Genomic DNA, 114,796 nt, shown 5'->3' on the forward strand with positions numbered 1-114,796 from the left:
GCTACCGATCAGGGTTAAGATCATTTGTCATATCTAACGACCATCATCTAGAATTTTCCATCATACTCTTTTTTAACCTTTTTACAAAGATAAGCTTACACTCTAACCATTTTTCGCGGCAATGGGTTGGCTACGGGGCTGTTCCGGCAAAGCGGGCGAACCCGCTCGAATAATCGCCTTTCGAATATCTCGATGACTCGAAAACAGCAAACCAACGATTCAAGCAAGACCGCTCCATACAAATGGTCGGCCAAAGTCACGCGCGAAAGCAATGCCCTTAGCCTGGAACAGGGCGTCTTTACCTGGAAAGATCCGCAGCGGATTGCCGAATCGCTGAGGAACTCGGCCGAAGCAAGCACGCGCCGCAAGGCCGAACCGTTCCGCTCGGCAATGTCGATGCTGGTATTTTACATCAACCGCGCCGGCAAGAATCTGGCGCCCGAACAGAAGCAAATCCTTGAGCAGGCCAAACGGGCGCTGCGCGATTTGTATGGAAAAAAATGAGAGAGACCCGTTACCCCAAAACGCACCTTACTGGTTTTCTTGCCGATGCCGCTCGGAAAACAGGTTGAAAAATTGTTTCGCCGTCCTGCCGCTTTTCACAGCCCGCTTTTGCGCAAACTCCAATGCCTCCCGGTGTAATCGATCCCGATCGCCGCTATAGGCGGGAAAATAACTGTCGACGATGTTCAGGTAAGTCTGGGTCGAATGCGGATAGAACGCCAGCCATAAGCCGAAACGGTCCGATAGCGAAATCTGTTCTTCGACCGCATCGGAATAATGCACCTCGCCATCCACCAGACGAGTGTCGAGATTATCGCTCATCCGTTCCGGAAGCAAATGCCGGCGATTCGACGTCGCATACACCAGTACGTTCTCGGGCGGCAGCTCGATCGAGCCTTCGAGCACACTTTTCAGCGACTTGTAACGGCGGTCGTGCGCTTCAAACGAGAGATCATCGCAGTAAACGATGAAGCGTTGCGGCAGTTCGCGGATTTCGTCGACAATCTCGGGCAAGTAAACCAGATCCTGTTTATCTACTTCAATGATCCTGAGCCCCTCCTCTCGGAATTCGTTCAAAAGTGCCTTGATCAGCGATGACTTGCCGGTGCCCCGGGCTCCCCAGAGCAAGGCATTATTGGCCGGCATTCCGGATAGGAAACGTGCGGTATTATCGAGCAATTGCCGTTTCTGTTCGTCGATGCCGACCAGATCCTTTAGCCGAATCGTATCCAGACGGGCGACAGGGCGTAAACACTCTTTATGCTGGCGCCAAATGGCGGCATGCGTAGTATGCCAATCGTTGGGCTTCACACTTTGATCCTAAGATTTAAAGACAATGGAAACTTGCAAAAATCACCTGCTCAAGAAACAGTAAAGTATCGGGAAAATACGCTTAAAGCAAGGAGTCAATCTGATGTGCTTTCAAACCCCAGCTGAAAAGATTGGCGACCCGTTTATTACTCTGCCTGAGATAGGGCAGTAACATTTGCATCCAGTGGAACAGAAGATGAAACCCAATTTCGGGATTCCGTTCGAGGAATTGTTTAAGTTTTGGCGCCTTGATGATTGCCATTTGGCAGGGAGTGATGGTCTTGACCGTGGCGCTATACGGTTCGTCGTCGAAAAAACAGAAATGCGCAAACTCATGACCTTCAAGTAATTCGCAAAGTCCCGACAACATTTGCCGGTCTTCCGAAATTTTTACGTTCGTACATACCGAGACTTTTCCCTCAAGTATCACGTAGATATCATTCCCTTTTTCGCCTTCGACAATGACCAGTTGATCTGCGTCGTAGCTTTTGCGATTCCAAAACTGCCCTTCTACAAATTCGGGGTGCGCAAGCAGCGATTTTAATGAATAGGGCTGAAGCATTTCGAGCATAAACAACTCAGTCTACGGAATATATGGCAAAAGCTACTTAAAAAATTAAAATCCCACGCCCTTGTTTCATCCTCGGGGCAAATGGCCGCGAGAAATTGATCCTTATTAAAATCGATTGGCGAATTTTCGCCCTAATTCCGGCTTAGTACATTGGCAGGGCATAGGTCGAGCACTCTTTAGCCTCAGTCCCGGCCGGTATTTGGAACATCGTGGATTATCAGCCTTCCAAATGGTATTTCACAATCCGCTCGACCTCGTTTTTCGAGCCCAGGATCACCGGCACACGCTGATGCAGGCTCTGCGGCTTCACGTCGAGCATCCGTTCGCGGCCGGTCGTGCAGGCGCCGCCGGCTTGTTCGACGATGAAAGCGACGGGGTTGGCTTCATACAGCAGGCGAAGCTTATACGGCTTTTTCGGATCGCGACTGTCGTAGGGATACAGAAAAACGCCGCCGCGGGTCAGAATCCGGTACACCTCGGCGACCAGCGAGGCGATCCAGCGCATGTTGAAATTCTTGCCGCGCGGACCGTCCGTGCCCTGCACGCATTCGTCAATATAGCGGCGAACCGGCTCTTCCCAAAAACGCTGATTGGACATATTGATCGCAAATTCGCCGGTATCTTCAGGAATCGTCATGTTGCGGTGGGTCAGGATGAATTCGCCGATGTCCTGATCCAGCGTAAAGCCGTTTACGCCATGGCCCGTGGTCAGCACCATCATCGTCGAAGGTCCGTACAGGACAAAGCCGGCGCAGACCTGTTCCGCGCCTTTGCGAAGGAAATCTTCGGGCTCGGCATCCACACCTTCGCGGCAGCGCAGAATCGAAAAGATCGTGCCGACGGTCAGGTTGATGTCGATATTCGACGAGCCGTCCAACGGGTCGAACAAGACCAGATATTTGCCTTTCGGATATTGCGGGGGAATCTTGATCGGCTCGTCGACTTCTTCGGACAGCATGCCGGCCAGATGCCCCGTCCAGTCCAGCGCCTCGACCATGATTTCGTTGGTAATGATATCGAGTTTCTTCTGCACCTCGCCCTGCACGTTTTCGGATTCGGCACTGCCGAGCACGCCGATCAGATTGCCGCGATTGACCTTGTGCGAAATCTGTTTACAGGCGGTAACGATGTCATTCAACAGCATCGTAAACGTTCCCGATGTACCGGGATGCTCGCGCTGCTGTTCGATCAGGAATTGGGTCATCGTGACTTTGTTGGCCATGGATTGTCGGATCTCCGTTGTAGTTCGTTTCTTACCTGCCAATTATACCCGCTTGGTCCGCATCGAGGTGCCCAAATTCCTGAACCGTAGCGGCTGACCGGCAAATTGTCGCGCCGGTTTCACAAATGCGGATTTTATGTTATATTTACTATAAATGAGAATGATTATTGATAACTGAGTCAATTCAGTAAACGATTCAATTTGAAGGCTATTTTATGTTGATTGACTTGAAAAAACTTGCCGTCGGCGATCTGGCGAAAATCGTCGGCTTCGACAAAGCGGGCAAAGCCTACCGCAAGCGTCTCTTGGCTATGGGACTGACGCCGGGCACCGAATTCAGCGTGACCCGCTTCGCGCCGATGGGCGATCCCGTCGAGATCCGCCTGCGCGGTTTTTCTCTCACCTTGCGTAAAGACGAAGCCGCGGTCCTGCAAATCGAGAAGCTCTGATGGCCGCCGATTTCACGGTCGGCGTGGTCGGCAATCCCAATTGCGGCAAGACCACTCTTTTCAATGCGCTGACCGGCGCCAAACAGCACGTCGGCAACTGGCCCGGCGTCACGGTTGAAAAAAAGACCGGCGAGTATTCCTTTGAAGGCAAAACGGTCGCACTGGTCGACCTGCCCGGCACTTATTCCCTCGAAGCCTCCGACGATCAGGTTTCCCTCGACGAGAAGGTCGCGCGCGATTTCGTCGCGGCCCAAGAGGCCGACCTGATCGTGAACATCGTCGATGCCTCCAGCATCGAGCGCCATCTGTATTTGACTTCGCAGCTGATCGAGATGCGCACGCCGATGATCCTGGTGTTGAACATGATGGATGCGGTCAAGCAGCGGGGCATCAGGATCGACATTCCCTATCTTGCCGAACGGCTCGGCTGTCCGGTCGTGCCGATCGTCGCCTCGACCAAGCAAGGCATCGGCGCGCTCAAGAAAGCAATCAATCAGGCCGCTCTCGCCAAGCCGACCCCCAATCTGAATATCGATTATGCGCCCGCGCTGGAACAGGCCATCGCCGAACTCGCGCCGCAGCTTGCCGATGCCGCGGCGCGGCAGCGTTGCGATTTGCGCTGGTTAAGTATGCGCCTGCTCGAAGACGACACGCTGGCGCAGAAAATCGCCGGACCTTCGGTTGTCGAAGCGGTCAAAGCCCTGCAGCGCCGCATCGAACAGGAAACCGACGACGAAATCGACATCCTGGCCGCCGACGCGCGCTACGGCTTCGTGAACGACCTCACGCAAGCGGCGGTCTGCAAACAAAACGAAGTCAGCCGCCATACGTCCGAACGAATCGATGGCATCGTGTTGAACCGCTTCCTGGGCATTCCGATCTTTCTGCTGGTGATGTACGCGATGTTCATGTTCACGATCAACATCGGCAGCGCGTTCGTCGACTTTTTCGACCAAGCGGCCGCGGCGCTGCTCGTCGACGGCCTGGGACGGGTCTTGTCCGATTGGGGCCTGCCCGAATGGCTGACCGTGCTGGTTACCCGAGGTATCGGCGGCGGCATGCAGGTCGTCGCGACTTTCATCCCGATCGTCGGCTTCCTGTTCCTGTTTTTGTCCGCGCTGGAAGATTCGGGCTACATGGCCCGGGCCGCGTTCGTAATGGACCGTTTCATGCGGATGATCGGCCTGCCCGGTAAATCGTTCGTACCGATGATCGTCGGCTTCGGCTGTAACGTGCCCGCGATTATGGCGACCCGGACGCTCGAAAACCCGCGCGACCGGATTTTGACCAACCTGATGAACCCGTTCATGTCCTGCGGCGCACGGCTACCGGTCTACGCGCTGTTCGCGGCCGCGTTTTTTCCGGTCAACGGCCAGAATCTGGTCTTCGGCTTGTATCTGTTCGGCATCGGCGTTGCCGTACTGACCGGCCTGATCATGCGCCATACCCTATTCAAGGGCGAATCGTCGCCGTTCATCATGGAACTGCCGGTCTATCACCTCCCTACCCTGCACGGTGTTTTGATCCGCACCTGGGACCGGCTCAAGTCGTTCCTGTTCAACGCCGGCAAGGTCATCGTGCCGATGGTGCTGGTGCTGAACTTTTTGAATGCGCTGGGCACCGACGGCAGCTTCGACCGCGAAAACAGCGACAAATCGGTCCTGAGCGAAATCGGCCGCGGCTTGACGCCCGCCTTCGCGCCGATGGGCATCCATAACGATAACTGGCCCGCGACGGTCGGCATCTTTACCGGCGTACTGGCCAAAGAAGCGGTCGTCGGCACCCTGAATGCATTGTACAGCCAAATGAACGCAGGCTCTGCGGCGGCCGAAACCGAGGCTTTCGACCTGAAAGACGCCCTGGTTGCCGCGCTGCAAACCATTCCCGAAAACCTGGCCGGCGTCGCCAAGAACGTGTTCGACCCCCTGGGCCTGAACATCGAAACCGCCAGCAGCGAACTGGAAGTCGAAACCGCCGCCTATGCGGCGATGCGGCAAAGCTTCGACGGCCAGGCCGGCGCCTTCGCCTACCTGCTGTTCATCCTGCTGTATGCGCCCTGCGTCGCCGCCACCGCTGCGATTTACCGCGAAACGAACCGGGGCTGGACCGTTTTCGTCGTACTCTGGACTACCAGCCTCGCCTACATGACCGCGACAGTTTTTTATCAAGCGATGACATTCGGCCATCACCCGGCAAACTCGCTGGCCTGGATCTTAGGCCTACTTGCCGTCTTTGCCTGCGTGATTGGAGGATTATGGCGGTACGGCAGACAGTCCGGTCCGCCCCTAGACAAAGGAGCCGCCGTTGATCCTGTCTGACCTGCGAAATTACATCAAGGCACAGCGCCGTGTCGCGCTGATCGACTTGGCCCATCATTTCAACGTCGATCCCGACGCCTTGCGCGGCATGCTCGGCAAATGGATCAGCAAGGGCAACCTCCGCAAACTACCCTCGGGTACAACCTGCGGCGGCAGCTGCTGCAAATGCGATCCGGCGTCGATTGAGCTTTATGAGTGGGTTGATACCCAATAAAGAGCAGAATGAAAGCGGGTAGGCTGGGTTGAGGAACGAAACCCGGCAAGTTCGGACACAGGCTGCGCTGGGTTTCCGCATAGCTCCAACCCAGCCTACGAGTTAGCGGCTGACTCTCAAATTTGAGGGCCGTAGGTGCGATTAGCGCAGCGTAATCGCACGCATGTGAAATGCCAAATATTCCTCCGATTACGCTATCGCTAATCGGAGCTACTTGCTTATCGCGGTCACCTGTTAGCGTCTCAGGGCCGTAGGATGCGCTGAACGAAGTGAAGCGCATCAATCGCGGAAGATGGACCTCTTTCGTTAGCCTAACCTACACTTTTTTCAATTTCTTTTGCGAATGGTCAAACGCGTAGGACGGTGGCCGCCAGGCGGTCCGCCAGCCTACGGCGGAACCGCTGGCGCGTTCCGCCTTACGGATCCGGATTTTCAGTTTTGAATAACTCGGCGGCAAGCTCGATCTGGTCGTGAAATTGGGGAATCGCGGGAATATTCCAGGATTTTCCAGCGATCCGGGAGAACAGATTGTTCAGCCACGGCCGGTTCGACCGGGCCTGATGAATGATCAATCGATGAGATTCCTTATCACTTTCGATCGCAAAATCCTCCAGCCAGACCTCGATCGGCTCCGATTCGCCGTACAGCGTGCCCTGGAGGTAGGCCTGGCGCGTGTCGAGATCGAAACGAAACGCCGATAATTCGGCAATACCCTTGAGAATGAAATTGGCCGCCCATCTCACGACGATGTCCGGCGTCAATTTGATTGCGATTTTCACCAAGCTGCTTTTAAAGCTCATGATCAACCTCGATCCGATGAAAAGAAAAATTCGGTTTTAAGCATTCTGTTGTTTTTCTTGCCTGAACTCGTTCATATCGGCGTTATCCACGCGGTCGTAGATTTCTTCGACCGTCAGCTTCAAGCCAATCGATTCGAACGGAACCGAATCGTCCAGAAAATAATATTCGGGCAGCCAATGCCTGTTCCGGCGCAGTACTTGGACGGAAACGAAATCCGGCTCGATCAGGACATACTCCTGTAATGACGGCAGGTTGATGTAGCGTAAAAGTTTCACCGCCGTATCGGTTTTTCGGGTTGACTTCGACAACACTTCGACGATCAGCACCGGGTTTTCGGAAAACATGTCCGAACCGCTCATTTTACTGCAATCGACGACGACATCCGGGTAAACATAGTCCTTGCCGAGCCGGACTTTCATGTCGGCCATAAAAGGCGTACACGGCTTTCTTTCCAGGTGATTGCCGAATTTTCGGAATACATTGCCGGCTATGCAGTTATGGTTATAGCCGGCACCGGCCATTGCATAAGCCTGGCCGTCGAGATACTCGCGCTTGAAATCGGAAGTCAATTCCGATTTCAGATACTCTTCCTCGGTCAGATAAATGACTTCGTGCGGATTCTGTAAGGCCATGATCCGATCTCCTGATTCGTTTACTTCCGGCATTATAATACCGTCTGCCGGCATCAAACCATCCAGCCGCCGGGCAAACCCCCATCGAACCTCTCGAATGTGACGATAACCGCATGGCAACCGTTCAAATTACAGCCGACGACCGCGAACACCCATCCGGCGTCATCGAAGCCCTTCGAAAGCATGACGGAGCCGAGGTTTCGGTGCGCCGCCTGCCTTTGGGCGATTATCTGCTGGATGGAAGGCTTCTCTTCGAGCGCAAGACATGGCGCGATTTCGCCGTTTCGCTGAAAGACGGCCGTTTGTTCGAACAAGGTCTTCGCCTCGCCGCATCGCCGCTGCTCAAGGCCATGATCATCGAAGGGCGCTCAAACGATCTGGCCGAAAGCGGCATGCGGCGCGAGGCTGTGCAAGGGGCGCTGATCAGCCTCAATCTTTTTCTCGGCATCCCCTTGCTGCGTTCCATCGACGCTGAAGAAAGCGCGAGACTGATGCTCTATGCCGCCCGCCAGTTCGATCACATTGCCCGGCAGACACCGCCCCGCTTATTCAAAGGCAAACGCCCCAAAGGCAAGCGCAAAATCCAAATGCGGATACTCCAATCGCTTCCCGGAATAGGCCCGCACATTGCCCATAACCTGCTGGAACAGTTTGGCAGCATCGAAGCCGTTCTCTCGGCCGACGAGCAAGCCTTGGCGAGTGTGGCCGGCATAGGCGCAGGACGGGCTAAATCGATTCGCTGGGCTGTCGGCGAACAATGGGCGTCTTATTCCCTATTCAGCACAGATGAATAATATCAAATGCGCTTTTTTCGCTTCATCGAGGCAAGGTTTCTTTATCCATGCGCTCGGTCAATGCACGGAGTTCGGCGGCGACCTGCACCGGATACGCCGCCGCATCGCTCAATGTCCGCAAACCCGCCGGCAAACGGCTTAATTGATCTTTCGCGTACTCCCTGATTTGGACGAGCGACGGCAGAGGCTCGACCCGTGCGCCGCTGCGCATGACTTCCTTGAGCAACGGCCGGCCCGCACAAGGGATTTCGGCCAGCGTAATCGTATCGCCGGCCAGCAACCCGTCGGCATCGAACCGGCGGTACACCTGTTTTACACCGGGCCAGGTCGCCTTGCCTTCGGAACGCTTCCGGCGCGGAATGCCGGCGTACTCCTGCAGCTTGTAAGCGCAATCCAGATAAGGCGCATCTTCGGAAGTATCCAGCCGGGTGCCGATGCCGTAACCGTCGATCGGCGCATCGGCCGCCTGCAAGCGGGCGAGCGTATATTCATCGATATTACCGCTGGCAAAGATGGTCGTATCGGTCAGGCCGCCCGCATCGAGTATCCGGCGCACCTTGTGGGCGTGGCCCGCCAGATCGCCGCTGTCGAGCCGCACGCCTTTGATCGGGATGTTCAAGGATTTGAGCCGGGAAGCCAGCTCGACGGCCTTTTGCGCGCCGCCTTCGGTATCGTAGGTATCGATCAGCAACACCGTATTGTCCGGATTGGCCCTGGCGAAATGCTCGAAAGCCTCGCTCTCGCTCCGATGCGCCTGCACAAAGGAATGCGCCATCGTACCGAATATCGGAATGCCGAACCGGCGGCCGGCGCCGAGGGTCGCAGTGCCGCTGAAACCGACCAGATACGCCGCCCTGGCCGCAAAGAGCCCGGCCTCGCCGCCGTGCGCGCGGCGGAAGCCGAATTCGACCAGCGTCTTGCCCGGCGCCGTCAAAACCGAACGGGCCGCTTTCGATGCGATCAGCGTCTGAAAATGCACGATATTGATCAGCCGGCTTTCGACGAACTGCGCTTCGGGCATCGGCGCGGTCACCCGCAGGATCGGCTCGTCCGGAAAAAACACGGTGCCTTCCGGCATCGCATGCACGTCGCCGGTAAAGCGGAAACGCCGGAGCCGCTGCAAAAACTCCGCCTTGAAAAACCCGGTGCCGCTCAGCCAATCCAGGTCGACAGGCGTAAACCGCAAATTCTGGAGATAGTCGACGGCCTGTTCGAGCCCCGCAGCGACAAGAAACCCGCGGCATGCCGGCAGCTTGCGAACGAACAGCTCGAACACGGCGATATCGTCCATGCGCTGTTGGTGATAGCCCTGCAGCATCGTCAACTGGTAAAGATCGGCTGACAAGGCCTCGTTCCCGGTCATGCCAGACGCCCCTCATCGATCAGAAAGGCGCCATGCCTCCGCATCGTCTGCAAAGCCTTGTCGCCATCGCCGGCAACGACGTCGACCGCCCGCACCGCATCCTGCAGTAAAAACACCGCATAGCCCCGCTTCAAAGCGTCGAGCACGGTGTTCAGCACGCAATAGTCGGTCGCCAGACCGGCCACGAACAGCCGCCGGATACCGGCGCGCTCAAGTCTTGCCTGCAAATCGGTATCCTCGAACCCCGAGTAGCCTTCGCTTTCGCGCCGCACGCCTTTGGAAATCACCTGCACCGCCTCCGGCAATGCCAAAGCCGCCGAAAACTCGGCACCCGGCATGTCCGCCACGCAATGCGCCGGCCAGGGCCCGCCTTGATTCCTGAACGAGGCGTGATCGGGAGGATGCCAATCGCGCGTCAAGTAAACGGGATAGCCGAGGGTATGGAATTTTTCGATATATCGATTAATGACCGGAAGAATACGATCGCCCTCGGAAACGGCCAGACTGCCTCCGGGTAAAAAATCGTTTTGCACATCGACGACGAGCAAGGCGTCGCCCGCGGTAACGCGTTCGGTTCTCATGCCCCAAACCCGGCAATCTCGCTGCCGGCGCGGAACAGGTTATGGATCCGGATAAACATATGCCCCTCCCATTGCGAAAAGCTCGTCTCTTGCGACAAAGCGGGCTTGCGCAAAGTTCTACGCAACGTTACGGCCGGATTGGACATCTCCCGAAAAAACCGTTAGCCTACCCGTTAATACACTTGCCGCCGCAACCGGGATCGGCTTGCCGACTCACCGAGAAAGATTAACCTTACAAATCAACCGCATCGTGAACCGAGTCAAATGAGCCTACCGTACCGCTCATGGCGGCCTTATCTTTACAAAAAAGCCAACGGGTCGCTACAAAAATCGACTCCGTTCAATTCCCTTTTTACTTATCCGGAATTTAGCCCATAATTTTATCGTTCGTTTTTGCCTAAATGAGTTCATGATGCAACTTTCGACAAGCCCTAGCGACGCCTCGAAGCCCACCGTGCTGATCGTCGACGACATGCCCGACAACCTCAGCATGTTGGGAGAACTGCTGCTCGGCGCCGGCTACCGGGTCATCGCCGCGAATTCGGGCCCGGCGGCCCTTCGCCTTGCCGCTCAGAACCCCCCACCCGATTTGATTCTGCTGGACATTATGATGCCCGGCATGGACGGCTACCAGGTTCTCGACCGTTTATCCGCCGAATCCGCGACCCGAAACATTCCGGTGATATTTGTTACCGCCCGGGACGACCCGCAAGACGAAGAACTCGGCCTGGCAAAAGGGGCCGCCGATTACATCACCAAACCGATTCGGCCGATGCTGGTTCTGGCCAGAATACGCACGCAACTGCAAGCCAAACAAGCGCGAGACTGGCTGAACAGCCGGAATGCCTATCTGGAAGAGGAAGCATTACGCTATGCGGTGGAAAAAGAACGCATGCAAACCGTTAGCATACGGGCGCTCGCCCATCTCGCCGAAACCCGCGACCCGGAAACGGGCAACCATATCCTACGGACGCAGAGTTATGTCAATTTACTCGCCACGCTGCTGAAAGATCATTCCCGTTTCAAGGAGATACTGACGCCGCACTACATTAAAATGTTGACACTCTCGGCACCTTTACACGACATCGGCAAGGTCGGCGTGCCCGACGACATTCTCCGCAAGCCCGGCAGCCTGACCCCGGAAGAATGGGAGACCATGAAAACCCATACGGTATTGGGGCGCGTCGCGATCGAAAAAGCCGAAACCGACGCCGAAGGTCAGGTCGAATTTTTCAAACTTGCCAAGGAAGTCGCACAATGGCATCACGAAAAATGGGACGGGAGCGGCTATCCCGATGGCTTAAAGGGCGAAGCCATCCCCGTTTCCGCCCGCATCATGGCCATCGCCGACGTCTTCGATGCGCTGATTTCCCGGAGGATTTACAAGATGTCGGTAATGGTTCACGAAGCCAAGGACACGATTGCCGCCGGCCGCAATATCCATTTCGATCCGGACATAACGGATGTCTTTCTGGCCAATTTTCAGGAATTCGAAACCATCGCCCATCGCCATTTCGATGATTTGTAGCCGTCGGCAGGCGCGGAAAGTCTTTCTCGAACAAAACAGATGAATCCCGACCAGCCTTCGCTCCTTTCCCTTGATCGCAGAAAAGCGGCGCGCGCCGCATTCTTGAAAATCGTCTTCATCTATGCGGGCTTCGCCTCGCTTTGGATACTGCTCTCCGACAAAATCGTGGCGCAGCTGTTCAGCGATGCCGCCAGCATCACCTTGGCCAGCACTGTTAAAGGCTGGCTGTTTGTGGTGATTACCTCGTTGCTGCTCTATGGGCTGTTGTTACGGTTCATGGACAGCGCATTTTTTACAGGTACCGAATCGGCGCGGAATCCGCCCGAAACCGTCGCAACCTACAGTTTTAGACATCTCCTCACGACGACCGCATTGCCGATACTGGCTGCGGGGTTGCAATGGCTGATTTGGGATGCAATCGCGCCCTACTCCTGGTTTCTTTTTTTTCCCGCCGTATTCTTCAGCGGCTGGATCGGCGGTCTCCGGGGCGGTCTCCTGGCCACCTCGATCGCGATTCCGCTGGCATGGTGGCTATTTATTCCCGTCCGCTATTCCTTTACCCTGGAACATCCGATGCAGATGGCGTCCATCGTCATGTTCATGGCCATGGGAGGACTCTTCAGCGTCTTTCACCATCGCCTGCAATCGGCAACCCGGGAAAATCGGGAAGCCCTTGCGGCGATCCAGGAGGCGAACGAAAAAATCACTCGGCTCTACCAACAAACTCAGGAACTGGACCGACTTAAAACCCGGTTTTTCGCGAATGTCAGCCACGAACTAAGGACGCCGCTGACGCTGATCCTGGGGCCCTCAAGCCAGCTTCTCGCCGCGGCGCAGCCCGGAACGTCCGCACACCGGAATCTGGAGGTCATCCATCGTAATGCCCGTTTGCTCTACCAGCATGTATCCGATCTGCTGGATGTGGTCAAGTTGGAAGCGGGCCGCATGCGCCTGCATTACGCGCGGATGGACATGGCCCAACTCGTACGCCTGGCGGCTTCCCATTTCGAGGCGCTGGCCGCCGAAAAAAACATCGATTTCAAGATAGAAGGTCCCGAAACGCTGGTGATGGAGTGCGATATGGAAAAATGCCAGCGCATTGTCATTAACCTGCTCTCCAATGCCTTCAAATTCACCCCCGAGAACGGCGGCATCTCCCTTGATCTAAACTCTACCAGGGAGCGCGCCATCATTTCAGTCAGAGATGATGGTCCCGGCGTTCCCAAGCCGTTGCGAGAAACCATATTCGAGCCGTTTAACCAAGGACAGGGCAGTTCCGGCCCCGTCTTCGGCGGCACCGGTCTGGGGCTCGCCATCGTTCGCGAATTCGTCGCGCTGCATGACGGACGCGTATGGGTGGAAGACGCACCCGGGAAAGGGGCGCGCTTCGTTGTCGAGCTGCCGCTCAAAGCGCCTGAAAATGCCGACATTGCGGCCGCGGATGCTGCCCTCGACGTACTCATTAAGGAAAACCTCGGCCCCGAACCGATTCCCTTATTGGCGGCGCCCTCCACGGCGAACGAACACCTACCGCTGATTCTGGTCGTAGAAGACAATCCCGACATGAACGCGTTTCTGGCCGAGTGCTTGAGCCGCCGTTACCGTGTCGCCTCCGCCTACAACGGCCAGGAGGGCCTGGACATGGCGTTAACCCTGCATCCCGATCTCGTGCTTTCCGACGTGATGATGCCGGGTATGGACGGCGATGCGATGGTGGCCGCCATGCGCGAGCATGCAGAATTGAGCAAGCTGCCTGTCATCATGCTCACTGCGAAAGCGGACGACGATTTACGATTGAATCTGCTGCGGGCCGGCGTTCAGGATTTCATTACGAAACCGTTCTCGGTAGAGGAATTGCAGGCCAAGGTGGACGCCATCGTCACCGAGCATCGGCGGACCTCGATCGAGCTGCAGGAAAGCGAGGAACGTTTCCGCATTACCTTGAGAAGCATTGGCGACGCCGTGATCGCGACCGATGTCGAAGGGCATGTGACGATTATGAATCCCGTCGCCGAAACGCTGACGGGCTGGCGCGAGGAAGAAGCGAAAGGCCGTCCTTTGCGCGAGGTTTTCGTCGTCATCAACGATTACACGCGGCAACCGGTAGAAGACCCTTTCGGCAAGATACTGAAGGCAGGAAAAATCACCGGATTAGCGAGCCATGCCCGCCTCGTTGCCCGGCACGGCGCCGAATATCCAATTGCCGATAGCGGCGCGCCGATCCGAAACGCCCAAGGCGCCATTTTCGGCGTGGTATTGGTATTCCGCGACCAGACGGAAGAGCTGAAAGCGCAAAACCGGCTGCGCGAAAGCCGGTCGATTTACAACGCCCTGATCAACAACATGTTCAACGGTATCGCGCACTGCCGCATGCTCTTCAAAGAAGGCGTCCCGGCAGACTATGAATTTATTGCCGTCAATCCGAGTTTCGAGAAGATGACTGGGCTTGCAGGAGCGGCGGGAAAAAAAATCAGCGAATTGATTCCCGACTATTGCCGGGACAATCCGGAAGCCCTGGCGATTTTCGGCCAAGTCGCGCAAACGGGTAAGGCGACCAATTGGGAGTATTATCTGGCGGCTCTCGACAAATGGTTCGCCGTTTCGATTTACTGTCCGGCACCGGGCGAATTCATCGTCATCAGCGACAATATCACCGAACGCAAGCTGGCTGAAACGGCCCTGAAGGAGAGCGAAAAACGCTACCAGCTGGCACTCTATGCCTCCAATGACGGGCTATGGGACTGGGATCTTTGCACCGGCCTGGCTTACCTGTCTCCGCACTATTATGAAATGACCGGCTATATGGCCGGCGAAATCACGCCCGACCTGGCTTTTTTCAAACACCTGATCCATCCGGACGACCTTGACGGTGTTCTTGCCACCATGACGGCACACCTGGAAGGCAAAACGCCGGAAAGCATCATCGAATACCGGATGCTCACTCGATCGGGAGCTATCAAGTGGATCCAAGGAAAAGGAAGAGTCGTCGAGCGAGGCACCGACGGAACACCGCTGAGAATAATCGGCACCATTTCCGACATTACCGGACGCAAACGGATCGAAGAAGAACTGAGACTGAGCGAAGCGCGGTTTCGCCAACTGTTCAATCTGGCCCCCCTGCCGCTTGCGCTGGTCGGCAAGGACGGCAAAGTGCTGGATTTAAACGAACGTTTTGTCTCCATATTCGGTCATACGCGCGACGCCATTCCGACGATCGAGGCCTGGTGGCCGCTCGCCTACCCCGACCCGGACTATCGGCGCCATGTTATCGAAACTTGGGAAAACGCCATGCAACGCGCCAGCAAGGAAAATCTCGATATCAAACCGATCGAATACCGGATCACCTGCAAGAGCGGCGAAGAACGTGTCATGGTAATTTCCGGCATCGATCTCGGCGGCAGCTTTCTCGCCGCGTTTTTCGATATCACCGAGCGCAAGCAGGCCGAAGAAGAATTGAACCAGCATCGGCACCACCTCGAACGGCTGGTCGCCGACCGCACCTTGGAATTGCGGCAAAAGACCCGGTACCAGCGCGCTCTGATCGACAATATGCCGCACAAGGTCTGGCTAAAGGATAGCGACGGGCATTATCTCGCGGCCAACAGGGCTTTTGCCGAAGCCATGCAGCTCGACATTGAAAGCATCGTCGGACAAACCGATTTCGATATACGGCCGAAGGAAATCGCCGAACGCTTCAGAAAAGACGACCAAAGGGTGATATTCGCCCGCCGCCAGAAGACTTTCGAAGAACGCGACAACAGCCATCCGGGCACATTTTACGAAACCTTTAAAGCCCCCATTTTCGATGAAGACGGCAGTGTGCTCGGCACCGTCGGTTTTTCCCGCGACATCAGTGCGCAAAAAGAGCTGCAATCGGTCCTGGAAAAAGCCCGGTACCATGCCGAAGCGGCCAGCTCTGCCAAGAGCGCCTTTCTGGCCAACATGAGTCATGAGATCCGCACGCCCATGAACGCAATTATGGGGCTTACCCATTTATTGCGCCGCGAACAGCCGACGCCGGCCCAGGACGACCGGCTGGCCAAAATCGAAAACGCAGCCAAACACCTGCTGTCGATCATCAGCGACATTTTGGATATTTCCAAAATCGAATCCGGCCATCTGGAGTTGGAGCGGACGGATTTCCGCCTGGACACCGTTCTGGACCAGGTCCGTTCGTTGATCGCCGAGCCCGCCAAAAACAAAGGGCTCCGGATCGAAATCGATGCCGGCGATATTTCACCCTGCCTGTACGGCGACCCGACCCGACTGCGCCAGGCCCTTCTCAATCTTGCCGGCAATGCGGTTAAATTTACGGATCAGGGCGCGGTATCGATTCGCGCCCGCTTGCTGGAAAGCGGCACCGACGAGATTGTAATCCGCTTCGAAGTGCAGGATACCGGCATCGGCATCGCCAAAGAGCAATTGCCCAAACTCTTCGAAGCCTTCGAGCAGGCCGACGCCTCGATGACGCGCCGCTTCGGCGGAACCGGACTCGGCCTGGCCATTACCCGGCGCCTCGCCGAGCTGATGGGCGGCGAAGTCGGCCTGGAAAGCGAACCGGGCCGGGGCAGCACTTTCTGGTTTACCGTCCGGCTCGGCCTCGGCAAAAACCCATCGCCCTTTCCGTCCACGGCTTTCGCCGAAAACAACGCCGAGACCGCTTTGCGTCAAACCCGGGCCGGCCTGCGGATTCTGTTGGCCGAAGACAATGCGGTCAACCGGGAGGTCGCACTGCAACTCCTGAAGGTCGTAGGGTTGACGGTGGAAACCGCGGAGGACGGCCTGCAAGCCAGCGAAAAGGCCCGAAGCGGGCATTACGATTTGATCCTGATGGACATGCAGATGCCCAAACTGGACGGATTGGAAGCCACCCGGATCATCCGGGCCTCGCCGGGTCTGGCATCGCTCCCGATTTTGGCGATGACGGCCAGCGCTTTCGCCGAAGACCGAAGCGCCTGCCTGGCAGCGGGAATGAACGGCTTCATCACCAAACCCGTGGAGCCGGAGGCCCTGTACAAGGCCTTGCTGGAATGGCTTCCGCAAATTACGCCGGCCCCAACGATAGCGGCGGACCGAACAACAGAGGGGGCCTCCATGCCGAACCGGGCTTTGGCCGATATTCCGGGGATCGATCAGACGCAGGGAATCGCTTCGCTTTTCTCCGATCAGCCCCGAAAATATGCGCGGTTTTTAACTTTGTTCGCCGATAACCACGGTGCCGATTCGGAGCGGCTTTTAACGCATCTGGCGGCAGGAGAGCTATCCGAAATCAAAAAATTGGCCCATACCCTCAAAGGCTCGGCCGGCAGCCTCGGCGCACCCTGGCTGGAAGAAACGGCCGCCGCCTTGATGAAGGCCCTGCGTCAGAACGCGGAAGGCGCCGAACTGGACACGTTGGTGCGAAGATTGGCCGGCGAATTGGCGATGCTGATCGCGGCCATCCGCCGCGCTTTGGAGAAAATGGACTTGCGCGCCGCCGAATCAGGCCACTTGCGGCTGCCCGAACTTCTCGACAGGCTGACTAGGCTATTGGAAAGCGGCGACATCGAAGTCAACAATCTGGCTTTTGCGGAATCGGAGACCCTGCGGGCGGGCCTCGGCGATACCGGCGAAAAACTGTTGCTGTACATTCGCGATTTTAAATATGAGGACGCGCTCCACGCGATACGGGCAATCGAATTTTAGGAACGGCGGGCGTAACGGATCAGGCCGACTATGGAAGACATTAAACCTTATAGTATTGACGGCTACCGTCCATGTCGCCCGTTTGACGGTAAAGCAGCGGCTGGCCGGCATGGAGCCGGGCTCCATCCAATACCTCGCAAACTGCGATCCGATGATCGCCGGCCTCGGCATAATGGCTGACCCGGCAGTCGAGATAAGCCAAACTGCAGTTTAGGACAGGCGCGCCGGTGGACGATTCGTACCAATCGAAACCGGCCATTTTGTCAGCCCCGGAACGGCCGAAATGCGCCGCAACCGCCAGCTGATCCTGGCCGAGCACATTGACCGTGCAAACGCCGCCGGCTTTGAGCAGTTGGTAAGAGTAATGCCCCGGATTGATGCTGATCGCCAGCAATAAGGGATCGAACGAAACCTGCATGACCCAGGCGGCGGTGAAGGCATTGCGGCGTTCGCCGTCGCGGACGCCGATCACGTAGACGCCGTGCGTGATCAGGTTCAAAAGCCCGGACGGATTCTCGATCATCCCCGCGCCAGCTTGATGCGCATCGACAAATCGGCCGCTTTGACATGCTTCGTCAGGGCGCCGATCGAAATATAATCCACTCCGGTTTCCGCGATCGTCCGGATATTGCCCAGCCCGATATTGCCGGACGCTTCGAGTTCGACGCGGCCGCCGGCAATCCGGACGGCGGCGCGGAGGTCGTCGAGACCGAAATTGTCCAGCATGATCCGGTCGGGCGCGGCGGCGAGCGCTTCGCGCAATTGTTCCAGCGTTTCGACCTCGACTTCGACCGGCGCCGTAGTCAGCTCGCGCGCCAACCGCACCGCCCCGGTGATCGAGCCGGCCGCCGTGATGTGGTTTTCCTTGATCAGGACGCCGTCGTACAGGCCGAGGCGGTGATTGTAGCATCCGCCGACGGTAACCGCATATTTCTGCGCCTGCCTGAGCCCCGGAATGGTTTTGCGGGTGTCGAGCACCTTGCAGCCGGTTCCGGCAACGGCCTCGGCGTATTGCCTGGCAACGGTCGCGGTCGCGGACAAAGTCTGCAGCAGGTTGAGCGCGGTACGCTCGCCGGTCAGCAGGGCTCGGGCCGGACCGGCCAACCGGCACAACACGGCGCCGGCTTTGACCGCCTCGCCTTCCGCGCACAGCCAGCCGATACGGACGGCAGGGCCCAGTTCGTTGAAAACCGCAGTGAACCAGGCCTGCCCGCATACGACCATCGGTTCGCGCGTCACAACCTCCGCTTCGGCGGTGACGGTACCCGGCACGATCGCGGCGGTGAGGTCGCCGGTGCCGATGTCTTCTTCAAGAAAAGGCCGTATATCGAGCGTTGTCGGAAATGTCATTGAGCCTACCGGAGGGATAAAAATACGCTACTTTGCACTGGACGACCGAATCACGGCGCCGGAAGTTTCCACGCGCTGCCGGATCGCCTGCGCCAGCTGATGCACGGCCATCGCATATTTGTCGCTGTTGTTATAGCGCTTGATCACCTTGAAATTGGGATAGGTGCGCCAGTGCTCCAGGCCGTCGTAGGTGCTCAGCTCGATCACCTGCCCCTCCGCTCTGGAGCCGTTGCCCGGCCTGGCGACCGGGTTGTTATAGTGCCAGCCGTTCTTGGAAAAATAGTGGGCGACACTGCCGATCGCGTCGTGCGGATGCCAGAGGTCGCGCCGGCCGTCGCTGTTGAAGTCGATCGCCAGCCGGCGGAAGCTGCTCGGCATGAATTGGCCATAGCCCATTGCACCGGCCCAGGAGCCTTTCGGCTCCAACGGATCGAAGCCTTCTTCGCGCGCCATCAGCAAGAAGCTTTCGAGTTCGGACATGAAGAATTTCGAGCGCCGGTAGGTGTCGAAAGACAGCGTCGTCAGCGAATCGAAAATGCATGTTTTGCCGAAGTTGTGCCCGAAATAGGTCTCGACGCCAATAATCGCGACGATATATTCGGGATCGACTCCATAGGTCACGCTCGCTTTGCGAATCACCTCCGCATTATCGAGCCAGAAGTTGGTGCCGTTCTGAATATGCTGCTCGGTCAGAAACTTGTTCCGGTAACGGGTCCAACTGCCGACGCTGGGCCGGGAAGAGCCGTTCGCAGGTGCCGGGTTTTCAAGGCGGATGACCGAATCCAGGCGATGGGCTTGAGAGAAAAGGCCGTTCAGGTAGCTTTCTGTGAATCCGTGCTTGCTCACCATGTCGCTGATGAAGCGCCGCACGGGAAGATAATCCGAATAAGTGCCGGTCAGAACGCCGGCCGCATAGCCCTCGGATAACCCCGCCCTAACGGAAGCCGGCGGATAGGACTCGGCAGGAGGCTGTACCGCCGCGGGCTTCGATTGCGCTTGCGGGGGGCTTTGATAGGCATATTTGTCATGCAGTCCGGGTGCATCGCTCGCGCAACCGGCGATAAACACGACCAAAGCCGCAATCGGGAAATGTATTAAAATTCGGGGGGGCACGATGATCCTCAATTCTTGTAATTTTTCGGCGGACGATTGAATGGCTCGATTACCGATTTTTCAACCCGCTTCTGTTTTGCGCTGACTTAGACTCATCCGCGTCCGGTCCGTTCATCGATTCCTGCCGGTTCGGTCCAAAACGATACGGCCCGGGCATAAATCCGCGCCCGCCTCCGTACAAGAGCATTCCATTACGCGCCGGCCTGCAGGAGTTCGGACGCCAATACCTTCGGATTGCACCCGAGCCGTGCGCCGCCGGACTGGGAATCAAGCCGGGTGGTCGTGATGAAAAGACGGAACGATCTGCTCGCCTCCCAGCGAAAGTCCGTCCGGAACGGATGAGTTTACGTTTTGGAAGATTATCCCACTAAAGCCTTAACATTTAAATACTTCGCTGGATTTAACGGCGCTTTCGGGAAATAATAAAAATTGCTGGCAATGACTGCCCCTAACGGCCCTCAATTATTTCTCATGCTGATTGACCGACACTGGCTGACCGAAGCCGACCAAATCCCTTCCCCCAATTTTGACGACCGGCCTGACGCCGAAGACATTTCGCTGATCGTGATCCACTGCATCAGCCTGCCGCCGGGCGAATTCGGCCATTCCTATGTCGATCAATTATTCTGCAATCGGCTGGATCCGGCCGTACACCCGTATTTCGAAGCGATTCACCAACTGAAGGTTTCGGCGCATCTGTTGATCAAGCGCGGCGGCGAAATCACCCAATATGTACCGTTCGACAAGCGTGCCTGGCACGCCGGGGTTTCGTCGTACCTGGGACGCGAGCGCTGCAATGAGTTTTCGATCGGAATCGAACTGGAAGGCGCCGAGGATGTTGCTTATACGGAAGCGCAATACCGGCAACTGACGGTGGTCATCCAGACCTTGTTGAGAACCTATCCGAGGCTATCCAAACAACGTATCGCAGGGCACAGCGAAATTGCGCCAGGACGCAAGACCGACCCCGGCGAGGCATTCGAGTGGGAAAAATTGCGGCAATTGCTGGATGGCCGGAATTGCTAAGGATTTGGATGGAAATAACCTCCCGAAGGTTGATTGTTATGAAAAGCAGATGATTTACTCCCCTCTTTTAAAAAAGACGACTGCAGGGATGCAGGAGGTAGCGTAACGCAGGGAGCGGTTACCGACGACTGCAGGGATGCCGCCACTAAAGGGTGGTCTATGGACAGAGGTACGAGCCCAAGGAAGGGCGAGGTAGATCGCGTCGGGAACAAGCGATCGAGGGCAATGCAGGAGCAATTGCCGACGACTGCAGGGAGGCAGGAGGTAGGCAATGCAGGAGCTATATTGCCGAGGGGCCGGGGGAGATTTATTAAATAAATCCCCCTCGATCCCCCTTTTTCAAAGGGGGAGGTTATTTTTGACGAAACTCCCCTTTTCAAAGGGAGAAGCGAACCTTTATTTCAGCCTCTCTGTAACCTACCGGTTTCAGGAAATTCTTGGAGCCAAATCCTAAAAAGGCCAGAGACGCGCCCGACCCGCTATTGAATGATTTGTTTGACCGGCTTTTCGGCTGTCCAGGCGACCCAGCCGATCACGATCCGGTAAATCAGCAGCAGAACCACCGGCAACAGGATAAAGTAGCCGATCCCCGTAAACATCAAAAGTGCGGCTATCGCAAACCCGGCCAATGTGATCCAGACGGTATTGATCTGCCAATTGAAGTGAGATTCGAGCCAGGTACCCTGAACCTCATTCCGCTTCATGAAATTGATCGCGATCCCTATCAGCAAGGTCAGTCCGCCGAAGCCGAACGCCAATACCTGACATAAATAGACGATCCCGGTCAGCGTTTTCAGGGAGGCCATTTTTTCAGCATCATGTGATTGCGGTGATTCGCTCATGGTGAACTCCTGCGTCAGTAATTTAGTCTTTCGGGACAATGTCGCGGCGCACTGCCTTAGACAGAGTGCCCTCAACATTGAATTAGGCGTAAAATGCCGGTACAAAGTTTCGGGTTCGTCATAACACTCAACCGCCGTCATCTTCATTCATGCGTATTGCGATCGCCTATCTCTGCGTGGTCTTGTTGTGGGCCACCACGCCTTTAGCCATCAAGTGGAGCGGAGAAGGCCCCGGCTTCCTGTTCGGGGTAACCGGACGCATGGCGATCGGCGTCGTCTGTATCGGCCCGATTCTGTTGATCATGAAGCAGCCTTTGCCCTGGCACTACAAGGCACGGCTGACTTATCTCGCGGTCGCGCTGCAGGCATACTGTTCGATGCTCGCGGTGTACTGGGCCGCCCAATTCATTCCGTCCGGCTGGATTTCGGTGCTGTTCGGCCTGACCCCGCTAATTACGGCGCTGCTGGCAAGGTTCTGGTTGGGGCAGTACGAACTGAACTTCAGCAAATTGCTCAGCTATCTGCTTGGCGTCGGTGGACTGGCCCTAATGTTCGGATCGGCATTGACAATGGGGCACAACGCCGCCCTGGCTATCGCGGCGGTGATTTTAAGTTCCTTTCTGCATGCGTTCAGCGCCTTATCGATCAAACGCATCGGGGCCAACCTCCCGGCATTGACGCAGGTCGCCGGCGGCCTGCTGATCGCGCTGCCCGCTTATTTACTGACCTGGGGCATCTTCGACGGCGAATGGCCGGATCGCTTCACACCGGCGAGTATCGCGTCGATCGTTTACTTGGGAATGATCGCAACGACGGCGGGCTTCGTGCTGTATTATTACTTGCTGATTCAGCTGCCGACGGCACGGGTTGCCCTGATCACCCTGATTTCGCCGGTGCTGGCGCTGCTGCTCGGTCACGCAGCCAATCGGGAACCGATAACGGCCGATGTGCTAACCGGCGCACTGACGATATTGGCTGCCCTGTTTCTTCACGAATTTACGGGCCAGCGCTCCTCCCGCGGCTCCGCCAAGGCAGCACCCTATGCGGCGGCCGAAATCCGCGACAGCCGCCGCCGACCAACGGACAAGCGGCCTGGCAGATACCGTTAGCGAAATAGTTCTGCCCAATTCCCGGATTTAATGCTACTATGACCGCTCCGCAAGAGAGTGAGCCGGGCGGATTACCCGCCCGGATGTGTTGCGCCAAGACGATTGGCGGTTTTTTCAGAAGAGTATTTTATGTCAGATCTGGTTACAGGCACCGTTAAATGGTTCAATGATGAGAAGGGCTTTGGCTTCATCGCCCAGGAAGGTGGCAAAGATGTTTTTGTGCATCACAGCGCAATTAACGGCACCGGCAGAAAAACGTTACGCGAAGGCCAGAAAGTCACAATGAAGGTGACTCAAGGTCAAAAAGGGCCGCAAGCCGAGAATGTAACGGCAGTCTAAACCAGATCAAACCCGCATAGAATCTTCTTTCTTACGCGGGTTTTTTATTGTGGTTTGATTGCTTACGCCCCGGTCGCAAAATCCTTAGCATCTGCGGCATCCGCAGCTTCGCCGATGCCGTGCGTTTTTTTTGCGCATCCACATTCTCCTTGTCTTAAAGGATCAAGGCTAAGGTAAGACCCAGGTTATCCACCCATAGGTAGCGCCAGGCCAAGGGTTTTCCTTTGCCGGACACATTGTGCGGAGCAGCGGGCCTCATTAACCCAACGGCAGTGAGAACTGCCGGGGCAGTTTCTATTTGCTGTTGAAACGGCACTTTGCCCTTCCAAACAAAATTCGCGCTGACCGGCCCGCCTTGAAAAACGGTTCCCTGTCGGGCTGCGTTTACCATTAAGGCAATGGCGACAGGATAAAGCTGCTGTTCCGGGCAAAAAATTCGGGCCGGTGCCTGACTTCCATCTTCTTACTCGGACGGAGGCAAAGCCCCTGCCGATGAGCGCTAGCGACCAAAGCCACAACCTGTACGCCCGGCAATCGCGCTATGAGCGCCATCATTCCGACTCACAGGGCTCGACTGGGATCAAGCCCGCGTCGTAGGCCGAATTGGCTCTCATCCGCAAAAATGGCGCGATTACCCCAAATCGCTGCTTGACGCCGATTTATTTGGGTGCGCCCTACTCAAGCCGTTTCACAAACGGTGCTGCTTTTTTGGAGCCCGTACGCCCGCTCGGAATTCGCTGCCGCAAGGCAGCTCTTTTCAACCTTTATCCGAAACTCCGGCGAGCGTTACATCACAACGGCGGTTCTTCGTCATACATCGCCCCTTTCCGTACCTGCAAGGGCACGGACCGACCTTAAAACGATGCTGCAAAGACCGAGCGCACTACGGGATATGGTGTAGAATGACCGCACTTTTGACCTGCCGTATGTCTATAAAATGGATGCCCGCGCATCGGATAGTCCAAAAAACGCAAGATGCAAGAACTAAAGCTGACGCGATCGAATGAATGCAAATAAACGACTGGCGATTTTTGATCGCCTAGCCGAAGCAATCCCCGAACCCACTACGGAACTGCGCTATACGACCCCGTTCGAATTATTGATCGCCGTCGTCCTGTCCGCCCAGGCGACCGACAAAGGCGTCAATAAAGCGACCGCCAAACTCTTCCCGGTCGCCAATACGCCCCGGGACATTCAGGCCCTCGGGGTAGACGGCCTGAAAGAGTACATCAAAACGATCAACCTCTATAACGGCAAGGCCACCAATATCATTGCACTGTGCGGCCAATTGCTCGAAAAACATCACGGCGAAGTACCGGACTCGCGGGAGAACCTGGAGGCGCTTCCCGGGGTGGGACGGAAAACCGCCAATGTGATTCTGAATACCGCCTTCGGCCACGAACTCATCGCGGTCGACACGCATGTATTCCGGGTCGCCAACCGGACCGGCCTTGCGTCCGGAAAAAACGTACGCGAAGTCGAACAGAAGCTCGACAAATGGACACCCAAAAAACACAAACGGTATGCACACCATCTCTTGATTTTGCACGGCCGCTACACCTGCACGGCACGCCGGCCGAAATGTCCCGCTTGCGTAATCCAAGACCTGTGCGAATATACCGAAAAAACCGTCGCGATTCGTTCAGAACCGGATGATTCGTCCTGAACAAGCCCCCCGCCGGCCGTCTTGCCGACCAAATCCATCATCTAAACCGATCCGCTCGATCGAAATTGTACGCAGCCAATCCGTTTCGTCCTCTGTATGACCGAACATCAGCCCCCTGATCAGTTTCCTTCTTCCAAAGCCTACCGTCATCTGATCGATGCGCAGCAAACGCTGTTATTGTCGACCTGCTCGGCCGACCGGCAACCGGAAATCAGTTACGCGCCTTTCGTGCAGGATGAACGAGGCCGTTTTTATATTTTCGTCAGTGAATTGGCCAAGCACACCCCGAACCTGCTGCAGAACCCCAACGCCTCGATCCTGTTCATCGAACCGGAGTCCCGCTGCCGCAATCTCTTTGCGCGGGAACGGGTGGTTTTTCATTGCAGCGCCCGAACCGTTTCGCCAGGCGATCCGCTTTATCCTCGCCAGTTGCAGGCGCTGGAAGACAAGTTCGGCAATATGGCGGCACTGTTGCGCACCTTGCCCGATTTTCACCTGATTGAATTGACGCCCGAAACAGGGCAGTATGTAGCCGGCTTCGGCAAGGCCTATACGATCGATCTCGACCGCAACATCCTTCACCCCTTCCGCAAGGAGCCTTGATCAGGCAGCGCATTTTCACCGCTGCATCAAAGGCAGAGCCCGTTTTCCCCTTTTAATTAAAAGAAGCCCCCTTATGAAAGATTCTCTTGTCTACGCGCTCGATTTCGACGGCGTGATCTGCGACAGCGCGGTGGAAACCGCAATGACCGGCTGGAAAGCAGCGGGCCGCCTCTGGCACGAAATGCCCCGGGAAGTTCCGCCGACCATGGTCGATCGTTTTCGGGCGGTCCGCCCGTTGATCGAGACCGGATTCGAGGCAATTCTGGCAATGCGCCTTCTCTTTCTCGGCGAGACTGTTGGCGGTATCTATTCGAATTATGAAGCAAAAAGCAAAGCCCTGATGGAAGAAGCCCGAGTCAGCCCCGGCGAACTGAAGCAGTTATTCGGCGAGACCCGGGATCTTTGGATCGCGGAGGATCGGGAACACTGGATCCGGATGAATCCGCTGTTCGACGGAATTGCAGATAAACTCCGAGCGATCGGAGAACGTCATACTTGGTATGTGGTGACGACCAAACAGGAGCGTTTCGTCAAAGAGATCCTTGCCGCCCACGCGATCGAACTGGCGGACGAGCGCATTTTCGGACTGGACCGCAATATGAGCAAGCCCGAGGTACTGAAAGGCTTGCTAAAAGCGCATCCGGAACGGACGCTGTATTTTGCCGAAGACCGCTTGCCGACTTTGTTGAATGTCCGGAAGCATCCGGAGCTGGACGGCATCGGACTAATTTTCGCGCTGTGGGGTTATAACACACCCGAAGATAAAACGCTTGCCGAGGCGCAGCCTTTCATGCTGCAGAAGCTTGAGGAATTTCTGGAATCCTAAGCACCGCTTTTAGCCGGAGGAAATGCTTCTTGCTTCTCCTCCGGCAAAAGCGGATGAATTGAAAAAACGTTATTGCCTGCCGAATAACTGCGGCGCTTTAGGCTGTTGCTTCGCTTGCAAGCAATGGAAGGCGGCATTCTCGTACTTGATCACGAGCGACTGGGTATTTTTATGCTCGTCGAGAAATTTTTCGGCTTCGTCAGCGGTCAGGTTTTTCATCATGAAAGTCGCGATACACATACAGGGCCTCTCCCAGCGGGCCTTATCCGCTTCTTTATCGGGGGAGTTTTTCAGTTCCCTCTCGACGCATTGAGCCGCGAAATCGTGCTCGAATTTGTGTTTCCGGGTATCGGTGACCGGTTCGTCGTGCGTATGGTCGAATGGATTATGCACCTCGCCCGCCGTTTGCGTTTTCTTGGCTTCGGCCGCGTTCGGCAATTGCTTGGCGTCCTCGCCGTCGGAGCAAGCCGTCACCATAAAGGCAAAGACCAGCCCGGCGCAGCCAGCCAGCCAGGCATTCTTTTTTTGTCTTGAGTGTTTCATAAATGGGACCGTCGTAGTGTCTTTATTATTGTAATGAGAGCGGCCGGCTGCCGCTCAATCCCGGCGAGCCGTTCCGCCAAAATGTTGAACTTTATCACTTTATCAGGACTTGATCCACTGCCCTTGCCGATAAAAACTTCACTCCGAAACTTGCCGCATCCGCCGGGAGGAGACGAAGGTCTGGTATCATATATCCAGTTTTAATATTCAGGAAAACGATGGATTCCCAATTCGATAATGCCCGAATCAACGCCGATCTGATGATTCCTCGCGCCGTCATGATCGTCATGGCGGCAGGCCTCGCCGTCGTCGTCGCGCTTTGTATCCGGGAAGGCGAACAATGGCAGCAGCATTGGCCCCAAGACCGGCTGATCATATACCGCACCGTGTTTTATGCGATCGCGATCATCACTTTTCCGTTGACGAACCTGATCCGTTACATTCAAATCCGCCTCTGCCAGACGATGCCCGGCGACAAACCGGCCAAGCGCCGCTACCTGACGACCGTGATTGTGTCGATGGTATTGGTTGAAGCTATCGGGATGCTGGGCATCGTCCTCTTCCTGCTCGGCGACGGCTTAAATACGCTGTACATTTTTACCGGCCTGGCCGCGCTCGGATTCGTTTTATACCGACCCAAACCGTCGGAGTATCTGAACATCGTCGCCGCGCTCGCGCACGGGAACGATACGGGAGCGGTTAAAGAGCGCCTGCCTTTGCGTAAAAGGCGGCCATAATCAAAAAAAGGGCGGGTAAGGCCTTCGCTTACCCGCCCTGCTTCGCTTAAGGGAACGTAGAAATTATTAGTCGGCCACCTTGATCTTTTTGCGGCGGTAATTGTGTCCATAAAAAATTTCGGTGACTTCGGTCTGCAGTTTCTTTTCGATCTCCGCCTTCTGCAGGTCGTTCAAGTTGCTTTCCTTTTCGAAAAGATAATTTTCGAGCTCAAACTCCTTCAGCATCATCTTGGTGTGAAAGATGTTTTCCTGGTACACGTTTACGTCGATCATCTGATACAGCTCCTGCGTATCCTTCGCGATATAGTTCTGAATCGAGGTAATGTTGTGGTCGATGTAATGCTTTTTGCCGGTGATGTCGCGGGTAAAGCCGCGGACGCGGTAATCCATGATCACAATGTCCGACTCGAAGCTGTGGATCAGATAATTCAGCGCCTTCAGGGGGGAAATACGGCCGCAGGTCGACACGTCGATGTCCGCCCGAAACGTGCTGATGCCGTTGTCGGGATGGCTTTCGGGATACGTATGCACCGTAATGTGGCTTTTATCGAGGTGCGCGAGCACGGTGTCAGGCAACGGGCCGGGCGTCTGGCTGTTCATATTTGCCGGCGGCATCACATCGCCTTCCGAAATCAGCATCGTCACGCTGGCGCCTTGAGGATCGTAATCCTGATGCGCGATATTCAGGATTTGCGCGCCGATGATGTCGGCGACATCCTTCAGAATCTGCGTCAGGCGGTCAGCATTATAGGCTTCGTCGATATACTCGATATAAGCCTGCTGCTGCTCTGCCGGCGCATAACAAACGTCATATATATTGAAACTCAGCGACTTCGTCAGATTGTTAAAGCCGTGCAATTGCAATTTATTTTTCAACTCATTAAACCTCGATCACTTCAAAATCATGGGTGATTTCCACCCCCGCCTTACCCAACATAATCGACGCGGAACAATATTTTTCCGCCGACAGTTTAACCGCCCGCTCGACCACCGCTTCCTTCAAATTGCGGCCCTTGACGATAAAATGCAAATGGATTTTACTGAAGACGGCCGGCACCGCATCGACGCGCTCGGCGGTCAATTCGGTCACACAATCGACGATGTCGTTTTTGCCCTTTTGCAGAATCTGCACCACATCGAAAGACGAACAGCCGCCAATACCCAGCAGCAACATTTCCATCGGGCGGAACCCCATATTCCGGCCGCCGTGGTCGGGCGGACCGTCCATCACGACCGCATGCCCGCTGCCGGATTCGCCGACAAACATCACGCCGTCAACCCATTTGACTGTCGCTTTCATCGATTTTCATCCCCCGATAAAAAAAGACGCATAGAGTAGCACAGAAATGCGGATTGACAGAGATTCGATATTGATTTTTTTGTAAAAATCTCATACCGACGCCGGCAATGCCGAGACATTAAAAGGTAGTGCGGTGTTTGGGCAAATAGTTGGGATGTGGTTGACTGAAACATAGCCCCCACTCGTCCGGACAATCAAAAATTCAATGGAAGGCGCGGTAGAACTCCCTGAGTTCGACAAATTTCGGCGAAGCGCGGGAAGAAAAGCAAAAAAAGTTACCAGCCGGGGCCAGACATTCCCACCGGAACGCAAGCCGTCGGATTGCCGGCCGGTAATAGGTGACGGCCGGCGCTATTCATCGGCCAGGGGTAAGGCTATAAATAAGCGCCGATCGTTTGAGCAAGAAAATTAACCCTGGGCAGCAAAAACTCAGCTCTTTCCGGGGATCAAACCCGCCGAACCGGGTTTAAGGCGTTTGCAGGTCACAACGACATCTTCCACATGGCATTGTTTTTTGCCGGCATCGGCGCCCGTACAATCTTGGCATACCGCTTTACCGTTGTCTTTGACTTCCGACACATACCAGCCGTAACCCTGGGTTTGACAGAACCGCTTACTGTAGTTATTGATATTATAAGGCTTAGTCGCTTTTGCAATCGCTTCCGCCTCGGCCGCGCAGCCGGGCGACGGCAGGGTATTGGCCATCAAATCCCTGAAAATGTATTCGGATGCCGAGGCGCCGCCGGAAAATACGGCCAAGGCGACGGCCAGCCAGGTAAAATTACGTTTCATAGTTGTTCCTCCTGTTCGGAATGTTTAAGAGCTGAACTGCGCTCCCTCTTGACCGAACGTGAAGCCGATCAATAAAACGCGCAACTGCCAAAGGCGCCGCCCTTGCCAAAACGCCGACCCCACCGGTCATTGCGAAGCCGGGGACCGGCGCATTTTCCGCAAGCACAACGGCCATATGCCGGGAATTAACTGAGTACCCGGATGTTCATCGATGCTTTTTCGTCATCCGCCAATTGTTTGATCGGCGCGTATTTTTCGTTCTCGCTTTGCTTGACCATCAGAATGCCGGTTACGATCACGAATACCGCACAGCCGACGTACATCCAGAAACGGTCTTTAATTTTTACTTCTTCGTTCATACTGTCCACCTCGTATAAATAGCCACTCAATGTTTTTATCGTTCTAATCCGTCTGCAGCGTCTTTCCCTTATCGATACGGCTGGATGAAGACCGGACCGTGTCCCTGCGATCCGCGTTTGGCTACCATTTGCACATCCAGCCGTCAGCAATCCTATGCTTTACCGGCAGTCCAGGCCGGCAGGGCCTCAGTGACGAGCCGCGGCGGATCCGCCACGCTCGTCATCCCGCACTTGCTTCACTGCGCCCCGTCATTAGCGCCGTTCGGGCCTCACTATCTACCGGACTCACCGGGCCGAGATTCATCCCGAATCGATTTTTCCCGCCGGAATAAACGTTTCAATCGTTTGCATTCGGCAATTCCGCCGTTACGGCGGACAACGAAAACTATCGACTTTCCAATAGTAGTGAATCGATACTATAGTGACAGTCGCAACCTCTGTCAATAAATTTTCGACTCGAAATCATAGCGAATCGCAATTCCTCCCCGCAAAGCCCGAGGTAAAGGCGGTGGGAGCCGGGGCGAAACTCCGCAGATTTCATTCAGGCACCTCCAGCGTTGCAATGAGTACGGCGGTGAAACCCGTTTTCTGCGATAATAGGGGGTTGGTTTAACCCCAAATTGACCGAGAACCCGGCTCTCATTCCCCTTTCCGACTCGACAAAAAACCTGAAACCATCTCCAATGAAGGACAAAAAATTCAAACCCTGCGATCTGGTCATCTATGGCGCTCTCGGCGATTTAACCCGGCGCAAACTGCTCATTTCGCTGTACCGCCTCGAAAACGCGGGCCTGCTCGAACCCGACACGCGGATCGTCGGCGTAGACCGACATCCCGGAGATAGCGCTTTTTACATCGATGTGGCGCATAAAAGCCTGCAGCAGTTTCTGAACGAGAAACTGGACGAGGAAGTCTGGAAACGCTTTTCGAGCCGGCTGAATTATCTGCAGATCGATTTGACCCAAATGGAGCAATATCATCGGCTGCACGAGGCGATCGACCAGCAGCAGCGGGTGATGGTCAACTACTTTGCGGTCGCGCCGTTTCTATTCAAGCCCATCTGCCAGGGCCTCAATTATTCGGGCATCCTGACACCCGAATCGCGGATGGTGATGGAAAAACCGATCGGCCATAATTTGCAATCTTCGATCGAAATCAACGACGAAGTCGCCAAGGTCTTCAATGAAGACCAGGTTTACCGGATCGACCATTATCTGGGCAAGGAAACGGTGCTGAACCTGCTCGCCTTGCGTTTCGCCAATTCGATCTTCACGACCAACTGGAACCACAACACGATCGACCATATCCAGATCACCGTCGGCGAAGACATCGGCATCGAAGGCCGCTGGGAGTATTTCGACAAGACCGGGCAGCTGCGCGACATGGTGCAGAATCACTTGCTGCAGATCTTGACTTTCATCGCAATGGAACCGCCGGCCAACCTGGAAGCCGAAAGCATCCATAACGAAAAGATCAAGGTACTGAAAGCGCTGCGCCCGATCACGATCAAGAATGTCGACGAAAAGACCGTGCGCGGACAATATACGGCCGGTTATGTGAACCGGGGACCGGTGCCGGGCTATCTCGAAGAAGAAGGCGCCAATACCGACAGCACGACCGAGACCTTCGTCGCAATCCGCGTCGATATCGACAACTGGCGCTGGGCCGACGTGCCGTTCTACCTCAGGGCCGGCAAGCGCATGCACAGCAAGCGGACCGAAATCGTAGTCTATTTCAAGCGCGTACCGCACAACATCTTCAAGGACAGCTACCTGCGCCTGCCGCCGAATAAACTGCTGATCCGCCTGCAGCCGAACGAAGGCGTCGAAATCGAGATGCTGAACAAGGTGCCCGGAATCGACGAAAACCTGAAGATCCAAAAGACCAAGCTCGATTTGAGCTTCTCGGAAACCTTCAAGAAGAGCCGGATTTTCGGCGGCTACGAAAAGCTGGTGCTCGAAGCGATGCGCGGCAATCCGACCCTGTTCCTGAGCCGTGAAGAAATCGAACAGGCCTGGACCTGGATCGATTCGATCCAGAACGCCTGGGCGAAGTCCCCCGAAAAGCCGAAGCCGTACCAAGCCGGCACCTGGGGACCGATCGCCTCCGACTTGCTGCTCGACCGCGACGGACGGGCGTGGGAAGGCTGATTCCGAAAATGAACTCGGAGTAGGCTGGTTTGAAGCTTTACGGAAACCCGGCACAGGTTTTAAGTAACGCCGGGTTTCGTTCCTCAACCCAGCCTACTCGCAGATTTATTCATCCTTGGCGAACTCTTTCGAATTCGCCGCTCAGTTAGGTACTCACTATGCATCCAGTCATCGAAAAAGTCACCCGCGATGTAGTCAAGCGCAGCCGCGAAAGCCGCGCCCTTTATCTTGCCCGCGTCGACTCGGCGGTCGAACAGGGGCCGCGCCGCCTGACGCTCGGCTGCGGCAACCTCGCGCACGGGTTCGCCGCCTGCTCGGCGGCCGAAAAGGTTGATCTGGCCGGTCCGCAAAAAGCGGATATCGCGATCATCTCGTCGTACAACGACATGCTGTCCGCGCACGAACCGTATAAGGACGCGCCGGCGCTGATCAAGGAAGCGGTCCACGAAGCCGGCGGCGTGGCCCAGTTCGCCGGCGGCGTGCCGGCGATGTGCGACGGCATCACCCAGGGCCAGGCCGGCATGGAATTATCGTTGTTCAGCCGCGACGTGATCGCGATGGCGACTGCGGTCGGCCTCAGCCACAACATGTTCGACGGCGCGCTGTACCTCGGCGTCTGCGACAAGATCGTGCCGGGCCTGTTGATCGGCGCCTTGAGTTTCGGCCATCTGCCGGCCGTGTTCGTGCCGGCCGGCCCGATGACCAGCGGCATCACCAACAAGGAAAAATCGCGCGCCCGGCAAAAATTCGCCGAAGGCAAGATCACCCGCCAGGAGCTCTTGGAATCCGAATCGAAGTCCTATCACGGACCCGGCACCTGCACCTTCTACGGCACCGCCAACAGCAACCAGATGATGGTGGAAATCATGGGCCTGCATCTGCCCGGTTCCTCGTTCGTCAATCCTTATACGCCGCTGCGCGACGAGCTGACCAAAGCCGCGGCCCGCCAGGTGTTGAAATTCACCGCATTGGGCGACGATTTCCGCCCGATCGGCCATGTGATCAACGAAAAGGCAATCCTGAACGCGATCATCGGCCTGCTCGCGACCGGCGGCTCGACCAATCATACGATGCACCTGATCGCGATCGCGCGCGCGGCAGGCATCATCATCAACTGGGACGATTTCGACGCGCTTTCAAGGGTCGTGCCATTGTTGACCCGAATCTATCCCAACGGGCCGGCGGACGTAAACCACTTCCAGGCCGCCGGCGGCATGGGCGTATTGATCGCGGAACTTCTGGCCCACGGCCTGCTGCACGAGGACATCCTGACCGTCGCCGACGGCAAGGGTATGAAGCATTACACCCGGGAGCCCAAACTGGTGGACGGCAAACTGGCCTGGGAGCCCTGCCCTGCCGCTTCGCTCGATACCGAGGTGCTGCGTTCCGTCACCGAGCCGTTCGATGCTTCGGGCGGCCTGCACGTGATGCACGGCAACCTGGGCCGCGGCGTCTCGAAGGTCTCCGCGGTCAGCAAGGACCACCGCGAGGTGTTGGCTCCCGCGGTGGTTTTCGACGACCAGGACGACATGATGGCCGCGTTCAAGCGCGGCGAACTGGACCGCGACTTCATTGCGGTGATCCGCTTCCAGGGGCCGAAATCGAACGGCATGCCGGAACTGCACAAGCTGACCCCGCCATTGGGCCTGCTGCAGGACAAAGGCTACAAAGTCGCGCTGATCACCGACGGCCGGATGTCCGGCGCATCCGGCAAAGTCCCGTCGGCGATCCACATGTGCCCCGAATGCGCGGACGGCGGCCCGCTCGCGAAAGTCCGCAACGGCGACATGATCCATCTGAACACCGAAACCGGCGAAGTGAACGTGCTGGTCGACAAGGATGAGTTCAATGCCCGCAAACCGGCGGTAAACAGTGCGAAAGACCATCACCACGGCATGGGCCGCGAACTGTTCGCCGGCTTCCGGCTGAATGCCTCGTCCGCCGAAACCGGCGCCACCAATGTGTTCGTTTATGATTGATTTTTCGCCGCAAGTCGGTTAAGTTTCGAGTCAACCAAATGCATCGCCGGAAACCGTGTCTTGTCGGCTTTCCGGCGATGCCTCCGATTTCGACCATCATCCGTCAGTGTGCGCTCCGCTCATGAACCAACCGGTCTACCGTTTTGCCACCTACGAAGACCTGTTCGATCTGCCCGAGCACGTGATCGGTGAAATCCTGCACGGACAGTTGATTACTCAGCCGCGTCCGGGGCCGAAGCATGCGCGTTCCGCATCGATCTTAAACGGGGAAATCATCGGACCTTTCGACCAAGGACGCGGCGGTCCGGGCGGCTGGTGGATATTGTTCGAGCCCGAATTGCATTTGGGGCCGAACATCCTGGTGCCGAACCTGGCCGGCTGGCGGCGCGAGCGGATGCCGGTCTTTCCGGACACCGCTTTTTTCACGCTCGCGCCGGACTGGACCTGCGAAATCCTCTCACCCGGCACCGCGCGCACCGACCGCGCGGTCAAAATGCCGATCTACGCGCAGGAAGGGGTGCAATGGCTATGGCTGATCGACCCCGACATTCGGACTTTCGAGGTTTACCGCTTGTTCGAACAGCAGTGGCTTCTGGAACACACCTGGCAAAACGACGACATTGTCCAGGCGCCGCCGTTCGATGCAATCAGCCTGAATTTGAGCGATTTTTGGGCGCCGCAATCCTGAATGCATCGCCTGCGGTTCCGCCGAAGCGCCGCGTCCGTCTGCGCCTACCGTTCTTCCCTCTCTCCGAATATCACAGCCTACTCAAAGCCCTCAATTCACCGCGACCCGCATCACCGCCTTAATCCTGCACTATCGGCCCCCAGATTGTCCGATATTGCGGGATTTTTGTCTTTTATCCCGCAAAAAAAAGGCGCATGCTAATGGCAAGTCTCAAAGCCACGGAGGATCGCTTCCATGACCCACGCCAGACCATCGATCGTTTTCCAACATCGCCGCGTCGCGATGGTGGTGTACCCGGACTGCGAAATCGTGGACGTGACGGGGCCGATGGACGTGTTTTGTTTCGCGAATTACGCATTGCGCCTGGCCGGGCAAATTGCCGAGGACGAGTCGGTCTATTCACTGTCGCTGATCGCGGAACAGGCCGGACCGGTCAAGACCGCGTCCGGCATGAAAATTCTTGCCGATTTCGGCTATGACGAAGCTCCCGACGATATCGATACGCTGATGGTAACCGGCGCGCCATTCACGGTCGACGCCTGGACCGACCAAAAACTGACCCGCTGGCTGCCGGACATGCTGCCGAAGGTCAGGCGCATGGTGTCGATCTGTACCGGCGCGTTTTTGCTGGCCGAAAGCGGCCTGCTGAACCACCGCAAGGCCACCACGCACTGGCTGTTCTGCGAGGAACTGGCGGATCGGTACCGGAACGTGCAGCTCTTGCCCGACAAGATCTTCGTTCGCGACGGCAGCATCTACACCTCCGGCGGCGTCACCGCCGGCATCGACCTGGCTCTGAGCCTGGTCGAAGAGGACTGGGGCTGGGAAGTCGCGTCGAGCGTCGCGCGCGGCATGCTGATTTTCATGCGCCGCCCGGGCGGGCAGTCGCAATTCAGCAGCTATGTCTTCAACGAAGCGAAAACCCGCAAGGATTTTCGCGAGTTGCAGGCCTGGATCGTCAGCCATCCCGACGGAGACCTGAGCGTCGAGGCGCTCGCCGAGCGCATGGCGATGAGTCCCCGGAATTTCTCGCGGGTCTTTTGCCAGGAAATCGGCGTCACGCCGGCAAAATTCGTCGAACGGACCCGCCTCGAAGCGGCGCGCAACCTAATGCTCCGCTCCGACCTGCCGATGGAAAGCATCGCCGGCAAATGCGGGTTCAATAATGCCGAACAAATGCGCCGCACTTTCCAACGGTTTTTGAATATTTCTCCGCAGGAGTATCGGGCGAATTTCAAATAGACCGTGCCAAACCTGCCAAGGCCGGTCCGGCACATGCACAAGAACAATAATAAAAAAAGAGGAGCCATCATGCGAATTTTACTGATTTCGTCATCCTACAACGGCTTGTGCCAGCGCGCGCATGTAGAGCTGGAGGCGCTGGGCCACGACATCTCGATCACGCTGGCGCTGAGCCCCGACGACATCCGCAAAGGGGTAACCTTTTTCCAACCCGATCTGATCATCTGCCCGTTTCTGAAGGAAAAGATTCCCGAAGACGTCTGGAGCAAACACCTGTGCCTGATCATCCATCCGGGTATCAAGGGCGACCGCGGCCCTTCCTCGCTGGACTGGGCGATCATGAACGGGGAAGCGGAATGGGGCGTTACCGTGCTGCAGGCGGTCGAGGAAATGGACGCCGGCGATATCTGGGCCACCGAAACGTTCGAGATGCGCCGGGCCAGTAAGGCGGGGATTTACCGGCGCGAAGTCACCCGGGCCGCAGTCAAGGCCATGCTGCTCGCCGTCCGGCGCATCGAATCCGGCAGCTACCGACCCGAACCGCTCGATTATTCGAAGCCGGACGTACGCGGCCAGCTGCGCGCCCCAATGAAACAACAGGAACGCCGAATCGACTGGGAACACGATACCGTTGCGGCGATCATCAAAAAAATCAACGCCGCCGACAGCGCCCCCGGCGTGCTCGACGTGATCGACGGCAAGGAATACTACCTGTTCGGCGCGCACGAGGAAAGCCTGCTGCAAGGCTGGCAGCCGGGCGCGATCATCGCCCAACGCCACGGCGCAATCTGCCGGGCCGCAATCGACGGCGCGGTCTGGATTACGCACCTGAAGCGCAAGCACATCGTCAAAGTCCCTTTCTACAAACGCTTTTTGTCGCACGACAAGCATTTCGATTTCAAGCTGCCCGCCGCGAAAGTGTTAGGCAGCGTGCTGACCGATACGCCCGAATCGCCGATCGATCCCCTGTTCGCCGGCACAGAGCCGACTTTCAAGGAAATCTGGTACGAGGAAAAAAATCGGGTCGGTTATCTTCATTTTGATTTCCATAACGGCGCGATGAGCACCCTGCAGTGCCGCCGCCTGCTCGAATCCTACCGGCTGGCGGTCGCGCGGCCGACCCGGGTCCTGGTTTTGATCGGCGGCAGCGATTTCTGGTCGAACGGCATTCACCTGAACGTGATCGAGGCGGCCGAGAACCCCGCCAATGAATCCTGGCGCAATATCAACGCAATCAACGATTTTGTCCACGAAGTCCTGACCACGGACGGCAAGCTGACCGTTTCCGCGGTCTGGGGCGGCTGCGGCGCGGGCGGAGCGATGGCGATCCTGGCGGCCGACAAAGTCTGGGCGCGCGAAGGCGTGATCTTCAACCCGCATTACAAAACAATGGGCCTGTACGGCTCCGAATACTGGACCTATTCGCTGCCGAAGCGGGTTGGCCCCGTAAAAGCGCTTGAACTGACCGAAACGCCGCTGCCGATCGGCACCAAAAAGGCCAAGGCGATCGGCTTTATCGACGAGGTCCTGTCCGATCATTACGACGAATATCTGGAGCAGGTGCGGCAAAAAGCGGAAGCCCTAACGAAGGAACCGCTCTTCTCGCGCCTGCTCGAAGAAAAGCGTGATCTCCGCCAGAAAGACGAACGCGTGAAACCGCTCAGCGCCTACCGCGCCGCCGAACTGCAAAAAATGAAAATCAACTTTTCCGGCAAGTTTTACGGCGGCGAAGTCAATTATCACGAAGCGCGGTACAACTTCGTGCACAAGGTGAGGCCGAAGGAGACGGCCGCCTATCTGGCCAAGCACATGCGGCTCGATGCGGCCAAGCTCAGCGAGTTGAGACAACCCCTGGCTTATTGAGGAGGACGCCATGTTTTTCAAACACTGGCCGGTACTGTTGGTAGACGACGAGCCCGACGTGCTGGCGATTTCGCGTCTCGCGATGAAAAATTTCGAGGTCTACGGCCTGCCGCTGAAAATCTATACCGCGCGCAGCAAACAGGAAGCGCTTTGGCTGATCAACGACGACGTCGAAGTCGGCTGCTCGCTGGCCGTCGCCCTGCTCGACGTGGTGATGGAAACCGAACGTGCCGGGCTCGAGCTGTGCGACTACATCCGCAACAGCCTCGGCAACAAGCTGACACAAATCTACATCCGCACCGGTCAGCCGGGCATCGCCCCGGAACGCGAAGTGATCGACCGCTACGAAATCAACGGTTATTTCACCAAGGTCGAAGCCACCGAAGACAAGCTTTACTCGCTGATCAAAAGCAGCATTCGCCAGTATCTCGCTTACGGCATGGCGCTGGCCACCGTCGAGTTGGCGAATAATCTGACCGAGGCGGCCGGTTCGCGCCGGCAACTGCTCTATGCGCTGTCGCCGATCGGCGGCCTGAGCCCGGAACAGGCCGAAACGCCGCGCTGGCTGATCATCGACGGCGAAGTGCTGTTTGCCGACGAGATCGACGCAGGTCGCGGCCTGCAACTGTTGGCGCGGCTCGGCGGCTTAGAAGGGATGCCGCTGAATCCGGCCGGCGACCGCTACGTCCGGGACAGCCAGGGCTACTGGCTGATCGAGGTGCGCGGCGGCGCCCGGCAGGCACAGGTGGCGTTTTTGTTTAAAAGCCGGTTTGCGCCGCCCGAACTGATCGTGAGCCTGATGCACGGTTTCGTGAAACAGCTCGCGGTACTCTGGCGGCAAAGCCGGGCCGACGTCCTGGCGTACTGACCGGCAGGGCCGGCCGTGATGGAACATTATTTCTACGACGGCAGGGATCTCAGCGGCACGCTGGAGAGCCATTACGACTACGGCCTGGTCGTCTTGTCGATCGCAATCGCCGGCCTGGCTTCCTATGCGGCGTTAAGCGTCGCCGGCCGCATCCGCGCCGCCGATTCCCGCCACAAGCGCCGCATCTGGCTGCTGGCGGGCTCGCTGACCATGGGCGGCGGCGTCTGGGCAATGCACTTCATTGCGATGCTGGCGCTGAAGCTGCCGGTGGCGATCAGCTACGATGTGAAGATCACGATTCTGTCCACCGCGCCGGTGGTGCTTTCCAGCGGAGTGATGCTGGAGGTAATCAGCCGTCCGAAAATCAGCAAATTGATCCTGTTAGCCAGCCTGTTGATGGGGCTGGGCATCGGCGCGATGCATTATATCGGCATGGCCGCGATGCAGGGGATTTCCCAGCGCCTGATCATGTTGTTCGAACCCCGGCTGGCCGCGCTTTCGGTACTGACGGCCGTGGTGCTGTCCGGCGTGGCGCTGTCGATCGATTTTATCGTGGAGCGCAATCCCAAAGGGCGCCATACCTTGGGGGCCAAGATCGGCGCCGCGCTGGTGATGGGTTTCGCCGTTTCGGGAATGCATTATTCGGGCATGGCGGCGACTTACTTTTTCGCCGGCGACGGGACTCCGGCGGAAACAACGAGCGCCTTGAACACGGCTGCTCTGGTATTCTGGGTGTCGTTCACCTCGGTGCTGATCGCGTCGCTGGCGATCTTCATCACGATCGTCGATCGCCGGATCCAGCAGGCGACATTCGAGGAAGCGGTCAGCCGCTTCCGAATGCGGGAAGCGATCGAAAGCATACCGGACGGATTTTGCCTGTTCGACACGGAAGACCGTCTGGTCGAATGTAACCAGCGCTACCGCGAGATCATGAATTTCGGCGTGCCGATCGCGCCGGGCATGGCGTTCGAAGCGATCATGCGCGGCGCAGTCCGGGCCGGCCTAATCGTTGTCGCCGAAGGGGAGGAGGAGTCATGGCTGACCGAACGGATGGCGCGCCACCGCACGCCGCGCGAAAACTTCGTCGAGCATTTCAGGGGAGACCGCTGGATGCGGGTCAGCGAAAGGCGGGTCTGGAACACCGGCACGGTCGCAATCCGCACGGACATCACCGAACTGAAGCAGACCGAGATCGAATTGTCCAAAGCGATCGAGGAAGCGCAAAAGGCGCGCGCGGTCGCCGAAGAGGCCAACAGCGCCAAAAGCGCTTTTCTAGCCAATATGTCGCACGAGCTCAGGACGCCGATGAACGCGATCATCGGCTACAGCGAGATGCTGCTCGAAGAAACCCGGGAAAGCGGGCATGAGCTGTTTGCCGGCGACCTATTGAAAATCCATGCTTCGGCGGTGCATTTGCTGGCCATCATCAACGAAATCCTCGACCTGTCCAAGATCGAAGCCGGCAAGATGGAACTCTGCCTCGAAGAAATCCATCTGCCCTCGGTGATCGACGAAGTCGCGAGCACCGTGCGCCCGATCATCGACAAAAACACGAATATACTGAGCATCCGCTGCCCCGACAACATTCCGTCCCTACAGGCCGATTTGATCAAATTGCGGCAAATCCTGCTGAATCTGCTCAGCAATGCGGGGAAATTTACCCATGCGGGCAAGATCGATTTCAGTGTAGCGGTGGACAATACGCGGCCGGAAAACGGCTGGATCGTGTTCGCCGTGCGCGACACCGGCATCGGCATGAGCCGGGACCAGGTCGACAAGGTTTTCGCCCCTTTCACCCAGGCCGACAATTCGACTACGCGCCAGTACGGCGGCACCGGCCTGGGGCTCACGATCACGAAGAAATTCTGCGAGATGATGGGCGGCACGATCAGCGTCGACAGCGAACCGGGAACGGGTTCGCTGTTTATCGTCAAACTGCCGCTGGCTTTCGGCCGCTAAGGAGGGAAAATGGCCAGAATCCTGCTCGTCGAGGACAACGAACTGAACCGCGACATGCTCTCGAGGCGGCTCGGCAAGCACGGCTTCGAGATCCTGATTGCGGTCAACGGCGAAGACAGCGTGGCGATCGCCAAAACCCGCCGTCCCGATCTGATTCTGATGGATATGAGCCTGCCGGTGATGGACGGCTGGAAAGCGACCTCGCTGATCAAAGCCGATCCCCTGACCCGGCATATCCCGGTCATCGCGCTGACCGCGCACGCGATGGACGACGACCGGCAAAAAGCCCTGGCGGCCGGCTGCGACGACTACGATACCAAACCGATCGACCTCATGCGGCTGCTCGCCAAGATCCGCCAGTTTGCAGGCTAACGTAAGACGACGATGATTGACGCCACACTCCGCCACGAACTGCTCAACGCCCTGAACCGGATCATCGGCTATGCCGAAATCCTGATCGAAGAGGCCGCCGACGAAAACCGGCAGAAACAATGCGACGATCTCACCATAATCCGCTGCGCAGCACAAGGCGTGGCCCAACATCTAAAAGCTGCCTTTTCCGGACAACCCTTCCCCGATGCCGCCTGCGGGAAAGGCGTTTCGCCCTCCGGCACCGCAATCGGCCAGGTTCACACGCCTGCCGGCGACGATAAAACCGGCGGCAGCCGGATTCTAGTGGTCGACGACGACCCCGATAACCGCGCCCATTTGTCACGCCTCCTGCATTCCCGTGGTTACCGAATCACAACCGCCGACAACGGCGCCGCCGCACTGGCGCGCCTGGCTGATGAGCGCTTCGACCTGATCCTGCTCGACGTGATCATGCCGGAAATGGACGGCATCACCGTCCTGGCCAGGCTCAAGGCGGATAAAACGCTCGGCACCATTCCGATCATCCTGATTTCGGCCTGTACCGAAATGAATCAGGTGATCCGGGGTATCGAACTGGGCGCGGAGGATTATCTGCCCAAACCGTTCAATTCGACCTTGCTGCATGCCCGCATCGGCGCGAGCCTCGAAAAGAAACGGCTGCGCGACCGGGAAATGCGCCTGATCGGCCAGACAGTGCTTGCGGAGGCCGCCCTGGACCGCCACCGGGCCCTGACCCAGGCGGTGGCCGGCATCGCGCACGAAATCAATACGCCGCTGGGAATCGTGCGGACCGCGCTCAGCGTGATCCAGAACCGCCTGTCGCAGCCGGCCATCGCCGCCTCGATCGGCACGGAACATGCCGAACCGCTGGAAGACATTCTTGAGGCTGCCGCCCTGATGGGCAAACATGTCGACCACACGCACCGGCTGATCGAAAACTTCAAGAAAATCGCGGTCGACCAGATGGCGGAACAGCAGGAGACAGTCAATTTGCCTGAAACGGTACAGGACGCAGTCGATCTTTTCAAACTCAGCGCACGGGAAGCCAAGCTCGAAATTTCACTCGATGTTTCCGGGATCCGCCAAGCGCCGGAATGGCACGGTTATCCAGGCTATCTCAGGCAAATCCTGCTGAATTTTCTACAGAATATCGAACGCTACGCCTATCCGGACGGACGCGGAGGCAGGGTTGAGATTACCGTGAAGGACGGCATGGACGCAGAACAGCATACGCCGATCTTCATGCTGAGCGCGCGCGATTTCGGTGCCGGCATCGACAGCGGACATCTCACCAAAATATTCGATCCTTTCTTTACGACAGGACGCGGACGGGGCGGCACCGGCCTGGGACTTGCGATCGTGAAGAACATGGTCACGATGGCGTTGCGGGGCAGGATATCCGTCGATTCCGAATCCCATAAAGGGACCTGCTTCACTATCACGTTTCCGAAGCAGTAAGGCACATGAGGGTCATGCCGATGAACGGAGAAATTGCATAAACCAGCCTCGGGAACCGTTAGAATAGTGTCATGAAATGAATTAAAGACACTTAAAAACGGCCATCCATGTCTCGCGCCCCGAAACCCCCTCCCAAAGCCTTCTGTTTTCAAGGGGAACCATTGCCGAAACTCTTGGCGACGCTCAAAACTTCCCCACAAGGACTTACCTCCGAGGAGGCCCGGTTAAGGTTAAGCCGCTACGGCGAAAATCAAATCGTCTTCCACCGCACCCGCTCGCCCTGGCTGTTATTCTTTAACGAATTCAAAGCGCTGTTCCCGCTCTTGCTGCTGGCGGCGGCGCTCTTGGCATTCTGGGCCGACCACTTAACCCCCGGGGAAGGCTATAACCTGATCGGCTGGGCTCTAAGCGGCGTCGTACTGCTCAATGCGATCATGTCATTCCTGCAAAATTACAAGGTCGAGAAACTGATGCTGTCATTTCTCGACTACATTCCCAAGTCGGTTAACGTCCTGCGCGACGGTAAATCCGTCCTGCGGGATGCAAAAGAACTGGTGCCCGGAGATATCCTGCTGGTTCAGGAAGGCGACAAAATTTCCGCTGACGGCGCGATCCTGGAATCTGCCCAACTGCGGGTCGATGAATCGCTTCTCAGCGGCGAATCGCTCAGTGTCGAAAAACAGGCCGGTGAAGACAGGATCGAAGCCGAGCATTGCGCCTGGTCCGGAGCCACGGCCATCAAAGGCCATGCCCGCGTTTTGGTTGTAAATACCGGGCGCAACACCCGAATCGGCAGCATTTCCGAATTGTCTCAACGCGTACAGGCCGATCTGACACCCATGCAAAAGGAATTACGCAATTTTGTGCGTAAGATCACCTATTTGGCAATCACGTTCGGCGGCTTATTTTTCAGTATCGGTTTCCTGATCGGAGACAGCTTCTGGACCAACCTGGTTTTCGCGATCGGCATTATCGTGGCAAATGTCCCCGAGGGACTGCTGCCGACCGTCACGCTGGCCTTGACGCAAGCCTCGCTGAGAATGGCGAAACGCAACGCGGTCGTCAAAGACATCCTGTCGGTCGAAACGTTAGGCTGCACGTCGGTCATCTGCACCGACAAGACCGGCACGCTGACGCAGAACCGCCTGCACGTCGAAAAACTGTATATGGATTTCGAAGATTACGATGCCGATACGGTAAACGGCCGGCTGCGCCATCGTACGGCGTGGACGATGCAGGAAATCATGGCGCTATGCAACGAGACCGTCATAGCCCTGGACGAAAACGGCAAGCCGACATTCAGCGGCGATCCGACCGAAATTGCGCTGGCGAGTTTCGTCGACCGCCAGCACGGCTACGGCGCGATTCGCGGCCGCTACCGTCTCCAACACAGCCGGCCTTTCGATGCGGCCTTGAAATTCATGACTGCCACGTATTCGACCTCCCGGAAAGCATTGCTGCTCACCGCCAAAGGCGCTCCGGAAGTCATTCTCGAACGCTGTACGCAGATCTACAGCGAGGGGCTCGTCCATCCGCTGCGCGCCGATGCCAAACGCGGGTTAACGGCGAAAGCGGACGAATATGCCGGACTCGGGCTGCGCGTATTGGCGTTCGCTTACGCCATTGTCGAACACCCCGAAGACATCCCCGAAAACCTGGTGTTCGTGGGGTTGGCCGGGCTGGTCGATCCGCCCCGTCCGCAAGTGCCGAATGCGGTTGCCGCCTGCCGCACCGCCGGCATCCGGATCATCGTGATCAGCGGCGATTCGGGCGAAACGGTAGCCTATATCGCCAAACGTCTGGGCATCGTCGACACTCCGAGCATCATTACGGGAAACCAGCTTGCCGAAATGTCCCCTGATGATTTGCTGGAGACTCTGCGGAACGAACAAGTGGTGTTTGCGCGGACCGCGCCGGAACAAAAACTCACCATTGTCGACGCGCTGAAAGCCATGGGCGAAGTCGTGGCGATGACGGGGGACGGCGTAAACGATTCTCCGGCGCTGAAACGTGCCGATATCGGGGTTGCCATGGGTAAAAAAGGCACCGACGTAGCCAAGGAAGCATCGGATATTATTCTGCTCGACGATAACTTCGCAACGATCGTCAAGGCCATCGAAGAAGGGCGGGCCGTGTATGAAAACATCAAAAAATTCATCACCTATATTCTGGCGAGCAACATCCCGGAAGTCGTTCCGTACATCGCTTACGTGCTGTTTCCGATTCCGCTTCCGATTACGGTGATCCAAATCCTCAGCATCGACCTGATTACCGACATGCTGCCGGCAATCGGCCTCGGCAACGAGCCGCCCGACACCGATGTAATGCGTCAACCGCCCAGACGCAGCAACGAACCATTAGTCAGCCTGAGGACCTTCATCCGCAGCTATGCCATCATCGGCCCCGCCCAGGCCCTGCTGGCGTTCGTCGTATTTTTCACGCTTCTGTTCGACGGCGGATGGGGGTTCGGCAAGGCGATCGCGGAAAACGATCCGCTGTATTTGCAGGCCTCCGGCGCATTTCTGACCACGATCATCTTCTGCCAGATCGGCAACGTCATGGCCTGCCGCACCAGCCGCCAAAGCGCCCTCGGTTCCCTGACGCGCTTTAATCCCTGGATCGTCTGCGGCATCCTTTTCGAATTGGCGTTTATCCTGGCGATTGTCTATTTGCCTCAGGCGCAGCTCTTTTTCAATACTGCGCCAATCGCTCCTTATTATTGGGTATTGATCGTGCCGGCCCCTTTCGTCATTTTGGCGCTCGATGAAGCGCGTAAATGGCTGGCACGGCATGGATGGCACGGGCTGGAAGTCTGATGGCTTCGACCTGAGCATTTATACCGTCGAGAATCGTTCGCAGGACCGGCCGGCGCTGACGCGGCATTCTAATGCCGGTCTAACCGCGCTATCATGCTCATCATTCATTAAAGACCCCAGGTACTGACGCTATGGCAAACCCGCCTTTAACTCCGGCATATCCCGAATATGAAAACGATGCCTCGATGATCATGAACTGTGTCGCCTATAAGCACGGCGCGCGGATCGGCACGATTAGCCTCGAAGAGATCAGCAGTGTGCTGGCCGAGGAAGGCACGTTCGTCTGGGCAGGACTTCGCGAACCGGACAAAGCCTTGCTGCTGAAGATCCAGGAAGAATTCGGTCTGCACGAGCTGGCCATCGAGGATGCCTGCACAGCGCACCAGCGCCCGAAACTGGAAGAGTACGGGGACTCCCTGTTTTTGGTTGTACAGACTGCGCAGCTGACCGGGGACAATCGGGTAGCGTTGGGAGAAACCCACTTCTTCATCGGGGCGCGCTTCCTGGTGTCGGTACGCCACTCCTCTACCTTGAGTTATACGAAAGTGCGCGAACGCTGCGAGAATCTGCCCGAAAAATTGGCAAAAGGGCCGGGTTTTGCGCTGTATGCGTTAATGGATTTCATCGTCGACCATTACCTGCCGGTGATGGAAGGCCTGGAAGAAAGGCTGGAACAATTGGAAACCGGTATTTTTAATAAAGATTACCGCGACGAAACCTGCGCCCAGCTCTTCGATCTGAAGCGCGATTTACTGCTGCTGCGTTCCGCCACCCTGCCCTGGCTGGACATTTGCAGCGAATTGATGCGCTTCCATACCCATATCATCCCGAAGGATACGCGCTTTTATTTTCGCGATATTCACGACCACGCGCTGCGCATTCATCAGGCTGCCGACGGTATGCGCGAAATGTTGAACGATGCATTGCAGGTCTATTTAACGATGGCGACGGTGCGCCAAAACGAAGTCGTCAAACGGCTGGCCGGCTGGGGTGCGATTCTGGCGGTACCGACGATGGTGTTCAGCCTGTACGGGATGAATTTCAGGCATATGCCAGAGCTTACCTGGGAGTTTGCCTATCCGGCTACGCTCGGCGTCGTGGTGATCGGCTGTATCTGGCTGTACCGCCGCCTGAAAAGCATCGGCTGGCTGTAAGTTTCTTACAGCCTGCCGCATGCAAGATTGACCTGTCTTCGCATTTAAACTCGCCAGCCGGGCGACGAGCAGAATTACGGCTGGATATTGAAATACGGCGGCATCTTGTGCACGTAGGCCATGTACATCGCATCGGCCATCGTCCACAACACGTCCAGCTTGAATTGCAGAATCTTGATCATCCGCTCCTGCTGTTCGCGTGTCTTATACCAATCCAGCGTAATCTCAAGGCCGTGCTCAACATCGCGGCGGGCTTCGGTCAGACGTTTGCGGAAGTAAATGTAGCCTTCCTTTTCGACCCAGGGATAATGCTCGGGCCAGTTGTCGAGCCGCTGCTGATGGATCTTCGGCGCAAACAGTTCGGTCAGTGAGGAGCTGGCCGCTTCATGCCATTCCGAACGGCGCGCAAAATTGACATAGGCGTCGACTGCGAAACGCACGCCGGGCAGCACATGCTTTTCCGAAACGATTTCCTCGCGCGTCAGACCGACTGCAAGGCCGAGCCGGATCCAGGCTTCGATGCCGCCGGGATCGCCCGGATGACCGTCGTGGTCGAGAATCCGCTGAATCCATTTGGCCCGCGTCTCGCGATCCGGACAATTGGCCAGAATGTTCGCGTCTTTGAGCGGAATACAAACCTGGTAATAATAACGGTTCGCGACCCAGCCCTGAATCTGCTCCCGGGTCAGCTTGCCTTCGTTCATCAGCACGTGATACGGGTGATGGATGTGGTAATACTTTTCCATGCCGCGCAATTGGGCTTCAAATTCTTCTCGGCTCCAGGGCTGCTTGTCGTTCTGGCTCATGTCGTCTCCGTTATAGATCGATTTCCAACCCGTCATACGCGACCTCGATGCCGTTCGCATCAAGGACCTTACGCTGTTCCGAATCCTCGTCCAGAATCGGATTGGTATTGTTGATATGGATCAAAATCTTGCGGGCCTCGCCGATACCGTTCAGCACTTCGATCATGCCGCCCTCGCCGGACTGCGGCAAGTGGCCGATCTCCCGCGCCCGTTTCTGGCTGATCTGTTGCGCGCACATCTCGTCGTCGGTCCAGAAGGTACCGTCGACCATCACGCAGTCGGCCGCCTGCATCGCCGTCAACACATGCGGTTCAATCTCGCCGAGCCCCGGCGAATAAAACAATTGTTTGCCGGTCGAAATCTGCTCGACGATCAGACCGATGTTATCGCCGTCGTGTGGATCGTAGCGGTGCGGCGAATAAGGCGGCGCCTTGCTTTTCAAAGCCTGCGTGTAAAAGCGCAGGTCGTCGATGCCCGGAATCGTGAAGCTGCTCCCATCGGTCGGCACCGGATGGTGGTTAACGGTGCAGTAATGCGCCAGCATATTGAATACCGGAAAGCCGGTGGTAAGGTCCTGGCGGACCATCTCGGTGCAATAGATGTCCAGCGGCTTGCCTTCGCGCAGCATCAGAAGGCCCGTGGTATGGTCGATCTGGCTGTCGATCAGCAAAATCGCCCTGATGCCGGTATCGCGGACACCCTGTTGCGGCTGAATCGCCGGAAACGCTTCCAGCTGCGCGCGGATATCCGGCGACGCATTGATCAAGAGCCAGTTGCGGTTGTCGGTACTGACCGCGATCGACGATTGAGTTCGGGCCTTGCCGTTCATTTCGCCGCGGCGAATCCTCCGGCAGTTGTTGCAGTTGCAATTCCATTGCGGAAAACCGCCGCCCGCACCGGCACCGAGAACTCTGACTTTCATGAGGTGAGATAATCCTGCTCTTACGGAAAAATGCCCATACTATAAGGGAATCCAGATCGCCAGGCAAAAAAAAGGGGACCTTGCGATCCCCTTTTGACCAGACCTAACAACCGATTAACGGTTGTAGATGTACATGGTGACTTCAAAACCGAAACGCAGATCGGTATAGCTTGGTGTTTCCCATTTCATAGCAGTAACCTCCAGAAGTTATTTGTGTTTATATGCCAGCTTGATCAAGTAAGCCAAGCCGAAGTATACGACGAATCTCTAGGCCAACGCAACATTATTGCCCGGTCCCGAATGCCGATCGTTTCAAGCCTTTCGCTCGGTTTTCCCGGCAATTTTGTCAAGCCATTGAGAGGACGCGCGAAAAGGCGGCCAAGTTCCTTCGATTTTTTGCCCGCCGCCGGTTCGTGCCCTTGAAAAAAGGCGCCAAAGCCGCGCGCGGAGAGTGGGCTTATGGGTGTTTTTTTAATACGGAAAAGAGTATGATCTTTTTTCACCTGATTTTCGAATATAACTAAAAAAATTCATGAGGAGGCGATATGGGTGAAGTTACCGAACTTTTTCTGGTCATGCTGGTACTCGCGGCGGGCGCGTTTGCGCCACTCGGCTATTTTATCTATAAATTTTCGCAAACCAATGCGAAACCCTTCGGCGAAACCGAACCGCATGGCGATAGCCCTTCGGTGATCAACGATTTTGCCGAAAAGGCCATCGGCCTGATCAAAGGCCTTGTCCGAGGAAAATAACAGCCGCCACTGCCTTAACGGCATTTTCAACAATCGTAACCTGCTTGCGAACCAAACCCGCCGGGTGTTTCGCTACCCGGCGGGTACCGTACGGCAAGTTTACGGAAAAAGCGGCTTAGGATGTGGCTAAAAATAACCTCCCGGCATGCCGCCTGATCCGTTCCCATACGCGGCACGCGTCATGAGACACCTCGTAGGACGGCCCCGGGGTAGAGACGTTCTTTAAATACATAACCACCCGTTGTAGGGTACGCTGTGCGTACCATGGGAGGGGGTGAAAAGGTACGCACTCGGCAACTGCTCCCTGCGTTGCTCTAACTCCTGCCTCCCTGTAGTCGTCGGCAATGGCTCTGTCCATAGACCCCCCTTGTGGTGGCATTGCTCTCGATCGCGTGTTCCCGACGCGATCTATCTTCCCCCTCCGTGGGGTCGTCGATCGCGTGTTCCCGACGCGATCTATCTTTCCCCTCCGTGGGGTCGTCGATCGCGTGTTCCCGACGCGCTCTACCTTGTCTTCCCTTGGGCTCGTACCGCCTGCATGAATGCCATGGAGGGCGCGAATGCAGCGATTGCACGACGGCTGGGATGCAGGAGGGAGGACAACGCAGGGAGCAGTTGTCGACGACGGCAGGGAGGCAGGAGGTAGGGCAACGCAGGGAGCAGTTGCCGACGACGGCAGGGAGGCAGGAGTTAGAGCAACGCAGGGAGCAGTTGCCGAGTGCGTACCTTTTCACCCCCTCCCATGGTACGCACAGCGTACCCTACAGCTTAGCTCCCGACGGCATTTCCTCGTCCTCGCCGGAAACTCCATCAAGTATGCCGAACCGAAATCGCCCGGCAGGCGGCAGCCCTTCATTCCGATTCAGGAAATCCCGAAGCTTCCGCAGAACTCGAGCAGGGACTCCAGATTCATCGGCTTGGCGATAAAATAGCCTTGCGCCAGATCGCACCTCATCGCCTTGAGCGCACTCCAGTCCCGCTCGGTCTCGACGCCCTCGGCGGTGCACTTGATGCGGAGCTTGTGCGCCAGATCGATGCTCGATTGCACTATGATGCGTAGCGACTCATTATCGGAAAAGCTCCTCACGAAGGTCTGATCGATTTTCAGCTCGCTGAAAGCGATGCGCGAAATCTGCTGCATGCTCGAATAACCGGTGCCGTAATCGTCTATCGACAGCCCGAACCCGCGCATGCGCAGCCGCGCCAGATTTTCCAGCGCGTGTGCCACATCGGTCATAGCCGCGGTTTCGGTCACCTCCAGAATAAAGTAACGGGGATCGACAGCCGCCTCGTGCATGACCTGGGTAATCCGGTTCGCCAGCGCCGTATCGGTCAACGAAGTCAGGGAAATATTGACAGCCATACTCAGCTTATGGCCGCTTTCATGCAATTGCCGACAAGCGGATGCGGCTTTTTTCAAGATAGTGAAGGTCAAGTCGTCGAGTTTGCCGTTACGCTCGAGTACTGCGATAAACGCATAGGGCCCGATCACGCCATGCTCCGGATGGATCCAGCGGGCCAGTGCCTCCACACCTTTGATTTGGCCGCTGGCGATGTTTACTTTCGGCTGGTAAAACGGCTCGAACTGATTTTTCCGCAGACCGTCCAGAATATCTTCCAAAGTAAAACTTGCCGGCCCAGAGGGCGCCACCCTCTCCTGTTTCGGCCAGACGGCCTCATGCTGGGCTATCAGCGTTTGCAGGCGAGACCGGGTTACTGGTTTTTCTATCGCGCCCAGCAATCGGATTCCGTAGGCACGCGCCATTTCCTCCACCGAAGCGATTAAGGCGGAATCCAAGGCGCTCATGATGATCAGCGAAATATCGGCGTAATGACTCCCCATATGTCGGAAATATTCCATCCCATCCATTTCCGGCATTTCCAGGTCGCTGAGCACAATGTCGACCGCAGGCGCGGATTGCGCCTGCAAAATCTCCAGCGCCTGTTTACCGTCTCCCGCCTGCCGTACCGACTTCGCCCCCATGGACAACAGCATGTCGGCCAGCGTTTCGCGTTGGAAGTCGTCATCCTCGACTACGAGAAAATGCAATTCATCCGGCTTCATCATCTTTCCTTAAAAACATGTTCATTCGGCATCGATCAATCCCGCGACATAACTTTCAATCTTGCCCGCCGCATCCGTCAGGATGTGAATCCCAAGGCCAGCGGCATCGAAATCGTTCCGCTTCGCGGCTTGCTCGATGACGGCGCAGGCATTCGCGAGTTCGAGCGCCCCCACCATTCGACTGGCGCCTTTGATACGGTGCGCCATGAGCGCCACCCCGGCCATATTCCCTTCCCTAAAATGCACCTGCAATTGCTCGCGATCATGGCGCTGATGAAGCTCGAATTTGCGCAGCAGGGCGATCTGCCCTGCCCTATTCGGGACGGTATCGGCAAGCGCGGAAAAATCGACAGGCGTATCGCCCTCTTGCGGGGCGTCTTCAAAAGATGCCGTTCCTTCGGCCAGGGTATGCCCTTGAAGCCTCTGCAAGAGCATCTCCCGTAACGCACGCAGATTGGTCGGCTTGACCATGACTTCATCCATGCCGGCGGCACGGCAGCGTTCGCTCTCCTCGCCCAGGGCATTTGCCGTACAGGCTATAATCGGTATGCGTGGACGCGACTCCCGAAATTCGGCCTTACGGACGGCACGTGCAAGCTCATAGCCGTCCATGTTCGGCATATGGCAGTCGGTGATAATCGCGTCGATCTGGCGGCTCCGCCAAATCGCCAAGGCGGCTTCTCCGTCTTGAGCTGCTTCGGCGCGCAACCCCAAAATTTCGATCTGCCGAACCAGGAGCGCAAGATTAACGGGATGGTCATCGACGGCCAGCACGACCGGGGCACTGGCCGCATCCGCAGCCAGCGGTTCGACGGCCAACCCCCCAGCCTCCTGGGCGAGTTGTTGTACCGGCAGGCTCTCGGTCAAAGGCAGGATCAGCGTCAGACTGAAAGTCGAGCCTTGTCCCGGCTCGCTTTCCAGGTCGAGATGGGCATTCATCATTTCGGCGAGGCGCTTACAGATCGCCAGACCGAGCCCGGTACCCCCGTACATCCGGGCCGTACTCTCCCCTGCCTGAGCATAAAGCTGAAACAGGCGGGCCTTTTGCGCCTGATCGATGCCGATGCCGGTATCCCTGACCGAAAAACGTATTTTTTGAGCGCCGTCGAATTGTTCGAGCAATTCGGCGCGTATTTGAACCGAGCCATCCGTGGTGAACTTGATTGCGTTACTGAGCAGATTGTTCAGGATTTGCGAGAGCCTCAGGGAATCGACAAGATGCGCCGGACCGATCCGCTCATCGACGTCATGTTGCAGGATCAGTTTCTTCGCGCTGGCCACATGCGCATAGGTATTCACCACATCCTGCGCGAGCTGAGCGATTGAAGTCGCCTGCACCGAGAGCCCAAGCTTACCGGCTTCGATTTTCGACCAGTCGAGAATGTCGCTCAGAATCCGCAACAGGCTGTGCCCGGAATCGCGGGCCGATTGCAACGTTTTTTTCTGCTCCTTGTCGAGCGGCGTAAGAGCGAGCAGCTCCAGCATGCCCAACAGGCCGCTAAGCGGCGTGCGGATTTCATGGCTCATGGTCGCCAGGAACGAGTCTTTTGCGCGGTTGGCGAATTCGGCTTTTTCCTTCGCCTGCTGCAGCTGCGCTTCGGTTTCTTTGCGTTGGGTAATGTCGCGCACGATGCCGATGAACCGGCGCCCGACATCCAGCCACATTTCGCTGACTTTCAGGTCGAGCGGAAAGACGCCGCCATTTTTACGGTGCCCGTGGACTTCGCGAACTCGCTCTATGATACGCACTTCCCCGGTAGCGAGATAGCGCTGCAAATAGGTGTCGTGTTCATTACGGTAGGGCGGCGGCATCAACATTTTGATGTTTCGTCCGATGAGTTCGTCGCGCGCGTATCCGAACATGCGCTCGACGGCAGGATTTACCGTTTCGACGATGCCCCTTTCATCGATCGTAATAATGCCGTCAGCCATATTGTTGAGAATGGTCTGAATATGGATAGCACTGTCGCGCAAGGCCTTCTGCGTAGCATATTCTTCAGTGACATCACGAAAAACCAGCACGGCACCGATTACCTCGCCGTCCCGGCTGCGAATCGGTGCGCAATTGTCGGCAATCGAACGCTCGGTACCGTCACGGGCAATCAGCACCGTATGATTCGCCAATCCCCGAACCGCACCCTTCGCCAAGACTTCGATTACCGGAATCGCCATCCGCTGGCGCGTTTCCTGATTGACAATATGAAAGATCTCGGCAACCGGACGGCCTATGGCTTCCCTACGCTGCCAGCCCGTCAGCTGCTCGGCTCTAGGATTCAAACGCGTCACCCGCCCCGCCGCATCGGTCGTCAATACGGCGTCGCCGATCGAGTTCAACGTAACAAAGAGGTTTTCCTCGCTAATACGCAGACTTTCGTTCGCCCTGGCCGTCTCCTGCGCACGCAGGTAGACTTCAGCCTCCATTTTTTTCATCCGCTCGCGCAGTTCTTCGGTGAGCTCGCTTTGTTCAATACCCTGCTGCTTCAGCCGGACAAACTCGGTCACATCTTCGACCCGGTGAATAATATAGGCAAGCGTGCCGTCGGCATCGAAAACGGGAGAATTCAGCGGACTCCAGTAACGTTCCTCGAACTCGCCGCCTTCCGCTTCCGGCTTGCGAATGTCGTATTTTTGAATGGCCATCGCATGGGCTTTTCCGGTATGCCGCACGGATAGCAAGGAAGCCTGAAGATTGCGCACGCCATCGGCGGACGGATCGTTAGGATTATCGGGAAAAACGTCGAAAATGCCGCAGCCGATAATTTCTTCCCGCCGGGTCATGGTGGCGTGCGCATAGTCATCACTGACCGCAACGATATTGAAATCGTAATCCAGCACAAGATACAAGCCTGGCAGGGATTCGAAGAGCACTCGAAAATCCGGTTCCTGCGCCACTTTGGCGTTCCGTTGAATCGAAAGTTCTCCGTCCCCGATCTTAATCATGAGCGCCGGCTCCGCAAACCGAATCCTGACAACGGACTCCCGGTACTTTCTACAACCATATTCGCCCCCCGGCGGGCAAATGCCCGGCATGAATCGGGAAAACTAAACGAAAGTGATGAGGAAACTCTATCATTGAGGCAGAGGAGCAGGCAGACCTGCCGCCGATTTTCAAAAATAATTATCCATATGAGATCATACCGGAACCATAGTATTTACAAGCGTATGAGAGCGGCCGACAAAAACTTCGATTTAACGTCTTGCATTCTACCGAAAATATCTTCAATAGCGCAGCAGACATTCGGAACTTCCACAAGAATTCCGTCGTGTCTGTCGCCGGGATGCAGGCGACTCTTTTTAAACATTTTTCTTTTATCCCGGCCACTTGCCGAGCATCTTTAATTTAAAAAACCATCACAGATAATAATGCCCGTCCAGATTGCCCATGTGCTGCCCCGCCGCCTCTTTATGGGGTAGCGTCAGTCAATTCGCTAGTTCTATTAGTATCCCATGCTCAATACCGTGTCAAGTCGTCTTTTTTGAAGCGCCGAAAAAATCCGGTAAATACATGACTTCTACCCCTTATTCGGCCAGCAAATTCGAACACCGCTGGTTTTTCCCCGTTAGTCTCAGCCTCGCGAAACCTGTCCGCATCGTTCAAAATATCAACTCGAAGCGCCTCTGCCGCAAGCAGGACATTTCGGATTTTTCCTGAATCGCATCGTGTTGAACTCCATCGTCAGCCCGTCCAGCAATAGCAGCCGACCGGTCAATGTTTCGCCAATGTCTGTGATCAACTTCATCGTCTCCATCGCCTGGATGGCGCCGATGATTCCCGTTACCGGCGCTATGACGCCGTTTGTTGCACAATTGAGCGGTTCGTCGCCGTCCATCCGGTAGAGGCAGTTATAACAAGGGCTGTCGCCTTTGCCCGGCGTAAATACCGCGACCTGTCCCTCGAAACGGATTGCGGCTCCCGACACCAGCGGCGTTTGATGTTTGACGCATGCCCGATTGATCGCAAAACGCGTCGCGAAATTGTCGCTGCAGTCGAGCACCACATCCGCAGCTTCGACTTCCTCATCCAGTTCCTCACCGGCGAGCCGCCGCTTGATCGCCCGGACATCCACATCGGGATTCAGGCGGCTCAAAGTCTGCCGGGTTGAAATGACTTTCGCGATCCCTATATCGTCGGTGTAATGCGCAATTTGCCTTTGCAAATTGGACAAGTCGACATCGTCATGATCAAAAATCGCCAGATGACCGACGCCCGCCGCCGCCAGATAAATCGAAGCGGGCGAGCCGAGCCCGCCGGCGCCGACGATCAGCACCTTGGCGGCAAGCAGCTTCTGCTGACCTTCAATGTCGACCTGCGGCAGCATGATTTGCCGGCTGTAGCGGAGGAGTTGGTTGTCATTCATGAGTCATACGAATCGGCTAAGGTAAGGGGATAATGCCAAAGAACTTGACAGACTGCAAAACCTGTTTATTATTAGCACTCATTAAACGCGAGTGCTAATAAATTTTTTACCTTTAATTTTTCAGGAGAGATTAATGAAAATACGTCCGTTACACGACAGAGTGATAGTCAAACGCGTTGAAGAAGAAACCAAAACCGCAGGCGGCATCGTGCTGCCGGGTTCTGCCGCCGAAAAGCCGAGCCAAGGCGTCATCCTGGCGGTCGGCACCGGCAAAGCGCTCGACAATGGTGAAGTGCGTCCGCTGGAAGTCAAGGTCGGCGACAAAGTCTTGTTCGGTAAATATTCCGGCAATGAAGTCAAGATCGACGGCGAGGAACTTATCGTGATGCGCGAAGACGACATCATGGGTGTGCTGGGCTAAGCCTCCCCGTCACGCAATCACAACCATCAACATATTGGATTAGGAATTAAAATGGCAGCTAAAGACGTATATTTTGGCGATGACGCGCGCAGCCGGATGGCGAAAGGCGTCAATATTCTGGCAAACGCGGTCAAGGTTACCCTGGGCCCCAAAGGCCGCAACGCAATTCTGGACAAAAGCTTCGGCGCGCCGACCATTACTAAGGACGGCGTATCCGTTGCGAAAGAAATCGAATTGAAAGACAAATTCGAAAACATGGGCGCGCAGATGGTGAAGGAAGTGGCCTCTCACACCTCCGACGTAGCCGGCGACGGCACCACTACTGCGACCGTTCTGGCGCAGGCGATCGTCAACGAGGGCTTAAAAGCGGTTGCGGCCGGCATGAACCCGATGGACCTGAAACGCGGCATCGATCTGGCCGTCACCAAGGCAGTCGATGCGATCGTGGCCTCTGCCACTCCTTGCACCGACAATAAAGCAATCGCGCAGGTCGGCACGATCTCTGCCAACTCGGATGAGTCGGTCGGCAACATCATCGCCGAAGCGATGGAAAAAGTCGGCAAGGAAGGCGTGATTACCGTCGAAGAAGGTTCCGGCCTCGACAACCAACTGGATGTCGTCGAAGGCATGCAGTTCGACCGCGGCTACTTGTCTCCTTACTTCATCAACAAGCAAGACAGCATGAGCGTCGAACTGGATGATCCACTGATCCTGATCTACGAAAAGAAGATTTCGAACATCCGCGAAATGCTGCCGATCCTGGAAGCAGTTGCCAAGCAAGGCCGTCCGTTGCTGATCATCGCCGAAGACGTCGAAGGCGAAGCGCTGGCGACACTGGTCGTGAACACGATCCGCGGCATCGTCAAAGTCGCTGCGGTTAAGGCACCCGGTTTCGGCGATCGCCGCAAAGCAATGCTGGAAGACATCGCGGTACTGACCGGCGGCACCGTAATTGCGGAAGAAGTCGGTCTGTCGCTCGAAAAAGCTGAACTGTCAATGCTGGGTACTGCGAAGAAAGTTCAGGTTTCCAAAGAGAACACCACCATTATCGACGGCGCCGGCTCCGAAGACAAGATCAAGGGCCGCGTCGCGCAAATCCGCGCACAAGCCGAGGAAGCGACTTCCGACTACGACAAGGAAAAGCTGCAGGAACGTCTGGCCAAACTGGCCGGCGGCGTTGCGGTAATCAAGGTCGGTGCGGCCACCGAAATCGAAATGAAGGAAAAGAAAGCCCGCGTCGAAGACGCTCTGCATTCCACTCGCGCGGCGGTTGAAGAAGGCGTCGTCGCCGGCGGCGGCACCGCGCTGGTACGTGCGATTTCCGCCCTGGAAAATCTGGAAGGAGCGAACCATGACCAAACGGTCGGCATCAATATCCTGCGTCGTGCGGTCGAAGAGCCTCTGCGTCAGATCGTTGCAAACGCCGGCGACGAACCATCCGTCGTTTTCAACGAAGTCAAGAAAGGCTCCGGCAGCTTCGGTTACAATGCGGCAACCGGCCAATACGGCGACATGATCGAAATGGGTATTTTGGACCCTGCTAAAGTCACCCGCACCGCGCTGCAAAATGCGGCTTCGGTTGCCGGCCTGATGCTGACCACAGAAGTGATGATCGCCGATGCACCGGCCGACAACAAAGCCGGCGGCATGCCGGATATGGGCGGCATGGGCGGCATGGGCGGCATGGGTGGAATGGGCGGCATGATGTAATTGCCCTGCCTGAATAAAGCCTTTTCGCTTTAAATCCTAAGCCCCGACTGAATATGAATTCAGCCGGGGCTTTTTTCTTTGCAATAGCATGCAATGCGCTAGGCTGGATTGAATGGACCAACGAAATGCTGCTTCAGGTAAAGGCTAAGCATGATGGTCGAGCCGAACGCCGCCTGATCGAATGGCAAAACTTGCTACGTTCCGCTAAAAATCTGTCCAAGAAGGACAATCTTAAAAATTAATGATTTTTTAGTCTGAATTCGTTGTTTGTTGACGATATAATACATGGGAAAGAGGGAGATATAGTGAAGACGCCTTTAGAGTTTCTCGCGGCGGGCGACGGCGATTGCTGGGGATTTCGCGATCGCCAAATTCTTTACACTAAAAGAACTCGGCGTCGATGAAAATATAATGCGCATCACATATTGTTAAAGCGTTACGACTGAATCAGGCCTATATGGTCTTAATATTTCAAAACGCCAGACGGTTTCGGAAGTGCTCGATAACTTGATCCCCGACATCAGACCGGCGACGCAATTTTCGGACTTATTGCCGGTTTACAGCTTTAACGGTATGGGTTTATGAATTGTCAAATCCCGGAATGCCGGCAAATACGTAGGCAATTCGGATCGGCTAAACGTGTAAACGATCTCAAACTCAGAATGCTTAAGAATCCTTTTTAGTCCGATGGAACCCCTGCCGTACCAGATCAAGCGTACGCTGAGAGCGTCTAGAACCCGAATCGTCGTCACCGCCGAAAAAATTGAAGTGATCGCACCGCCTGATGTTTCGGACGAGGCCCTGCACCAGTTCGTTAAAGAAAAGTGGCATTGGATTACTGCCACGATGCAAAGGCTAAAAGCCCGTAAGGCGCATATTCAAAGCCTCGCGCCCGAAACTTATCATCATGGTGCTCCCGTTCCTTATCAAGGAAAAACCTATCCTTTGTCTTTGGCGCCGACAAAATTGAAAAGCATCAAGATCGAGTATACCGATGTATTCAAGGCACACATCCCTCATACACAATGGGAGACAGTCAACAGCGAGGAAATCCGCTCCGCCATTATCGGGTGGATGAAGCAGAACGTCAAAATCACCGTAGAACAGCTGGTACTTCAGCACGGCCCCAAACATCGGCTTTTCCCGAAATCGATTACCATCAAATCCCAAAGATCGCGCTGGGGCAGCTGCGGCATTCATAACGACATCACCATTAACTGGCTTCTGGCGCTAGCTCCGCTCGAGATTCTGGAATATGTCGTTGTCCACGAACTATGTCACATCAAAGAAAAAAATCATTCGAAGCATTTTTGGTCACTCGTCGCCCAACATCTTCCAAATTATCGCAGCGCGCGGTTATGGCTTAAACAGCATGGCCAAGTGCTGATGCTTGGCTTATAAAGTATCGCGGATCATTTTGCTACCGTCCCGCGATCGCGGCATGATTTTACTCAGAAGCTGTTCGGAAATTCCTTCTTCAAACCTGTAAATACAACCTCACATGTCATGGCGATGTAAATCCAAATCTCGTCTGTGTGGGTGAGACGCTCACTGCTTTTGCTGAGGCGACGCGAATTATTTAGCTGAAGGCGCGTCTGACCATCCCTGGGCGCACTGCTAGATGAGATTCAGGCCGAGGAATGCCAAAACTATTTCAAAAATGCGAGCTATGCTTCTCATTAATAGAGAATTGCTCTAATAAATGTTCTAGCCTTTCCTATAGCCCAATTCTGTATTTTTTCCCATAAAAAAACCCCCGCAACTGCATGAATTGCGGGGGTTTAATTTGTTAACGATTTATTATTGTTATTGGATCAACAATCTTCGATTAGATGAAGGTTGGGATCAGAGGACCGTCGATTTGGACCAGTTGCTTGTTGCCATTTTCGTCGTGGAAGAACAGCAAGCCAGCGAAACGGCTATCTGGGTCATAGATCAAGTCAGCCAGACGATATACTTCCCAAGCTGCGTCAGACGCAGTAACTTGGATAGTTCTGGTTTGGCCTGGAGCCAGTGGGCTGTTGTCGCTGACAGTCAGACCTTCTGGAGCCAACAAGTCATCTGGGTAGCCAGTGGTGTCTTCAGTTACGTTAGCATCCAAGAAACGAACGCCAGCAGTGTTGAATTCACCCAAACGGATCGCAGAGTCACCGTTGTTGGTTACAGTCAGAGTCATGTTCATTGAACGGCCTGGTACACGGTAGGTAGCGTCGTCAATTTTAACGCTAACAGTTGGTGTAGGCAGATCAAGAGGCTTCATACCACGCAACAAACCTGCTTGCAGAGGAGTGGTGATAGGATACTCAGAGTTGGTTTGTGCCATAGTGAAAGCAACGATACCGATCGCGCCAGCACCGAAAGCCAAAGCAACCTTTCTGTCAGTTGCAGTGATCAGAGTGTCACCTTTACCAGCGTCCATAGCGATTTGACGTGGAACGAACATTGGCTTCTTCATCCAGTAAACCATCCAAGCCACACCGAAAGCATACCAGAAAGCATGCCAGAAGTAGGTGTTGCTCAGGTTATAGGTTTCCAGATCAACAGTTTGGCCAGTCAAAGTGGTGATTGGGTTGGTGAATTGGCTCATAGAACCTTCAACAGTTACCCATTTGCCAGGACCGATGATTGGACCACCGCCTTCAACGTTCATCATAGTGTGAACGTGCCAGTCGCCTGGACGGCGTGCTTTCAACAGAACTTTGAACTCATAGGTTTCGCCCAGTTCCAGAGAAACCGAACGTGGAACCAATTGACCACCGATCCAAGATCCAGCACGGATAAATACTGGGCCTGGAATACCGATGTTCAAGAAAGCGCTTTCTGGCTTGTCAACAGTTTCCGGCCAACCTGAGAATACCAGGAATTTACCAGAAATCGTCATCGTGTCGTTGACTTTAACAACTTCTTTTGACCAGTTCAGATCGTACCAGTGAATAGTACGCATACGCATGAAAGCCGCTTGAGACTTTTCACCGTGTGCGGATGCCGCTGGCGTATAGAACATGGCTGCTGCAACTGTCAGCAACAGTGCGACAAAGGACAACTTTGCTACCTTGTCTTTAATTAACTTCATATATCCTCCTCTAATAATAGAGAATCTATTTATTCTTGAGTATCCAGTCGATAAATTGTTCATTTATCTACTAGCCATTTATTTATTGTGTTACTAGCTCAGAATCCAAAAGGATTAGGTGCTTTGGGTAAATGCGGTGCTGCCGAACCATTTACCGAAGAAGTGCCACAAGAAGTAGATGATGATACTCACGAAACCAGAGAAGAATGCAGATACTGGAGCTACGTCCTTACCGAAAGTTCTCAGAGTACCTTTTTCAACCATCCGGATGTATTCTGGAGTACCAGTTCTTACGTAGTGGTAACCTTGCAAGTCAGCCAGGGTCATTACCATGCCGTTGTATTCAACTGGCACGTGCAATGGTGCGATGACAGGCCAGTTGCCAGGATAGAACAACAGACCGTAAGCCAAGCCGCCCAGAACAGCAGTCAACTGCATGCTGTTAGACAGCATCAGAATGACGTCCAGAACGATTGCGCCTGGAACGAACTGTGATGGGAATACAAAGTTAACTGGGAAGTAAGTCCATCCCCAGAAGTTGAAGTATCTGTTAACCCATTCGCCGAACAACAGACCGAGAACGGCCAGCATTGCACCGAATGGCAGTTTCCAGCGATACCAAAGAACTGCTTGAACAGCAGCTGGGAATGTAATACCGACGATTGGCAATACAGTAACCCACAGACGACGGTCTTTCCAGTCAGTCCAGAAATCCCAGTCACCACCAGTCAACATGAAGTGAACGTGGTAGCCACCAAGAATGATGAAAAACAAAGTGAAGCAGATCATCCAGTCGAACGTGCGTGAAACTTTTACAGCTTCGGCACGTGAACGTACAGCTGATTGAGATGCGCTCATTAGCTTACCTCCTAAAGGGTTTAAAATTATTTTTATTTCTATCTTCTCTTTGCCGTTTCGCCCATTTGGAACATGAGCGAAACAGCCAGGAGATAGTTATTTAAGGCTTTTAACCTAAGCGATTAAGCCAGGTCTTTCTTCAGCAATTTTGTAATTGCTTGAACTTCGATGCTCAGAACGCCCAGTGCACCCAGAGCGGCCCATCCGAAGAATACGAAGCCGTAGTGCAGAGGAGCAACGAACAACTCTTCCATGAACCAGAAAGTGTGACCCCACTCGTTCAAACCAACGTTTGGCAGAATCATGAATGGACCAACAACAGATACCATGTATTGAATGGAGAAACCATTGGCATAAGTAGGCAGTCTGGTTTTTGCGTACAGCAAAGAAGCACCACCGGTGATGATGTAGATTGGGTAGCTCAGATAGAACTCGATAATGTGACTTGGAGTGAAGTCAGTATCGCGAACGATCGTTTGGTGCCAAGTGCCATCTTGCTCGGTGAAGTAGCTAGCGCCGAAGTAAATTGCAACAGAGTAGCAAACCAACCAAGTCCAGTGAGTGAAGTGTCTTCTCAGCTCTTCTCTTGGAGTGATTGACATGACTTTACGGTCACGGGTCTTCCAGATGTAGCCCCACAGGATACCTGCAGTGGATACTTCCAATACGAATTCGATATACAGGAAGTTCATCCAGTATGTTTCGAACTCAGGCGCGAAAGAGTCAAGACCAGCGGACCAGCCATAAACACCTTCGTACCAACGAACCCAAGCGTAGAACACGTTGTACAGTGCGACGCCCAGGAACAGATTTCTTTTATTTAACAGCGGTGCTTCCGCAGCATCAGCTTTCACTGATTCAGTTGTAGCTGCCATTTCTACCTCCTAAAAATTTAACAATCCCCAGCTATTCGGCCGGGAGTTTCTTGTTCAACTCCATTTCCACATTCACTGGCTTTTGACCAGGAATCGCACCGAGTCCAGTTCGGTGAGCGGTCAGTTTACCAGCTCGAAGCACCTTGTCAAGACAAAAAATATTTTCGTCAAAAAAATCGCTCCGAGCTCAAACCGGCCGGTATACTAGCGTACGCTTAATGTATTGATTTCTGATACAATTGCGATGATTAAACTAACCATTGGCACTTCCATTCATGAACAATTTTTTTAAAAAACATCCTTTCATTCTACTCTTAGGCGGTCTTGGCTTATTGATTGTATTTCAAAGAGAAGCGGTCATGCCTCTCGTAACCGAAGTCATCAAATCCGATGCCTTTTTAGTCGACAGCAAAGACCAGGGCAGCCAGCTCCCCATCTCCACAGAGATGACAGCGATTGCATTTAACCATTGTAATAATTACATCAAGTCGGAGCTCGATTCCGACATTTCCGTGACATTTACGAACAAGCCGATCAAGGCCTGGAGCTTGGGCAATTACCAATTTCTGATTAACGCCGACATTAATATCGCTGACGAATCGGGCAATATGGCCACGAAAAGATATGTTTGCCGGATCACCTATGACAAGGGGGACGACCAGGAAGGCGTCCTCGACTTTGACAATTGGACGATGGTAGGCCTCTCCGGTATTGATGAGATCTAACAGGACAGCCATTCATATTTTTAGCGGCGATTGCCAATTGAATCGGCAATTGGTGGTATGGATTGCCGCCCAGAGCCAGCCCAGCTACCGGGCGTAAAAAGAAACGAATGCAGGTCAGATAAGTGAGCGCCAGGGAAGGCAGCTCAACTAGCCATCCACAGACTCCTTCACGGCTTATCGCCGGACTTCTGCCTCGTTTGATTCAATTGATAAGCCTTTATCAAAGCCAAAAATGCCCAGAAATCATACAGTGCATGAATCACTACCGGCGTGAGCAGATTCCGCTCCGCCCCGTAATCCATCGATAAACTCAGATAGATCCCTATCAAAAACGCGAGCAAGGTATAAAGCGGTGTAACCGCGTGCGCCAGACCGAACAAAACGTTGCAGCCGACCAAACCCGCACGCATTCCCAAGACTGCCTCCAGCCACGGTTGAATCAGACCTCGGAAAAGAATTTCCTCCGACAACCCCGCTATCGCGGCGAGCATCAGCAAATCGGCCCAGTGCCGCCGATGCAGGCTGGGTCCCAGCGTTTCGAGCAATAACCGCCTGATTTTTTGAAACGCCTCTTCCTGCCTCAGTTCCGCCAGATGAAACAACACTATCATCGGCGCTGTGCCGATAATTCCGTATAAAATCGCGGCCTCGGACAAAAACAACTTTGCAAACGGGTTGATGTCGGCTATCCAGCCCAGAATAAGAGCGACCAGGATGAGCGAAGCCTCGAAACAGCAGGCCTTGAGAAAAAAATCCCGAGATTTGAAAGCGGATTGATTCATCGAAGGAGAGAAGGAATAATAGTGGGCCAACTTCCAGCTATCGCTTGCTTCGGCTCGACGCAACCGAGCCGTAAACTTCGCTGCATACCTTTCGCATCCTTACTTTACTTTAAATATGCACTGTTTTATCTATAAAAGCCTCCAAAAACAAGACCTTTATTTGTTTCTCCGAAACCAGGACGATTTCTCCTGCCTGCCGGAAGCCTTAAAAGCCTCCTTGGGCAGAATGGAATTCGTTTTCAGCTTGGAAATCACGTCGGAACGGAAACTTGCAAACGCCGATCCGGTTTCGGTGATCAACAATCTGAATGAGCGGGGCTATTTCCTGCAATTGCCACCGGTACTGGCCGCGCCCACAACTTTACAGTAACCACCTGTCACGCGCGCGGCAAAGTCACTCCGGTTTGCCCCTGGTATTTGCCGCCGCGGTCTTTATAAGACGTTTCGCAAACTTCGTCGCTGCCGAAAAACAGCATCTGCGCGACGCCTTCGTTCGCATAGATTTTCGCGGGCAGATTCGTCGTATTCGAAAACTCCAGCGTTACATGCCCTTCCCATTCGGGTTCGAGCGGCGTTACATTCACGATGATGCCGCAGCGCGCATAAGTCGACTTGCCCAGGCAAACGGTCAATACATCCCGCGGAATACGGAAATACTCCACCGTCCGCGCCAGGGCGAACGAGTTCGGCGGGATGATGCAAACATCGGACTTCACGTCGACGAAACTGTTCGAATCGAAATCCTTCGGATCGACGATCGCGGAATTGATATTGGTGAATATCTTGAACTCGTCCGAACAACGCACATCGTAACCGTAGCTCGATGTCCCGAACGAGATGACCCGCCCCTTTTCGGAATCTCTGACCTGACCGCTTTCAAACGGCGTAATCATGCCGTATTCGGCCGCCATACGGCGAATCCATCTATCCGATTTAATGCTCATCGCAGCTTTAAAACCTTGAAAAATACAAACATAAAGCGCGCATTGTAACAAATAACCGTGAAAATCACCGGTCGTTTGAAAAAACGATCTCGATCTGATCGAAATCCTGCACCTGAAGATGCTCCGCATCGGAATCCGGTTTGCCCTCCCGGACCAGCCAGATGGTGTGGAATCCGGCCTGCCTCGCCGCATCGAGCTCCTCTTTGATATCGGACAAAAACAGCAAAGACTCGGGCAACAACTGCAGTTCATCCTTAATGCGCCGGTACGAATCGACTTCCCGCTTGCCGCCGATCCGGGTGTCGAAATAGCCTGAAAACCAGGGCGTCAAATCACCGTAATCCGTATGCGAGAACAGCAGTTTTTGGGCATGCACCGAACCGGAAGAGTAAATGTAAAGACCCAGTCCGCAAGCCTTCCACGCCTTTAGATTTCTTTCGGCGTCTTCATATACGTGACCGGTGAAGGCGCCTTTCCGGTAGCCTTCTTCCCAAATCAGCCCCTGCAGTGCCTTCAGCGGCGTGATCTTTTTATCCTGATCGATCCATTCGACCAATTGCTCAATAGCCTGCCCGGCATCCAATTCTCTTCCTGCCTCCCGGGAAACATCGCGCAGCAATTGCCGCACTTCGGGATCGCCCGCATGATCCCGAACAAACTCGGCAATATGAGCCCGCGCATAGGGGAACAGCACGTCTTTAACGAAAGACAGCGACGAAGTCGTGCCCTCAATATCGGTAACGATCGCTTTGATCATGACAAGCCGGCAACATATTGATCGAATGTCGGAAACGACTGGGCGATGTCGCTGCCGGTGAACGTGGCTACCCAGCCTTCCGGGGTGGTGAACAGTCGGATGCATTTGAAGCAAGGATTCCCGCCCATATCGAACCAGTGCGTCGTGTTGGCCGGCACACTGATCAGATCGCCTTTTTCGCAAAGCACCGCATAGACCTTATCGCCGACATGCAGATAAAAAAGCCCTTTGCCGTCGACGAAAAAACGGACCTCGAAATCCTCATGAATATGCTCGGCCAGAAATTTTTCCCGAAACGCCGCCTTTTGCGGATGATCGGGCTGCAGACTGACTACATCGGCGGACTGGAAGCCGTACTGCAGCATCAGCCGCTCGACCGAATCCCGGTAGGCTTCGATGACGGTTTCCTGATCGGCATCGTCCGTCAGTTCGCGATTCGCGGTCCAGCGCTCGAACTGCACGCCGATCCGGCTCAACTCGGCCGCAATATCGGAGCAGTCGGTATACAAGACTCCTGATTGCGGCTGGTTATCGGGATACACGGTTAATGCGCTCATGCTCTGTTTACTCCGTACAAACGTAATTCACACTCAAACAAATAATCGAGGGCCTCAAGATGCCGTAAGGTTTCGGCAACCGAATCGCCCCAGGTATAAAATCCGTGCCCGGCAATCACGTAACCGTAACAGTCCCGACGCCGGTCCAGATAGCGTTCGACTTCGGCGGCAAGGCGCGGAATATCCTGGTCATTGGCAAAGACCGGTATGACCAGACGGGCTTCGTGAGTGGCAATCCCCTTGAACGCCTTCAGCAGTTCATAATTTTCAAGCGCGATTTCGTTCTTGAAAATTCTGGAAACCAGCACCGAATGAATCGTATGCGGATGCAATACGCAATTGACGGCGGGAAAACGCTTATAGAGGGAAGTATGCAGTAAGGTCTCCGCGGACGGTTTTTTATCGTCGAGCGGATTGGCATCCGCGTCGATCAGCATGATATCCTCGATTTGCAGACGGCCTTTGTGTTTACCCGAAACGGTGATCGCAATCGTGCCGTCCGGCAGTCGAACCGAAAAATTGCCGCTGGTTGCCGGAACCCAGCCTTTACCGTCGATAAATCGCCCCGCTTCGCAAAGATCGGCGGCGGCGTTTAAAAATGCTTCGCTGTATTTCATGGGATCATGATAAAAAATGCCTGTCGGCGAATCCGATAAGATTATAAGTTGAGATCGTTAAAGAATGTAAACTTAATAGCGTAAAATAGCCACGTCGGCAGACTTGCAGCCTTTTCTCTACGGCCAGGTTCTTTCCCATACTTGTCTCATCATCCCACTGAAGCTTCGATGCGCAAAAAAACGCTGACCACTTTGGCAATCCTCGCCATCGCCTTCGCACTAACGGTTTATTATAAACGTCCCAAGCCGGTGGAGGTGGAAATCGTCAGCATTGAAGAGGGGGAGGTCCGGTCCACCGTCTCGAATACTCGCGTCGGCACCGTCAAAGCCTGCCGGCGCGCTTACCTGGCGCCGGCTGCCGGCGGCCAGGTTGCCCAACTGAATGTCAAGGAAGGCGATAAAGTCCGGAAAAACGAGTTATTGATGGAAGTCTGGAATCACGATCTTAAGGCGCAACTCGCACTGCAGGAAGCGCAAATACGCGCAAACCATGCCGCCGCCGAACAGGCCTGCCAGTTGAAAGGCGGCGCAATCCGTGAAGCCGAGCGCATCTCCCGCCTGCAAAAGTATAACCACATCGTTTCGGAAGAGCAGGTCGACACGAAAGTCACCAACGCCAAAGCACAAAGCGCCGCCTGCCTTTCGGCCAAAGCAGCCGTCGATGTCAGCCAGGCCAGCCGGGACGCGGCCAAGGCCGCCATCGAGCGAACCTATGTCGAGGCCCCGTTCGACGGCACGGTCGCCGAAATCAACGTCGAACTCGGCGAATACGTGACGCCTTCGCCGCCCGGCATTCCTACCCTCCCCGCCATCGATCTGCTCGACATCAGCTGCCTGTACGTATCCGCGCCGATCGACGAAGTCGATGCTCCACAGATTAAGACCGGCATGACGGCCTATGTATCGCTGGATGCCTTTCCCGGCAGGCGCTCGCTAGGCACCGTCTCGCGCATCGCACCCTATGTGCTGGAAAAGGAAAAACAGGCGCGCACTGTCGAAGTTGAGGTCAAGCTGACCGATCCGAAAGACCTGCAGGAATTATTGCCCGGCTACAGCGCCGATATCGAAGTCCTATTGGCCGGCAAGCCGAAGGCGTTGCGCATACCCGCCGAAGCGGTGATCGAAAATCATAAAGTCCTTTTGCTGAATGAAGACGGCGTGCTAGAAGAACGCACGTTCAAACCCGGCCTCGCCAACTGGAATTATGTCGAGGTGCTGGCAGGATTGCAGCACGGCGACAAGGTCGTGCTGTCAGTTGGCCAGGAGGGCGTAACCGCAGGCGCGCGGGCGCAGGCGAAACCGTGATCGAGCTCGCGCACATTCGCCGCACATTCCAAGTCGGCGAACAGACCGTCAGGGCGCTGGACGATGTCAGCCTCTCCATTGCCAAAGGCGAATACGTTTCCGTGATGGGGCCGTCCGGATCGGGAAAATCGACCCTATTGAACGTGATCGCGCTGCTCGATCAGCCTTCGGAAGGGCATTATTTGTTGAACGGCCGCCCGGTTACTCAGCTCAGCGACGATGAACTCGCCAAAGTCCGCCGCGAAAACATCGGCTTCGTGTTTCAGTTTTTTCATTTGATCCCGCGCCTGACCGCAGCCGAAAACATCGAAATGCCGATGATTCTGGCAGGCGTAGCTCCTAAAGAACGTAGACAAAGGGTAGCCAGAGCCCTGACCGACGTCAGCCTCGAAAACCGCGCCCACCACAAACCCGACCAGCTCTCGGGCGGGCAGCTCCAGCGCGTCGCGATCGCCCGCGCGATGATCATGAAACCCGAAATCCTACTCGCGGACGAACCGACCGGCAACCTCGACAGCCAGTCCGGCAAGGAAATCATCGAACTCTTGGAAAGCCTGAACCGTCAGGGCGTCACACTGATGGTCATCACCCATGACCCCAATATTGGAGGCAGAGCTCGCCGCAAGATACAAATTATTGATGGCAAAATCATATAATCAAATAAAAGTCCAGTACTTCTATTGACATATTAGCGTAAGGCAGAAAATAAATTTGCCGCTTGCCGACCCTTAATTACTCGGTACAAGTAATACGTATAAAATTTCCGCCCTTTTATCGGGCTTCAAATCTTCCAAACTTTAACAACATCCCCGGCAATAACAACAAGTTCAGCACGGTCGATGACACCAGCCCGCCAATGATGATCGCCGCCATCGGCCCCATGATTTCGCGGCCGGGATTATCGCTGTTGAAGGCGATCGGGAACATCGCCAGCGCGGTCACCAGTGCGGTCATCAAAATCGAAGGCAACCGCTCCTGTGCGCCCAGCACGGCCGAGTCGAAGTTCCAGGCTTTTTTCTCGATCTCGATCAGCTGCCGGTAGTGCGAAATCAGCATGATGCTGTTGCGGACGGTGATCCCGAACAGGGTCACGAAGCCGACCACCGAGCCGACCGACAGCGTCGCGCCGGTAATCAGCACGGCCGCGATTCCGCCGATCAGCGCGAACGGCAGATTGCATAAGGTCAATAGGACATGCCGGAGGCTGCCGATCGCCAAATAGATGAAAATCAGCACACCCATGCCGGCCAATGCCGAGTGTACGATCAAATCCTCGCGCGCCTTCGCCTGCTCGACCGCCGAGCCGGCGAATTCGATATAGCTGTCGCCGGTTTCGGGCAGGTCTTTCGCAATCCGGGCTTTAAGGTCGGCCATGAAGGCATCCAGATCCCTATCCTGCACGTTGCAGGTGACCGTCTGCCGCCGCTGTGCGCCCTCGTGCAGAACATTGTACCGGGTCAGCCCGTAGCGTATATCCGCGACCTGTGCCAATGTGATCAGCTTGCCGTCCAGCGTCCGAATCGGCAATTCCGCGAGCGCTTCGGACCGCTCGCGCAGCCCCGGGGAAAGGGCCACCGCAATGTTGAAAATCCGGTTGCCTTCGAGCTTGCGGCCGGTGATCTGGGTTTCATAGGCAATCCTTAACGTATCGAGCACGATCTTCGGCGTGACGCCCCAGAGGGTGAGTCGATCAAGATTCATCTCGACCCGGATCTGCGGCGCGCCGGGCGGCGAACGCACCTGCACGTCGGCGGCGCCTTCGATCTCCTGCAGCAAGGCGGCCAGCCGACTGGCCTTTTCGTCGAGCCCGTTCAGGTCGTTGCCGTAGATATTCACCGCGACCGGCGCGGTGTAGCCGGAAATCGTCTCGTCGATCCGCTCGGTCAGGAAAGTATTCGCCTCATACGAAATACCAGGAAATTCGTCCAGGGCCCCGCGGATGCGTTCCAGTACCTCGCCTTGTTCGGAGCCGGACATCGGTTTCAGACGAACTTCATACTCGCTGTAATGGCTGCCGTAGGTATCGGCGCCGCGCTCGGCGCGCCCCGCCCACTGCGACATCGATTCGACGCCGGGGATCTGCAGGATTTGCCGAGTCAACTGCGTGCCGATCCGGATCGATTCCTGCAAGGACGTACCCGGCAGACTGCTGGTATGCACGATGAAGTGGCCTTCGCGCAGTTCCGGCAGAAATTGGCTTTTCAGCATCGTGAAGGCCAAAAAGCCCGTCAGGCAGATTCCCAGTCCGCAGCCGATCACCCAATTGAAGCGGCGGTAGATCGCGCGAAGCAACGCCTGATACCAGGGCTTCAGACGCCTGATCAGCGGCGGGTCGCCCATCATTTCGGACAACCCGCCGAGCAGCAGATAACAGAGCGCCGGCGTCAGCGTCAACGCGACCAAGAGCGAGGCCAGAATCGCCAGGATATAGGAATAACCGAGCGGCGCGAACAGGCGCCCGGCCACCCCCGGCAAGGTCAACAGCGGCACGAATACCAGCGCCACGATGAAACTTGCATAGACCACCGAGCCGCGTACTTCCAGCGAAGCACTATAAACGATCTCGGCCGCCTGCTTCGGCTCGGGCGACAGGCGGTTTTCGCGCAGGCGGCGGAAAATGTTTTCGGTGTCGATGATCGCGTCGTCGACCACTTCGCCGAGCGCGATCGCGAGCCCGCCGAGCACCATGATGTTCAAGTTCACACCCGCTTCGAGCAGTACGATCACCGCGCCGACCAGCGACACCGGAATCGCCAGCGCCGAAATGAAGGCGGTGCGGAAATTGTACAGAAACAGGTAAAGAATCAGCACCACGAACAGCCCGCCGACCAACAGATGGCCTGACAGGTTCGAAACCGAGCGTTCGATATAATCGGCTGGCCGGAACAGATGCGGATAAAAAGTGAGCCCCTGTTGTTTGAACAGGCGGCCGAATTCGGTCAGGACCTGCTCGACCTGCCGGGACACCGACAGCGTGTTCGCGCCGTATTGTCCGATCACCATCATCACGATGCCAGCCTTGCCTCCGATCTGCGCCGCGCCAATCGGCGGCTCCGGCGCATAAGTGATCGTCGCCGCATCGCCGAGGGTGACGTTCATGCCCTTGTCGCGTTTCACGATGATTTTCGCGAGCTGCTCCGGCGTGGCGGCGCTCCCCGCCGTCTGCAGGGTGAAACGCTGGTTCCGGTTTTCGATGAAGCCGCCGCCCTGGATCACCCCCGCCTGGGAAGCCGCCAACGTGATGTCTTCGAGCGCGAGATGGAATTTGCGCAGCCGGAGCGGATCAACCTGAACCTGCAATTGCTTGACGTCGCCGCCGAACACATTCACGTCCGCGACGCCGGGCACCGCGAGCAAGCGCGGCACGATCGTCCAGTCGACCAGACTGCGGAGCGCCATCAGGTCCTTACTGTCCGACGTCAGGCCCAGCGTCAGCACGGTCGCCGAGGACGACGACAGCGGCACCGCGACCGGAATCACGCCGGACGGCAACCGGGAAGGCAATTCGGCCAGACGTTCCCCAACCAGCTGCCGGTTGCGGTAGATGTCGGTCTCTTCGGCGAAATTGACCGTCACGATCGATAAGCCCTGGATCGACTCGGAACGAACCGTTTCGAGCCCGATCAGGCCGCTGACCGCCATCTCGATCGGCTGCGTGACTAGGATTTCGACCTGTTCGGCCGACAGGCCCGGCGCTTCGGTTTGAATGATGACCCGCTTCGGCGAAAATTCGGGAAAGATGTCGAGCCCGGCGGTCGCAAAGCGGTAGCCGCCGTAGCCAAGGAGCATCACGGCAATCGCAAGCACGACGCCGTGAAAACGGATCGAAAAGCGGACGAGCGCTGCCAGCATGCGTTATCCGCCCTGCTTAATGATTGTGATCGCGCCTAAACCGGCGCGTTTGCGGAGGCTTTGTTACGGAAATTCTTCCAGACCTGGTGCACGATCGGCAGCAGCGAAATCGCGACGATGCTTAAAATCACCAGTTCGAAATTCTTCTGCACGATTTCCAGATTGCCGAACTGGTAACCCAGCGTTGTTAGGCCGCCGACCCAGAGCATCGCGCCGCCGATGCAAAAGCCGATATAACGCGCATAGCGCATATTGCCGGCGCCTGCCACGAACGGCGCCACGGTCCGGATCAGCGGCACAAAGCGCGCGATGATCACGGTGCGACCGCCGTATTGGTCGTAGTAGGCTTCGGTCCGCTCGATATATTCACGCTTGAAGAAACCGATTTTTTCCCGCGCCTTGATTCTTTTACCGAGAAACCGGCCCACTACGTAATTCACGTTGTCGCCGGTCAACGCGGCCGCGATCAACAGCGCGATCAGCACGTAAATGTCCAGCTGACCGGTGCTGGCGGTCAGCGCGCCGGCCGCGAACAGCAGCGAGTCGCCCGGCAGCCAGGGCATCACGACCAGACCGGTTTCGCAGAATACGATCAGGAACAGAATCGTATAGGTCAGCGTCCCGTATCGGGCGAAAATGTCGGCCAGATGCGCATTGATGTGCAGGAAGAAATCGAGAACGTGGGTCAATATGTCCATAAGTATGAGAATCGCGTAGTAAATGCAAACAGTTCGGGTGCCGAACGCTCGACTTCGAAAAAAAGTGTATTGATGAAGCTAGAACACATTATATAGAATAACCCGCCCGCACCCGAATCCATGAGACCGCCGAAGCCATGTTGAAACAAATCAAAGACTCACCCAAACTCGAACAGCTCAAAGCCCGCCACCCGAACGCCAATGTGGTCGTCATCGTTTTCGCGATCGTGATGTTATGGCGAGGCGCCTGGGGATTGCTCGACACCTATCTGTTCCCCGGCTCGCCAACCTTGAGCTATCTGGTCTGCATCGGCCTCGGCGCCGCGATCCTGTATCTGGATAATTTCAGCATCGATAATCTGAAGCGGTAAAATCCGTTCAGAATGATGCAGCCTCGATGCAGCGCAACGGACTCGAGGGAACCCAACGCGATTTCGTTTCGCTCCATCGAGGCTACGCCCATTGATCAGGTCTTCATCAAGCCGTCCAGCGTCAATCCGCAGCTCGGTGCGAACGCCTGCATAAAAAACACCACTTCCGGCTGCCGGTAACCGGCTATCGTTTCGGCCAGATCCTGCGCGGCGGTTTCGAATTCGGTATTGCCGGCCTTCATCTCCGCCTGGCATTTCAAATAAGCGGAGATCTTATCGGCCGCCTTGATGATCCGGACATGCTCTTCGGGCATCGCGTCATGCAGGATCAGCGTCTCGAAATCGGCCTGCAGCTCGGGCGGCAAGAGTTTCAAGAGTTCCTTCTCGGCCTGCTTTTCGATCTGCTTATAGGCAACGTTGATCGCTTCGGAATGGTATTTAATCGGCGTCGGCAGGTCGCCGGTAATCACCTCGGTAATATCGTGATAGAGCGCCGCGGTCGCCACCGCATTCGCGTCGAGATTTCCGCCGTAGTAGCGGTTCTTGATCAACGCCAGCGTATGCGCGATCACCGACACTTCCCAACTGTGCTCCATCACGTTTTCCTCGTGCGCGTTGCGCTTGAGCCCCCAGCGCTTGATCCAGCGGAGCCGCGACAGGTAGGCGTAGAAAGGGGTCGAGACCGAGATTTCTGCCGTATCAGCCATCAGAATTCTTCGACAAAAGTGTTTTCCAGCGGCGTCTGCACGTAATGCTTGTTTTCGTCCCAGAAATAATAGTAGCCCTTGTCGGTCGAAGTCACTTTGCCGCTCCTGACGATCCAGGTCTTTTCGGTGTTGCCGTTCGCATAGGTCACCCGGTAATTGCCGTCCATATATTCGACCGCTTTGCGCGATATTTGGTTAAACCAATCCTGCGAACACCCCGTCAACAGGACTAACGGGGCAAAGAAAATCAATTTTTTCATGAGGTCTTCGATCAATTTGGCGTGACGATGGGAATTTTGATGGTTAAATATAGCATTTTGCCCTCTACAAGACACCATGCAGATTCAGTGGTATCCCGGCCATATGCACAAGGCCGGCAAGGAAATAAAGGAAATCCTGCCGAAAACCGACATCGTGATCGAAGTGCTCGACGCGCGTATCCCGTTCAGCAGCGCCAATCCGCTGCTGGCTGAACTGCGCGGCGACAAGCCCTGCCTGAAGGTGCTGAACAAGAGCGATCTGGCTGACCCGGAACTGACCGCCGAGTGGCAAACCTATCTGGAGCAGGAGCACGGCGTCAAAACGCTCGCCCTGACCAGCCGCGATCCCGAAAAGATGCGTCGAATTCCGGAGCTCTGCCGGAAAATGCTGGCCGATCAGATACAAGACGACCGGATCGTGCACGCGCTGATCATGGGCATTCCGAACGTCGGCAAATCGACCCTGATCAACATCCTGGCCGGCCGCACGGTCGCCAAGACCGGCAACGAGCCGGCCGTGACCAAGACCCAGCAGCGTATCGCAATCGGCAACAATGTCGTGCTGCTCGACACCCCCGGCATGCTCTGGCCGAACATCGAAAACAAACACAGCGGCTTCCGGCTCGCCGCGACCGGCGCAATCAAGGACACCGCGCTGCATCATGAGGCGGTCGCCGCTTTCGTGGCCGGCTACCTGAGCCGGCAGTATCCCGCCTGCCTACGCGAACGCTTCCGATTGGAGCTGATTCCGGAATCGGATGATGCGGTACTGGAAGCGATCGGCCGCAAGCGCGGCTGCCTGCGCGCCGGGGGGCGCGTGGATTTGGACAAGGCTGCCAAAATCCTGCTTGCTGAACTCCGCTCCGGCGCATTGGGGCGAATCACGCTGGAAACACCGGACATGATGGAGCGGGAATTGGCCGAGGTGGCGGTGATTCGAGGGCAGAAGGCGGAGAAAAAACGGCTGCGCAAGGAGAATAGAAGCTCTTCAAAAAATTAGCCTTTGTAGATTGGGTTGGCGAAGACAACCCAGCATCGCAGCAGAAAATGTTGGGTTGCCCAAAAGCAGGCAACCCAACCTTGTATGATCAAATCTAATAAAAAATCTTGCCAAGGAAATCAGGTAAGCTGTAATAGGACCGTAGGGTGTGCTGAACGCAGTGAAGCGCACCGAGTGCCCTTTAGGGTATCAATCGCGAACGATGCGCCTCCTTTCGTCGGCACATCCTACGAATTTCCCTACCGAAAAATTGAATGCGCGCGTTTCGCTTGAGCGTGAGAAAACAATTTGATACCGTGCCGCCGTTACTGACTTCATTCAAGGAATTTTATTATGATCGGCACCATTACCGCTTTCCTGATCGCCTACTGGTTTTACAAAAGCGCCGAAGCAACCGGCAGGAATCCTTTATCCTCGGCCGGACTCGGCTTTCTGGCCTATCTGATTCCCTGCATTGCCTGGACCCTGGCTGTAACGCCGGGCCTGCGCGATGCGGTTGAACATAATCCCGGCACCCTGTCCGGCCTGTTCGTCAATTACGCTTATATCCTGACGGGTGCCGGCTGCGCTGCCGGAGTCAAATTTTTGCATTTCAGACAGGCGAAACCGTAAAAAGCCAGGCAGCTCCGGCAACCAGCTGCAATGGAACGGCCGGGGCAATAGGCCCCGGCCGGCACGCGAAAAAAGTCTTAAGGATCTTCTTGTTTTTTCCTGTAAAATGCTGGAGCTAAACCTCGTACTCCGCTTTATCCTTCCGCTTCATGCTGAAACTGCTTCCGACTTTTCTTTTATGGTTAGGCTTAATCCCGGCCGCTCCATCGGCGCATGCTGCGCTGCCTCCCTCCATCGATGCCGCCGAACTGGAGCGGCAAATCCATCAACAGATCAATCGGGAACGGCAAAAGCAGGGGCTGGCGCCCTTGGGGGACGATGAGGGGCTCGTTGCGATCGCACGCAATCATAGCCTGGACATGGCGCGGCATCATTTCTTCAACCATGTGAACCTGCGAGGCGAACTCCCTTCGGACAGGGCCAGACGCCAGGGGTGGAATCAGCGGAAGCAGATAGCGCCCGCCACCGTAGCTGTCGGCATCGCCGAAAATATTTTTCTGGCGCGCCTTTACGAGAAAATCTATACCCTCAAGGAAAACGGCATTACCGTTGGGAAGGAATACGAGTGGACCGACACGGACCGGCTGGTTCAAACGATCGTCCAGGGCTGGATGGACAGTCCGCACCACCGGAAAGTGATGCTGTCATCGCAATATGATCGGCAAGGAATCGGTGTCGTGATTTCTGAATACGATGTCTACGTGACCGAGAATTTGTTTTAACACCCGCCAAGATCACGAACTGCACGACAGCATCGAGCAGCCCGCCCGGCTGCGCGCCCAGTCCGGGCGTTTCGCGGCGTAATGCTCCTTCCCGGGTTGTTCGTCGTAGGGCCTACGGCATAAGTCGAGCAGTTCGTCCACCATCGAAGAATCGCCCTGTTCCGCCTTATCGATCGCCAGCTGAGAGAGATAATTGCGCAGCACGTATTTCGGGTTGACCGCATCCATCCGGCTGCGCCGCGCCGCATCGGAAAGACCTCCCTGCCGGAGCCGCTCATGATACCGGCCGAGCCAGGCATCCCGCCTTTCCAGGTAATCCGCAGACAATTGCTCCGGCCGATAATAACAGTCTTCCAACAGCTCGACGATCCGGGTTTTCCAGCCGGGGCGATTCTCGGCCGTATCCAGTGAAGCGAGCCGCCGGAAAAACAGCGTCATATCCGTTTCGACCTTTTGCAGCAGCACCAGGAGTTCGATGCTCAGGTCCTCGTCGGTTTCGGGACGATAGTCCGCAATGCCGAGCTTCCCGGCCATCATCCGCTGCCATTCCCGGTCGAAGGTTTCGGCATAGGCAGCCAGACCCGCCTGCAGCGGCCCGGCATCGCCGAACACGGGGAACAGCGCATTGGCCAATTGGCCGAGATTCCAGTACGCAATTTGCGGCTGCTGGCCGAAACGGTAGCGGCGCTGGTCGGCATCGGTCGTGTTCGGCGTCCAGTGCGGATCGTAATTGTCCAGCCAGCCGTAGGGGCCGTAGTCGATCGTCAGTCCCAGGATCGACATATTGTCGGTATTCATCACCCCGTGCACGAAACCGACCCGCTGCCAGTGCACGATCATCTCAGCCGTCTTCCGGGAGACTTCCAGAAACCAGTCGGCATACACGGCCGGCGACGGCTCGCCGAAATGCGGAAAATCGACACGGATCGTGTAGTCGACGAAGCGGCGTAAAAGGTCGGTCTCGCCGCGGGCTGCCAGAATCTGAAAATTGCCGAAACGGATGAACGACGGCGACACCCGACAGACGATCGCGCCCGGCTCGGGTCGCGGGTTGCCGTTGTAGAACATATCGCGGATTACCTGTTCGCCGGTCAGCACCACGCTCAAGGCGCGAGTGGTCGGCACTCCGAGATGGTGCATCGCCTCGCTGCATAAAAATTCGCGGATCGACGAGCGGAGCACGGCCAGTCCGTCCGCATTGCGCGAATAAGGCGTCGGACCTGCGCCCTTCAGTTGCAAGACCCAGCGTTCGCCTTGACGGTTAATGACTTCGCCCAGATTGATCGCGCGCCCGTCGCCGAGCTGACCCGCCCAGAAACCGAACTGGTGCCCGCCGTAGCACATCGCGAAAGGCTCCATGCTTCGCGCCAGACGATTCCCCGCAAACACCTGGGTAAAATCCCCGGAGGCGCAGAGCTCCGGGGACAAGTCCAGCAAGTCGGCCACCTCTCGGGAATAAGCAACCAATTGCGGCGCTGCCACTTTGGTCGGACTGACGCGGGAATAACAGGCATCGGCGACTTGTCGGCGAAAGTTGGCCGTTTCAGGATCGCCGGGGAGTTCGCGGATGAAGCGATTGTCGAAGACCAGGTCGTCGAGAGAGGAAAGCAATGTACGGGCGTTCATGAACGATTAAGACAGCCTTGGCGATTGGGCGTTCTCTAATTCTGACTTTTTAAGTCGGAAATTGTCAAGTTTCGGGCCAATATTGGGCAGGTAGCGTTCGCCTAGAACGTCAACGCCTTTGCAGTTGCTAAAAAAATAGCCGCGTATGCGGCTATTTTTCAGTCGAAGCGACCAAAGATAAAAAACAGGCCTGACGTTCGTTATAGAGTTGCCGTCCGTACCGGAAGACAATTTTTAAAAATTAATGGTGCTTCGGCCCATGATCATCTTCGGATTCGGTTGCCGAGCATTCTGCAACATCTGTGTCATCCGGATGATCGTCATCGTCCTCATCAAGGCAGTTGTCTTTGCCGCGGCCGCCGTCAATCTCGTCAAGGCCATCGTCACCATTGATATTATCCGTACCGTTGCCGCCCGACATTATGTCGTCGCCGGGACCGCCGGACAAATCATCGTTGCCGTTGCCGCCCTCCAGTCGGTCGCTGTCGGAATCGTCCGTAGCGTCATCGCCATCGTCCAAATCGGCATCGTCCAAATCGTCATTATCATTGTCATAGCCGGATAGATAATCAGAACCGTTGCCACCGTATACACTATCGTCGCCCAAGCCGCCGTACAAATCATCCGAGCCATTGTTACCCTGAATTGTATCGTCGCCGCCGGCACCGTAAACGACATCGTTGCCGTTCATTCCGCAAATAGAGTCTGATCCTTCCGTCCCCCAAATGGTATCGGCTTTGTTGCTTCCGAAAATGTTCAGGCCGGTATAGCTATATACGGGATCATCATTATTGTTCAGAATAGGGTCGCCATTGTTATCTTCGGCAGGCACCGCCAGGGGAGTTGGCCCTACTGTCCGACATTCGCCCGTAAAATCCGCATCTTCACAAATTTCATAAAAATCATCGGTAGGATCGTCCGTGGTACCGCCGTCATTGACATGGCCATTACGAAATTTGCTCGTCAATACTACGTCGGCATCGGCAGCGTTGAACGTGCATTTCTTTATCGATTGCTTGTTGGCATTTGGATGGCCGGGAGTCGCCCATGCAAAATCCATTGATGCCAAACCGCCCAAACAGAGCCATATGCCTGTGTAAATCAGCTTTTTATTCATTGTTGTATCCTCATTACATGTGAAAACTTCAAAAATTGAGAATTGAAGAAAAGCTCAAAAAGTGATGCAGCTTCGCAATCATTTTCGCAGGTGAAAGTAGCCTAAAACCAAAAAATTACTGTGGCTGTATTCTGAGATTTGTTACTTTATCCTAACGTAAAACGCTTAGCCAGCAATTAAACCGGAGGGATAACCGAGAGCCGACCGAATCATTAAGCGCCTGATTCGATAATAGAATTCTTACCCTAACCACTTAAAAAACAGGACGATTAATCCGTCTTTAATCTTTAGGCGGTATGCTCAAGCTTGTACCCAAAAAGATGCATTACTTAGCATTTAAGTTCAAACACTGTCATGATCATATCGTCTTACGCTCCCCGCCGGCGCACTGCGCCTATTTTGATTGCCGCTCTCGGCAGCCTGCTGAGCGGCTGTCAAACGCTGTCTTCCTGGTTTCCCGACGAACCTCCTGCCGTCAGCACCCCGGAAGCCGGCCGCCAGAAAGTCGGCACGATCGCCAGCCATCGATTCGACCTGGGGCCCGGCCAGGAAATGGTCGGCACCCTTGCCGCGATCGACACGAACCCAAGCGATACCCTGTCCGATATCGCCCGCCATTACGGCCTGGGTTTCAACGACATCACGATCGCGAACAAGGGGGTTAAACCCTGGACCCCCCAGCCCGGCAGCCGCGTGATCCTGCCGCTGCAATTCATTGTGCCTGATGCGTCGCGCAAGGACATCGTGCTGAATCTCGCGAATATGCGTTTGTTTTATTATCCGAAAAAAGAACCGAACACGCTCTATACCTATCCGGTCGGCATTGGGCGGCAAGGCTGGAGCTCGCCGATCGGTGCAACCAGCATCGTCGAAAAACAGGCCAATCCGGTATGGCACGTGCCGCCGTCGATCCAGCGCGAGCATGCGGAAAAAGGCGATATACTGCCCGCCGCCGTACGTGCGGGTCCCGACAATCCGCTCGGCTATTATGCGATGCGGCTCGGGTTTCCGAGCTACCTGATCCACGGCACCAACAAGCCCTACGGCATCGGCATGCAGATCAGCCACGGCTGTATCCAGCTTTATCCCGAAGACATCGAAACGCTGTTCGGTAAAGTCGCGGTCGGGGCGAAGGTCCGCATCGTGCATCAGCCTTATCTGGCCGCCTGGCAGCAGGATCAACTGTATATCGAAGCGCACGAACCGCTTGACAAATGGGCCGCCGGCAAGATCAAACTGAAGAAGCAATTTCTGAATAAACTGAAAAGTTTGGCAGCAGAAAAACAGGCCGATATCGACTGGGAGAAGGTCGAGCGGGTGATCCGGCGCTCGGACGGCATCCCGGTGCCGGTACTGAAGAACAGCCCGGAACTGGCGGCATTGACGCAACAGGCCGTGCAACTGGCGCATCCCGAACGGCTGTACGGGCAACCCGAAGTCACCGAACTCAAAGACGGCGACTGGTCGATGCGTGTCGCAACCTTCAGAACCGAAACCGAAGCCGAACAGCTGGCCGCCATGCTGAATCATCAGGGGCCGCCGATTCCGGCCCGCAAGGTGAAACTGAAGGACGAATACCACGTGATCGCCGGCCCATACAAGAACAAGAAGGAAGTCAATAAAGCCGCCAAACGCGTACTGATGGATTTCGAGCTGAAGGCCGAAGCGATCAAGCCGGGACAACGGCCTGATTCGGCGGTCGTTTCCAGTATTGGCTCCGACAGCCCGGTCAACTAAGGAATAATGTGAATCGGGGGCGAGGCTCAGGGAGATCAATCGGTAGCGGCCCCGTCCCCACCCTCAGCCTCCTTGCCCCCGCTCTTTAGTGGCGGAATTGCACTCATGGAGCAGCCTCTGTAGGGGGTACGCTGTGCGTACCATAGGAAGTTGAAAAGGTACGCGCAGCGTACCCTACAACTTCAGGCCACACTATTAAAACTGACAGGAAGATTATTTTTTGCCGGCCCTGGCGCTTTTAGGAGCATCTTTCGGCTGAGCCGGAAAACTTTCCCTCGGCAACCCGGCGAACTCAAACAAGGTATCCAGTTCTTTATCCGACAACTCGTAAAACGAATGCGCCTTCAACCGTTCGGGCAGCACGACCGGCCCGTAACGGACCCGCATCAGTCGGCTCACGACCACCTGCTGCGACTCCCACAGGCGCCGGACCAGACGGTTACGGCCTTCGGTAACCGTCACGTAGTACCATTTGTTCGCGCCCTCCCCGGCATAAAAACGGACCTCGTCGAACTTGGCCAAGCCGTCTTCGAGCTCGACGCCCTGCTTCAATTTCTCGATCATGGCCTCGGGCACTTCGCCTAAAATACGCACCGCGTATTCGCGCTCGATCTGGGTTTTCGGATGCATCAGCAGGTTCGCCAGTTCGCCGTTATTGGTGACCAAGAGCAGTCCCGAAGTATTGATGTCGAGCCGCCCGACCGCAATCCAGCGCGCCGTTGCCAGTTTCGGCAATTGCGTAAAAATGACCGGCCGGCCTTCCGGGTCGCGGCGCGTGACGACTTCGCCGACCGGCTTGTGGTAAAGCAGTACGCGGGTCGGCTGCCGATCGAACTTCTGCCAGTCGACATAGCGGCCGTTGATTTGCAGATGATCGCCCGAACGCAGGCGAGTCCCCAGCTCTGCGAGCGCACCGTTGACCGTTACCCGGCCTTCCTGCATCCAACGCTCGATTTCACGGCGCGAAGCGACGCCGCCGCGCGCAAGGACTTTTTGAATGCGCTCACCCGCGCCCTCGTCCGGCGCGGCCGCGACGGTTTCCGGCCGAGCCTCAGGCGCCGGTTTCCGGAACGGCTTCGGCGGCTTCTGCTCCGTTTTCGGAAGCATCCGGTTCGGTTTCGAAGGATGTTTCCCGGTTTTCGGCGGGTTCTTCTCGGGTTTCCTGTTTTTCACTGGCTTCCTGTTCGGGGGCTAAGATGACTTCCGGCGCCGGATCGAGCTCCTGTATTTGCTCCAGCGTCGGCATTTCGCTTAATGATTTGATATTGAAATAATCCAGAAACTGTTTGGTCGTGCCGTACAATCCCGGCCGGCCCGGTACTTCCTTATGGGCGACCACCCGGATCCATTCGCGTTCGAGCAGCGTCTGAATGATTCCGGAACTGACGCTGACGCCGCGGATGTCCTCGATGTCGCCGCGCGTGACCGGCTGCCGGTAGGCGATGATCGCGAGCGTTTCGAGCAGAGCGCGCGAATAGCGCGGCGGCTTCTCTTCGAACAAGCGCTGAACCCAGCGCGACAGTTCCTGCCGGACCTGAAAACGGTAGCCGCTGGCAACCTGCTGCAATTCGATCGGGCGGGACCGGTAATCTTCCGCCACCGCGTCGACCGCCGCCTGAATCTCGGCAAGCTCGGGCTGCTCGATCTCGGGGAAGACCTGCTGGATGTCCTTGCAGGTCATCGGCCGGTTCGCGGCAAACAGAATGGCTTCTACAATCGATTGAATTTCCATGATATACGGCGTTTCAGTTCGGCATCGCAGCGGCAGCGCCGCGAACCCGGATCTCGTCGAAAGGCTCGGGCTGAATGATTTCGATCAGACCTTCCTTGGCGAGTTCGAGGATCGCCAAAAAAGCCACCAATACGCCGGGGCGTCCCTCTTTGCGAAAGAAGATTTCGGTAAAACGTAGGCTTTCGACATTTTTCAGGTTGTCAAGAATCGTCGACATACGCTCGCGAACCGACAGCGGCTCCAGCGTCACATGGTGATGGCTGAATTGTTCGGCCCGCTTTATAACCTGTTGAAGTGCGAGCAATAACTCCTTCATCGTGACGTCGGGCAGTTTCTTTTCGAAAGTCAGATTCGAGGTATCGGCCGCGCAGGTGAAAAGCTCGCGCTCCAGCCTCGGCATTCTGTCGATCTCTTCGGCCGCCTTTTTGATAGCTTCATATTCCTGCAGGCGGCGGATCAATGTCGCCCGGGGATCTTCCTCGTCTTCTTCCGTTTCCTGAGGCCGGGGCAGCAGCATCCGCGACTTGATTTCCGCGAGCAGCGCCGCCATCACCAGGTATTCGGCCGCCAGTTCCAGATTGATTTCGGTCATCATCTGGATGTAGGAAATATACTGCTGCGTGACCTTGGCGATCGATACCTCGACGATATCGAGATTCTGCCGCCGGATCAGATACAGCAGCAAATCCAGCGGTCCTTCGAACAGTTCGAGGAATACTTCCAGTGCGTTCGGCGGAATGTAAAGATCGTCCGGCAATTGTTCGATCGGCTCGCCGTTGACGATCGCGATCACCGCGGCGCGTTCCGGCACGAACTCGTGGCTCAAGTCGTTCATCGCTCAATCAACGTCCGGCTTAAGCATGCGCGTCAGATGCCCGCGATCGAGAAAAACAATTGTTGCGCAAGATACATGGGATATTCCAGAATCAGGTTCAGTACCCGGGTATAAAGCAGCACTAAAAGGATGATGAAGCCGTAGCGTTCGAGACGGTTGTACTGCCAGGCCCAGTAATTCGGCAAGATACCGGTGACCACCCGGCTGCCGTCCAGTGGAGGAATCGGCAACAGATTGATCAAAGCCAGCACCAGATTGATCGAGATCCCGGCAATGCCGGTATAGATTAGCGGCAATGAAATCGATCCGACGCCGATCAGGACGCCCAGCCGCGCCAACAGCGCCCAACCGACCGCCATCAACAGGTTGGAAACCGGTCCCGCCAACGCGACCCAGGCCATGTCCTTGCGCGGATTCTTGAAATTTCTCGCATCGACCGGCACCGGTTTGGCCCAGCCGAAAATAAAGCCCGTTCCGGTCAAGAGCAGCAGCCCCGGCAAAATCACGGTGCCGAACCAGTCGATGTGCTTCATCGGATTCAAGGTCAGACGTCCCTGCTGATAGGCGGTGTTATCGCCGCATTTTCTCGCCACCCAGCCGTGCGCGACCTCATGCACGGTAATCGCGAAGATCACCGGCAGGATCCAGACCACGATCCGCTGAACCAGCGACAATTCGTTCATCATAATCAATATCCTCGGTTAAACCAGCATCGGCGCGATGCCGATGCCCTGCCGGACGATCTCGGGGCCGTTGTTCGAAAATTCAATGATCGTGGTTTCCCGGTATTCGATAACGCCGGCATCGATCACCAGTTCGATTTCGCGCTCCAGACGCTTTCGGATATCGAAAGGATCGGTCAGCGGCTCGCTCATTCCGGGCAATAGCAAACTGGTCGTAAACAAAGGCTCCTCAAGCTCGGCGACCAGCATCAACGCAATCGGATGCTGCGGAATCCGGATGCCGACCGTTTTCTTTTTCGGATGCTGCAGACGGCGCGGCACTTCCCGGGTCGCATCCAGAATGAAAGTAAACGGTCCCGGCGTCAGCGCCTTGATCATCCGGTAGGCATCGTTGCCGATTTTCGTAAAATTGGAGACTTGTGCCAAGTCCTTGCAGACCAGCGTGAAATTGTGCTTGTCGTCCAGCTGGCGGATCCGCCGGATCTTATCCAGGGCCGCCTTGTCGCCGATCTGGCAGGCGAGCGCGTACGAAGAATCGGTGGGATAGACGATCACGCCGCCCTGGCGGATAATCTCCACCGCGCGATGAATCAGACGCAACTGCGGATTTTCGGGGTGGATCTCAAAAAACTGGGCCATGCTTCAGAAAGGCATCAAATTAAGGTGCCATTATACCGTATTAATGCCCCAATCCGTTGAATTGTCTATCAAAGAAATAAGGTAATTCACCCCCGCAAGAAAGCTTTTTCCGCCGCCTCCCCTCAACGCTCCGATTCTTTCTTCGCGACTTTGTTGCGCAAGTAAACCGGCTGCGCGTGTTCGACATCGACCGCCAGGCCCTGCGCGTAGCCGCGTGCGCCCAAGCGGACGACCGCGCCCGCGCGCGGCAGGTTGTCCGTTTCGATTAAATCGACGCGGCCGGCCAGCTTGTCCGCCAACACATCCCGGTAAGGTCCCCAACCGGTGCCGATCCCGGCACCCGAAACATCCTGAAAAACGATCGATTCGGCCGGCGTTACCTTTTCCTCGCCGATCAGTTCGGCAAAGCCGGAGACATCCCGTCGGTAAACCGCAAAATAAATTTCGCCCATCCGGGCATCCATTGCGGTAAAGGCGGTGCCGCAGCGATCGCCGTTCCGGTCGAAAAACTCCTGCGCGACCGCCGCCAGCGTCGAAACCGGCACGACCGGCAAATCACCGCCCAGGGCAATGCCGTGAATCACACCGGTCGCAATCCGCACGCCGGTAAAGGAGCCCGGCCCGCATCCGAACGCCAGCGCATCGAGATCGGCAAGCTTCAATCCCGCCTCGCGCATCAACCCGTCGACCATCGGCAGAATCAATTGGGCATGATCCCGCGGCGATACCTGATAACGCTCGATCACTTCCCCGTCGAGGTAAAGCGCGGCCGAGCACGCTTCGGTGGCGGTCTCCACCGCGAGTAATTTCATTCTTTATCCTATTAGGTAATTCGATTATAGAGCCGCTGTGTTGCTTAGGATTTCGTCAAAAACAACTTCCCCCTTTGAAAAAGGGGGATTGAGGGGGATTTGTTTGATAAATCTCCCCCCGCCCCTCGGCAATATAGCTCCTGCAGTCGTCTTTCTCAAAGAGGGGAGCGAAGCCTCTGCTTTTCAAAACAATCAACATTCGGGGAAATTATTTCCTACCAGATCCTTAAATGTCCAGTTCGAGGTCGGAACGGGCGGTCGTGCAGCAGCCGTAAACAAAGCCCGCTTTACGGGTCTTTTCGTCGATTTCGCAGCCCGAACTGACATGCACGTCGCCCCGGCATTTCATTTCGCACTCGCCGCAACTGCCGACACGGCAGCTGTAATCCACCTCGATACCGTGCGCTTCGGCCAGCTCCAGGAGGGTTAGATGCTGATCGGTATCGACGATTTTACCCGATTTGGTGAATTTGACCTTATACAAGGGCTCTTTGAGCCGCAAGGCACTCGGGTTACCGGAGGAGAGCGGCGCAGACCGTCCCGTACCGAAGCTTTCGGTATGGTAGCGCGACATATCGTAGCCCAAATCGCGCAAAAACCTTTCTACATCATGCGCGAAAGGGTCGGGGCCGCACAAAAACACATCGCGTTCGTGGAGGTCGGGCGCGAATTCCGCGAGCATCGGAGGACAGATTCGTCCGCTGAATCCAGTCCAGTAATCTTCGTCCGGCAGGACAGAGGTGAGCGTTATCGCGGTCCGAATCCGGCGGCTCCTTGCCGAAAGCATTTCAAACTCGCGCCAATAAATGATGTCCTGCCGGGATTTAAAGGAGGCCAGCAGCTTCACGTCGACGTTTGCGGCCGTATCGGCCAGCCAGCGGCACATCGAGAAAACCGGCACGATTCCGCTTCCGGCAGCGAGAAACAAAATTTTCCGGGGCATCTGATCGAAGCAGGTAAAATGCCCTAGCGGCCCTTTCGCGAGCAATTCGTCGCCCGGTCTGATCCGATCGCAAAACCAGTTGGAAACCAGGCCGCCCGGCACCCTTTTCACGGTCACCTCCAGCAAATACGGCCGCGACGGCGTAGACGAAAGACTGTAAGAACGCCGGACCTCCTTGCCATCGATATTCAGGATAAAGGTAATAAACTGCCCCGGCTTATAGGAAAAAAGCATCGGCTCCAGGCCCGCCAGACAAAACGTCTTGCAATCGTGCGTCTCTTCCACGATGTCGACGACTTGTAACCGGATGATACCTCCACCCCATATTTCCAAGCCGCCTTGAACTCCGGTCGGAGCGACCGCTAGAGCGGGAGGCGGGACTTTGGCGGGAGAATCCGGAATATCGCCCTCCATATCGACCGGAACCGTGGGCATGCGGCGATCGGAAAGCGAAAGTTCCAGCCGGTAATCGGGCAGATCGATCTGTATATCACCGTAGAGTGGAACCCTTTTTTTCGGCGGCAATTGTTTCCGGTTGACCTGTGTGCCGCCCGCATCATCCAGGCTTTCCAAGTAAAACTTGCCTTGATGGCGGAGAATGACCGCATGAAACGGCGCCATTTTGTTCGATTCGAGCTGCAAATCGGCCCGCGGATGACGACCGATCACAGTGACGTTGCCGAGTTCCTGCATCGAAGCTTCATACACGACGCTTCCGACCTTCAAGACCCGCAACCGGCCGTCTTTCGGCCGATGGGGCTCGATGCCCGCAAACAGGCATCTGAGCCACAATGCGCCCGTGTCGCCGATACTCCGATGAAGATTCCCGGCCGGACCGTTTTTCGGATGGGATGAAGGCTGTATCGGCGCGCATCCGGAAAAAAAAGCCTGCCTCCATAATTGATTGCCGCCAGGTTCGAAGATCTGATTCTCGCTTGCCATATTTCAATCCGATTTTCCAGGCTAACGGTTCAAAACCGCGTCACGGGTGCTTTCGAGAACCGTCATCATCTCTTCGATCTGGTCGGACGGAATATGCAGCTCGGCCGCCGTTTCTTTAAAGATTTCGCAAACCCGGTCGAAATGCCGGTCCGACAGGCCGTGCTTTTCGACCAGCTGTTTGTGGGCCTCCCGCAAGTCCTGCGCGTCATACCGGTAAGGACCGCCGAAAGCCATGGTCAGGAAAGATTTTTGTTTCAGGCGCTGGCTTTCCATATCGACGCCTTCAAAGAAGCGCTTCACCGTCTCGTCCTGCAGCACTTTCTTGTAAAAGATATCGGTGCACCTTTCTATCGTTTCATCGCCCCCGATGCGGCGATAAAGCGGAATATTCATCACTTCGAAATAGTCGCCGCCTTTAGCCGCGACATTATCGGTGCCCCAATCGATCTTCTTATCCAGCTTTTTCATCAGCGGAATATGTTTGGAACACTGAATATAGGCCTCCTCCACTTCCACCATGATCCAGCGTTCCGGGCATTTCTTGCCTTCCTGCCGCATTTCTTCGAGCACGTCTGCCGGCAGATTGTCGCGGTATTCGAGCAGTTCCTCGCTGGCAATCACCCTGACTTTGCCGTTGACGTGAAGCCCTACGGTATCGCGGGTGAAGTCGATCATCAGCAAGGCGATATGCGGATTTTCGAGCATATTGCCGGTGTTTGCGAACACACCATTGCCCCGGTATTCGGGGTAAATCAGGTATTTGTCGCTCAACACCCGGATAAAGCCGGGCTTGCCGAATTTGGAGGTGCAGTCGCATTCGCCGCTGCGGTCGGCCGAGGCAATGAACAGGAACTCCTGGCGCCTGATGAACTCCTGCATTTTCGGAGCCAGAAAATCCAGAACCTGCTTGTTGTAAAAATTGTTGGCCCGGTCCTGCGTCTGCCATTTTTCCTGGAGCTGATGCTCCGTCTCGCACCCCGGTAATATTTTTGATTGCTGGCGGCCGGCTTCGGATTCGGTACGGCCTTTGCTCTCGTGCAAAGCCGCTTTCGATGGCGGACTTTCACGGAAAAATGCGACTTTTCTCAGAATGTTCGGCACAGGTGAACGTTCGCTTTCGACTTCCTGCATCAAAGGCCGGAATTGCTGTCCGGAAGCGGGCGCTCCGTTTTGCCGGCCGCTGTTTTTTCTAAAACCGAATCTGCCCATTGTTCCCTCCTCACCTTCTTGAGGGCCGGCTTCTATGATAAACCACCTGCTTTGGTCAGGCGCACATACCATCCGGATTTGCCGGCCTCTACGGATTTTATTGTTCATACGGTTTTCTGCACGAAAAAACCGTACAAATAATAATACAAATACACCCAAAAAGATACCAAAAATAACGCATCCGCGAACTGTGCCGCTAATACTTCCCTCGCCGTTCGCATGAAAATTTACCCGATATAAAAACAGCCTCAATTCGGCAGCGGAATTGAGGCTGCGGCGGGCGTAAGGCACCGGGGCACTCGCCTCGGCTACGGAAGTTTATCAAGTCGAATGATCATCCTCCTTGCCAATGAGAGCGCTTCAAGATTGACTCATGTGCGGGTAGCCATGTCTGTTATTTCCGCCTCATTTCTTGCCGATGCGCAATCGCAATAACAGCGGTGCGAGCGTGCCGATCAGGATGCTGAACAACACCATGCCGATATGCTGGCGGGTCCAGTTGACCGGGTACAAATCGGCCTTGACCGGCTCGGTCAACCCGGGAATACTCGGCAAATCGCCGTCGCCCCCGTCGACCTTCAATTGCGCCTTCATGCCTTTTTCCTGGTGCTGCGGCAGCTCGCAGTGCACCAGGTAAGTCTTCTTCCGGCTCGGCACGATCATCGAAGCCTTCAACTGCCCATGCCCGAACAGTTCCAGGTGCAGCATCCCTTCGGGATAGAGGTAACCCGGCAGGCCGTGGATCATCATCTGATGCCGGACATGGTCGTCGTTGATAAAGGTGATGTTGATCTTCGCGCAGGGTTTGACGTTCCATTCCTGCTGATCGTAGGCGAACATCCGGCCCGGAAATTTTTTCGCGTGTTCGTGGCCGGCGCGGATCGTCAGTTCGACCGTTTCGGAAATCTGCGGGCAATCGCGCGGCAGCCGGTCCGGATTCGCATTCATGATCATCCCGGTTTCATCCATCATCATGCCGCCGTGGTGATGCATCATTTCGGCATTTGCAGGTAATCCTAAAACGCCGAGCAGCCACAAACCGGCGGCAAGCGTTGTTTTTTTCACGATTTTCATGATTTACGGTTCCTGTAGCCGGTAAAAATCAGATAGACGGCAAACCCGAGCGCGGCGCCGCCCGTCAGGCCGAAGGCAACCAACTTCAACACGTTCGGCTCGATCAATCCGGGTTCGCCGAGCATCGCGGTAAAATCGCCTTCCGCCCAGGGCGGCTGTTTTTTCGCATAATAATTTTTGTCGAACGCGACATCGAGCATTTCGGCGTGCATGTTCGGCATGCCTTTCTCGTCCAGAAAAGCCCGGTAACCGAGCAGCGAGATATTGCCTCCCGGCTCCATGCCGTCGGTCGTTTCGCCGTTCGAGGCATGGTCGTGGAACATCCACACGCCCGGCCCGTAACTGTGCAGGCCGTCGTTGACCGTTTTGAGATCGACGTCGAGCCGTTGCGCGGGCGCGATGTCCAGCACGTCGCGCGTCTCGCGCGCCGCCTCGGGCCGCTCGGCGCCGTCGGTCGCGGTGACCGTGACCTTGTGGCCGTGAATGTGCAGCGCCATCGGCGAACGCTGCGCATTCGCGATCCGCAGTTTGACCTTCTCGTTTTCGCCGGTCGCGATCAAGCCGTCGCGCACCGTATAAGGAAAGGAATGCCCGTTCAACAGGAAATAATTTTCATGCGACTCGGTGATGTTGTACTCGCGGCTCATCCGTTTCGCGATCAGGCGGACGTCGTTCGCCTCCTGGATCACCGAAGACAGCTTTTTGTCGAGCGACTGGTACAGCAGGTCGAACTCGCGGTTGTAGTTTTCCTTCACCTGCACCGACGGATGCCGCACCTGGCCGGAACCGATATTGAAAGTCTGCACCCAGTTGTTCGGCTTGTTTTCTTCGACCACGAAGATGCCGCCGAGCCCCATCATCATGTGCTGCGCGGTCTGTACATGGCAGTGATACAGCATCGTGCCGGGATGCCGCGGCTGCATTTCGTAGGTATGGCTCGCCCCCGGAAATACCGCATGCTCTTCCATCCCGTCGTTGTCCTCGCCGGCGGCGGTCATGAACGGATGGTCGACGCCGTGCAGATGGATCGTATGCGGCAGGTAATGGATGTTTTCGAGCGTGACGAATACCTTATCGCCCTGCTCGACGCGGATCGTCGGCGACGGCGCGCGCAGCAGCGGGTTCGCCTGCATCGTAAAGAAGTTTTTCAACGCCATCCCCTGGGATTTGGGCGCGAACACCCAGAGTCCCGGCTTGAGGCCCGGCGCGATGTCGAACGTATTGATCAGAAACTCGCCGTCGGGACTTGCGCCGTTCAGCTCGACCACTTCGAGCTTGATCCGGATCACGTCCGGGTCGCCGTCGTGATCGAGGTCGTCGCTTTTGACGACCGCGTCCTGGGCGAGCCGGGTCTGCATCAGGGTCGCCATCGACACGTTATTGGTGCCCTTGACCGCCGCCGCAATGTCATAAGGGTTATCCGGATCGCAGGACAGTGCTTCGTCGATGCTCACGCCGTCGATCGTCTGCGCCTTGCGCCATTCGGGATGCTCGTCAGGGCACGGGTTTTCGGTGCCTCCCGCTTCCGCCGAGCGGGTATAAACGGTCGAGGGCGCCAGGGCGCCGCCTCTTTCCAGGCCCGACGGCAGCAGCCACCAGGCAAAACCCGCCGCCAGCGCGGCGAGCAGTATTACGATATAGCGTTTTTTGGGAGTCATGGAATGACGAAAAACTTTAAAAAGACAGTTATTGTAAAGGGCCGTACCGGGAAAATAAACGTAGGGTAAGCTGCGCGTACCGTTATCTTAAATTTTCCGGTTTTTCCGAATACTCAAAATTTAGAATAAGGTACGCACAGCGTACCCTACGATAGGACAGCGCAACCTCTGACAATAAAAAGGACCGATAAGTTTGCGCTTAATGCTGACTCCTGCCGGATTATGTTAATCTACAAGGAAAAAACCGACCAAACCGATGAAATTCGCGATCCAAGTCAACGCCGGCCCTTATGCCTCGAACGCCGGCCATACCGCTTACCGATTTGCCGAAACCGCGCTCGCGATGGGACACGAGGTGGCGCGGGTGTTTTTTTACCATGACGGCATCTATCACGGCTTGCGGTATGCAACGCCGCCCGACGACGAATTCGACTACTCTGCCCGCTGGAGCGCGCTGGCCGACCGCCACGGGATCGATCTGGTGCTGTGCATCTCGGCGGCGCAAAAGCGCGGACTCCTGTGCCTCGACGAAGCCGGGCGGCAAGGCAAGCGCGATGACGACCTGGCGCCGGGTTTCCGGATTGCAGGCCTCGGGCAACTGGTCGAGGCGATCCGGCACGCGGACCGTTTCCTGGTGTTCGGCTGATCCGCTATGAAGCAATTTTTATTCGTTCTCCGCAGGCCGCCGCACAGCGGCGCCTTCGTTCAGGAAATGCTCGATATCATCCTGACAACCGCCGCCTTCGACCAGCCGACTTCGCTCCTGCTGCTCGACGACGCGGTCTTCCAGTTGAAACACGGCCAGCAGCCGGCCGATTTTGGAATGAAAGATACCGCCTCGATCTATCGGGCGCTCGAAATTTATGATGTAAAGCTCGTCTATGCGGAACTCGAATCGCTCGAAGAGCGCGGCCTGAAACCGGCCGATCTCTGCCTGCCCGTCCAAACCATCTATAGGAAAGACATCGCCAGCCTGATGCGCCGCCATCAGGTGCTGTTTCCGGGGTAAACCGCCGCTCTGCCGACAAACGGCCTCCGCAGCCGTTGCGGAGCGCCGAAAACTTCATGGCGTCCCGGCGAAGACCTGCGTGCCGCTTATCCCCGATGGTAAACGCAGGAACTATGTCATATGCCTCACCGGGTCGGTCAAATCACCCAAATTCCCCCGACCAGCGCAATATAACCCTTTGATAAGGGTATATTTTTGCTAGACAAACTCCTAACTTTAGCAAAAATAATGCCAAAAACCGCGACATTTTGCCGCGCGTCAATTCGCCGCATTTCCTAACACATACCATGCCGATACACTCTTCTCCAGCTTTTGCGAGGCCTGTAAGACAGCATAAGCTATCATCCTTCCTCACTCGGCGCGGACCGGTTTCCGGTCCGCCCTTTTTTTGAAAGGAGCCGACATGAAACGCTACGACACGCTTAAGACAAACAAGATTCCGACGCATCCCGAGATGCTGAGAAAACAAACCGCAATTCACGAAGCGGGACACGCTGCCGCGATTTATCTGGGCAACAAACAAAAGCAACTGCCGCCGGTTTTTTTCCAAATCATCATCAAAGACGTGGTGCACGAGGGACAATGGCCCTGCCGGACGCACCATTCCGCTCCCGATACAATGGCTTGTTTCGCGAAGGTCGAGGGCGGCCGACTGATTCATACGCTGCCTTCCTCGCTGGCGGAAGCCGCACGGCGCCTGCCGCCTTCCGAACGGAACGCCTACCGGGCCGCGTTCGAGGCCGATATCGTCAATTTTCTGGCCGGCCCGCTCGCCGAAGCCAAATACGTGGCGTTATGCGACGGCGAAATCTTCAATCCGCGCCTGGTGAATCTCGACGCGCTGCATTTTTACGGCGGCGCGGCGGATGTCGCGCTGGCGAAGGAATACATAGACTGCCTTCCCCTGGAACCCCGGGAAAAAGAACAAAAGCTTGGCGAACTGTTCCTGGCCGCCCATCATTTCATCAACCAGCGCTCGCACTGGCAGGCCATTATTGCGCTGGCCGATTTCATTTTGAACACCGGCAAAAAAACGATCGCCTGCGAAGAAATTATCGGCGTGCTCGACGCGCAGGCCGCCTGAGCCTGAAATCAGGCGGAACGCGCTTCCCGCGCCCCGAACAGCGCCGTCCCGATCCTGACGATCGTCGCGCCTTCCAGAATCGCGGCCTTTAGATCGTCCGACATTCCGAAAGAAAACGTATCGAGATCCGCTCGCTCCAGCCGTTTTACCGCTTCACTCAACGTCCGGTAAGGCATGCGTTGCCGTTCGAAATCGCTTTCGGGCGCCGGAATCGCCATCACCCCGCGCAGCCTCAAACGCGGCATACTCGCTATCTGTTCGCACAGCGCCGTCAGTTCTTCGAGTTCGACGCCCGATTTGGATGCTTCGCCGCTGATATTCACCTGTAAGCACACATTCAACGGAGGTAAGTTCGCCGGCCGTTGGTCGTTCAGCCGTTTGGCATTTTTGAACGAATCGACGCTGTGCACCCAATCGAAATGCGCGGCCAAAAGTTTGGTCTTGTTCGACTGGATCGGTCCGATGAAATGCCAGGTGATGTCGTAGGCGCCAAGCTCGGCCTGCTTTTTTACTGCCTCCTGGCAGTAGCTTTCGCCGAAATGGCGCTGCCCCGCCAGGTAGGCTTCGGCAATATCCTCGGCAGGCTTGGTTTTGCTGACCGCGAGCAGCAGCACCGAATCTTCCGGGCGCTTGGCGATGCGGCAGTATTCCCGAATTTGCTGGCGGACGAGGTTCAGATTCCGGCTGATCATGATGTTTTGATGTCGAAGTAAAACATGGAGAGCCGGCTATTAAACACCACGCCTTTAAAAAAACAAAGAGTTGAACTACTTTTAGGGACAGGTCAACCAATTTTACCCGCTTGAACTCAGAGGAAAGTATGGATATTGCCGAGCTGCTCGCTTTTTCGGTTAAAAACAATGCATCGGATTTACATTTATCGGCAGGACTGCCGCCAATGATCCGGGTCGACGGAGACATACGCCGAATCAATGTCCCTGCTCTCGACCACAAACAGGTGCACGCGCTGATGTACGACATCATGAACGACAAACAGCGCCGTGATTACGAGGAATTTCTCGAAACCGACTTCTCGTTCGCGCTGCCCGGCGTAGCGCGGTTCCGGGTCAATGCGTTCAACCAGGAACGCGGCGCGGCCGGCGTATTTCGGACAATTCCTTCCAAAGTTTTAAGTCTCGAAGACTTGAAGGCACCGAAATTTTTTGAAGAAGTCACCCGCAAACCGCGCGGCCTGATCCTGGTTACCGGCCCTACCGGCTCCGGCAAATCGACCACGCTGGCGGCGATGATCAACCATATCAACACAAACGACTACGCCCATATCCTGACCGTCGAAGACCCGATCGAATTCGTGCACGAAAGTCAGAAATGCCTGATCAACCAGCGCGAGGTGCACCGCGATACGCATGGTTTCAACGAGGCGTTGCGCTCGGCGCTGCGGGAAGATCCGGACATCATCCTGGTCGGCGAAATGCGCGACCTGGAAACGATCCGGCTTGCGCTAACCGCGGCCGAAACGGGCCACTTGGTATTCGGCACGCTGCATACCACTTCCGCCGCGAAAACGATCGACCGGATCATCGACGTGTTTCCGGCCGCGGAAAAAGACATGATCCGGGCCATGCTGTCCGAATCGCTGCAGGCGGTCATTTCGCAGACGCTGCTGAAAAAGGTCGGCGGCGGCCGGATCGCGGCGCACGAGATCATGGTCGGCACTCCCGCAATCCGCAACCTGATCCGCGAGGCAAAAGTCGCGCAGATGTATTCGGCGATCCAGACCGGCCGCAAGGACGGCATGCAGACGCTCGACCAGAATCTGAAGGAACTGGTCGACAAGGGGCTGATCACCTCGAAAACCGCGATGACCCGGGCGGTCAACAAAGACATGTTCCGCTAGGCAAGAGCGATAAACTCATTTTCAATCGGCTACAACCGCGACGGAAGAAAAACTCATGGATTTTAAAGCATTGCTTGCACTGATGGTGCAAAAAAAAGCGTCCGACCTGTTCATCACCGCAGGCCGCGCGCCGACGATCAAGGTCGACGGCTCGATGGTGGAAGTCTCCAAAACACCGCTGATGCCCGACCAGTCGATGAAGATCGTGCTGAGCATCATGAACCAGCGGCAAAAGGACGAATTCGACCATACCAAGGAATGCCAGTTCGCAATCAGCGTTCCCGATCTGGGCCGCTTCCGGGTCAGCGCCTTCATGCAGCGCGACGCCGCCGGGATGGTCCTGCGCCGGATCGAAACCGTGATTCCCACGGCCGAAGAACTGCACCTTCCGCTGATCCTGAAAGATCTGATCATGGAAAAACGCGGGCTGGTGATCTTCGTCGGCGGGACCGGCACCGGTAAATCGACTTCGCTGGCCGCGCTGATCAAGCACCGCAATCAGAACTCCAGCGGCCACATCATCACTATCGAAGACCCGATGGAGTTTATGCATTCGCATTTGGGCTGCATCGTGACCCAACGCGAGGTCGGCGTCGATACCGAATCGTACGAAGTCGCCTTGAAGAATACACTGCGGCAGGCGCCCGACGTAATCCTGATCGGCGAAATCCGGACCCGCGAAACGATGCAGAATGCGATCACATTCGCCGAAACCGGCCATCTCTGCTTGTCGACCCTGCATGCGAACAACGCGAACCAGGCGATCGACCGGATTCTGCATTTTTTCCCCGAGGACATGCATCCGCAGTTGTTCATGGATCTGTCGCTGAACCTGCGCGGGATCGTCGCGCAGCAGTTGATCAAGCGCGCGGACGGTAAAGGCCGCTATCCGGCAGTCGAAATCCTGATCAACACGCCGCTGGCGAAGGATTACATCCGCAAGGGCGAAGTGCACAAATTGAAGGAACTGATGAAGCAGTCGCGCGAACAGGGTATGCAGACCTTCGACCAAGCCTTATACGATCTGTATATCGCAGGCAAAATCAGCTACGAAGATGCTTTGAACTCGGCCGATTCAAGAAACGAAGTCCGCCTGATGATCAAGCTCGGCACGGCAGGCATCAGCGGCATGGCCGGCGACAATATGATGCTGAGCGAAGCGGAAGAGGATAAAGGCGCCTTGTTTTAAAATCGCCGCAGGCAAGGCATGCCGGAAACGGAAACGCTAGGCGCTCAAATAATGGATGCTGAATAAGCCTTCGGGATCGATCCAGACTTTGCCTGGACGGAATCCCGCCCGCAGAGCCAGGCGGTGGAAGCTTGCGATGCTGTATTTATGGGAATTTTCGGTATGGATCGTTTCTCCTGCCGCCATACGGATCGCTCGATCCGCTACCCGGACCGACTGCGCTTCAGGACTCGCCAGGTGCATTTCGATACGGTCGAGTTCCGGATTATAAAAGGCGAGATGGTCGAAACGATCGATCCGGAAATCGGCAGCCAATTCACGATTGATCCGCACCAGCAAATTTTTATTGAACGCTTCGGTCACTTTCTGCCGGTCATTATAGGCGGCTTCCAGCACATCGATATCCTTGACCAGATCGACGCCGATCAGCAAACCGCCCCCGTCGCCGACAAGCCGGGCAATCCGCTTCAACAGCGCGGCCGCCTCCTCGGGCGTTAAATTGCCGATGCTGGAGCCCGGGAAAAATACGATGCGCCGCTGCCCTTCCAGGCCAGAAGGCAAATGCAAGGCACCTGCATAATCGGCGCAAACGGCATGAATTTCCAGCCACGGATAATCCGAGGAAAGGGCATTGGCCGCAACGCGCAAATGATGCTTCGAAATATCGATCGGCACGTAAGAAGCGGGCCGCAACGCATCGAGCAATAACCGGATTTTACGGCTGCTGCCGCTGCCGAGTTCGAAGAGGACCGCATCCGGCCCGACCGCGTCGGCTATCTGATCTCCATACCGTTCGAGCAGGCCGGTTTCGGTCCGCGTCAGATAATATTCGGGCAGTTCGCAAATCCGATCGAATAGCTGCGAACCTTGAGCATCGTAAAAAAATTTCGGAGCAATCGTTTTCTGCCGGCCGCTCAGGCCTGCCAGGATTTCCGCCTGAAAATCGCTCAAGGGCGGATGAAAATCGTAAAAATGCAGGCCGACCATCGTCATGCATCCTGAGCCAGGCGAATCCCCATAAACTGCCAGCGGTTATGCGGATAAAAAAAATTGCGGTAACTTTTACGGATATGGCTTTCGGGCGTGGCGCAAGAGCCGCCGCGCAGCACCATCTGACTGCACATGAATTTGCCGTTGTACTCGCCGACCGCACTTGCCCAAGGCCGGAAACCGGGATACGGCCGGTAGGCGCTTTGTGTCCATTCCCACACGTCGCCGCCCAGCTGCAAGAGCCCCTCCCCTGTTCCAGGGGCCTGCGGACGGAACCGGCCGGACTCCAGGTAATTTCCGGGCCTCAATCCTACCGTCCCTGCCGCATGTTCCCATTCTTCTTCGGAAGGCAGACGCTTGCCGGCCCAGGTCGCAAAAGCGTCCGCCTCGAAATAGCTGACATGGCAGACCGGCTCTTCAACCGTCAGCGGCTCTTCCCCCGCCAGTGTGAAATACTGCCAGGCGCCGTCCATTTTTCGCCAGTATAAAGGGGCTTGCCAGCCTTCCCGCTGCACTGCGGTCCAGCCGTCGGCCAGCCACAACAAGGGATTGGCGTAGCCGCCGTCGTCGATGAATTCGAGGTATTCGGCATTGGTTACCAAACGGTTGGCCAGCAGAAACTCATTCATCCGTACCCGATGGCGCGGCAGTTCATTGTCGAAACAAAACCCGTTGCCGTCGTGCCCCACGGCGATCTCGCCGCCCTGCACTTTGATCCATCGCAGCGGCACGGGCACCGTATCCTCCCCGGAAAAGCGGCCTTCGGTATAGACCGGCACAAGCGGATTGTTTCCCAGAATATGCTTGATGTCGGTCAGCAAGAGTTCCTGATGTTGCTGTTCATGGTGCAGGCCCAGCTCGATCAGCAGGCGGATGTGCCGGCTTTCATCACGATCATCCTGCCGCTCCATCAATTCGGTCATCGCCTCATCGACATGGCGCCTGTACCGATAAATGTCGACGACGGAAGGACGTGACAAAAGTCCGCGCCGATCTCTCGGAAACGGTGTTCCGACGCCTTGATAGTACGAATTGAAAAGCGGGTGGAAACGGGCGTCGAACGGCCGGTAGCCGACAACGTACGGCACCAGAATGAAAGTCTCGAAAAACCAGCTGGCATGCGCAAGATGCCATTTCGGAGGGCTGACGTCAGGCATCGTCTGTACGACATAATCTTCCACCGCGAGCGGTTTGCACAGCATCTCGCTTTGACGGCGCACTCGGCGATAAGCTTCCAGCTGGCCGGACACGCTTTCGGAATTTTCGCCCATAACGCGGCTCCTTAACGAAACGAAGAGTCTGCGGTTTGATTCCCTCTTCCGCAATGCACTTTCATTCGGCGATCTCGACGCCCTTCCAGAAAGCGATATAGTTTTTTATGTACGAAGCTTTCTCTTTCGGTTCAGGATAATACCAGGCGGCATCCGGGCTTGTGGCACCGTTCACCACGATGTCGCAGTAGCTCGCTTGGCCCTTCCACGGGCAGACGGTATGGGTGGCGCTTTCGCGCAGAAATTCGGTATGCACCGAAGCCGGCGGAAAATAACAATTTCCCTCAATCTCGATCACCTCATCGCTGTCGGCAATGACTGTGTTATTCCATAAGGCTTTCATGGCGCTCGCTCCGTGACAGTTTATCTTAGTGGAATGGGACTTTGAGGCAACCGGCGGAGTTCCCCGCCCGCTACTTTTGCGGAGAAGAAGAAAAGGCCTTCTTATTCCTTCCGAACGCCTGTAAAGGGTTAAGGATTTGATCGGTAATAACGTTCCCTCGCCGAGCGCTTCTCGTGATACTCCGTTGCCGGCTTGGGTTATCCCCCAAAGGGTACAAACCGCCCTAGGGTACGCTGTGCGTACCTGTTCACCACCCAATGATACGCACAGCGTACCCTGACAACTGAAGGTTGTGTTTAAAGAACGCTCTACTGTCTCCATATCAGGTGTCTCATGACACGTGCCGTGACGGAATCGGTCGAGCGACACGCCGGGAGGTTATTTTTAGCCACATCCTAAAGGCCGCCCGGCGGTGTGCTTGCCCCCCGTTGAACACGGCGGCGACGGTCATTGGCCGTAGGTCCAGCGGGCAATAGAGGATAATGGGAGAGAGAACTGCCGGATTTATAAGACCTGGCAGGCGGGAGGATTATGGTGCTCGAAATACCTGATCTTACTCTATCGGAAGATAAAGAAACCCTTCAGCCGTTAGAATCCAGAATGCAAAAAAGCGCCTCTAACCGGAATGGTCTTTGTCAATCCGAGTTAAAGCCGCTTCCAGGAATAAAGGTTGTCGGTCAAGCCGCCTGGACTTGCACCGGAATCGACGACGCAGTACGCACCACCTCGTTCTTTTCGTTGAAATAGATCAGAGCGGGCTTGTAGTTCGCCAGCTCTTTCTGATCGTAGATCGCATAGGCGCAGATAATCACCAAATCGCCCGCACAGGCAAGGCGCGCCGCCGCGCCGTTGACCGAGATCACTTTAGACCCGGCTTCCGCACGGATCGCATAAGTCGTGAAACGCTCGCCGTTGTTGACATTGTATATCTGGATCTGTTCGTACTCCCTGATCCCTGCCAAATCGAGAAAGTCGGAGTCGATTGCGCATGAGCCTTCGTAACCGAGCTCCGATCGTGTAACGGTCGCCCGGTGAAGCTTCGCTTTCAGCATCGTAGTTTGCATAATAACCCGATATAAAGTGCTTTAAGAAACCTTCAATTATCGCTCATTCCTGTAGATCCGGCAATATACGAAGAACAAGGAATTCGCTTTGAAAACGCCGAGAAAAGGCGGCTTTGCGCAATAATATTAAAGATCCGCGGCTCCGCCTAAAGTCGGCAACCTCCGTTTCGCTATTACTTTACTTGGAAAAAGCAATATTATCAATCAACCGCGTTTTTCCGAGCCTCACCGCGGCCAGGATTACGATCTCCCGGTCTTCGGGCGTCGCTGCGGCCAAATCCGAACTTCGGCAGATCGAAAAATAATCGGTCTTAAAGCCCGCCTCCGCAAGAAAAGACTGTGCCTGCCGCTCGATATCCGCATAAGCCTCCCGGCCGCCCGATAACAATACCGTTTCCTTGGCCTCGCACAAAGCCCGATAAAGCTTGGCTGCATTGACTTTTTCGGGTTCGGTCAGATAGCCGTTCCGGGAACTCATCGCCAACCCGCTCGGCTCCCGGACCGTTTCGACCGGCACCAACGCCACCGGAATATTCAAATCGCGCACCATCGTACGGATGATCGCGAATTGTTGATAGTCCTTAAGACCGAAAAAAGCGCTATCGGGTTGCACAATATTGAACAATTTCGCGACCACGGTCGCGACCCCGTCGAAATGGCCCGGCCGAAACGCGCCGCAATGCAGATCGGATAATCCCTTCACGCTGACCACCGTTTTCGCGCCGGGATCGTACATGTCCCGGATTTCGGGCAGGAACAGCAGGTCGGCGCCGGCCGCCAGCAATTTTTCCCGGTCTTCGGCTTCGGTGCGCGGATAGGTCTCGAAATCTTCGCCGGGGCCGAACTGGGTCGGATTCACGAAAATGCTGACCACGACACACTCGGCCTGCCGCCGCGCCGTCTCTACCAGACGGATATGTCCCGCATGCAGATTGCCCATCGTCGGCACGAACGCGATCCGCTCGCCGGCACGCCGCCGGTTGCCGAGAATCGCGCGCAGTTCTGCGATGGTTTTGACGATTTGCATGATTAAAAACTGTGGGCCGGTGTAGGAAAACGCAATTCTTTAACGGCAGACCGGTAATTGCCGAACGCTTCGGCGATCGCAACCGGCGGTTGCATGAAATTCATCGAAAAACGCGGACGCTTGCCGATGCCGATGTCCAGCATGTCGTAAAGCACCAGCACCTGACCGTCGCAATCGATGCCTGCGCCGATTCCGATTACCGGAATGGACAGACGCGCGCTGATAGCGGCGGCCAGCTTCGCAGGCACGCATTCCAGCACCAGCAAAGCCGCGCCGGCCGCTTCCAGCTGCAGCGCATCGGCAAGGATTTTGTCCGCTTCGGTCTGGTCGACGCCCTGCACCTTGTAGCCGCCGAGGCGGTTGATCGACTGCGGCAACAGCCCCAGATGGCCGCAGACCGGGATGCCTTGATCGACCAGAAAACGGACCGCTTCGAAGCGCGCACCTTCCAGCTTGACCATCTGCGCGCCCGCCTGCATCAGTTTGGCCGCATTCATGGCTGCGCCGAGGGGATCGGGATAAGTTAAAAACGGCATATCCGCAATCACGAACGCTCGCCGGCGCGCGGCCGCTACCCAACGGGTATGGTAGATCATATCGTCCAGCGAGACCTGGAGCGTCGAGGCCTGCCCCTGAATCACCATGCCCAGCGAGTCGCCGACCAGCATCACATCGATGCCGGCCTGATCGATCAAAGCGCTGAAGCTGGCGTCGTAAGCAGTCAGGCAGGCGATTTTCTCGCCTTGCCGCTTCATCGCCGCCAAGTCGTGAATGGATAAGGGCTTCCGATTCATTTTAATTAATCCTTTCAAGCCCGCCGCGCGGGCAGTTTACGATAAGGTCGGCAATCCGCCCCAGCCCGGGGGCTACCAGTTCCGGCGCGATTTCGAACAGCGGATACAACACAAAAGCGCGCAGGCTCAAGCCTGGGTGAGGGACGGTCAACTCGGCCGTCTCGATCCGGTGTTCGCCATAAATCAGCAAATCCAGATCGAGCGTGCGCGCGGTCCAGCGCTCCCCGACCCGGACTCGTCCGTGCACCTGCTCGATGTGCTGCAAATGGTGAAGCAAAGCCGGCGCGGCCAGATCGGTCGACACCGCCATCACCGCGTTCACATAATCGGGCTGATCCTGCGGCCCCATCGGCGGACTGCGGTACAGACTGGAAAATGCCAGCTCCCGCACCCCCGGAACCGCAGCGCACTCGGCGCGCGCCGAGCGAACCTGTTCCACGGGATCTGCCAGATTACTGCCCAGCCCTATGTAAGCAGTGACAGTACCGTTATTTGGTTTGTTCATTAGGAATAACCTTCTTGAAATCACGACCTGCCCAGTCTTAAAACCCTGGCAGGCCTTCAGCCGAAAAGCCCGCTTCGTTCTATCTAGCCCTTAGCTCGGCGGGTTTTCGGTCGGTCCTGCATTTTTCTTTTTTCCGTTCCGGCGGCGGGTCCGGCTGTTTTTCAGATTTCTGGACGGCTGCGTCATCTTTTTTTGCGCCGCTTCATCGGCCTGTTGAAACTTACTCCACCAGTCGGCCAATTCGGGACCGGCATCGCCGGTTTCCGCCCGAAGCAGCAGAAAATCGTAAGCGGCGCGAAAACGCGGATGGGTCAGCAGGCGAGCCGGCCTGGGCCCTATCCGCTGCTCGAATTTCGGCTGCAGGCTCCAGACCTCGCGCATCGCCAGGCTGATATGCCGCGGGAACGCGGTACGTCTGACCTGGCGGGACAGAATCTCGCCGGCGGCGCTCTGGAAAGCGTTGTAATCGTCCATGCCGCGCTCTTGGTTGATTCGGGTCAACATCCGGAGCGGTTCCCACAAGAACGCCGCCAGCAGGAAATAGGGGGTTACCGTTTTGCCTTCGGCGATCCGGTTATCCGAATTTTGCAGCGCCTTGATCAACAGAAGTTTCGGAAAACCGTTTTCCTCGACCGCAAGGCTTTTCTCGGTGTCCGGGAACAATACCTGAAAAAGGCCGTAATGCCGCAGCATTTCGAAAGTCTGCAACGCAAAGCCCGACAGGAACAGCTTCAATACTTCATCGTAAAGACGCGCGGAAGGAATGCTGTAAAGCAGGTCGGCGGAGCCGTAAATGGTCTTCTGGCAATCGGGGTCGATGTTGAAGCCCAGCTTGACCGCAAAGCGGACCGCGCGCAGCATCCGCACCGGATCTTCGCGGAACCGGGTTTCAGGGTCGCCGATCAGTCTGAGCATACCGGACTTGTGGTCGTCCATCCCGCCGGTATAGTCGACCACCGAAAAATCCTTGATATTGTAGTACAGCGCATTGACCGTAAAATCGCGCCGCCAGACGTCCTGCTCGATCGTGCCGTACACGTTATCGCGCAGTAGGCGTCCTTCATCGTTGGTCACCTGATTGTCGTCCTGCTCGTTGCCGAAGCCGCGAAACGTGGCGACCTCGATCACCTCATTCCCGAAATGCACATGCGCCAGACGAAAACGCCGCCCGATCAGCCGGCAATTGCGGAATACACCCTTGATCTGCTCCGGATGCGCATTGGTCACGACGTCGAAATCCTTCGGCTCGCGCCCAAGCAGCAAATCGCGTACGCAACCGCCAACCAGATAGGCGTCGTATCCGGATTTTTGCAGGCGATACAAAACCTTCAGCGCATGCTCACTGATCTGAGCCCGTGAAATCGTATGTTCCGAACGTGGGTAAATTCGAACTTTCGGCGCTTCGTCCGCGGCTTTGCCGCCGGCCGATTTAACTATTTTTTTGAAGAAGTTTAAAATAATCGACATTCCCTGGTTTATCTGTTATCTGCCTAAATCATACCACTTCGCACTTGATAACCCAACTGGCGCTATCCTTTTACAATCCATTCGGATATAGTAGAATGATTTGCGTTAGCGAGCAAACCCGATCCTGATCGGCATAGCGTTGAGTTAAGCCTCGGAAATCAGGATAATGTCCACTTAATCACCGAACACATTCATCCTGAGCTTGACAAGATTGCTATGAAAAAAATAATTGACGGATTCATCGACAACCCGCTGGCAAGCAGCATCTTTCTAGCGGATTTTTTCCTTTTGATCTTTATTCGTCCGCCCTTTTTCTTCTCATTGATCATGCTCGGCACCCTTGCCGCCAGCAGCATGTATCTCGGCCAAAAAACGGCGCCTTTCAAATAATTGCGGCGGCCGTCTAAAACTTCCGATGCCCCGGGTGCAAATTCGGCGCCCGGCCTCTTCCGCCGTTTGGCGGCCATCGTCTACGATGCGCTTTTACTTGCGGCCGTGCTGTTTGCAGCCACCGCCGCGATATTGCCCTTCAATTCCGGTCATGCCTTCCGGCCGGATCAATATTTCTATCCCGCTTATCTGATCGACGTCAGTTTCCTGTTTTTCGGCTGGTTCTGGACCCACGGCGGCCAGACTCTCGGCATGCGCGCCTGGAAAATCAAAGTTCTGACGGCCTGCGGAAAACCCATCAACTGGCGCCAGGCCGCCCTGCGCTTCTTCTCCGCCCTCTTTTCCTGGCTGATTTTCGGGATCGGTTTCTGGTGGATTCTTTTCGATAAGCAGAAGCGGAGCTGGCACGACCATTTATCCGACACCGCAGTCTATTTCGATCCGAATTCGGCCAGCTCCCGGTAACGCCCGCCTTTTCTTCCCGAGTCCGGCCACGCCGTTAACTCGATGACAATACGGCAGAGCTATCCGTTCTGAGGTTGATGCTCCGCTTGTGATTTTTGGGGCTGTTTCGTGCGATCATATAGCGAGACTTGGCCTGCAGACTCCATCTTGGCGTGCCAGCCGCCCAAAACCCGATCACCCTGTTCGGATATAAAAAAATCCCAACCCCATGCCCGAATCAAGCTCTAGTACTTCGCTGGACAGCGGCATTGCCGTCATCCATTCCAATCAGTTGGAACAGCTCCGCGACGTCGTGGCGTATTGGCTGCGTCAGCATCCCTTGAATCCTCTGGAATACGAAGTCTTCCTGGTCCAAAGCAACGGCATGGGGCAATGGCTGAAACAAAGTCTGGCGCAAAACTCCGCCTTGGGCATTGCCGCGGCGATCCGGATGCAGCTGCCTTCCTTGTTCATCTGGAGCGTTTACCGGGCGGTATTGGGCGAGCGCATCCCGCTGGAGCAGCCGCTGGCGAAAGCGCCACTGACCTGGCGGCTTTATCGTCTTTTGCCCACGCTCGTCTCCAGGCCCGGCTTCGAAACGCTGAAAGCCTTTCTGGCCAAAGACAACGACGGCCGGAAACGCTACCAGCTCGCCGAGCAGCTCGCCGACCTGTTCGATCAGTATCAGGTGTACCGGTCCGACTGGCTGACCGACTGGGCCAAGGGTGAAAATGTGTTGCGCGACGCGCACGGCGAAAGTCAGCCGATGCCGGAAGCGGAATGCTGGCAAACCGGCTTGTGGCAGGCGGTACTCGCCGAGCTAGGCGGCGAAGCGGCGAGCAGCCCGTTCGCCAGCCGTTCCGCCGTACACACCCAATTCATGAGCCGGATCGGCACGCTGACGGATCGGCCGCCGAGCATCCCGCGCCGAATCATCCTGTTCGGCCTGTCTTCCCTGCCTCAGCAGTCGCTCGAAGTCCTGGAAAAGCTGGGCAGATTCTGCCAGATCGTGCTGTTCGTGCACAATCCCTGCCGGCACTACTGGGCCGACATCATCGAAGACAAAGATCTGCTCAAGGCCGAACGCCGCCGCCAAGCCTATAAAAAACCCGAACAGACTTCTTTACTGGATACTGACGATCTTCACCTCGACGCGCAGCCCCTGCTGGCGGCCTGGGGCAAGCAGGGCCGCGACTACATCCGCCTGCTGGACCATTTCGACGAGAAGCAACGTTACCAGAGCTGGCACTGGCCGGACAACAAAATCGATCTTTTCGCCGATTACGGAGAGTCCCCGGACCGGCGCACCTTGTTGCAGCATCTCCAGCAATCGATCCTCGATCTGGAACCGTTGCCCAAAGCGCCGGCCTTGCTGAAGCGCGCCGACGACTCGATGGTTTTTCATGTGGCGCACAGCCGGCAGCGCGAAGTCGAAATTCTGCACGACCGGTTGCTGGCGCGTTTCGAAACCGCAGAAAAAAACGGGGAGCCGCTGTCCCCGCGCGACATCATCGTGATGGTGCCGGACATCAACGCTTATGCGCCGCATATCCGCGCCGTCTTCGGCCTGCATCCGCCCGGCGATCCGCGGCATATCCCCTACAGCCTGGCCGACCGCGAGCAGCGCGGCAACGATCCCTTGCTCACAGCGGTCGAAGCCCTGCTCGACTTGCCCGATTCGCGCTTCACGGTCAGCGAATACCTCGATCTGCTCGAAGTCGGGGCGCTCAGGGCGCGCTTCGAAATCGAGGAAAACGCGATCCCCAAACTGCACCAATGGATCGAGGAAGCCGGCATCCGCTGGGGGCTGAGCGCCGAACAGCGCGCCCGGGTCATCGGAATGCCGGAATTGGAAGCCAATACCTGGCGGTTCGGCCTGCGCCGGATGCTGCTGGGCTATGCGGTCGGCGCCGGCGAAGCGTTCGACTACATCGAGCCCTACGAGGAAATCGGCGGTCTCGACGCGCAGTGGCTCGGCGGCCTGGCCTTCCTGCTCGAAACGTTGGAAAACCATGCCCGACTGCTCGCACAGCCGCAAAGTTTTATCGACTGGCGGCAGACGCTGCAAAGCCTGCTCGACGCTTTTTTTACCGCCGGCAGCGAAGCGGAACGCAAGACCTTGGATAACTTGGCCGAGACCCTGGAAAAGTGGTGCCGCTACTGCGAACAGGCCGGGCTCGGCCCGGATGACAAACTGCCGATTCAGGTGGTACGCGAAGCCTGGCTGGCCGGCGTCGACGAACCGTCGCTGCACCAGCGCTTTTTAAGCGGCAAGGTCAACTTCTGCACCCTGATGCCGATGCGGGCGATTCCGTTTCGCCAGATTTGCCTGCTGGGCATGAACGACGGCGATTATCCGCGCAGCCGGCAGGTGAACGGTTTCGACCTGATGAGCCAGCGCGGCCAGTACCGCCCCGGCGACCGCTCGCGCCGGCAGGACGACCAGTACCTGTTCCTGGAAGCCTTGCTGTCCGCGCGGGAACAGCTCTATATCAGCTGGATCGGCCGCAGCATCCGCGACGACAGCAAGCGTCCGCCGTCGCTGCTGGTCGGCCAACTGCGCGACGTGCTGGCGCAGGGCTGGGCGTTCCGGAACGGCATCCCGTTGCTGGAGGCGATCACTGTCTGCCATCCGCTGCAGCCGTTCAGCCTCAAATATGTAACCAAAACCCAAAAATCTGGGCCTGAACTGTTCACCTATGCGAAGGAATGGTTTTCGGAAACGTCCCTGCCCGAATCGGACGCATCGGCCCCTGTCCCGGCGGAGGAAAAACTCCTGACCGTTCCGCTGGAATTTCTGGAGCATTTTTTGAAAGCGCCGGTCAAGGCTTTCTGCAAATATGCGCTGAAATTCGGCTTCGACGACGAAACGGTCACCAGCAAGGACCACGAACCTTTTCATTTCGACAGCCTACAGACTTATATGTATGGCAATGATTTGCTTGGCGCATTGAAAGACACGAACCCCGACGATGTCGAGGCGTTTCTCGACCACCAACGCGCCATCATGGCACAAAAAGGCCAGCTGCCGCTCGGCGGTTTCGCGAAAGCTTTCTATACCACCTTGACCGAACCGGTAAAAACAGCGTGGAAGAATTATCAGGCGCTGCTTTTAGATTGGCCCACCGCGCGGGAAGCGCATGCCACGGCACTGAAGTTCCGGCTAAACGAAGGGGCGTCGATGGAATTGACCGGCGAGCTCAGCCATTTGCGCCAACACCGCGATCATGAAAAGCTCGCCCAGGTGTATCTAACCGTGCAGCCGTTGATGCCGAAAGAAGGGATCAAATACCCCAAACTGATGGAATACTGGGTGCGACATCTGGCTGCCTGCGCGGACGACCTGGGTACTTGGACCCTGGTCGCCGCGGCGGACGGCGTGATCGAAATGCCGCCGATGGATAAGGAAAAGGCTTCCGTCCATCTGCAAATCCTGCTCGAAGCGGTGTGCCAAGGACTGAGCCATCCGTTGCCGGTCGCCTGCAAGACCGCGTTCGCCTGGCTCGGCGCCCAGCCGGACAATAAAATCAAAGAGGCCCGAGCCTGCTACGACGGCAGCGACTGGAAAGACGGCGAAGTCACTTACGACCCCTATCTGGCACGGTTTTTCCCGACCTTCGAGAAACTGCAACGAACCGACTCCTGCATTGGCTTCGAATCTTGGGCCGAAACGCTGTACGGTCCTTTTTATGACCATATTCAGAATTCTTTATCCGCAGCGGAAGCGCAATCATGACCGCGGCCATCCCGTTAAACCCCTTCGATTTCCCTTTGTCCGGCGTCCGCCTGATCGAAGCCAGCGCCGGAACCGGCAAAACCTATACGATCGCGGCCCTGTACGTGCGGCTGATCCTCGGCCATTCCCCGGACAATTCGACGCCGGCGCGCCCGTTATTGCCCCCGGACATCCTGGTGGTTACCTTTACCGAGGCGGCGACCCAGGAACTCCGGGAACGCATCCGCGACCGATTGAGCCAGGCGGCGCGCTATTTTCGCAAGCAGACCTCCGAAGCGGACGAATTCCTGAAAGCCGTGCGCGCGGATTTTCCCGAAACCGCCTGGCCGGCCCGCGCCCGCGACCTCGAACTGGCCGCCAACTGGATGGACGAAGCGGCAATTTATACCATCCACGGCTGGTGCAACAAAATGCTGCAGCAGCATGCGTTCCACAGCGGCGGCCTGTTCCGCCAGGAAGTGAATACCGACGATACGGAACTGCTGCATGAGGTCGTCAAGGATTATTGGCGAACTTTTTTTTATCCCCTGACGGATACCGCCTCCCGCGCGGTTACCCGATTCATCAAATCGCCCATGGATCTCGCGGGGCTGCTTACTCCCTTATTACCGGAAACGGAAGCGCTGGGCCTCGATTTCAATGAAGACATTGACTCGGTTTTCCAGTCATGGGAAGCATGGGAAACCGAACGCCAGGCGTTGGAGACATCGGCCCGCACCTGCTGGAGCAATGGACGGGACATCATCGAAAAATTATTGAACGACGCATCGGAAAACGGCTGGCTGAACGGGAACAAATACCGTAAAGCCGGCTTCGGCGATAAGCTGAAAGCGATGGCCGAGTGGGCGAACGGGCGCAGTCATCCGGCGATCGGTGAGCTGGAAAAATTCGGCTGCAACAAGTTATCCTCGGCACTGGTCAAGACCCATCTCGATAAGAAGGCGCGTCTGCATCACCGAGCGTTCGAAGCCGTGAATGACTTGGTCAGCCACTGCGGCAAAGAAATCGACATCGACGGCAAAATTTGTCTGCACGCCTTGCACTGGGTACGAAACCGCTACGACAGCGAAAAGCAGCGCATGGCCCGGATGACCTTCGACGACATGCTGAGCCGTCTCGATAATGCATTGCACGGACACAGCGGAGAGCCGCTGAAGGAAACGATTCGCCGGCAATATCCGGTGGCGCTGATCGACGAGTTCCAGGACACCGATCCGATCCAGTACCGGATTTTTTCGACCGTCTACCCGGCGAATGTCGAAGACGGCTCGGGCTGCTTCATGATCGGCGATCCCAAGCAGGCGATTTATTCGTTTCGCGGCGCCGATATCTACACCTATCTGAAGGCCCACAAACACACGGCCGGACGCCGCCATACGCTGACGACCAATTACCGCTCCACGGCCGCGATGGTAGAGGCCGTCAACCGGGTCTTCCTGCATGCGGACGGCCGGCATCCGACCGGGGTTTTTCGCTTCAAGCGCGAGCAGGAAAATCCCCTGCCCTTCCTCGAAGTCGACGCGAAAGGCCGCGAAGAGGAATGGCAGATCGACCATCGTGCCGCGCCTGCCCTCACGTTTTGGCTGTGGAACGATGGAAAATCGGTAGGGATGCCGGAATACCGCGAAAAAATGGCCGAAGCCGCCGCCGGCGAGATCGTCAGGCTGCTGAACCTCGCCAACGCGGGACAGGCCGGATTCCAATCGGATAAAGGCCTGCAGCCCTTGAAACCTTCGAACATCGCAATCCTGGTCCGCAGCGGCACCGAAGCCAAAGCGATGCGCAAGGCGCTGGCGAAGCGAAATCTGCGTAGTGTCTACCTTTCCGAAAAGAATTCGATTTTCAGGACTCGCGAAGCCTCCGACCTGTTGATCTGGCTGAAAGCGCTGGCCGATCCGCGCAACGAGCGCAAGGTGCGCGCGGCGCTCGGCACCGCCACTTTCGGCTGGCCTCACTGCAAGCTATATCGGCTGGCCCAGGACGAACCGGAGTGGGAGCTGCATTTGGACCGCTTTCTCGCCTATCACGCGCGCTGGCGGCAAAGCGGCATCCTGCCGGCCTTGCGGCAGCTGATCGACGACTACGCCCTGTACACGCGGGTCAGGCTGGAAACCGAGAACGAAGGCGAGCGCAGCCTGACCAACCTGCTGCATCTGGCCGAACTCATGCAGCAGGCCGGCAGCCAGCTCGAAGGCGAACAGGCGTTGATCCGCTATCTGGCCGAATCGGTCGCAAACGGGAGCGGTAGGCTGGGCGACGATGAGATCATCCGGCTCGAAAGCGACGCAGACCTGATCAAAATTGTCACCATCCACAAATCCAAGGGGCTCGAATATCCCCTGGTTTTTCTGCCCTTCATCTGCAGTTATAAAGAAGTCACCGGCAAAAACTCGCATTACCGCTACCATGACGAACAGAACGACGATCGCCGGCTGATCATCGACCTCGGCAAGAGCGAGGAAAACAAGCGAAAACACGACGCCGAACGCCTTCAGGAGGATCTGCGCCTGCTCTATGTGGCAATGACCCGAGCGTGCCATGCCTGCTGGCTGGGCATCGCGCCGGTGAAATCGGACACCGGCGAAAAGTGCCAGCTGGAAAAATCCGCAGTCGGCTCGCTGCTGAACTGGGAAACCGATACACCGACCGAACAGCTGGGAACACGCCTCGCCGAACTCAAAGGCGATTGCGCGGCAATCGAAATCGCTGCATTGCCGGCGGTCAGCGATGCGCAGTACACGCCTCAAGCCGAGGCCGGACAGTTCAATCCCGCACGCACGGTCAACACGCGGATTCCGGCCGACTGGTGGATCGCCAGCTACAGCGCGCTGTCGATCGAAGACAAACCGCAGGCGGAACCATCCCCAGCCGGCGACGGCCCGAACGAGCCGGAAACGGCACGGGACGACAAGCGCAGCGACGAAGCGGAACCGAATACGGGACCTGTCGCCGCAACCGGAATTCACGGACTGCCTCGCGGCGCCGCCCCCGGCGTGCTGATCCACGACCTGCTCGAACGTTGCGCGCGGTTCGGCTTTGGGGAAATCCGCGCCAAGCCGGATCTGGCGAACGAATGGATACAAGAGCGTTTCGCAGCCAAGGACTGGATCGGCAAACAAGCGCTGGTTGCTGCCGCCCTGTCGGACTGGCTGGCCTTGCCGTTGCTGGAAAATGCGGACCTCTGCCTGGGCAGGCTGGCTCAAGGCGCCTACCAACCCGAGCTGGAATTCCTGATCGGCGCGGATAAGGTCGATACGCAGGCGCTGGATCGCCTGGTCACCCGCCACACTTTTTCCGGCCTGCCCCGCCCGGCGCTGTTGCCCGCGCAAGTGAACGGCCTCTTGAAAGGCTTCATCGATCTGGTTTTTGTCCATGAGGGACGCTATTACGTGGCCGATTACAAATTCAACAGTCTCGGCGGCGGCGATACGGCCTATACGCCGGAAGCATTGCGCGCGGCAATGCTCGCGAAGCGCTACGACCTGCAGTCCGCCTTATATCTACTGGCCCTGCACCGCCTGCTGAAGGCCAGATTGGGAGAAAATTACGACTATGACGCCCATATCGGCGGCAGCCTCTATCTGTTCCTGCGCGGCTGCCAAAGCCCGACCGGGGGACGCATGTTCGTGAAGCCGCCCAAAGCGTTGATCGAAGGACTGGATGAGCTCTTTACGACCGGAGGCGCGGCATGAACCGGGAAACGTCCGTGCTGGCGACCATCGACCGCTGGGTCGAAGCGGGCTGGCTGAGCCGGCTGAACCGCGCCTTCGCGCGTTTTCTGCGGGAACTGGAGCCCCATGCGGGCGATGCGGTGCTCTGGGCCGGCGCGCTGGCCAGCCATCAGCTGGACCGTGGCGAGGTGTACCTGGACCTGGAAAGCCTGTCGCGACGCCCCGGCCTGACATTGGCGATTCCAAGCGACGAAGACTGGGCTTCCCGCTTTGAACCCGCCCAGGCGGAGCTTTCGGTGCTCGAAGCGTTCGGCCTGGCGCAATGGCGATCCGAGCTCCGAAACTCCTCGCTGGTTTCGACAGGAGAAGGCAAAACGCCGCTGGTATTGGACGGCAGCCGCCTGTATCTGCGCCGCTACTGGCAATATCAACGGACGCTGGACCGGTGCATTCAGGAGCGTCTGGAAACGGTCCGTTCCGGTCTGCCCGAAGCCTTGCGGAACCGAATCGACGCGCTGTTTCCCGGCAGTCCCGAGCAGCCGGACTGGCAGAAAATCGCCTGTGTACTGGCGCTGCGCTCGCGCTTCGCGATCATTACCGGCGGCCCGGGCACCGGCAAGACCACGACCTTGACCAAGCTGCTCGCGCTGCTGATCCAGCTCATGCAAATCGAAGCGCCCGGCGCGCGCAAACCGATCATTCATTTGGCCGCGCCGACCGGTAAGGCCTCCGCCCGGGTCAGCGAATCGATCGCCAAGGCGCTGGAGCAGCTCAATGTTGATGACAACATCAAGGAAAGCATCCCCAAAAAGGCCGGCACGCTGCACCGCCTGCTGGGCAGCCGCCCCGATTCTCGTCGCTTCAAACATAACCGGCACCTTCGGCTTGCCGCGGACATCGTGATCGTCGACGAAGCCTCGATGATCGATCTGGAAATGATGGCCTCCTTGCTCGATGCGCTGCCGGACAACGCGCAGCTGATCCTGCTCGGCGACAAGGACCAGTTGGCATCCGTCGAAGCCGGCTCGGTAATGGGCGACTTGTGCCGGGGCGCCGAAAACGCAGCCTATGATAATGACGCCCGCGCCTGGATCGAAAAATATTCCGGCGAACGGCTCCCGCCTTCGACAGCCCCGGGCACGAACATCAACCAGCAAACGGTGATGCTGCGCCACAGCCACCGCTTCGGCGAACACAGCGGCATCGGCCGGCTGGCGCGCGCGGTGAATGCGGGCGACAGCATCCAGGCGCAGGCGATCCTGAACGATACGGCGACTTTTAAGGACCTGCTGCCGCAGCCGGAAACCGACTATCAGCGGCTCAGAGCCCGGCCGGAACCCGATGCGGCCGACGCGCTGCTGAAAAAACTGGTCGCGGTCAATACCGGCACTAATGCCGACAGCAAGCCGAATCCCCGCCAGGGTTACGGCTATTACCTGGACGCGATCCGGAACCGCCCGGCCAACGACGCCGCTTCATACGACGCCTGGGCCGAACGGGTCCTGTCCGCGTTCGACGCCTTCCAGGTGCTCTGCGCGTTGCGCCGGGGCCGCTGGGGCGTGGAAGAAATGAACCGGCGCATCGAAGACTGGCTGTTTCCGAAGCAGGCGCCGGGACTCTGGTACGAAGGCCGGCCGGTGATGATCACCCGCAACGACTACAACCTGGGCCTGATGAACGGCGATATCGGGATTGCGCTTTACGATCCTACCGGAAAGCTGCGGGTGGCTTTTCCAACCGACGACCCGCTGGCCGCAGCCAAAATCCGCTGGCTGTCGCCGCTGCGCCTGCCCGACGCGGAAACCGCGTTCGCGATCACGGTGCACAAATCGCAAGGCTCCGAGTTCAATCACGTGGTCCTGGCCCTGCCCGAAGCCCAAAGCCCGGTCCTGACCCGCGAGCTGATCTACACCGGCATCACCCGGGCCAAGGAAAACTTTACCCTGCTGGAAAGCCGCGAAGGGGTTTTCGATCAGGCCGTCAAGGCGCGGATGAAAAATCCCGTGGATTCAGGCTGAGGAAACTTCGATCAGCAGGGGAAGCCTTCCTTGCATAAGCATTGGCTTCGTTGCGTAGGCTGGGTTGAAGCGAAGCGGAAACCCAGCTCACTTGAAATTTAAATCCCCAAGACCATCCAATTAAAAATGCGAACCTATAAACGTCTTCATCTCAGCGGTGGAAAATATTTCTTTACCGTGAATCTTGCCGAGCGACGGGATAACGATGACTCATCCAGCACATCGACTGCCTGCGAGAAGCTTTCCGACATATGATTCTTGCTGGGTTTCCGCTTCGCTTCAACCCAGCCTACGAGCTTGGGATTCCAAGGAGCGGCACGGCATCCAGCTACTCAAACCTGAGGTGCCCCTCAGGTGTGTTTTTCCTAAGAATTTATACAGGAATTCCCGTTTGAAAAACACAGTTGGATAATACAAGGAGCGGCTTCAGCCGCGATGAGGGCTCTATCGCGGCTGAAGCCGCTCCTACAGGGGGGGACGACACAACCAGAGACATAAATTTCATCCCTGTACGCGACCTGAAAATGCTCTAGCGCAACGCAATCGGAGCTACT

The 114,796-nt window shown here is 56.3% G+C and carries 105 protein-coding genes; 48 read left to right on the forward strand and 57 right to left on the reverse strand.

What is annotated here, in order from left to right; all coding sequences use genetic code 11:
* The first annotated feature begins 192 nt into the window (after positions 1 to 192).
* Entirely contained in the window at positions 193 to 504 is a 312-nt protein-coding gene (locus JJL52_RS05850) for a DUF3175 domain-containing protein (RefSeq protein ID WP_202051468.1), read from the forward strand.
* 27 nt (positions 505 to 531) lie between these two features.
* On the opposite strand, the gene JJL52_RS05855 is transcribed toward JJL52_RS05850, so the two are convergent.
* From JJL52_RS05855 to JJL52_RS05865, 3 genes are all read right to left on the reverse strand, one after another.
* Positions 532 to 1,314, reverse strand: a complete 783-nt coding sequence (locus JJL52_RS05855) for a DUF815 domain-containing protein (RefSeq protein ID WP_202051469.1) — start codon at positions 1,312 to 1,314, stop codon at positions 532 to 534.
* Positions 1,315 to 1,396: 82 nt separating this feature from the next.
* Complete coding sequence (locus tag JJL52_RS05860; RefSeq protein WP_202051470.1) at positions 1,397 to 1,885, reverse strand: Crp/Fnr family transcriptional regulator; 489 nt, start codon at positions 1,883 to 1,885, stop codon at positions 1,397 to 1,399.
* 217 nt (positions 1,886 to 2,102) lie between these two features.
* Positions 2,103 to 3,107, reverse strand: a complete 1,005-nt coding sequence (locus JJL52_RS05865; protein WP_202051471.1) for a class 1 fructose-bisphosphatase — start codon at positions 3,105 to 3,107, stop codon at positions 2,103 to 2,105.
* Between the two features lie 215 nt (positions 3,108 to 3,322).
* Between JJL52_RS05865 and JJL52_RS05870 the strand changes: the two genes are divergently transcribed.
* From JJL52_RS05870 to JJL52_RS05880, 3 genes are read left to right on the forward strand one after another with little or no spacing between them, the layout of a single operon-like run.
* Complete coding sequence (locus JJL52_RS05870; RefSeq protein ID WP_005374366.1) at positions 3,323 to 3,556, forward strand: FeoA family protein; 234 nt, start codon at positions 3,323 to 3,325, stop codon at positions 3,554 to 3,556.
* Positions 3,556 to 5,874: a Fe(2+) transporter permease subunit FeoB gene (feoB, locus tag JJL52_RS05875; RefSeq protein WP_202051472.1), complete on the forward strand. Its 2,319-nt coding sequence runs from the start codon at positions 3,556 to 3,558 to the stop codon at positions 5,872 to 5,874. Before JJL52_RS05870 ends, feoB begins: the two co-directional genes overlap by 1 nt.
* Positions 5,861 to 6,088, forward strand: a complete 228-nt coding sequence (locus JJL52_RS05880) for a FeoC-like transcriptional regulator (protein ID WP_202051473.1) — start codon at positions 5,861 to 5,863, stop codon at positions 6,086 to 6,088. The genes feoB and JJL52_RS05880 overlap by 14 nt, the downstream gene beginning before the upstream one ends.
* Positions 6,089 to 6,504: 416 nt before the next feature.
* On the opposite strand, the gene JJL52_RS05885 is transcribed toward JJL52_RS05880, so the two are convergent.
* Together JJL52_RS05885 and JJL52_RS05890 are read right to left on the reverse strand one after the other, a co-directional pair.
* A complete protein-coding gene (locus JJL52_RS05885) occupies positions 6,505 to 6,888 on the reverse strand; it encodes a hypothetical protein (protein ID WP_005374375.1) in 384 nt (127 codons plus the stop codon).
* A 36-nt stretch (positions 6,889 to 6,924) separates the two neighbouring features.
* A complete protein-coding gene (locus JJL52_RS05890) occupies positions 6,925 to 7,521 on the reverse strand; it encodes a Uma2 family endonuclease (protein ID WP_202051474.1) in 597 nt (198 codons plus the stop codon).
* Positions 7,522 to 7,634: 113 nt separating this feature from the next.
* Here JJL52_RS05890 and JJL52_RS05895 point away from each other — a divergent pair, with 113 nt between their 5' ends.
* Positions 7,635 to 8,315 (forward strand): ERCC4 domain-containing protein, encoded by a 681-nt coding sequence (locus JJL52_RS05895; protein WP_202051475.1) that lies wholly within the window; start codon positions 7,635 to 7,637, stop codon positions 8,313 to 8,315.
* Positions 8,316 to 8,337: 22 nt separating this feature from the next.
* Here JJL52_RS05895 and JJL52_RS05900 read toward each other — a convergent pair whose 3' ends face one another.
* Both JJL52_RS05900 and JJL52_RS05905 read right to left on the reverse strand, forming a co-directional pair.
* Complete coding sequence (locus JJL52_RS05900) at positions 8,338 to 9,678, reverse strand: nicotinate phosphoribosyltransferase (RefSeq protein ID WP_202051476.1); 1,341 nt, start codon at positions 9,676 to 9,678, stop codon at positions 8,338 to 8,340.
* Positions 9,675 to 10,259, reverse strand: a complete 585-nt coding sequence (locus JJL52_RS05905) for a nicotinamidase (RefSeq protein ID WP_202051477.1) — start codon at positions 10,257 to 10,259, stop codon at positions 9,675 to 9,677. Before JJL52_RS05905 ends, JJL52_RS05900 begins: the two co-directional genes overlap by 4 nt.
* Positions 10,260 to 10,671: 412 nt before the next feature.
* On the opposite strand from JJL52_RS05905, the gene JJL52_RS05910 reads away from it, so the two are divergent.
* Positions 10,672 to 11,787: a response regulator gene (locus JJL52_RS05910; protein WP_202051478.1), complete on the forward strand. Its 1,116-nt coding sequence runs from the start codon at positions 10,672 to 10,674 to the stop codon at positions 11,785 to 11,787.
* Positions 11,788 to 11,826: 39 nt separating this feature from the next.
* On the forward strand, positions 11,827 to 17,472 hold the full coding sequence (locus JJL52_RS05915; protein WP_202051479.1) for an ATP-binding protein: 5,646 nt from the start codon (positions 11,827 to 11,829) through the stop codon (positions 17,470 to 17,472).
* Positions 17,473 to 17,512: 40 nt separating this feature from the next.
* Here the strand turns inward: JJL52_RS05915 and JJL52_RS05920 are convergent, their stop codons facing one another.
* From JJL52_RS05920 to JJL52_RS05930, 3 genes are read right to left on the reverse strand one after another with little or no spacing between them, the layout of a single operon-like run.
* Positions 17,513 to 17,995 (reverse strand): flavin reductase family protein, encoded by a 483-nt coding sequence (locus JJL52_RS05920; RefSeq protein ID WP_202051480.1) that lies wholly within the window; start codon positions 17,993 to 17,995, stop codon positions 17,513 to 17,515.
* Positions 17,992 to 18,822, reverse strand: coding sequence for a carboxylating nicotinate-nucleotide diphosphorylase (nadC, locus tag JJL52_RS05925; RefSeq protein ID WP_202051481.1), 831 nt, complete (start codon positions 18,820 to 18,822; stop codon positions 17,992 to 17,994). Before nadC ends, JJL52_RS05920 begins: the two co-directional genes overlap by 4 nt.
* Positions 18,823 to 18,849: 27 nt before the next feature.
* Positions 18,850 to 19,935, reverse strand: coding sequence for a lytic murein transglycosylase (locus JJL52_RS05930; protein WP_336885044.1), 1,086 nt, complete (start codon positions 19,933 to 19,935; stop codon positions 18,850 to 18,852).
* 471 nt (positions 19,936 to 20,406) lie between these two features.
* Here JJL52_RS05930 and ampD point away from each other — a divergent pair, with 471 nt between their 5' ends.
* Positions 20,407 to 20,961 carry a 1,6-anhydro-N-acetylmuramyl-L-alanine amidase AmpD gene (ampD, locus tag JJL52_RS05935; protein ID WP_202051483.1) on the forward strand — a complete coding sequence of 185 codons (555 nt, stop codon included), beginning with the start codon at positions 20,407 to 20,409 and terminating at the stop codon, positions 20,959 to 20,961.
* Between the two features lie 479 nt (positions 20,962 to 21,440).
* Here ampD and JJL52_RS05940 read toward each other — a convergent pair whose 3' ends face one another.
* On the reverse strand, positions 21,441 to 21,803 hold the full coding sequence (locus JJL52_RS05940; protein ID WP_202051484.1) for a DUF4870 family protein: 363 nt from the start codon (positions 21,801 to 21,803) through the stop codon (positions 21,441 to 21,443).
* A gap of 149 nt (positions 21,804 to 21,952) precedes the next feature.
* Between JJL52_RS05940 and JJL52_RS05945 the strand changes: the two genes are divergently transcribed.
* The 5 genes from JJL52_RS05945 to JJL52_RS05965 all read left to right on the forward strand — a co-directional run bounded on the left by JJL52_RS05945 (position 21,953) and on the right by JJL52_RS05965 (position 26,346).
* The gene (locus tag JJL52_RS05945) at positions 21,953 to 22,912 is read left to right on the forward strand and encodes a DMT family transporter (protein WP_202051485.1); all 960 of its coding nucleotides are present in this window, start codon (positions 21,953 to 21,955) and stop codon (positions 22,910 to 22,912) included.
* 129 nt (positions 22,913 to 23,041) lie between these two features.
* On the forward strand, positions 23,042 to 23,251 hold the full coding sequence (locus JJL52_RS05950) for a cold-shock protein (protein WP_005374401.1): 210 nt from the start codon (positions 23,042 to 23,044) through the stop codon (positions 23,249 to 23,251).
* A 1,003-nt stretch (positions 23,252 to 24,254) separates the two neighbouring features.
* Positions 24,255 to 24,917, forward strand: coding sequence for an endonuclease III (gene nth, locus JJL52_RS05955; protein WP_202051486.1), 663 nt, complete (start codon positions 24,255 to 24,257; stop codon positions 24,915 to 24,917).
* Between the two features lie 96 nt (positions 24,918 to 25,013).
* Positions 25,014 to 25,520, forward strand: a complete 507-nt coding sequence (locus JJL52_RS05960) for a HugZ family pyridoxamine 5'-phosphate oxidase (protein WP_202051487.1) — start codon at positions 25,014 to 25,016, stop codon at positions 25,518 to 25,520.
* A 73-nt stretch (positions 25,521 to 25,593) separates the two neighbouring features.
* Entirely contained in the window at positions 25,594 to 26,346 is a 753-nt protein-coding gene (locus JJL52_RS05965) for an HAD family hydrolase (RefSeq protein WP_202051488.1), read from the forward strand.
* A 69-nt stretch (positions 26,347 to 26,415) separates the two neighbouring features.
* On the opposite strand, the gene JJL52_RS05970 is transcribed toward JJL52_RS05965, so the two are convergent.
* A complete protein-coding gene (locus JJL52_RS05970) occupies positions 26,416 to 26,889 on the reverse strand; it encodes a hypothetical protein (protein WP_202051489.1) in 474 nt (157 codons plus the stop codon).
* A 218-nt stretch (positions 26,890 to 27,107) separates the two neighbouring features.
* On the opposite strand from JJL52_RS05970, the gene JJL52_RS05975 reads away from it, so the two are divergent.
* Positions 27,108 to 27,626, forward strand: a complete 519-nt coding sequence (locus JJL52_RS05975) for a hypothetical protein (RefSeq protein WP_202051490.1) — start codon at positions 27,108 to 27,110, stop codon at positions 27,624 to 27,626.
* Between the two features lie 66 nt (positions 27,627 to 27,692).
* Here the strand turns inward: JJL52_RS05975 and speD are convergent, their stop codons facing one another.
* The 4 genes from speD to JJL52_RS05995 form a co-directional block, all read right to left on the reverse strand.
* Positions 27,693 to 28,502: an adenosylmethionine decarboxylase gene (gene speD, locus JJL52_RS05980; protein ID WP_202051491.1), complete on the reverse strand. Its 810-nt coding sequence runs from the start codon at positions 28,500 to 28,502 to the stop codon at positions 27,693 to 27,695.
* 4 nt (positions 28,503 to 28,506) lie between these two features.
* Positions 28,507 to 28,926 (reverse strand): OsmC family protein, encoded by a 420-nt coding sequence (locus JJL52_RS05985; protein ID WP_202051492.1) that lies wholly within the window; start codon positions 28,924 to 28,926, stop codon positions 28,507 to 28,509.
* A 429-nt stretch (positions 28,927 to 29,355) separates the two neighbouring features.
* Entirely contained in the window at positions 29,356 to 29,718 is a 363-nt protein-coding gene (locus tag JJL52_RS05990; RefSeq protein ID WP_202051493.1) for a hypothetical protein, read from the reverse strand.
* Between the two features lie 185 nt (positions 29,719 to 29,903).
* Positions 29,904 to 30,077: a hypothetical protein gene (locus tag JJL52_RS05995; RefSeq protein WP_202051494.1), complete on the reverse strand. Its 174-nt coding sequence runs from the start codon at positions 30,075 to 30,077 to the stop codon at positions 29,904 to 29,906.
* Positions 30,078 to 30,760: 683 nt separating this feature from the next.
* Here JJL52_RS05995 and zwf point away from each other — a divergent pair.
* The 11 genes from zwf to corA all read left to right on the forward strand — a co-directional run bounded on the left by zwf (position 30,761) and on the right by corA (position 46,626).
* Entirely contained in the window at positions 30,761 to 32,227 is a 1,467-nt protein-coding gene (zwf, locus tag JJL52_RS06000) for a glucose-6-phosphate dehydrogenase (RefSeq protein ID WP_202051495.1), read from the forward strand.
* Positions 32,228 to 32,385: 158 nt separating this feature from the next.
* A complete protein-coding gene (gene edd, locus JJL52_RS06005) occupies positions 32,386 to 34,206 on the forward strand; it encodes a phosphogluconate dehydratase (protein WP_202051496.1) in 1,821 nt (606 codons plus the stop codon).
* A gap of 121 nt (positions 34,207 to 34,327) precedes the next feature.
* Positions 34,328 to 34,894 carry a Uma2 family endonuclease gene (locus tag JJL52_RS06010; protein ID WP_202051497.1) on the forward strand — a complete coding sequence of 189 codons (567 nt, stop codon included), beginning with the start codon at positions 34,328 to 34,330 and terminating at the stop codon, positions 34,892 to 34,894.
* A gap of 234 nt (positions 34,895 to 35,128) precedes the next feature.
* A complete protein-coding gene (locus JJL52_RS06015) occupies positions 35,129 to 36,136 on the forward strand; it encodes a GlxA family transcriptional regulator (RefSeq protein ID WP_202051498.1) in 1,008 nt (335 codons plus the stop codon).
* Positions 36,137 to 36,205: 69 nt separating this feature from the next.
* Positions 36,206 to 37,999: a hydrogenase maturation protein gene (locus JJL52_RS06020; protein WP_202051499.1), complete on the forward strand. Its 1,794-nt coding sequence runs from the start codon at positions 36,206 to 36,208 to the stop codon at positions 37,997 to 37,999.
* 10 nt (positions 38,000 to 38,009) lie between these two features.
* Entirely contained in the window at positions 38,010 to 38,867 is an 858-nt protein-coding gene (locus tag JJL52_RS06025) for a response regulator (RefSeq protein WP_202051500.1), read from the forward strand.
* An 18-nt stretch (positions 38,868 to 38,885) separates the two neighbouring features.
* Positions 38,886 to 40,826 carry a sensor histidine kinase gene (locus JJL52_RS06030; protein ID WP_202051501.1) on the forward strand — a complete coding sequence of 647 codons (1,941 nt, stop codon included), beginning with the start codon at positions 38,886 to 38,888 and terminating at the stop codon, positions 40,824 to 40,826.
* A gap of 9 nt (positions 40,827 to 40,835) precedes the next feature.
* Entirely contained in the window at positions 40,836 to 41,198 is a 363-nt protein-coding gene (locus JJL52_RS06035; RefSeq protein WP_202051502.1) for a response regulator, read from the forward strand.
* A gap of 12 nt (positions 41,199 to 41,210) precedes the next feature.
* Complete coding sequence (locus JJL52_RS06040) at positions 41,211 to 42,656, forward strand: response regulator (RefSeq protein ID WP_202051503.1); 1,446 nt, start codon at positions 41,211 to 41,213, stop codon at positions 42,654 to 42,656.
* 161 nt (positions 42,657 to 42,817) lie between these two features.
* Positions 42,818 to 45,472: a cation-translocating P-type ATPase gene (locus JJL52_RS06045; RefSeq protein ID WP_236994077.1), complete on the forward strand. Its 2,655-nt coding sequence runs from the start codon at positions 42,818 to 42,820 to the stop codon at positions 45,470 to 45,472.
* Between the two features lie 131 nt (positions 45,473 to 45,603).
* On the forward strand, positions 45,604 to 46,626 hold the full coding sequence (gene corA / locus JJL52_RS06050) for a magnesium/cobalt transporter CorA (RefSeq protein ID WP_202051505.1): 1,023 nt from the start codon (positions 45,604 to 45,606) through the stop codon (positions 46,624 to 46,626).
* Positions 46,627 to 46,700: 74 nt separating this feature from the next.
* Here the strand turns inward: corA and pqqC are convergent, their stop codons facing one another.
* The 4 genes from pqqC to JJL52_RS06070 all read right to left on the reverse strand — a co-directional run bounded on the left by pqqC (position 46,701) and on the right by JJL52_RS06070 (position 48,857).
* Entirely contained in the window at positions 46,701 to 47,432 is a 732-nt protein-coding gene (gene pqqC / locus JJL52_RS06055; protein WP_202051617.1) for a pyrroloquinoline-quinone synthase PqqC, read from the reverse strand.
* A gap of 10 nt (positions 47,433 to 47,442) precedes the next feature.
* Entirely contained in the window at positions 47,443 to 48,354 is a 912-nt protein-coding gene (pqqB, locus tag JJL52_RS06060) for a pyrroloquinoline quinone biosynthesis protein PqqB (protein ID WP_202051506.1), read from the reverse strand.
* 114 nt (positions 48,355 to 48,468) lie between these two features.
* Complete coding sequence (gene pqqA / locus JJL52_RS06065) at positions 48,469 to 48,543, reverse strand: pyrroloquinoline quinone precursor peptide PqqA (protein ID WP_006892363.1); 75 nt, start codon at positions 48,541 to 48,543, stop codon at positions 48,469 to 48,471.
* A gap of 44 nt (positions 48,544 to 48,587) precedes the next feature.
* Positions 48,588 to 48,857: a hypothetical protein gene (locus tag JJL52_RS06070; protein ID WP_202051507.1), complete on the reverse strand. Its 270-nt coding sequence runs from the start codon at positions 48,855 to 48,857 to the stop codon at positions 48,588 to 48,590.
* Between the two features lie 42 nt (positions 48,858 to 48,899).
* On the opposite strand from JJL52_RS06070, the gene JJL52_RS06075 reads away from it, so the two are divergent.
* Positions 48,900 to 49,106 carry a hypothetical protein gene (locus JJL52_RS06075; protein WP_202051508.1) on the forward strand — a complete coding sequence of 69 codons (207 nt, stop codon included), beginning with the start codon at positions 48,900 to 48,902 and terminating at the stop codon, positions 49,104 to 49,106.
* 862 nt (positions 49,107 to 49,968) lie between these two features.
* Here JJL52_RS06075 and JJL52_RS06080 read toward each other — a convergent pair.
* The 3 genes from JJL52_RS06080 to JJL52_RS06090 all read right to left on the reverse strand — a co-directional run bounded on the left by JJL52_RS06080 (position 49,969) and on the right by JJL52_RS06090 (position 55,529).
* Positions 49,969 to 51,171, reverse strand: coding sequence for an EAL domain-containing response regulator (locus tag JJL52_RS06080; protein WP_202051509.1), 1,203 nt, complete (start codon positions 51,169 to 51,171; stop codon positions 49,969 to 49,971).
* Positions 51,172 to 51,192: 21 nt separating this feature from the next.
* On the reverse strand, positions 51,193 to 54,111 hold the full coding sequence (locus JJL52_RS06085; protein ID WP_202051510.1) for a PAS domain-containing hybrid sensor histidine kinase/response regulator: 2,919 nt from the start codon (positions 54,109 to 54,111) through the stop codon (positions 51,193 to 51,195).
* Between the two features lie 662 nt (positions 54,112 to 54,773).
* On the reverse strand, positions 54,774 to 55,529 hold the full coding sequence (locus JJL52_RS06090; protein ID WP_202051511.1) for a HesA/MoeB/ThiF family protein: 756 nt from the start codon (positions 55,527 to 55,529) through the stop codon (positions 54,774 to 54,776).
* 133 nt (positions 55,530 to 55,662) lie between these two features.
* Between JJL52_RS06090 and groES the strand changes: the two genes are divergently transcribed.
* The 4 genes from groES (at position 55,663) to JJL52_RS06110 (ending at position 59,061) form a co-directional block, all read left to right on the forward strand.
* Positions 55,663 to 55,950 (forward strand): co-chaperone GroES, encoded by a 288-nt coding sequence (gene groES / locus JJL52_RS06095; protein WP_202051512.1) that lies wholly within the window; start codon positions 55,663 to 55,665, stop codon positions 55,948 to 55,950.
* Between the two features lie 51 nt (positions 55,951 to 56,001).
* Positions 56,002 to 57,660, forward strand: a complete 1,659-nt coding sequence (gene groL, locus JJL52_RS06100) for a chaperonin GroEL (protein ID WP_202051513.1) — start codon at positions 56,002 to 56,004, stop codon at positions 57,658 to 57,660.
* 53 nt (positions 57,661 to 57,713) lie between these two features.
* Positions 57,714 to 57,902, forward strand: coding sequence for a hypothetical protein (locus JJL52_RS21265; RefSeq protein WP_236994078.1), 189 nt, complete (start codon positions 57,714 to 57,716; stop codon positions 57,900 to 57,902).
* 445 nt (positions 57,903 to 58,347) lie between these two features.
* Positions 58,348 to 59,061, forward strand: a complete 714-nt coding sequence (locus tag JJL52_RS06110; protein WP_202051514.1) for a M48 family metallopeptidase — start codon at positions 58,348 to 58,350, stop codon at positions 59,059 to 59,061.
* A 427-nt stretch (positions 59,062 to 59,488) separates the two neighbouring features.
* On the opposite strand, the gene amoB is transcribed toward JJL52_RS06110, so the two are convergent.
* The 3 genes from amoB to amoC form a co-directional block, all read right to left on the reverse strand.
* Positions 59,489 to 60,733 (reverse strand): bacterial ammonia monooxygenase, subunit AmoB, encoded by a 1,245-nt coding sequence (gene amoB / locus JJL52_RS06115; protein WP_202051515.1) that lies wholly within the window; start codon positions 60,731 to 60,733, stop codon positions 59,489 to 59,491.
* A 114-nt stretch (positions 60,734 to 60,847) separates the two neighbouring features.
* A complete protein-coding gene (gene amoA, locus JJL52_RS06120; protein ID WP_202051516.1) occupies positions 60,848 to 61,591 on the reverse strand; it encodes a bacterial ammonia monooxygenase, subunit AmoA in 744 nt (247 codons plus the stop codon).
* A 122-nt stretch (positions 61,592 to 61,713) separates the two neighbouring features.
* A complete protein-coding gene (gene amoC, locus JJL52_RS06125) occupies positions 61,714 to 62,466 on the reverse strand; it encodes a bacterial ammonia monooxygenase, subunit AmoC (protein ID WP_202051517.1) in 753 nt (250 codons plus the stop codon).
* 275 nt (positions 62,467 to 62,741) lie between these two features.
* On the opposite strand from amoC, the gene JJL52_RS06130 reads away from it, so the two are divergent.
* A complete protein-coding gene (locus JJL52_RS06130; RefSeq protein ID WP_202051518.1) occupies positions 62,742 to 63,191 on the forward strand; it encodes a hypothetical protein in 450 nt (149 codons plus the stop codon).
* A gap of 167 nt (positions 63,192 to 63,358) precedes the next feature.
* Here JJL52_RS06130 and JJL52_RS06135 read toward each other — a convergent pair whose 3' ends face one another.
* Positions 63,359 to 63,973, reverse strand: a complete 615-nt coding sequence (locus JJL52_RS06135) for a CPBP family intramembrane glutamic endopeptidase (RefSeq protein ID WP_202051519.1) — start codon at positions 63,971 to 63,973, stop codon at positions 63,359 to 63,361.
* 115 nt (positions 63,974 to 64,088) lie between these two features.
* Between JJL52_RS06135 and JJL52_RS06140 the strand changes: the two genes are divergently transcribed.
* Positions 64,089 to 64,343: a YcgL domain-containing protein gene (locus JJL52_RS06140; RefSeq protein ID WP_202051520.1), complete on the forward strand. Its 255-nt coding sequence runs from the start codon at positions 64,089 to 64,091 to the stop codon at positions 64,341 to 64,343.
* Between the two features lie 7 nt (positions 64,344 to 64,350).
* Here the strand turns inward: JJL52_RS06140 and dcd are convergent, their stop codons facing one another.
* The 4 genes from dcd to JJL52_RS06160 form a co-directional block, all read right to left on the reverse strand.
* Positions 64,351 to 64,917 carry a dCTP deaminase gene (dcd, locus tag JJL52_RS06145; protein WP_202051521.1) on the reverse strand — a complete coding sequence of 189 codons (567 nt, stop codon included), beginning with the start codon at positions 64,915 to 64,917 and terminating at the stop codon, positions 64,351 to 64,353.
* Positions 64,918 to 64,981: 64 nt separating this feature from the next.
* Positions 64,982 to 65,674, reverse strand: a complete 693-nt coding sequence (gene mtnC, locus JJL52_RS06150) for an acireductone synthase (RefSeq protein ID WP_202051522.1) — start codon at positions 65,672 to 65,674, stop codon at positions 64,982 to 64,984.
* Entirely contained in the window at positions 65,671 to 66,231 is a 561-nt protein-coding gene (locus JJL52_RS06155) for a 1,2-dihydroxy-3-keto-5-methylthiopentene dioxygenase (protein ID WP_202051523.1), read from the reverse strand. Before JJL52_RS06155 ends, mtnC begins: the two co-directional genes overlap by 4 nt.
* Positions 66,228 to 66,848: a methylthioribulose 1-phosphate dehydratase gene (locus JJL52_RS06160; RefSeq protein WP_202051524.1), complete on the reverse strand. Its 621-nt coding sequence runs from the start codon at positions 66,846 to 66,848 to the stop codon at positions 66,228 to 66,230. The genes JJL52_RS06155 and JJL52_RS06160 overlap by 4 nt, the downstream gene beginning before the upstream one ends.
* A gap of 168 nt (positions 66,849 to 67,016) precedes the next feature.
* Here JJL52_RS06160 and JJL52_RS06165 point away from each other — a divergent pair, with 168 nt between their 5' ends.
* Both JJL52_RS06165 and JJL52_RS06170 read left to right on the forward strand, forming a co-directional pair.
* The gene (locus JJL52_RS06165) at positions 67,017 to 68,153 is read left to right on the forward strand and encodes an efflux RND transporter periplasmic adaptor subunit (protein ID WP_202051525.1); all 1,137 of its coding nucleotides are present in this window, start codon (positions 67,017 to 67,019) and stop codon (positions 68,151 to 68,153) included.
* Entirely contained in the window at positions 68,150 to 68,809 is a 660-nt protein-coding gene (locus tag JJL52_RS06170; RefSeq protein WP_202051526.1) for an ATP-binding cassette domain-containing protein, read from the forward strand. Before JJL52_RS06165 ends, JJL52_RS06170 begins: the two co-directional genes overlap by 4 nt.
* Positions 68,810 to 68,924: 115 nt before the next feature.
* Here the strand turns inward: JJL52_RS06170 and JJL52_RS06175 are convergent, their stop codons facing one another.
* Both JJL52_RS06175 and JJL52_RS06180 read right to left on the reverse strand, forming a co-directional pair.
* Positions 68,925 to 72,005 (reverse strand): efflux RND transporter permease subunit, encoded by a 3,081-nt coding sequence (locus JJL52_RS06175; RefSeq protein ID WP_202051527.1) that lies wholly within the window; start codon positions 72,003 to 72,005, stop codon positions 68,925 to 68,927.
* Between the two features lie 35 nt (positions 72,006 to 72,040).
* Positions 72,041 to 72,703: a DedA family protein gene (locus JJL52_RS06180; RefSeq protein WP_202051528.1), complete on the reverse strand. Its 663-nt coding sequence runs from the start codon at positions 72,701 to 72,703 to the stop codon at positions 72,041 to 72,043.
* 137 nt (positions 72,704 to 72,840) lie between these two features.
* On the opposite strand from JJL52_RS06180, the gene JJL52_RS06185 reads away from it, so the two are divergent.
* Positions 72,841 to 73,074: a hypothetical protein gene (locus JJL52_RS06185; RefSeq protein WP_202051529.1), complete on the forward strand. Its 234-nt coding sequence runs from the start codon at positions 72,841 to 72,843 to the stop codon at positions 73,072 to 73,074.
* Positions 73,075 to 73,169: 95 nt separating this feature from the next.
* On the opposite strand, the gene yfbR is transcribed toward JJL52_RS06185, so the two are convergent.
* A complete protein-coding gene (gene yfbR / locus JJL52_RS06190) occupies positions 73,170 to 73,781 on the reverse strand; it encodes a 5'-deoxynucleotidase (RefSeq protein ID WP_202051530.1) in 612 nt (203 codons plus the stop codon).
* Complete coding sequence (locus tag JJL52_RS06195; RefSeq protein ID WP_202051531.1) at positions 73,781 to 74,041, reverse strand: hypothetical protein; 261 nt, start codon at positions 74,039 to 74,041, stop codon at positions 73,781 to 73,783. The genes yfbR and JJL52_RS06195 overlap by 1 nt, the downstream gene beginning before the upstream one ends.
* A gap of 76 nt (positions 74,042 to 74,117) precedes the next feature.
* Between JJL52_RS06195 and ylqF the strand changes: the two genes are divergently transcribed.
* The 3 genes from ylqF to JJL52_RS06210 all read left to right on the forward strand — a co-directional run bounded on the left by ylqF (position 74,118) and on the right by JJL52_RS06210 (position 76,375).
* On the forward strand, positions 74,118 to 75,041 hold the full coding sequence (gene ylqF, locus JJL52_RS06200; protein ID WP_202051532.1) for a ribosome biogenesis GTPase YlqF: 924 nt from the start codon (positions 74,118 to 74,120) through the stop codon (positions 75,039 to 75,041).
* Between the two features lie 333 nt (positions 75,042 to 75,374).
* Positions 75,375 to 75,653 (forward strand): hypothetical protein, encoded by a 279-nt coding sequence (locus tag JJL52_RS06205; protein ID WP_202051533.1) that lies wholly within the window; start codon positions 75,375 to 75,377, stop codon positions 75,651 to 75,653.
* A gap of 149 nt (positions 75,654 to 75,802) precedes the next feature.
* Complete coding sequence (locus tag JJL52_RS06210) at positions 75,803 to 76,375, forward strand: CAP domain-containing protein (protein ID WP_202051534.1); 573 nt, start codon at positions 75,803 to 75,805, stop codon at positions 76,373 to 76,375.
* Between the two features lie 12 nt (positions 76,376 to 76,387).
* On the opposite strand, the gene JJL52_RS06215 is transcribed toward JJL52_RS06210, so the two are convergent.
* Positions 76,388 to 78,001 (reverse strand): protein adenylyltransferase SelO, encoded by a 1,614-nt coding sequence (locus tag JJL52_RS06215; protein ID WP_202051535.1) that lies wholly within the window; start codon positions 77,999 to 78,001, stop codon positions 76,388 to 76,390.
* 241 nt (positions 78,002 to 78,242) lie between these two features.
* On the reverse strand, positions 78,243 to 79,118 hold the full coding sequence (locus tag JJL52_RS06220; protein WP_202051536.1) for a calcium-binding protein: 876 nt from the start codon (positions 79,116 to 79,118) through the stop codon (positions 78,243 to 78,245).
* A 354-nt stretch (positions 79,119 to 79,472) separates the two neighbouring features.
* Between JJL52_RS06220 and JJL52_RS06225 the strand changes: the two genes are divergently transcribed.
* Positions 79,473 to 80,855: a L,D-transpeptidase family protein gene (locus tag JJL52_RS06225; RefSeq protein WP_202051537.1), complete on the forward strand. Its 1,383-nt coding sequence runs from the start codon at positions 79,473 to 79,475 to the stop codon at positions 80,853 to 80,855.
* 213 nt (positions 80,856 to 81,068) lie between these two features.
* On the opposite strand, the gene rluB is transcribed toward JJL52_RS06225, so the two are convergent.
* From rluB to JJL52_RS06275, 10 genes are all read right to left on the reverse strand, one after another.
* Entirely contained in the window at positions 81,069 to 81,962 is an 894-nt protein-coding gene (gene rluB / locus JJL52_RS06230; RefSeq protein ID WP_202051538.1) for a 23S rRNA pseudouridine(2605) synthase RluB, read from the reverse strand.
* Positions 81,907 to 82,587 (reverse strand): SMC-Scp complex subunit ScpB, encoded by a 681-nt coding sequence (gene scpB / locus JJL52_RS06235; protein ID WP_202051539.1) that lies wholly within the window; start codon positions 82,585 to 82,587, stop codon positions 81,907 to 81,909. Before scpB ends, rluB begins: the two co-directional genes overlap by 56 nt.
* A 13-nt stretch (positions 82,588 to 82,600) precedes the next feature.
* Positions 82,601 to 83,422, reverse strand: coding sequence for a segregation and condensation protein A (locus tag JJL52_RS06240; protein WP_202051540.1), 822 nt, complete (start codon positions 83,420 to 83,422; stop codon positions 82,601 to 82,603).
* A gap of 32 nt (positions 83,423 to 83,454) precedes the next feature.
* The gene (locus tag JJL52_RS06245) at positions 83,455 to 84,108 is read right to left on the reverse strand and encodes a site-2 protease family protein (protein WP_202051541.1); all 654 of its coding nucleotides are present in this window, start codon (positions 84,106 to 84,108) and stop codon (positions 83,455 to 83,457) included.
* Between the two features lie 15 nt (positions 84,109 to 84,123).
* Positions 84,124 to 84,744: an L-threonylcarbamoyladenylate synthase gene (locus tag JJL52_RS06250; protein WP_202051542.1), complete on the reverse strand. Its 621-nt coding sequence runs from the start codon at positions 84,742 to 84,744 to the stop codon at positions 84,124 to 84,126.
* 122 nt (positions 84,745 to 84,866) lie between these two features.
* Positions 84,867 to 85,556, reverse strand: coding sequence for a tRNA (adenosine(37)-N6)-threonylcarbamoyltransferase complex dimerization subunit type 1 TsaB (tsaB, locus tag JJL52_RS06255; RefSeq protein ID WP_202051543.1), 690 nt, complete (start codon positions 85,554 to 85,556; stop codon positions 84,867 to 84,869).
* A gap of 226 nt (positions 85,557 to 85,782) precedes the next feature.
* Positions 85,783 to 87,441, reverse strand: coding sequence for an FAD-binding oxidoreductase (locus JJL52_RS06260; protein WP_202051544.1), 1,659 nt, complete (start codon positions 87,439 to 87,441; stop codon positions 85,783 to 85,785).
* A 21-nt stretch (positions 87,442 to 87,462) separates the two neighbouring features.
* Positions 87,463 to 88,650, reverse strand: coding sequence for a globin domain-containing protein (locus JJL52_RS06265; RefSeq protein ID WP_236994079.1), 1,188 nt, complete (start codon positions 88,648 to 88,650; stop codon positions 87,463 to 87,465).
* Between the two features lie 405 nt (positions 88,651 to 89,055).
* Positions 89,056 to 89,724 carry a copper oxidase gene (locus tag JJL52_RS06270; RefSeq protein WP_202051545.1) on the reverse strand — a complete coding sequence of 223 codons (669 nt, stop codon included), beginning with the start codon at positions 89,722 to 89,724 and terminating at the stop codon, positions 89,056 to 89,058.
* Entirely contained in the window at positions 89,721 to 91,382 is a 1,662-nt protein-coding gene (locus JJL52_RS06275) for a multicopper oxidase domain-containing protein (protein ID WP_202051546.1), read from the reverse strand. The genes JJL52_RS06270 and JJL52_RS06275 overlap by 4 nt, the downstream gene beginning before the upstream one ends.
* Before the next feature lie 256 nt (positions 91,383 to 91,638).
* Between JJL52_RS06275 and tusD the strand changes: the two genes are divergently transcribed.
* The 3 genes from tusD (at position 91,639) to JJL52_RS06290 (ending at position 93,475) form a co-directional block, all read left to right on the forward strand.
* Positions 91,639 to 92,028, forward strand: coding sequence for a sulfurtransferase complex subunit TusD (gene tusD / locus JJL52_RS06280; RefSeq protein ID WP_202051547.1), 390 nt, complete (start codon positions 91,639 to 91,641; stop codon positions 92,026 to 92,028).
* Positions 92,029 to 92,034: 6 nt separating this feature from the next.
* Positions 92,035 to 92,391, forward strand: coding sequence for a sulfurtransferase complex subunit TusC (tusC, locus tag JJL52_RS06285; RefSeq protein ID WP_202051548.1), 357 nt, complete (start codon positions 92,035 to 92,037; stop codon positions 92,389 to 92,391).
* 403 nt (positions 92,392 to 92,794) lie between these two features.
* Positions 92,795 to 93,475: a hypothetical protein gene (locus JJL52_RS06290; protein ID WP_202051549.1), complete on the forward strand. Its 681-nt coding sequence runs from the start codon at positions 92,795 to 92,797 to the stop codon at positions 93,473 to 93,475.
* 8 nt (positions 93,476 to 93,483) lie between these two features.
* Here the strand turns inward: JJL52_RS06290 and JJL52_RS06295 are convergent, their stop codons facing one another.
* The gene (locus JJL52_RS06295; RefSeq protein ID WP_202051550.1) at positions 93,484 to 94,167 is read right to left on the reverse strand and encodes a YggS family pyridoxal phosphate-dependent enzyme; all 684 of its coding nucleotides are present in this window, start codon (positions 94,165 to 94,167) and stop codon (positions 93,484 to 93,486) included.
* Positions 94,168 to 94,295: 128 nt separating this feature from the next.
* Here JJL52_RS06295 and JJL52_RS06300 point away from each other — a divergent pair, with 128 nt between their 5' ends.
* Together JJL52_RS06300 and JJL52_RS06305 are read left to right on the forward strand one after the other, a co-directional pair.
* On the forward strand, positions 94,296 to 95,333 hold the full coding sequence (locus tag JJL52_RS06300; RefSeq protein ID WP_202051551.1) for a type IV pilus twitching motility protein PilT: 1,038 nt from the start codon (positions 94,296 to 94,298) through the stop codon (positions 95,331 to 95,333).
* A 55-nt stretch (positions 95,334 to 95,388) separates the two neighbouring features.
* Positions 95,389 to 96,522 (forward strand): PilT/PilU family type 4a pilus ATPase, encoded by a 1,134-nt coding sequence (locus JJL52_RS06305; RefSeq protein ID WP_202051552.1) that lies wholly within the window; start codon positions 95,389 to 95,391, stop codon positions 96,520 to 96,522.
* 36 nt (positions 96,523 to 96,558) lie between these two features.
* Here the strand turns inward: JJL52_RS06305 and egtD are convergent, their stop codons facing one another.
* The 9 genes from egtD to JJL52_RS06350 form a co-directional block, all read right to left on the reverse strand.
* On the reverse strand, positions 96,559 to 97,515 hold the full coding sequence (gene egtD, locus JJL52_RS06310) for an L-histidine N(alpha)-methyltransferase (RefSeq protein ID WP_236994080.1): 957 nt from the start codon (positions 97,513 to 97,515) through the stop codon (positions 96,559 to 96,561).
* Positions 97,512 to 98,783: an ergothioneine biosynthesis protein EgtB gene (gene egtB / locus JJL52_RS06315; RefSeq protein ID WP_202051553.1), complete on the reverse strand. Its 1,272-nt coding sequence runs from the start codon at positions 98,781 to 98,783 to the stop codon at positions 97,512 to 97,514. Before egtB ends, egtD begins: the two co-directional genes overlap by 4 nt.
* A gap of 61 nt (positions 98,784 to 98,844) precedes the next feature.
* Positions 98,845 to 99,126 carry a DUF427 domain-containing protein gene (locus tag JJL52_RS06320; protein ID WP_202051554.1) on the reverse strand — a complete coding sequence of 94 codons (282 nt, stop codon included), beginning with the start codon at positions 99,124 to 99,126 and terminating at the stop codon, positions 98,845 to 98,847.
* Positions 99,127 to 99,803: 677 nt separating this feature from the next.
* A complete protein-coding gene (panD, locus tag JJL52_RS06325; RefSeq protein WP_202051555.1) occupies positions 99,804 to 100,190 on the reverse strand; it encodes an aspartate 1-decarboxylase in 387 nt (128 codons plus the stop codon).
* 178 nt (positions 100,191 to 100,368) lie between these two features.
* Positions 100,369 to 101,217: a pantoate--beta-alanine ligase gene (gene panC / locus JJL52_RS06330; RefSeq protein WP_202051556.1), complete on the reverse strand. Its 849-nt coding sequence runs from the start codon at positions 101,215 to 101,217 to the stop codon at positions 100,369 to 100,371.
* A 2-nt stretch (positions 101,218 to 101,219) separates the two neighbouring features.
* Positions 101,220 to 102,011 (reverse strand): 3-methyl-2-oxobutanoate hydroxymethyltransferase, encoded by a 792-nt coding sequence (gene panB / locus JJL52_RS06335; RefSeq protein WP_202051557.1) that lies wholly within the window; start codon positions 102,009 to 102,011, stop codon positions 101,220 to 101,222.
* Position 102,012: 1 nt separating this feature from the next.
* A complete protein-coding gene (gene folK, locus JJL52_RS06340; RefSeq protein WP_202051558.1) occupies positions 102,013 to 102,516 on the reverse strand; it encodes a 2-amino-4-hydroxy-6-hydroxymethyldihydropteridine diphosphokinase in 504 nt (167 codons plus the stop codon).
* A gap of 90 nt (positions 102,517 to 102,606) precedes the next feature.
* Positions 102,607 to 103,983, reverse strand: a complete 1,377-nt coding sequence (pcnB, locus tag JJL52_RS06345; protein ID WP_202051559.1) for a polynucleotide adenylyltransferase PcnB — start codon at positions 103,981 to 103,983, stop codon at positions 102,607 to 102,609.
* Positions 103,984 to 104,174: 191 nt separating this feature from the next.
* On the reverse strand, positions 104,175 to 104,450 hold the full coding sequence (locus JJL52_RS06350) for a hypothetical protein (protein WP_202051621.1): 276 nt from the start codon (positions 104,448 to 104,450) through the stop codon (positions 104,175 to 104,177).
* Between JJL52_RS06350 and JJL52_RS06355 the strand changes: the two genes are divergently transcribed.
* From JJL52_RS06355 to recD, 4 genes are all read left to right on the forward strand, one after another.
* The gene (locus tag JJL52_RS06355) at positions 104,440 to 104,838 is read left to right on the forward strand and encodes an RDD family protein (RefSeq protein WP_436231508.1); all 399 of its coding nucleotides are present in this window, start codon (positions 104,440 to 104,442) and stop codon (positions 104,836 to 104,838) included. The genes JJL52_RS06350 and JJL52_RS06355 overlap by 11 nt on opposite strands.
* A gap of 208 nt (positions 104,839 to 105,046) precedes the next feature.
* Positions 105,047 to 108,553, forward strand: coding sequence for an exodeoxyribonuclease V subunit gamma (gene recC / locus JJL52_RS06360; protein ID WP_202051561.1), 3,507 nt, complete (start codon positions 105,047 to 105,049; stop codon positions 108,551 to 108,553).
* Positions 108,550 to 112,245 (forward strand): exodeoxyribonuclease V subunit beta, encoded by a 3,696-nt coding sequence (gene recB / locus JJL52_RS06365; protein ID WP_202051562.1) that lies wholly within the window; start codon positions 108,550 to 108,552, stop codon positions 112,243 to 112,245. The genes recC and recB overlap by 4 nt, the downstream gene beginning before the upstream one ends.
* Positions 112,242 to 114,242, forward strand: a complete 2,001-nt coding sequence (gene recD, locus JJL52_RS06370) for an exodeoxyribonuclease V subunit alpha (protein ID WP_202051563.1) — start codon at positions 112,242 to 112,244, stop codon at positions 114,240 to 114,242. Before recB ends, recD begins: the two co-directional genes overlap by 4 nt.
* Positions 114,243 to 114,796: the final 554 nt, after the last annotated feature.

It is taken from the genome of Candidatus Methylomicrobium oryzae, from assembly GCF_016745425.1.
GTDB lineage: Bacteria > Pseudomonadota > Gammaproteobacteria > Methylococcales > Methylomonadaceae > Methylomicrobium > Methylomicrobium oryzae.

Excerpts from the sequence above, each read along its gene's own strand:
- JJL52_RS05850 (WP_202051468.1), top strand. The coding sequence starts at position 193 with ATGACTCGAAAACAGCAAACCAACGATTCAAGCAAGACCGCTCCATAC.
- JJL52_RS05860 (WP_202051470.1), bottom strand. The coding sequence starts at position 1,885 with ATGCTCGAAATGCTTCAGCCCTATTCATTAAAATCGCTGCTTGCGCAC.
- JJL52_RS05865 (WP_202051471.1), bottom strand. The coding sequence starts at position 3,107 with ATGGCCAACAAAGTCACGATGACCCAATTCCTGATCGAACAGCAGCGC.
- JJL52_RS05870 (WP_005374366.1), top strand. The coding sequence starts at position 3,323 with ATGTTGATTGACTTGAAAAAACTTGCCGTCGGCGATCTGGCGAAAATC.
- feoB (WP_202051472.1), top strand. The coding sequence starts at position 3,556 with ATGGCCGCCGATTTCACGGTCGGCGTGGTCGGCAATCCCAATTGCGGC.
- JJL52_RS05885 (WP_005374375.1), bottom strand. The coding sequence starts at position 6,888 with ATGAGCTTTAAAAGCAGCTTGGTGAAAATCGCAATCAAATTGACGCCG.
- JJL52_RS05890 (WP_202051474.1), bottom strand. The coding sequence starts at position 7,521 with ATGGCCTTACAGAATCCGCACGAAGTCATTTATCTGACCGAGGAAGAG.
- JJL52_RS05895 (WP_202051475.1), top strand. The coding sequence starts at position 7,635 with ATGGCAACCGTTCAAATTACAGCCGACGACCGCGAACACCCATCCGGC.
- JJL52_RS05900 (WP_202051476.1), bottom strand. The coding sequence starts at position 9,678 with ATGACCGGGAACGAGGCCTTGTCAGCCGATCTTTACCAGTTGACGATG.
- JJL52_RS05905 (WP_202051477.1), bottom strand. The coding sequence starts at position 10,259 with ATGAGAACCGAACGCGTTACCGCGGGCGACGCCTTGCTCGTCGTCGAT.
- JJL52_RS05910 (WP_202051478.1), top strand. The coding sequence starts at position 10,672 with ATGCAACTTTCGACAAGCCCTAGCGACGCCTCGAAGCCCACCGTGCTG.
- JJL52_RS05915 (WP_202051479.1), top strand. The coding sequence starts at position 11,827 with ATGAATCCCGACCAGCCTTCGCTCCTTTCCCTTGATCGCAGAAAAGCG.
- JJL52_RS05920 (WP_202051480.1), bottom strand. The coding sequence starts at position 17,995 with ATGATCGAGAATCCGTCCGGGCTTTTGAACCTGATCACGCACGGCGTC.
- nadC (WP_202051481.1), bottom strand. The coding sequence starts at position 18,822 with ATGACATTTCCGACAACGCTCGATATACGGCCTTTTCTTGAAGAAGAC.
- ampD (WP_202051483.1), top strand. The coding sequence starts at position 20,407 with ATGCTGATTGACCGACACTGGCTGACCGAAGCCGACCAAATCCCTTCC.
- JJL52_RS05940 (WP_202051484.1), bottom strand. The coding sequence starts at position 21,803 with ATGAGCGAATCACCGCAATCACATGATGCTGAAAAAATGGCCTCCCTG.
- JJL52_RS05945 (WP_202051485.1), top strand. The coding sequence starts at position 21,953 with ATGCGTATTGCGATCGCCTATCTCTGCGTGGTCTTGTTGTGGGCCACC.
- JJL52_RS05950 (WP_005374401.1), top strand. The coding sequence starts at position 23,042 with ATGTCAGATCTGGTTACAGGCACCGTTAAATGGTTCAATGATGAGAAG.
- nth (WP_202051486.1), top strand. The coding sequence starts at position 24,255 with ATGAATGCAAATAAACGACTGGCGATTTTTGATCGCCTAGCCGAAGCA.
- JJL52_RS05960 (WP_202051487.1), top strand. The coding sequence starts at position 25,014 with ATGACCGAACATCAGCCCCCTGATCAGTTTCCTTCTTCCAAAGCCTAC.
- JJL52_RS05965 (WP_202051488.1), top strand. The coding sequence starts at position 25,594 with ATGAAAGATTCTCTTGTCTACGCGCTCGATTTCGACGGCGTGATCTGC.
- JJL52_RS05970 (WP_202051489.1), bottom strand. The coding sequence starts at position 26,889 with ATGAAACACTCAAGACAAAAAAAGAATGCCTGGCTGGCTGGCTGCGCC.
- JJL52_RS05975 (WP_202051490.1), top strand. The coding sequence starts at position 27,108 with ATGGATTCCCAATTCGATAATGCCCGAATCAACGCCGATCTGATGATT.
- JJL52_RS05985 (WP_202051492.1), bottom strand. The coding sequence starts at position 28,926 with ATGAAAGCGACAGTCAAATGGGTTGACGGCGTGATGTTTGTCGGCGAA.
- JJL52_RS05990 (WP_202051493.1), bottom strand. The coding sequence starts at position 29,718 with ATGAAACGTAATTTTACCTGGCTGGCCGTCGCCTTGGCCGTATTTTCC.
- JJL52_RS05995 (WP_202051494.1), bottom strand. The coding sequence starts at position 30,077 with ATGAACGAAGAAGTAAAAATTAAAGACCGTTTCTGGATGTACGTCGGC.
- zwf (WP_202051495.1), top strand. The coding sequence starts at position 30,761 with ATGAAGGACAAAAAATTCAAACCCTGCGATCTGGTCATCTATGGCGCT.
- edd (WP_202051496.1), top strand. The coding sequence starts at position 32,386 with ATGCATCCAGTCATCGAAAAAGTCACCCGCGATGTAGTCAAGCGCAGC.
- JJL52_RS06010 (WP_202051497.1), top strand. The coding sequence starts at position 34,328 with ATGAACCAACCGGTCTACCGTTTTGCCACCTACGAAGACCTGTTCGAT.
- JJL52_RS06015 (WP_202051498.1), top strand. The coding sequence starts at position 35,129 with ATGACCCACGCCAGACCATCGATCGTTTTCCAACATCGCCGCGTCGCG.
- JJL52_RS06020 (WP_202051499.1), top strand. The coding sequence starts at position 36,206 with ATGCGAATTTTACTGATTTCGTCATCCTACAACGGCTTGTGCCAGCGC.
- JJL52_RS06025 (WP_202051500.1), top strand. The coding sequence starts at position 38,010 with ATGTTTTTCAAACACTGGCCGGTACTGTTGGTAGACGACGAGCCCGAC.
- JJL52_RS06030 (WP_202051501.1), top strand. The coding sequence starts at position 38,886 with ATGGAACATTATTTCTACGACGGCAGGGATCTCAGCGGCACGCTGGAG.
- JJL52_RS06035 (WP_202051502.1), top strand. The coding sequence starts at position 40,836 with ATGGCCAGAATCCTGCTCGTCGAGGACAACGAACTGAACCGCGACATG.
- JJL52_RS06040 (WP_202051503.1), top strand. The coding sequence starts at position 41,211 with ATGATTGACGCCACACTCCGCCACGAACTGCTCAACGCCCTGAACCGG.
- corA (WP_202051505.1), top strand. The coding sequence starts at position 45,604 with ATGGCAAACCCGCCTTTAACTCCGGCATATCCCGAATATGAAAACGAT.
- pqqC (WP_202051617.1), bottom strand. The coding sequence starts at position 47,432 with ATGAGCCAGAACGACAAGCAGCCCTGGAGCCGAGAAGAATTTGAAGCC.
- pqqB (WP_202051506.1), bottom strand. The coding sequence starts at position 48,354 with ATGAAAGTCAGAGTTCTCGGTGCCGGTGCGGGCGGCGGTTTTCCGCAA.
- JJL52_RS06075 (WP_202051508.1), top strand. The coding sequence starts at position 48,900 with ATGGGTGAAGTTACCGAACTTTTTCTGGTCATGCTGGTACTCGCGGCG.
- JJL52_RS06080 (WP_202051509.1), bottom strand. The coding sequence starts at position 51,171 with ATGAAGCCGGATGAATTGCATTTTCTCGTAGTCGAGGATGACGACTTC.
- JJL52_RS06085 (WP_202051510.1), bottom strand. The coding sequence starts at position 54,111 with ATGATTAAGATCGGGGACGGAGAACTTTCGATTCAACGGAACGCCAAA.
- JJL52_RS06090 (WP_202051511.1), bottom strand. The coding sequence starts at position 55,529 with ATGAATGACAACCAACTCCTCCGCTACAGCCGGCAAATCATGCTGCCG.
- groES (WP_202051512.1), top strand. The coding sequence starts at position 55,663 with ATGAAAATACGTCCGTTACACGACAGAGTGATAGTCAAACGCGTTGAA.
- groL (WP_202051513.1), top strand. The coding sequence starts at position 56,002 with ATGGCAGCTAAAGACGTATATTTTGGCGATGACGCGCGCAGCCGGATG.
- JJL52_RS21265 (WP_236994078.1), top strand. The coding sequence starts at position 57,714 with ATGAATTCAGCCGGGGCTTTTTTCTTTGCAATAGCATGCAATGCGCTA.
- JJL52_RS06110 (WP_202051514.1), top strand. The coding sequence starts at position 58,348 with ATGGAACCCCTGCCGTACCAGATCAAGCGTACGCTGAGAGCGTCTAGA.
- amoB (WP_202051515.1), bottom strand. The coding sequence starts at position 60,733 with ATGAAGTTAATTAAAGACAAGGTAGCAAAGTTGTCCTTTGTCGCACTG.
- amoA (WP_202051516.1), bottom strand. The coding sequence starts at position 61,591 with ATGAGCGCATCTCAATCAGCTGTACGTTCACGTGCCGAAGCTGTAAAA.
- amoC (WP_202051517.1), bottom strand. The coding sequence starts at position 62,466 with ATGGCAGCTACAACTGAATCAGTGAAAGCTGATGCTGCGGAAGCACCG.
- JJL52_RS06130 (WP_202051518.1), top strand. The coding sequence starts at position 62,742 with ATGAACAATTTTTTTAAAAAACATCCTTTCATTCTACTCTTAGGCGGT.
- JJL52_RS06135 (WP_202051519.1), bottom strand. The coding sequence starts at position 63,973 with ATGAATCAATCCGCTTTCAAATCTCGGGATTTTTTTCTCAAGGCCTGC.
- JJL52_RS06140 (WP_202051520.1), top strand. The coding sequence starts at position 64,089 with ATGCACTGTTTTATCTATAAAAGCCTCCAAAAACAAGACCTTTATTTG.
- dcd (WP_202051521.1), bottom strand. The coding sequence starts at position 64,917 with ATGAGCATTAAATCGGATAGATGGATTCGCCGTATGGCGGCCGAATAC.
- mtnC (WP_202051522.1), bottom strand. The coding sequence starts at position 65,674 with ATGATCAAAGCGATCGTTACCGATATTGAGGGCACGACTTCGTCGCTG.
- JJL52_RS06155 (WP_202051523.1), bottom strand. The coding sequence starts at position 66,231 with ATGAGCGCATTAACCGTGTATCCCGATAACCAGCCGCAATCAGGAGTC.
- JJL52_RS06160 (WP_202051524.1), bottom strand. The coding sequence starts at position 66,848 with ATGAAATACAGCGAAGCATTTTTAAACGCCGCCGCCGATCTTTGCGAA.
- JJL52_RS06165 (WP_202051525.1), top strand. The coding sequence starts at position 67,017 with ATGCGCAAAAAAACGCTGACCACTTTGGCAATCCTCGCCATCGCCTTC.
- JJL52_RS06175 (WP_202051527.1), bottom strand. The coding sequence starts at position 72,005 with ATGCTGGCAGCGCTCGTCCGCTTTTCGATCCGTTTTCACGGCGTCGTG.
- JJL52_RS06180 (WP_202051528.1), bottom strand. The coding sequence starts at position 72,703 with ATGGACATATTGACCCACGTTCTCGATTTCTTCCTGCACATCAATGCG.
- JJL52_RS06185 (WP_202051529.1), top strand. The coding sequence starts at position 72,841 with ATGTTGAAACAAATCAAAGACTCACCCAAACTCGAACAGCTCAAAGCC.
- yfbR (WP_202051530.1), bottom strand. The coding sequence starts at position 73,781 with ATGGCTGATACGGCAGAAATCTCGGTCTCGACCCCTTTCTACGCCTAC.
- JJL52_RS06195 (WP_202051531.1), bottom strand. The coding sequence starts at position 74,041 with ATGAAAAAATTGATTTTCTTTGCCCCGTTAGTCCTGTTGACGGGGTGT.
- ylqF (WP_202051532.1), top strand. The coding sequence starts at position 74,118 with ATGCAGATTCAGTGGTATCCCGGCCATATGCACAAGGCCGGCAAGGAA.
- JJL52_RS06205 (WP_202051533.1), top strand. The coding sequence starts at position 75,375 with ATGATCGGCACCATTACCGCTTTCCTGATCGCCTACTGGTTTTACAAA.
- JJL52_RS06210 (WP_202051534.1), top strand. The coding sequence starts at position 75,803 with ATGCTGAAACTGCTTCCGACTTTTCTTTTATGGTTAGGCTTAATCCCG.
- JJL52_RS06215 (WP_202051535.1), bottom strand. The coding sequence starts at position 78,001 with ATGAACGCCCGTACATTGCTTTCCTCTCTCGACGACCTGGTCTTCGAC.
- JJL52_RS06220 (WP_202051536.1), bottom strand. The coding sequence starts at position 79,118 with ATGAATAAAAAGCTGATTTACACAGGCATATGGCTCTGTTTGGGCGGT.
- JJL52_RS06225 (WP_202051537.1), top strand. The coding sequence starts at position 79,473 with ATGATCATATCGTCTTACGCTCCCCGCCGGCGCACTGCGCCTATTTTG.
- rluB (WP_202051538.1), bottom strand. The coding sequence starts at position 81,962 with ATGCTTCCGAAAACGGAGCAGAAGCCGCCGAAGCCGTTCCGGAAACCG.
- scpB (WP_202051539.1), bottom strand. The coding sequence starts at position 82,587 with ATGGAAATTCAATCGATTGTAGAAGCCATTCTGTTTGCCGCGAACCGG.
- JJL52_RS06240 (WP_202051540.1), bottom strand. The coding sequence starts at position 83,422 with ATGAACGACTTGAGCCACGAGTTCGTGCCGGAACGCGCCGCGGTGATC.
- JJL52_RS06245 (WP_202051541.1), bottom strand. The coding sequence starts at position 84,108 with ATGATGAACGAATTGTCGCTGGTTCAGCGGATCGTGGTCTGGATCCTG.
- JJL52_RS06250 (WP_202051542.1), bottom strand. The coding sequence starts at position 84,744 with ATGGCCCAGTTTTTTGAGATCCACCCCGAAAATCCGCAGTTGCGTCTG.
- tsaB (WP_202051543.1), bottom strand. The coding sequence starts at position 85,556 with ATGAAATTACTCGCGGTGGAGACCGCCACCGAAGCGTGCTCGGCCGCG.
- JJL52_RS06260 (WP_202051544.1), bottom strand. The coding sequence starts at position 87,441 with ATGGCAAGCGAGAATCAGATCTTCGAACCTGGCGGCAATCAATTATGG.
- JJL52_RS06265 (WP_236994079.1), bottom strand. The coding sequence starts at position 88,650 with ATGGGCAGATTCGGTTTTAGAAAAAACAGCGGCCGGCAAAACGGAGCG.
- JJL52_RS06270 (WP_202051545.1), bottom strand. The coding sequence starts at position 89,724 with ATGAAAATCGTGAAAAAAACAACGCTTGCCGCCGGTTTGTGGCTGCTC.
- JJL52_RS06275 (WP_202051546.1), bottom strand. The coding sequence starts at position 91,382 with ATGACTCCCAAAAAACGCTATATCGTAATACTGCTCGCCGCGCTGGCG.
- tusD (WP_202051547.1), top strand. The coding sequence starts at position 91,639 with ATGAAATTCGCGATCCAAGTCAACGCCGGCCCTTATGCCTCGAACGCC.
- tusC (WP_202051548.1), top strand. The coding sequence starts at position 92,035 with ATGAAGCAATTTTTATTCGTTCTCCGCAGGCCGCCGCACAGCGGCGCC.
- JJL52_RS06290 (WP_202051549.1), top strand. The coding sequence starts at position 92,795 with ATGAAACGCTACGACACGCTTAAGACAAACAAGATTCCGACGCATCCC.
- JJL52_RS06295 (WP_202051550.1), bottom strand. The coding sequence starts at position 94,167 with ATGATCAGCCGGAATCTGAACCTCGTCCGCCAGCAAATTCGGGAATAC.
- JJL52_RS06300 (WP_202051551.1), top strand. The coding sequence starts at position 94,296 with ATGGATATTGCCGAGCTGCTCGCTTTTTCGGTTAAAAACAATGCATCG.
- JJL52_RS06305 (WP_202051552.1), top strand. The coding sequence starts at position 95,389 with ATGGATTTTAAAGCATTGCTTGCACTGATGGTGCAAAAAAAAGCGTCC.
- egtD (WP_236994080.1), bottom strand. The coding sequence starts at position 97,515 with ATGACGATGGTCGGCCTGCATTTTTACGATTTTCATCCGCCCTTGAGC.
- egtB (WP_202051553.1), bottom strand. The coding sequence starts at position 98,783 with ATGGGCGAAAATTCCGAAAGCGTGTCCGGCCAGCTGGAAGCTTATCGC.
- JJL52_RS06320 (WP_202051554.1), bottom strand. The coding sequence starts at position 99,126 with ATGAAAGCCTTATGGAATAACACAGTCATTGCCGACAGCGATGAGGTG.
- panD (WP_202051555.1), bottom strand. The coding sequence starts at position 100,190 with ATGCAAACTACGATGCTGAAAGCGAAGCTTCACCGGGCGACCGTTACA.
- panC (WP_202051556.1), bottom strand. The coding sequence starts at position 101,217 with ATGCAAATCGTCAAAACCATCGCAGAACTGCGCGCGATTCTCGGCAAC.
- panB (WP_202051557.1), bottom strand. The coding sequence starts at position 102,011 with ATGAATCGGAAGCCCTTATCCATTCACGACTTGGCGGCGATGAAGCGG.
- folK (WP_202051558.1), bottom strand. The coding sequence starts at position 102,516 with ATGAACAAACCAAATAACGGTACTGTCACTGCTTACATAGGGCTGGGC.
- pcnB (WP_202051559.1), bottom strand. The coding sequence starts at position 103,983 with ATGTCGATTATTTTAAACTTCTTCAAAAAAATAGTTAAATCGGCCGGC.
- JJL52_RS06350 (WP_202051621.1), bottom strand. The coding sequence starts at position 104,450 with ATGGCCGCCAAACGGCGGAAGAGGCCGGGCGCCGAATTTGCACCCGGG.
- recC (WP_202051561.1), top strand. The coding sequence starts at position 105,047 with ATGCCCGAATCAAGCTCTAGTACTTCGCTGGACAGCGGCATTGCCGTC.
- recB (WP_202051562.1), top strand. The coding sequence starts at position 108,550 with ATGACCGCGGCCATCCCGTTAAACCCCTTCGATTTCCCTTTGTCCGGC.
- recD (WP_202051563.1), top strand. The coding sequence starts at position 112,242 with ATGAACCGGGAAACGTCCGTGCTGGCGACCATCGACCGCTGGGTCGAA.